This is a genomic window from Rhodococcus sp. KB6, from assembly GCF_001445685.1.
GTDB classification, from domain to species: Bacteria; Actinomycetota; Actinomycetes; order Mycobacteriales; family Mycobacteriaceae; genus Rhodococcus_F; species Rhodococcus_F qingshengii.
In genome coordinates, this window is the sequence record NZ_LNAK01000163.1 from 228,397 (window position 1) to 343,739 (window position 115,343).

The following is a 115,343-nucleotide window of genomic DNA, read 5'->3' on the forward strand; positions in this document are numbered from 1 at the left end:
ACGTCGTGGTTGTCGGAGCGCAACGATGACACCAAGGCCGTTCCGATCAAACCGGACGAGCCGGCGATGACTACTCGCATTCGGAAAGCCTCCTTCGATTCAGCGTGCTTCGATATCCGAACGTATATCTCCGACCGTACTGAAAAAGCCGGGGCGCCACCTCCTGATGGAGATGACGCCCCGGCCGGCCGAGCAGTTGCTTACAGGCCCAGATCAGCTTCGAACGAGGCTTCTTCCAACCGCTGCTTCACAGTGGTGAGGAATCGGCCGGCGTCGGCGCCGTCGACCAGACGGTGATCGTAGGTCAGCGGCAAGTAGATCATCGAGCGAACGCCGATGGACTCGTTGCCGTTCTCGTCGGTGACCACCATCGGGCGCTTGACGATCGCGCCGGTTCCGAGCATGGCCGCCTGCGGCGGTACCAGGATCGGGGTGTCGAACAGCGCGCCCTGGCTGCCGATGTTGGTGATGGTGAAGGTGCCACCCGAGAGCTCGTCCGGCTTCAGGCCACCCGAGCGTGCACGCTTGGCGATGTCGGCGATGGCGCGGGCCAAGCCGGCCAGGCCGAGATCGCCGGCGTTGTGGATGACGGGGGAGAGCAAGCCCTGATCGGTGTCCACTGCGATGCCGAGGTGTTCAGCGTCGTAGTAGGTGATCTGCTTGGCAGCCTCGTCGTAGCTTGCGTTGATGTTCGGGTGCGACTTCAGCGCCTCGACGACTGCCTTGGCGAAGAACGGAAGGAACGTCAGGTTGACGCCTTCGCGCTCGATGAAGCCGGCCTTGGCACGGGCCCGCAGGGCGACGATCTTGGTGACGTCCACCTCGAAGGTCTGCGTGAGCTGAGCGGTGTTCTGCAGCGACTCACGTGTCTTGGTGGCCGTGATCTGCCGAATACGGTTGGCCTTCTGCGTGGTTCCACGCAGGTGTGCCAGTTCGGGTCGGACGCCTGCGGCTGCGGTGGCGGCCGGTGCGGCCGCGGGTGCTGCAGCAGGAGCAGCGGCGGCGGGAGCCTTCTTGGCCTCCGCAGCGGCGAGCACATCCTGCTTGCGGATGCGGCCGCCGACGCCGGTGCCGGTGACGGTCGCGAGGTCGACGCCGTTGTCCGTGGCGAGCTTGCGCACGAGCGGGGTGACGTACGGGCTGCTGTCACCGGACGCTGCGGGGGCAGCCGCCGGTGCGGGAGCCGCAGCAGGCTTCGGAGCGGGTGCGGCCGGTGCGGCGGCAGGCTTGGGTGCTTCAGCCTTGGGTGCTTCGGCCTTCGGAGCTTCGGCCTTGGGGGCAGGGGGTGCTGCCGGTGCTGCGGGAGCGGCCTTGGGTGCCGGTGCCGCGGCGGGTGCGCCGGAGCCGACGACGGCCAGCTGGCCACCGATCTCGACGGTGTCGTCTTCCTGCGCATTGATCTCGAGCAGGATTCCGGCGACGGGGGACGGGATCTCTGTGTCGACCTTGTCGGTCGAGACCTCGAGCAGCGCCTCGTCGACGGCAACCTCGTCGCCGACAGCCTTGAGCCAGCGGGTGACGGTGCCTTCGGTGACGGACTCGCCGAGGGCGGGCATCGTCACGGCGGTACCTTCAGCGGAACCGCTCGAAGCAGCGGGTGCCTCGGCAGCGGGAGCTTCTTCAGCGGGAGCTTCGGCAGCCGGCGCTTCCTCGGCGGGAGCTTCCTCGGCGGCGGGGGCGGGTGCCTCTGCCGCGGGTGCTGCGGCTTCGCCGGCTTCACCGATCTGGGCGAGCTCGCCACCGATTTCCACGGTGTCGTCTTCCTGCGCGACGATCTTGGTCAGGACGCCGGCGACGGGAGACGGAATCTCGGTGTCGACCTTGTCCGTGGAGACTTCGAGCAAGGGTTCGTCGACTTCGACCGTGTCTCCTTCCTGCTTGAGCCACCGTGTGACAGTTCCCTCGGTGACGCTCTCACCTAGGGCTGGCATCTGGACGGAGAAGGCCATGTCTTTTGACTCCTCGACAGTTGTGTTCGGGTTGTTGAATTTTGTCGACTTGTGGTCGTAATGCATTGTGCTCGAGTGGCGCGCGACGTGCGGCTACTTGTAGCTATTTTGCCGATGTCGACGCGCGAGCGCGGCGTCACCGTCGTTCATCTTTCCATTGATACGCCGGGCGTGTCCGATGAGGGGGATGCCGTCCGTTTCGGGTGTGTCGGCTACTGGCGAGTAGGTATGCGTCGGGGGTCCGGCTGTAACGTCGTAAGCGGACCAAACGGTATGTCGTGCGCAGGCACAACGGACATCGCCTGGCAAACTTGACATATCGCCGGGGTGCATCCGCGGCGTCGGTACCGAGGAGGGTACGACCGTGGGACTGTTCGATCGTTTCAAGCGTCCGCCGAGTGCGGCTCAGGCCGCAGCGCAGAGTGATGCGGATCATCTGGCGAATTGGGCGCACTCGCACGAAGGCGTCGAAGCCTATGTGGAACCGCAGACGACGGTGACCGAGGTGACCGTCGTCCTGGTTGCGAAGGACGGGGAGTGGACTCGTCGTCGTGTCGGCGGCGAACGTGGTGCCCGCAAATTGGGACAAGACCTGAAGATCCCGGTCTACGACGTCCGAAAAACGGGATATCCGCAGCGTATGCGCGATCACGACGAACGTATGCGAATCGAACGCAAGCGGGCACGAGAGCAGGAATTACGCGACGGCGCCTGAACTGCTGTGCGCCTTTATTAACCGCGGGGGGTTAATAAAGGCGCACAGCAAGGGGTCAGCCGTTGACCGCGATGTCCTCCAGGACCGAGATCATCGTGCGAACGGGAACGCCGGTACCGCCCTTGCCGGTGTAACCCCACGGCCCTGAGGTGTTGTAGGCCGGCCCCGCGACGTCGATGTGCGCCCACTGGACACCCTCGGGAACGAATTCCTTGAGGTAGTGAGCTGCGACCAGCATGCCGCCCCAGCGGTGTGGGGTGACATTGGCCATGTCGGCGACCTTGGAGTCGAGATCTCCGCGCAATTCCTCCGGCAGCGGCATGGCCCAGCCGTTCTCGCCGACGCTCTGCGAGATGGAGGCGACGCGGTCACGGAACTCGTCGGTGCCCATGACTCCGGGGGTGCGGTTGCCGAGCGCGACCATCTGCGCACCGGTCAGGGTGGCGGTGTCGATCATGTAGTCGGGATTGTCCTCACCCGCGCGAACCATCGCGTCGGCAAGAATCAAACGGCCCTCGGCGTCGGTGTTGACGACCTCGATGGTGATTCCGCCGTACTGGGTCAGCACGTCGCCGGGACGCTGGGCGGTCGCGGACGGCATGTTCTCGGCCATCGGTACGTATGCGACGACGTTGACGGGAAGGCCGAGCTTGGCGGCAAGCACGACGGTGGAGATGACGGCTGCGGCGCCGCCCATGTCCGAGGTCATGTTCTCCATACCGGCGGCGGGCTTGATGGAGATTCCGCCGGTGTCGAAGGTGATGCCCTTACCCACCAGTGCGACCTTGCGGGCACCACGCTTCTTCGACGCGTATTCGAGGCGGACGAGACGCGGCTGGCGTGACGAGCCCTTGCCGACGCCGATGATTCCGCCGTAGCCACCCTTCTCGAGTGCCTTCTCGTCGAGAACCTGGACGGTGAGCCCGGCCTCGACGCCCAGTGCCTTCGCGCGCGCGGCGAACTCGGCGGGGTAGAGGTGGCTCGGGGGAGTGTTGACGAACTCGCGTGCGGTGGCGACGGCCTCGGCGATGGCAGCCGACCGTGCCAGCGTCGCTTTGGTCTCCTTCGTGCGCGGCGACGGCACCAGAAGTTCGACGCGGGCCAGTGGCTGCGAATCGGGACCGGGAGCCGTCATGGACGACTTGAATTCGGTGAAGCTGTACGCGCCCAACGCAAATCCCTCGGCGGCTGCACCGAGGTCGAGGATCGAGAGCGTGGTTGCGACGGTGTCGATGCCGGACAACGAGCGAGCTGCGGCGCCGGCGGACTTACGGATCTGCTCGCTGCCGAGCTTGTCGGCAGAGCCGAGTCCGACGGCGAGAACGCTGGTGACCGACAGTTCGCTCGGTGCCGGGACACGAGTGAGCTGCTCGGGCTTGCCCGTGGCGCCGACGGCGATGAGGCTGTCGAGGATCTCGGCGAGTACGTCTTCGGCGACGATGCCTTCGCTGAGTGCGATTTCGGGGCCGTCCGGACCCGACGTCAGACCGACGACCAGTATCTCTGCGCGCTTGGCGACTGTGCCGGCGAGAACGAGGTCGGGTCCCAACGATCGGGCTGTGCGAGTGCTCAAGGTGTCTCCTGTGAGGTGAGTGTGCGATGCGTCCGGTTCTGGCGGATGCCTGAGTCGATGTTAGGCCCTTTGCAGTTTGCGGACGGGCGATCGTCACGGCCGGGTGAGCTCTCGCTGCGGACATGTTTCGATCGGCGAAGTCCGATAGGTTGTGGGCCATGACCGACGAACAACTGTTGCAGGGCCCGATCCACCCCGTCCACGTCGAACTCGGCGCGACGTTCGCGCCGTTCGGGGGGTGGCAGATGCCGGTTTCGTACGCCGGCGTCGTGGCCGAACACACCTCTGTGCGTGAGAATGTCGGACTCTTCGACGTCAGTCACCTCGGCAAGGCCGTCGTGCGTGGCGCGGGCGCCGCGGAATTCGTGAACTCCGCACTGACCAACGATTTGAACAAGATCGGGCCGGGTAAGGCTCAGTACACGTTGTGCTGCAACGAGTCCGGTGGTGTCATCGACGACCTCATTGCGTACTACGTCAGCGACGACGAAATCTTCCTCGTCCCGAACGCAGCCAATACCGCGGACGTCGTTGCGGCTCTGGTCGCCCTCGCACCGGACGGAATCACCGTCGAGGATCAGCATCGTGCCTACGGTGTGCTGGCTGTGCAGGGTCCGAAATCGGTGGCGGTTCTGACCGCTCTGGGACTTCCCACCGAGATCGAGTACATGGCGTACGAAGATGCGGAATGGAACGGCGTGCCTGTTCGTGTGTGCCGCAGCGGTTACACCGGTGAGGTCGGCTACGAACTCCTGCCGCGGTGGGAGGACAGCGAGCCGTTGTTCCGCGCGCTTCTCGAGGCAGTGCGCGCCGAGGGTGGGCAGGCCGCCGGACTCGGCGCCCGTGACACTCTTCGTACCGAGATGGGGTATCCGCTGCACGGGCATGAGCTTTCGCTCGAGATTTCTCCGCTCGAAGCGCGCTGCGGATGGGCGATCGGTTGGAAGAAGCCGACATTCTGGGGCAAAGAGACCTTGACCGACGAGAAGGCTGCCGGCCCGGCTCGCAAACTCTGGGGGATCAAGGCTCTCGATCGCGGCGTGCTTCGTGCCGGCCTCGGTGTTCTGCGTGACGGCGAGGCAATCGGCGAGACCACCTCGGGGACGTTTTCGCCCTCGCTCAAAGTGGGAATTGCGTTGGCGCTCCTCGATTCCGGTGCCAATGTCTCGGCCGGCGACGAGATCGAAGTCGACGTCCGTGGTCGTGCTCTTCGGTGCGTCGTGGTGTCTCCTCCGTTCGTGGAGACCAACACCAAGTAGAGAGCTTTTTCACGTTCGATAGGATTGCGCCCATGACAGGTGCCGCCGATTTCGTTCGTGTTCAGAGCTCGTCCCCGAAGTCCGACGCCGAGCGCCGTGACATTTTGGCGGCGCCCGGCTTCGGGCGGCACTTCACCGACCACATGGTCTCGATCGACTACACCGCGGGCAAGGGCTGGCACGACGCCCAGGTGTTGCCGTACGGAAACATCGAGCTCGATCCGGCCGCAATGGTTTTGCACTACGGACAGGCCATCTTCGAGGGCCTCAAGGCATACCGTCAGCCGGGTGGCGAGATCAGCTCGTTCCGCGTCGAGGTCAACGCCGAGCGTTTCGCGGCATCTGCGCGCCGTCTGGCCATGCCGGAGCTCCCGTCGCAGATGTTCATCGATTCCATCACCGAACTGATCGACGTCGATCTCGACTGGGTTCCCGCAGCCGGTGGCGAGGACGCGCTCTACCTCCGTCCGTTCATGTTCTCCACCGAAGCCGGACTCGGTGTCCGTCCCGCCGACGAGTACCGCTACCTGCTGATCGCCTCGCCTGCCGGTGCGTACTTCCCGCGCGGCGTCAAGCCGGTCAGTGTGTGGCTGTCCACCGAATACGTTCGCGCGGCCCCCGGTGGTACCGGCGCGGCCAAGTTCGCCGGCAACTACGCCGCTTCACTCCTCGCCCAGGCGCAAGCCGCCGACGAGGGTTGCGACCAGGTGGTCTGGCTCGACGCCATCGAGCGCACGTACGTCGAGGAAATGGGTGGAATGAACCTGTTCTTCGTCTTCGGCTCGGGCCCCGACGCTCGCCTCGTGACGCCGTCGCTGTCCGGTTCGTTGTTGCCAGGCATCACGCGCAACTCGTTGCTCGCCCTTGCCGCCGATTCCGGTTTCGCCGTCGAGGAGCGCAAGATCAGCACCGACGAATGGCGCACCAAGTGCAAGAGTGGTGAAATCACCGAGGTCTTCGCTTGCGGCACAGCAGCAGTCATCACCCCCGTCGGACGCGTCAAGTCCGCCGAGGGCGAGTTCACCATCGCCGACGGCGAGCCGGGTGAGGTGACGATGGCACTGCGCGACACCCTCACGGGTATCCAGCGCGGAACCTTCGCCGACACCCACGGCTGGATGACGAAACTTCACTGATCGCTGGTTCGTTCCGCGAGCAATCGCTCCCGGAAGAACTGCAGAATCTCGTCTCGTGCGACGGTGGTGGGCGATCCCGCCTCGTCGACGAGATGAGCCGTCACCACGCTGTGTGGATTGGCAATGACGTGTTCGAAGAACGGCGACGTTGTCGCGTTGGCCGCTTCGTCGGGTAGTACCTTCCCGACGAAGCGCTCGCCCAAGGCCTTCGAATAGGCGGCGAATCGTTGTGCGCGGCAGAACGAGTCACCTCGAAAGCGGTATGCAAGCACCGTGAGGTCTTCGGCCTCGAGTCTCGAGCGCACGGCTTCGAGTTCTTCGGGCCCGTTGTCGGTTTCGTCCGGTCGATCGAGCGGTAACGACGGTTGGGCGAGAACCGGCGCGATGACCGAGGGTTCGAGCATCATCGACAACGCGAAGTTACCGGTGAAGCACATTCCGATCACGCCGACGCCAGGTCCGCCGCTCTCCTCATGGGCGGAAGCGGCGAGTGAACGCAGCCAACGGACCGCCGGACTCGGTTCGTCGGCAGCGAGGGTGCGGAATTCTGCACTGACGCAGGCTCTCTTGAACACCGTCAGCCCCTCGTTCACTGTGGGGACCGCGCCGTCGCGGCCGAACAGTGACGGAACGAAGACAGTGAAACCGGCGTCGCGCACCCAGCGGGCGAATCGCGCTACATGCGGGCTGATGCCCGGCATCTCCGGCATGACGATTACTGCGGGACCGGTGCCGGCCACGTACACGGACTTCGCCACTGCGTCGATGGTGATCGTTCGACGGTCGAAGTCTTCGAGCGGATCGTCTTCGGTCATGCTCCGGTTCGGCACGGTGAGCCCTCTCAGTAGTCGAAACAATTCCTCTGCACAGTCTTTCGGCGCGGGATCGACTACAGAAGAGGGCGGTTCGCCATGTTTTCGGGCGGGCTCGCCTCGCACCTATCCGGCGCCGCCGTTGCGGAATCGCTTTCGGTAGTCGGCCGGGCTGATGCCGACGCGGTCGGTGAACAGGCGACGGAAGGTTCCAGGATCCTGATAGCCGATGTGCCCCAGGATCTTTCCGAGAGGCCAGTCGGTCGATTCCAACAACCGTTTCGCTTTTCGGATCCGTGCACGCTGCAGATAACTGCGCGGCGATTCCCCGGTCTCGTCCTTGAACTTCCGAAGCATGGTTCGGGTGCTGAGGTGAAAAGCACTCGACAGCAGATCCAAGTCGTAAGGTTCCGCCATCCGTTCGACCAGCCACCTTCCGACGTCGTCGGCAAACTGTGTGTGTTTGGCGGGCAGCATCGAGTCGAGGATGTACGGAGCTTGACTGGTTCGGTTTTCGGGCGCCAGCGTAATTCTTGCGGTCGTACGCGCAATCTTGTCGCCGAGATGCTCGCGCACGAGTGCTGTTGCGAGGTCGAGCGCGGCGGTGAACGCAGCAGTGGTGGTGACGCCGTCGTCCTGGACGATCAACGAGTCGGTTCGAACCGTCGCACCGGGGTAACGACTCGCGAGGTCCGCACCGTACAGCCACGACGTCGTACATCGGCGTCCGTCGAGCAGTCCCGCCTCCCCCAGCAGATACGCGCCGACGCAGACCGACGACACCCGAACGCCGCGCGCCTCGCACGCACGGATGAACTCGATTTCTCTGTCCCACAGCGACAAACGCGTCGCAGGGTCTTCGGACGGCACGAGTTCGAACCCCGGCACAACCAGGTGATCGATGTCGTGATGCCCCTCCTGCACGCCGAGCGAAAATCCACCTGCCGCAACGACGGGCGTGCCGGACGCTGCGATGACCGATACCTCGAAGGGGTCGGCGGGCGCTCCATCAGCGACGCGATTGGCGATCAGGAGAAGGTCGGTGAAAACGAAGATCTCGGCCGCGAGGCAACCTTCGTACGCAAGGACACCTACTCGCACGACGTCGGATCACAGTCCGAGAGTGAGGCCGACGGCCGTAAGCGTCACAGTGAGTTCGAGTGCGAATCCGAGAACGTCTCCGTTGAGTCCGCCGAATCTACGGACGCAGTGACGCACGCACAGCACACTGATCACCAGCGCCGACGCGGTCACGAGAGGGCCGAGCCACCACCGGTCGGTGGCAAAGCCGGAAGCGGCGATCAGCGGAACCGACCACACGATTGCGGCCCACAACGGTTGTGAATCGGCGACGAGCGCACCGAATCCGCTCGGGCCAGACGCGAGAATACCTCGGCGGCAGGCAAAAACGACGGCCACACGACCCGCAGCGACAGATACGAGAACGGCGATCCACTGCGTGGGGGAGTCGGCAACAGCGAGGACGCCGAAGGAGACCGATTGCAGCCCAAGGAAGATGAACAGCGCCGCGACCCCGAACGGTCCGGCACCGCCGCTGTGCATGACCTCGCGGGCGCGCTCCGGTGGACCGTAACAACCCAGTCCGTCGACGGAGTCTGCCAGTCCGTCCACGTGCATCCCGCGTGTCCCGAGAGCGAGCGCACCTACCGTCAGCAAGCCTGCGAGATAGGGATTCAGGCCGACACTGGTTGTGCCCCAGAGCAGAAACGTCGCGGCAATGCCGAGAGCGATCCCGGTGAGCGGAGCTGCCGCGATGGCGCGACGGCCGGCAGTTCGGTCGATGTCGGAGGGACCACGAACCGGAAGGACCGTCAGCCACGAGAAGGCCAGTGGCACTCCGGACAGCGGGCCCGCCACCCTCACTCCGCCGTATCGGTCTTGGTCAGGTCGATCGACTCGGGTTCGTCGGCAGGTGCCCTGCCCTGAGTGCTGACGCCGGCTTCGGAGAATGTCGCCATCTTGCCCAGGATTGCCACTGCGCCCTGAAGAATCGGGAGCGCTGTGACTGCGCCTGAACCTTCACCGAGACGCATGTCGAACTCGACGATCGGGTCGAGACCCATTCGGGTCAATGCGATGGTGTGGGCAGGTTCGGTGGAGCGGTGTCCGGCGACCCACCATTCACGTGCGCCGAAAGCCAGTTCGTCGGCAACCATGGCGGCTGCGGTGACCACAACGCCGTCGAGGATCACCGGCGTACGACGCGAAGCTGCCTGGGCCAGAAAGCCGGCCATCGCGGCGAGGTCGGCACCCGAAGACGTGCGCAGCAGCGCGACTGTGTCGCGAACGTGCGGACGGGCACGCCGGAGAGCGTCGCGAATCGCTGCGGTCTTGCGGATCCATCCGGCGTCGTCGATACCGGTACCTCGACCCACGACCGCGACGGGTTCACTGTCCGTGAGTGCGGCGATGAGTACGGTTGCGGGCGTCGTATTGCCGATGCCCATGTCGCCGGCGATGAGAAGATCTGCGCCCCCGTCGATTTCCTCGTCCGCGATCGCTCGGCCGGCGGCGATGGCCTGAAGGGTTTCCTCGTTCGACATGGCGTCTTCGCGGTCGATGGACCCGGAAGACCTGCGCACCTTGTGGTTCGAGACGGACGGATCGGTATCGCCGTCCACTGCGATGTCGACGACGCGTACCGTGGCGCCGGCAACCTCGGCGAGGACGTTGACTGCCGCGCCGCCCCCGAGGAAGTTGGCGACCATCTGTGCGGTCACTTCCGGCGGATAGGCGGAGACGCCATTGCGGGCGATTCCGTGATCACCCGCGAACACGACGACGCGAGGCCGAGCGAAAGCGTGTGGGGGACAAACTCCTTGGCAGGCTGATGCCCAGCCGGCGAGAGCCTCCAGTCGGCCCAGCGAACCGGCCGGCTTGGTCAGATCACGCTGACGCGCATCGGCCTGCGCTCGCACCTCGCGGTCGGGCGGGGTGACGGGTTCGAAGTCGGCGCTACTGACTGGCGCGACGTCAGGGTTGGCATCTGGATTCGCCCCTGAAATGGCCCCTGGATTGGCCTCGGTACTCACATCGTGCCTTCCGGTTGTGCAGCAGTATCTTTCAAGATGAGCGGTAACCCTGCAACCACTAGTACGACACGATCGCACACCGCGGCGATACGAGCGTTGAGAGTGCCGATCTCGTCGCGGAACAATCGTCCGGACCGCGTCTCGGGGATGACGGCCAAACCCACTTCGGGGCTGACCAGCACCAGGTGTCCGCGATAGTTCTCGACACTGGCGACCAGGCTGTCCGCAGCGGGAGTGACGGTGCCGCGCGGAGCGTCCCAGGCGCCTTGCCGATCGAGTTCCGTGGTCAGCCACGTTCCCAGATCGTCGACCAACGTCGCTGTGTGTGAATCGCTTTCGAGCTGCGCCGCGAGGTCGCCGGCATCTGCGGTTTCGACCGTCGACCAATGGGAAGGCCGCCTGTTGCGGTGCTGGTCGATCCGGCTCTCCCAGTCTGCGTCGGAGACATCGCGCCTTGCCGTCGCCAGGTACCGGATCGGTGCCGAACTTTCGGGTAGGTGGCCTCCACAAACCAAATCCTCGGCGTGCGCGGACTTACCAGACCGCGCGCCGCCGAGGACCAATGTTCTATACGTGTTCGTCACGCTCAGATTGCGTCGCCCGGCCCCACACGAGGCTTCGGTGCGCGCAGCTTACGGATCTGCGACGCGCGAACGAACGCGTACCAGCCGAGCTTGAATCCGCCGTCGGTGCTGTCGGGGAAGCGCTCGGCGACGCGGTTGTTGATCATGCGACCGAGCCAGATGCCTTCACCGACCATGAAGAGCATCATCACGAGCATTGCCAGTGTGACGATCTGCTGGAGCGCGGGCGTGACGAACATGGTCATGATGAGGATCAACGCGAGCGGCATGAACAGCCCGACGAGGTTGCGGCGAGCGTCGATGAAGTCACGGACGTAGGCGCGAACCGGTCCCTTGTCGCGGGGGAGCAGGTACTTGTCCTCGCCGGCGAGCATGCGGGCGCGGCGGTCTGCCGACGATGCGCGACGCTCGGCGGCTTCGGCCTTGCGGTCCTCCTTGGAGCCGCGGGTCGCCTTACGGCGGGCGCGGGCTTCCTTCGCGGTCAGCGGGGCAGGGGCAACGGGGCCACGCCTCTTCGCCTCGGCGTCACGACGCTTGGGTGTGGGGCGGCCCTTGCCCACCTGCTCGATGGGCGCCTCTTCGGAGGCCGAGGATGCCTCAGTGCCCTCGACGTCACGTTTGTCGGAGTTGTCTGAGTCACCGCGGCGTAGCAATTTCACACCTCCAGGCTATTGGATAAGTGCACGGTCTGGGAAACCGACCTCGGTCTTTCTGAAAAACCCAATCGCCCGAGGCACTGAAACGCGCGAGATCGTGAAACATCGGGGTCATTCGGGACTCTTAGACTTCGGTTATGCGGGTAATAGTTGCTCCGGATTCATTCGGCGAAACCCTGACTGCCGTCGCGGCGGCCGAATCCATTTCTGCCGGCTGGCGGCGCGGTCGACCCGGCGACGACGTCGTCATCGCGCCACAATCCGACGGTGGTCCGGGATTCGTCGACGTCTTGGCCACGGCCGGGGGCGACATCCGGACTGCCCGGGTGTCCGGGCCTTTGACCGCCGCCGTCGACGCCACGTGGCTTTTCGAGTCGGACACGGCGTACATCGAGTCCGCCGAGGCCGTCGGGCTCGGCCTGCTCGGAGGTCCGCCGACGCGGGACACCGCACTCGCCGCGCACAGTCTCGGTGTGGGAGAGCTGCTCGCTGTCGCGCTCGAGGCAGGCGTGAAGACGGTTGTCGTCGGACTCGGTGGGAGTTGCTGCACCGACGGGGGACGTGGACTGGTGGAGGCGCTGGGCGGCCTGGAGGTTGCAGCGGCGGCTACGGCAGGCACTCAGTTGGTCGCCGCCACCGACGTAGAACACGTACTTCTCGGCGAGCACGGTGCGGCAGCGGTGTTCGGCCCGCAAAAGGGTGCCGACGCCGAAGCCGTCGCTGTCCTCGAAGCGCGGAACGCGAGATGGGCCGAACAGTTGGAGTCCGCCACCGGAAAACGAGTGTCGGATTTTCCGGGTGCCGGCGCCGCGGGTGGTATCGGTGCCGCGCTCTTTGCGCTCGGTGCACAGCGGCGATCCGGGGCCGACGTCGTCGCGGATCGCACCGGACAGGCCGCGCTACTGGCTTCCGCTGACCTGGTGATCACAGGCGAAGGCAAGTTCGACCACCAATCTCTGCGCGGCAAACTCGTCACAACGCTCGCTTCGGCGGGGGCAGCGCACGGCGTTCCGACGCTCGTCTTTGCCGGCCAGGTGACGCTCGACGAGGCGGACTATGCGTCGACCTCGATAGTCGCGGCGAAGTCGGTGACGGATTTCGCCGGGTCGGTGGAACGTGCGATGGAGGAAGCGTCGGCGTGTCTCGAGGGACTCGCCGAACACACGGCACGCGAGTGGAACTTCTGGCGCGGCGTCCGGAGGTGAGGATCCACAAGCGTCGACGCGCCGTTGCCGTGTCTGGAAGACCGGATAGGATGAAGACGAATCGCACCCGGTAAAGGACTGGCGGGAATAAGTCGGCAGCGGCGTACCGTTGAAGCGTTCACGGGTTGGTACGAACATTAGGGAGAGCCCATGACTGTGCAGAACGAGACCGCCACCCACGGCGTCAAGATGACCGAGGCCGCGTCCGCCAAGGCGAAGGCACTCTTCGATCAGGAGGGTCGCGACGACCTCGCGCTGCGTATCGCAGTGCAGCCCGGCGGCTGTGCCGGACTGAAGTACCAGCTGTTCTTCGACGACCGCACGCTCGACGGTGACCTCACCGTCGACTTCAACGGCGTCAACCTGGTTGTCGACCGGATGAGCGCGCCGTACGTCGAAGGTGCGTCCATCGACTTCCTCGACACCATCGAGCAGCAGGGCTTCTCGATCGACAACCCCAATGCAACAGGCTCCTGCGCCTGCGGTGACTCGTTCAACTGAGTCTGTCGATCACAACTCAATTCACGAACAACTGACGCGGAACCGACATTCGGTTTCGCGTCAGTTGTTTGTGGTGACTCGTACGTAGACCGTTCCGATCCGACAGCTCGGGCGCCGATGACGGCGCTACGGGCGGTAACGTGAACTTTTGCTCCTCTTTCATTCTTGTACTCACTTCGCTGAAAGGCCACGATCCGTGACTATTGCGGTAACCGGTTCCATCGCCACCGACCACTTGATGCGCTTCCCCGGCCGCTTCGCCGATCAGCTCCTCGCCGATCAGCTCGCCCACGTTTCGCTGAGTTTCCTGGTCGACGATCTCGTGATTCGCCGCGGTGGTGTCGGCGGCAACATCGCTTACGCCATGGGCGTGCTCGGTGGGTCCCCGCTACTCGTCGGCGCAGTCGGTGCCGACTTCGCCGAGTACCGCACGTGGCTCGAGGACAACGGCGTCGACTGCAGCGCGGTCCGTATCTCGGACAAGGCACATACGGCGCGTTTCGTGTGCACCACCGACGAGGACATGGCGCAGATCGCGTCGTTCTACCCCGGTGCGATGAGCGAGGCTCGCGAGATCGAACTCGCGACAGTGGCCAAGACTGCGGGCGCAGTCGAGTTGGTGCTGATCGGCGCCAACGACCCCGAGGCCATGGTTCGCCATACCGACGAATGCCGTCTGCTCGGGATTCCGTTCGCAGCGGATCCGTCGCAGCAGCTTGCCCGCCTGTCCGGTGACGAGGCCAAGGCGCTCATTCACGGCGCGAAGTACTTGTTCACCAACGAGTACGAGTGGGGTCTGCTTCAGCAGAAGACTGGTCTGAGCGAGGAAGAGATCCGCGCGCAGGTCGGCATCCGTGTCACCACCCTCGGCTCCAAGGGTGTGGAAATTGTTGACGCCGAAGGTAATTGGGTGCGCGTCGACGTAGTGCCCGAGACCGGCAAGGTGGATCCGACGGGCGTTGGCGACGGCTTCCGCGCCGGGTTCCTGCTCGCACACGGCGCCGGTCTGAGCTTCGAGCGTGCTGCACAGTTGGGATCTTTGGTCGCTGTGTTGATTCTCGAGACCGTGGGAACGCAGGAGTGGGTGTTCAATCGCGACGAGGCACTCAAGCGCCTTACCGACGCATACGGCAGCGCGGCAGCGGACGAGATCGCGACGATCCTGCCGAAGTAGGGCTCCGCCCCGTGAGTGGTTGAGGAGTTCGGAGACTCCCTAACCGCTCACGGGGCCGAAGGCCTAGATATTGACCGGGTACACCGGCTCCTGGATCTGCGGCACGATGCGCTTCTCCACGAAGATTCCGTGCCAGACCATGAAGGTCAGGACGGTCCACAGGCGTCGGCTGTGGTCGGACACGCCCTCGCGGTGATCGTTGAGCATCTTCACGACGGCCTGCTTGTCGAAGATGTGGTCGGTTCCCGACTCCTCGATCTGCAGATGTGCCCAGTCGAAGAGTTCGGTGCCGCGCAGCCAATGGCGCAGGGGAACCGGGAATCCGAGCTTCGCACGGTGCAGAACATGGTGCGGCACAATGCCTTCCAGGGCCTGGCGCAGTGCGTACTTGGTCGTGTCCTTCGTGATCTTCTGATCGAGCGGTACGCGTGACGCGACGTCGAAGACCTCGGGATCGAGGAACGGCACACGCAGTTCCAGCGAGTTGGCCATCGTCATCTTGTCTGCCTTGACGAGGATGTCGCCGCGCAGCCAGGTGAACAGGTCGAGATGCTGCATCCGCGCAACCGGATCCCAGTCCCGTGACTGCGCGTAGATCGGCGCGGTGACGTCCTGGTGCGTCCACTCCGGACGGAAATCGCGCAGGACGGCGCGGAGCTGAGCGTCGTTGAAGCTACGAGCATTTCCGTAGTAGCGCTCCTCGAGGGTCAACGAACCGCGATTGAGCAGGCTCTTGCCGCGAGTGCCGTCCGGGATGCGTTCGGACAACTTGCCCGCGGCCCGACGCAGCCCCTTGGGGAGGTACTCGAAAGGCTTGAGCGACAACGGCTCACGGTAGATCGTGTAGCCGCCGAACAACTCGTCGGCACCCTCGCCGGACAGCACGACCTTGACGTGCTTGCGCGCTTCCTTCGCGATGAACCACAGCGGAATCAATGCCGGATCGGCTACCGGGTCGTCGAGGTACCAGACGATCTCGGGAATGGCAGCGGCGAACTCGGCGGGGGAGACCACCTTGACGACGTGCTTCGCGCCGATCGCTGCGGCAGATTCTGCAGCGACGTCGACCTCGGAATAGCCCTCACGTTCGAAACCGGTCGTGAAGGTGATCAGGTTGGGGTTGTGGCGCATCGCCAGCGCCGCGATCGCCGTGGAGTCGATACCACCGGACAAGAACGAACCGACGGTGACGTCGGCGCGCATGTGCTTGGCGACCGAATCCTCGAGTGCCTCGGCGATTTCCTGGTAGCGCGCCTTCTCGGTGCCAGGTGCAAAAGGCTTGGCCGGGAACTTCGGCGTGAAATACCGCGTGAACGTGGGCTCCTCGCCCGGACGCACCCGAGCGAAGCTGCCCGACTCCAGGCGTCGGATCTGCTTGTGCAGTGTTTCCGGCTCCGGTACGTACTGCAGAACGGTGTAGTGCTCGATGGCACGCGGATCCAGCTCGGTACCGATGCCGATCAGATCGGTGAGTTCGAGCAGGCTCTTCTTCTCGCTGCCGAACGCGGTGCCGCCGGCGCCGGTCGCGATGAACAGCGGCTTGATCCCGAACGGATCGCGCGCGATGAACAGCTCGCGTGTGTCGGTGTCCCAGATCGCGAACGCGAACATTCCGCGCAGGCGCCGGACCGCGTCCTCACCCCAGTAGTGGAATGCAGCGACGATGGCCTCGGAGTCGCCCTCGGTGAAGAACTTGGCGTCGTGGTCCTTGACCAGTTCGGCGCGGATCTCCAAGTAGTTGTAGATCTCGCCGTTGAACGTGAGCGCATAACGCTCCGGGTTCTCCGGTGGGCCCCAACGCAGCGGCTGGTGGGAATGAGCGATGTCGATGATCGCCAGGCGGTTGAACCCGAAGACGAGGTGATCGTCGTTCCACGTCCCGTGTTCGTCCGGCCCGCGGTGACGAAGGCAATGCATCGCCTGGTCGACCCGCGAGACGGCGTCCTCGCTGGTTCCGCCAGATGTCAGTAGCCCGAGCAGTCCACACACAGCGTCCGGTTCCTCGATTCAGAATTTTTGTACAGAAGGCTCCCGGACACGAGTGTCGGGGAGAGGTCAACGAACTCTTGACGAAAGTATGCCGCAGATCGACGTCCCTGCCGATCGCGGCGGAACGAATCGACGTGATGTGCGTCGCCGAAACGACCTGAGCCGTTCCTGAGCAGCACCTGAGAGAGCTGTGTGACGTCCGCCGCGACACGGGCGAGGACCCGAGGATGGATAGCGCCCGGCTTTGGTCTACGCTGCGTAGTAATTGGGCCTTCCCTCCGGGCATGCCCTAGTTGAATTTTGTGGCGATCAGGAAGGCGTGAACGTGGCGCAAGGTCGGATCCTTCGGCGAGCGGGGCTGGCAGTATCTCTGGGCATTGCTGCCTTGCTGCTGTCGGGTTGCTCCATCGACAACGAAGTGCTTCGTTTCGGGTGGCCTTCGGGCATCACCCCGGAGGCGACGCGCATGCGTGAGCTGTGGACGTGGTCGGTTGTAGCCGCCCTCGTCATGGGTGTGCTGGTGTGGGGGTTGGTCTTCTGGGCCGTCATCTTCCACCGTAAGAAGAAGGACTCGCCGGAATTCCCGCGTCAGACGGCATACAACGTGCCGCTCGAACTCGGTTACACGGCAGTTCCCTTCGTCATCATCGCGGTTCTCTTCTACTTCACCGTCATCGTTCAGAACCATGTTCTGGACAAGACGGACAACCCTGACGTCGTTGTAGACGTCACGGCCTTCCAGTGGAACTGGAAGTTCGGCTACCGCTCCATCGAGTTCGGTGACGGTTCCGCCAAGTACAACGGAATCGACGTCGAGGCCGAAGAGGCTGCCAAGACCGAGGGCTCCACTGTCAACGATCACGGCGAAGAAGTCCCCGGCCCGATCCACGGCAACAGCACCGAGGACCTGAGCTACCTGCACTACGACAAGATCGAGACCGTCGGTTCCAGCCAGGAGATCCCGATCCTCGTTCTGCCCACCGGCAAGCGGATCCAGTTCGAACTTGCTTCCTCGGACGTCATCCACGCTTTCTGGGTGCCTGAGTTCCTGTTCAAGCGCGACGTTCTCCCGAACCCCAAGGAGAACCACTCGGACAACATCTTCCAGATCAGTGAGATCGAGAAGGAAGGCGCGTTCGTCGGGCGTTGTGCAGAAATGTGTGGCACGTTCCACGCGATGATGAACTTCGAGGTTCGTGCGGTTTCGCCCGAGGACTTCGCCAAGTACATCGAACTGCGCAAGGGTGACGCGGAGGGCAAGGGTGGTCTGACGACCGCTGAGGCTCTGCAGGCAATCGGTCAGTCGCCGGTGGCTACGTCGACCACGCCGTTCAACACCGACCGCGAGTACCGTCAGGCAACCGTCGCCACTGCAGGCAACTGAGCCGGCCAGCCTCTTCACTGAACAAGGACAAGTGCTGATATGAAGATCGAAGCCAAGCTCTTCGAGATCCTGACGATGTTCTTCATTCTCGTCGCGATCATCTACGGAGTGTTCACCGCTCTGTCACGCACAGGTATCGAGTGGGCCGGACTGACGGCCATCGTCCTGTCTGCAGGTCTGACGCTCATCGTGGGTACCTACTTCCGCTTCGTCGCCCGTCGTCTGGACACCCGTCCCGAGGACTACGACGACGCTGAAATCTCGGATGGTGCAGGAGAACTGGGCTTCTTCAGCCCGGGTAGCTTCTGGCCGATCCTGCTTGCCGCTGCTGCTGCACTCGCGGCAGTGTCGCTGGCGTACTTCCAGCCGTGGCTCATCGCAGTCGCAGTTGTCTGTGTGCTCGCCGCAGCCGCAGGCCTGGTGTTCGAGTACTACACCGGACCCGAGAAGCACTAGTTTCACCCGCACTCGAACAGAGGCGCCGCACCCACCCGGGTACGGCGCCTCTGTTGTCGTTTATGTGAGTTTCGGTGGTAGGAGGGTGCCTGTCAACAACCGCTCTCTGTCAATCGTGGAGCGAGTATTCGAGGTCGTAGCGGTGCAGACCGTCGACGACCTCCAGCTCGAGAGTGCCTGCGATGCCCTTCAACTCGCCGGTTCCGGACCCCGGCACGATCTCGTACAGAAGCTTCTGCGTTCCGTCGATCATCTGACCGAACTGCTGCAGGGCGAACGATCCCACAGCTTCGTCGACCTGCCCCGTGACAAACTCCAAAGCGACATAGCCCGCTGCACCGGCTGTCGGATCGCCCGCGGACAGCATCAGGCCGGACGACGTGCCCTCGACGCCGCCGATGAACGTCTTGTCGAACTCGAAGCGTCCGACGCGTCCGGAGAGCTCAGGATCGGCGGGGCGAAGATCGATCTCGAAGGTGCCGCGTGAATGGGATGTCATGGTCCGAGTATCTCACCAGGCGACAACGCCTCGAGGGGACTCCCGAGAACGTGCAACACTCGGTAGATGATTCTCGAACATGCCGTCCTGCAGGTCGATCCGTCGCAGTCAGCGCGTTTCGAGGCCGCATTCGACGTGGCCCGAACCATCATCTCCGAGGTTCCCGGATTCATCAGGCTGCGGCTCTCGCACTGCCTGGAATCACCGGAGCGATATCTCCTGCTGGTCGAGTGGGAAGACGTGGAGTCACACACCATCGGGTTCCGTAAGTCGCCAGGATACGAGAAGTGGCGAGAACTTCTCCATCACTTCTACGAGCCGTTCCCGACGGTGGAGCACTATTCGACTGTGCTCGAGGTCTAGCAAAGCGTAGTGCCTGCTGTTGTCGGCGCTCAGACGACGAACCGGGGGAGTGGTGCCCACTTGGAGGTTGTCCATACTGAATCGCTCAGAGAACGAGTGAGGCCCCGAACCGGAATCCGGTTCGGGGCCTCACTGGTCAACTGACGTTCTTAGTGGAGTTCTCCACTGGAACCATCGGACTTGCCGTTGGTTCGGTTCTGGTAGTCCAGAAGGATCTGAAGCTGCTCGTGCTCAGCTTCGTGATGAGCGGCTTCGAGAGCCTCGCTCTCCTCGACAGGGTCGGCGGTGATCAGGCTACCGCTACCGGGCTTGCCGGCGAGGCCGAGCTTGTTCATCTTCTTCGGGACAGCAGCACCCTGGTACTCGAGCGGGATCGGGTGTCCGTGCTCGTCGACGGGGCCGAGCGGCTGGTGGATCTCGATGTACTGGCCGTTCGGCATCCGCTTGATGATGCCGGTCTCGATGCCGTGTTCGAGGACTGCACGGTCACTGCGCTGCAGGCCGATGCAGAACCGGTACGTCACGAAGTACGCGATGGGCGGAAGGATGACCATGCCGATACGGCCGATCCACGTCATTGCGTTCAGCGAGATGTGCAGGTGGTACGCGATGATGTCGTTGATGCAGGAGATCGTGAGCACCAGGTAGAACGCGATGGACATCGCACCGATAGCGGTACGGACCGGCACGTCGCGCGGGCGCTGCAGGATGTTGTGGTGAGCGTCGTCTCCGGTGAGACGCTTCTCGATCCACGGGTACGCGATCAACAGTGCGAAGACGAGGCCCATGATCAGGGCGACGGCGAACACTGCAGGGATCGTGTACCGGTTGAACAGGTAGATCTCCCACGCCGGCCACAGTCGAGCAAGGCCGTCCGTCCACATCATGTAGATATCGGGCTGGGAACCTGCCGAGACCTGTGACGGGTTGTACGGACCGATGTTCCACACGGGGTTGATCTGGAACAGACCACCGAGCAGTGCGAGCACGCCGAAGGTCATGGCGAAGAACGCGCCACCCTTCATCGCGAAGACCGGGAGGATGCGGACGCCGACGACGTTCTGTTCCGTACGGCCGGGGCCGGGGAACTGCGTGTGCTTCTGGTACCAGACCAACGCGAGGTGGCCGGCGATCAGAGCCAGGATGATGCCCGGGAACAGCAGCACGTGAGCGACGTAGAGACGCGGGATGATGAGGTCGCCGGGGAAGTCGCCGTCGAAGATCAGCCAGTGCATCCAGGTACCGACGATCGGGATACTCATCGTGATACCACCGAAGGCGGCGCGGAGGCCGGTGCCCGAGAGCAGGTCGTCGGGGATGGTGTAACCGAAGAAGCCTTCGAACATCGCCAGGATGAGCAGCAGGCAGCCGATGACCCAGTTCGCTTCACGCGGGCGACGGAAGGCGCCGGTGAAGAAGATGCGAGCGAGGTGAACGATGATCGACGCCGCGAACATCAGTGCAGCCCAGTGGTGAATCTGGCGAACGAAGAGACCGCCGCGCACCTCGAAGGAGATGTTCAGGGTCGTCTCGTAGGCGCGAGACATCGTGACACCACGAAGCGGCTGGTATGCGCCCTGGTAGACGACGTGTGCCATCGACGGATCGAAGAACAGCGTCAGGAACACACCGGAGATCAGCAGGATCACGAAGCTGTAGAGCGCGATCTCGCCGAGCATGAAGGACCAGTGCGTCGGGAAGACCTTGTTGATCTGCCGGCGCATGCCTGCGGCGAGGTGGTAGCGGGAGTCCATAGCCTCCGCTTGTCCAGCCGCTGCCGCGCTGATCTTGGACGGTTTGGTTGTTGTTGTGGTCACGGTCGACGCTCCCAAAATGCCGGGCCGAGTGCTTCGATGAAGTCACCGTCGGCGACCAGGAAGCCCTCTTCGTTCACTGTAATAGGCAACTGCGGAAGTGCGCGAGCAGCGGGACCGAAGATCGGCTTGCCGTAGGTCAGTGCGTCGAACTGCGACTGGTGGCAGGGGCACAGAATACGGTTGCTCTGCTGTTCGTAGAGCGAGGTGGGGCAACCCAGGTGGGTGCAGATCTTCGAGTAGGCGAAGTAATCGCCGTAGTTGAAGCTTTCCTGGCCCTTACGCTTGGTGACACGCGCGGTGTCTTCCGTGCGGAGGCGGATGAGCATCACCGAGTTACGAATGCCGCGCAGTGCTGCGAGCAGAGCGTGCTCGTCGCCACGGTCGGACTCGCGGAACGGGAAGACCGTTTCCATCGAACCGGCATCGAGATCTTCCGGGCGAACGAGGACGATGTCCTCGGGACGGCCGGTGTCACGACGCAGGTAGATGGTCTCGCCCGGGTAGTTCGGGGTCCAGCCGGACACCCACAGAGGTGAGTCGTCGCCCTTGGCCCACGGGTTCTTGATGAGTCCGCCGAGGGGCATGACCATCATGACGCCGAGTGCGCCGCCGCCGAACATCAAGCTGCGCTTGATGGCCTTGCGGCGGGGGAGGGTGGACGTCTCGAGGGTGTCGCCGAGCTCGGCGACGATCGTGCGACGATCGACCTCGGTGGAACCACCGTCGTGGCGGTCCTGGATCGAGACCTCTTCGGGGATGAACTTCTTCGTGAACTGAACGGCACCGATGCCGACGCCGAGGATCGCCAGACCCATGGTCAAGCCGATCAGCGGGGTGTACAGGCTGTACTTGCCGTAGTTCTCGTCACCGGCGCCTGCGTACTCCCAGGGCCAGAACAGGTAGATCGCGATGAACGCGATCGCCGAAACGCCGGCGAGGCCGAACCAGAAGGCGACGTTGCGCTCGGCGCGCTTTTCCGCCCTGGTGCCCTTTACCGACCAACGATCACGGCGGTAGACGACATCGACGCCATCGAGATTGGTACCCAGCTTGACCAGGTCGTCGCGTGACATCGCGTCGAGCTCTTCATCTGTGTACTTCTTAGGCGTATCGCCGCCATGCTGGCCAGCGTCGCTCATGACCTTGCTCCGATCCACAATGCTGCACCGACGACAGCGATGATTCCGACGGCCCACATGGCGAGACCCTCAGAGGCCGGACCGAGGCCACCGAGCCCGTACCCACCGGGGTCCTTCGACTCGCCCGACGACTTGACGTAGGCGATGATGTCCTTCTTCTCCTCGATCGTCAGCTGACGATCCGAGAACTTCGGCATGTTCTGGGGACCGGTAACCATGGCAGCGTAGATCTGCTGCTCGCTGGCCGGATCCAGGACCGGGGCGTACTTGCCCGAGGACAGTGCGCCACCGCGGCCGGTGAAGTTATGGCACGACGCGCAGTTGAGCCGGAAGAGCTCACTGCCGCGTCCGACGTCGCCACCGCGCAGCGAGGACTGGGCGATTTCGCCGTTCTCGTCGCGGATGAGCGTCGGGCCGCCGCCGTTGGCCTGGATGAAAGCGCCGAGGGCGTCGGTCTGCGCAGCATCGAACTTGGGGTCCTTGCGTGCAGCCTGGGCCTCGTTGCGAGCTGCCGGCATACGACCAGAGGAGACCTGGAAGTACACGGCTGCTTCGCCGACGCCGATGAGGCTGGGACCGCGGTCCTGCACGCCCTGCAAGTTCGCGCCGTGGCACGTGATGCATGACGTGTCGTACAGCTGCTTGCCTTCACGAATCAGGGCTGCTGAATCGTCACTGGCGGTCGCAACCTGCGGAGCTGGTGTCAACGCCGAAGCGAGGAAACCTGCGCTGATCAATCCCATCATCAATACGAGCGCGCCAGTGACGCGCCGGCGGATTTTCCGCTGGCGACGCGACTTCGCGGCATTCGCTGAGTTATCGGATGCGGGAGGGGGGGATGAACTCATCTGTATCCCTTTGGTATGTCGGGACGGAACTGGACGTCAGGGGCTGCCTGGGGCGTACAGCTGATTAACGGATGAAATAAATCGTGGCAAACAGCGCGATCCACACGATGTCGACAAAGTGCCAGTAGTACGAAACAACGATCGCGGCGGTGGCCTGGGCGGGCGTGAACTTGCTGACCCGGGTACGTGCGATCAAGAAGACGAAGGCGATGAGACCGCCGATGACGTGCAGACCGTGGAAGCCGGTGGTCATGTAGAACACCGAGCCGTACACGCTGCTCGAAATCGTGGTGCCCTCGTGCACGAGGTGGTAGTACTCGTAACCCTGGCCGGCGACGAAGAACGCCCCCATGACCAAGGTGATGGTGTACCAGCGACGAAGTCCGAAGACGTCGCCACGCTCAGCCGCGAAGACACCCATCTGGCAGGTGAACGAAGATGCGATAAGCACCAAGGTCACCGGCACGGCCAGATAAAGGTTCAATTCGGTTGGCTCCGGCGGCCAATTTCCGTTCGCCTGAGCTCGTGCCACGAAGTACATGGCAAAGAGCCCTGCGAAGAACATGAGCTCACTTGACAACCACACGATGGTGCCAACGCTGACCATATTCGGCCGGTTCAGCGAGTGCACGCGTTGGGTGATTGCCGATCCTGAAGTCCCTACTGCGCTCGTCACAGACAGAAGTATGACGCTTCGTCGTAAGAGACGACCACTCGGGTCCACCATCGGCGCGTCGCTCGGCTCGAGTTCGCGGGATCGGGCGGCGAACGCGCTGGTGGCGTGGTCGGAATATGCTGGCGCGATGGCAGCTACACACAAGAGTAGACCGTGGTTCCTGAGAATTTTCGGCACGAAGATTCCGACACCGCTCGATGCAGGGCGGTCGGATCTGGTCGTCGTTGCCGAAGGCTTCGACGACGCCGAGGCGAGCTCGACGGCTCTCGAACGTGCCGCCTCCACCGAGCCGGAGTTCAGGGCGGAGTCCGAAGTGGTTCTGCGGCATCATCTCGACCTCCCGGAGGGCTCGGTAGCCGATGCCGAGAACATCGTCGCCCAGGACGGATATGTGCGAGGCTCGAGTCGGCCCGAGGACGTGACTCCGACGGTCGAGAATTCGGTTCGCGTCGTCTTCGAGCGTGTCCAGGTGCTTGACGCACTGCATTGCTCCCAGGAGCGGTCACGAATGGCCGGTCTGGCGCAGCGACTCGGTGGTTCGGTCGCCGGGTGGGACGCGCTCCAGCCCCCGATACTTGCGGAGGCGCCGCCCAAACGCGGTCGCAGAAAGTCCTGAGCGGCCCTATTCGGTTTCCTCGTTACCTCACTGACTAGGCTGCGAGGGTCAGAGGCAGCACGTAATGACAGCACAAAAAGACAGCACGAAACGACAGCACGAAACGACAGCAAAAAATTAGCCCACTTGAACGACAGGGGACCAAGGCACTATGGCCGGCACCGACGCATCCAACGCCGTGAACGTCGATTCGAGTGCAGTGGTGCGGTCCTGGCCGATGATTCTCGGTTTGCTCACGGACGGCAGTGACTTGTCGGAAGCCGACAGTCGCTGGGCTATGGGCGAGATCATGTCGGACAACGCCACCTCCGCTCAGATCGCTGCTTTCGGGGTCGGTCTGAAGATGAAGGGAGAAACCCCCGCGGAGTTGGAAGGGCTCGCCGCCGCGATGCTCGAACACTCCAGGCGCGTGCCGGTCGATTCCGACGTCGTCGACATCGTCGGCACGGGTGGTGACCGCTCCAACACGGTGAACATCTCGACGATGGCCTCGATCGTGGTTGCCGCGTCCGGTGTGCGAGTTGTCAAGCACGGCAACCGCGCTGCTTCGTCCAAGAGCGGTGGCGCCGACGTGCTCGAGGCGCTCGGCGTTCGCATCAACCTCGGGCCGGAGCAGGTTGCGAGGTGCGTCGAAGAGGTCGGCATCGGCTTTTGTTTCGCGCCGGTCTTCCATCCCGCACTGCGCTTTGCGGCGGTGCCTCGCAAGGAAATCGGCATTCCGACGGCATTCAACGTGCTCGGTCCACTGACCAATCCGGCTCGTCCGCGTGCCGGGCTGATCGGGTGCGCATTTCCGAAACTGATCTCGGTCGTCGCGGGAGTCCTTGCGCAGCGCGGCAATTCGGCGTTGGTGGTACGGGGAGACGACGGACTGGACGAACTGACCACATCGACGACGTCGACGGTTCACATCGTCGGCGGTGGAAGTGTGCGAACTGTCACGCTGGATCCGCGTGACCTCGGAATCGACCGCGTTCCTCTCGAAGAGTTGCGTGGAGGCGACGCCGAAATCAACGCCACCGTCGCCAGAACGCTGCTTTCCGGGCAGAAGGGGCCGGTCCGGGACGCGGTCCTGCTGAACGCGGGAGCAGCCATCGCGGCATTCAACGGTGTCGGCGACGATCTCGAGAGTGCGATCTCTGCCGGGATGACTGCAGCCGCTGCCGCGATCGACAGCGGCGCGGGCGCTGAACTGCTTCACAAGTGGGCGGCGCTCACCGCCGAGCTGGCCGACCAAGCCTGATCGAGGGGCTATTCACCCAGCGAGAAACCGGCCTCGACGTCTGCGCTGGAGAATGACTGGAACGCAATGTGTGTGGCGGTTCGGAGAACGCCGGGCACCTTGTTGATTCCTCCGGTGACCACGTCGGCGATCTGGGCGTGGTCACGCACTTTCACGATGGCGATCAAATCGACGTCACCTGCGCACGAGTAGACCTCGGTCACTCCGGACAGGTCGGCGACGGCCTGCGCGGTTTCCGGGATCCGAGCGGACTCGGCGTGAATCATGACGATGGCGTTGATCATTTCTCTCCTCGATTTCCCTGCGGGTTGTGATGACCCGGTGGTTTCGATCGAGCTTAGGGGTGCCGCCCCGCCGTTACGTCATCGATGTTCGGATTCGGTTCCGGCTCGGGCGAGTCGGCACCAGGCTTCCCACTTGCCGGCGCCGCTCACAGGTTCGACGTATCCGGATGTCGCCGACACGATTCGGACACCGTCCGACGAGAGCCACCTTGCGATCAGTCCCAGTTCTTCGGGTGACGCGCCGCGGAACGGGGCGTCGTCCGGTAGGACGGTTTCGGCCGCCGCGGTGATGGCGTCGACGACGGGCATCGGGTGAGTCCCACGTCTGGCGAGCCCGGCGGACGCGAGACGCCCGGACCGGATCACCGACAGCTCCCAGCCGCCGTCTCCGGTGGGGCGGGCGAGAACGAGTTGTTCGATCGCCGCGATTGCAGCGAGTCGCTGAGTGCGCCGCACTGCGGTGGCGACTGCGACCGTTCGGTCACGCAGACGAGCAGCATTCTCGAACAACGCGTGTGCGGACAGCTCGTCGATCCGGGCCTGCATCTGTTGGAGGGGAGCGTCGTTGGTTCCTCGGAAGAATCCACGCACGGCCTCAGGGGCGGCCGCGTAGTCCTCTGCGTTGATTTCCGGGGTCCAGGAGGCTGGACACGCCCCCAGTTCGCGAGCGGGGCAGTCAGGGCCGTGAACGGCGCCGCGTCCGAGACGCTTGGTACACGTGCGCAGACGACTGAACTCTGCGACGGTGTCGGCGACGTCGACTGCGTCGGCGCGAGAGGTGAACGGGCCGATCGAATCGGCCGTGGGCGTGCGAACCACGGACAGTCTCGGAAACGCCTCGTCGGTGAGGGTGATCCACCAACCTCGCTTGGGAAACTTGGAGCGACGGTTGTACGGCGGCGCATGCGCGCTCAGCAGTCGTAGTTCACGCACCCCGGCCTCGAGAGCGTGCGCGCACTCGACATGGTCCACACGGGTGGCCAGCGCGACCATTTCCTTCATCCGGCCGCGGGTCTCCGAACCGGTGAAGTAGTTGCGGACGCGGCGTCGAAGGTCGGTAGCAGTTCCTATGTAGAGGGCTTCGTCGGAAGGACCGCGGAAAAGGTAGACACCGGGGCTTCGCGGCAGGTTTGCGGCGAAGGACCGTTTGGCCCGTTGATGCGAGGAAATGTTGGGCAGGTAGTCGACTAGTTCGCTGTAACTGTGGACACCCTGGTTTCCGACCCTGTCGATCAGTCCGTGGAGGACGTCGACGGTCGCACGCGCGTCGTCGAGAGCCCGGTGCGTCGGCTGGGTGGTCACTTGGAAGAGATGGGCGAGTGCGGAGAGCTTCACCGAAGGTGCTTCGTCGCGTGTGAGTACGCGCCGGGCGAGTTTGACGGTGCACAGGACACGGAACGCAGGCCACGGGCGCGCGCTGCGTGACGCCGCTGCTTTGAGGAAACCGATGTCGAACGGCGCGTTGTGTGCCACCAGCACCGCGCCCTCGGCGAACTCGAGAAAAGCAGGCAGGACACGTTCGATGGGAGGTGCACCGATCAGCATGGCTGTGGTGATTCCGGTCAGTTCGACTATGTACGGCGGAATCGACCGGCCGGGGTCGACGAGTGTTGCCATTTCGCCCAGTACCTCGCCGCCGCGGATCTTGACGGCGCCGATCTCGGTGATGGAGTCCTGGTCGGCGCTGCCCCCTGTGGTCTCGAGGTCGACGACGACAAATGTTGTCTCGCTCAGCGGTGTGTCCAGTTCGTCGAAGCTCAGTTGCCGCCCGACGTCGAACTTCTCCCCGTCGGAGAACGGGGGCGGAGACGGAAATTCTCGGGCCGAGGCGGGACTCACACCGCAGACAGTAGAAGTACCCCCCGACACGAATTCGAGAGTGCAGACACGGAATCCGACCCGCACGGACTTCCGTTGCGAAATCGGTCGATGAACGCCCGACAAAAGTAGGAGAGACGAGGATCACACTTGCGGTGGGAACTCGCGAATGTGGACGCGCGCCTACTTGTGAGTAGGGCGAGTCGAGGGGGTCTTCGGTGCGTCTGTCGACGGCTGAAACCGCGTCCGTGACCGGAACAAGTTCTAGTTTCAAGTAATCATCGTTGAACTGCATGGAAGATCGGATTGTCGGGTTTGGTGAGCCTTGGCAGTGGGTAGCGGGCGCGGGTTTGACGGCCTGGAGTGGGTCGCCGAACCGACCTGTTGTTATCTCCCCGTGACCCGCCGGGCGTATCGCGGGCGCGGCACCACGATTTCCGGCGAATCGGGCACGATTGTCACGAAGCGGTCGACATCGTCGCGATCATTTCGTAACCTTCCTGAGACCTAACGAAGTCTTGCCGGACCAAACAGGACCGGCATCGTCAGGAACCGCCTAATCGGGATCTCCGCGAGGAACCCGAACCGGGAACCCAAGTTTCCACTGGGGTGAATCCCGCCTGGGGTGCAGCACGCAGGATCGCTGCAGACCACGCGGGTAGGGCTGATCTTCCCAGCCCGAACCCGTCAGCTAACTCGGTCGGCGGATGAATGGAAGAAATGGAGCACCCCTTAAGTGGCGTCACAGAGTTTCAAGCGTTCAGCGCAGTTGGCAGTAGCCGGCGCGCTCGCAGTCGGAGCATTCGCTGCAACCGCTGCACCTGCCTCGGCAGACCCCATCACCATCCCCGGCGTCGGCACGTTCGAGGTTCCGGGCGTTTCTATTCCTCAGTTGCCGGTCATTCCGGGCATCACCGACATCGCACCGGCTGCACCGGCCGCTCCCATCTCCAGTGTTGGTGAGCAGGCAGTTCGCGCCGCAGAGAGCAAGCTGGGCTCCCCGTACGTGTACGGCGCAGCCGGCCCGGACGCATTCGACTGCTCCGGTCTCGTTCAGTGGGCATACAAGCAGGCCGGTCTCAACCTGCCTCGCACGAGCTACGACCAGGCTGCAGCCGGCGTTGCCGTCGCACAGTCCGATCTTCAGGTCGGCGACGTGATCTCCTTCTACGGCGGATCGCATTCGGGCATCTACGCCGGTAACGGCAATGTCATCCACGCGTCGACCGCTGGTCAGCCCGTGAAGCTCGCTCCGGTGTCCTCGATGCCGTACGACGGCGCTCGCCGTTACTGATTTCTGAACACGCTCGACGGCTGTCTCCGGTAGGCAGTCGGAACGATCCGCCGCTGTGATGCGGCGGAGCTCGGGGGAGCTCCGGATCTTCGAATGTGGGCCTCGAATCTTCGATTCGGGGCCCACATTTTCGTTTCGCGACAATTCGCCCGGTACTTCACCCCGACACGCCTACCGGCGAGTAGACACAAACGTATGCCGTTCCGTAACCTTATCGAGACATTGCGCGGCCGAGACAGGTACTGTGGATAGTTGACAGCCAGCTAACAGATCGTCGACCGGCCCCGGTCGGCGTCGCTTCACCGAGACGGAGAGTTGCATTCCGTGGTTTCATCGAAAAACAACAGTCGAGTACGGGCCGCATTAACAGTGGGAGTGCTGGCGTTCGGACTCGTTGCAGGGCCTTCGATGCAGGCCGGTGCCGACCCCGTCATCACCAACCCCACCGAGGCGCTCGACAAGCTCGGTGAACTCTCCCGGGTTTCCGAGCAGACCAACGAAGCGCTGCACAACGCGCAGATCGACCTCGACGCGAAGCTGGCAGTCGCGAATGATGCGGACGTGCGATCGGCAGCCGATCAGGGTCTTCTCGACGCGGCTTCGGCGCGCGTCGCCGAGTTCGCTCCGGCGGTAAACCGTATTGCCACAGCGAATTACCAGGGTGCGCGAACCAATCGCCTCTTTGCGTTGATGGTGAGCGACTCGCCGCAGCAGTTGCTCGACCAGATGTCTGCGCTCGACGTGATTTCCAACGACGCGGCAGTACAGGTCTCTCAGTTCAACCAAGCCACTGCCGATGCGCGTGCCGCCTCGGAAGCGTCGAAGCGATCGGCCGAAGAAGCGCGAACCGCCGCCGATCAAGCCCGCGCGCTCAGTGACGATTTGCAGCGCAAGCAGAGTGAACTGCAGACGCAGATCGCCGACGTGACCAAAGCCTTCCAGAATCTCACCGACGACGAACGTAACCAACTGAGCGGTACGCCTTTCCCGCCGGACGTCGATCTCAGCAAAATTCTGGCTAACTTGACCCCTGGCTCGGGTGCTGCTGCTCTGCAGGCAGGCCTCACGCGGATCGGTGACCCGTACGTCTGGGGCGCGACCGGCCCGAACGAGTTCGACTGCTCAGGTCTGGTGGTGTGGGCCTACAAGCAGATCGGAAAGACTCTGCCGCGATCGAGCCAAGCGCAGGCGCAGGGCGGTGTACCGGTGTCGAGGGACCAACTACAGCCCGGCGACGTCGTGACGTTCTACAGCGACAACTCGCATGTCGGCATCTACGCCGGCGACGGAAACATTCTGCATGCGTCGACGTTCGGCGTACCGGTGAAGGTCCAGTCGATGGCAGGCATGGAGTTCTCCACTGCGCGTCGTTACTGACGGCTTGCTGCGCCTGAGTGGCGTGTGGCCAGCCGCCGTGAAGCGTCGAGTCGAGTTCTCCTACACTCGGCACCGTGCCGACTGAACCGATGACGACGCCCGACGTCGGCGCAGATCGACCACGCCGTTGGGAGTATCCGGCCCTCGTGGCGCTCGGTGTAGCCGTGGTGCTCGTTCTGGGCCTGACGATCTTCCTGACGAACAGGTCCGATTCCGACGAAAACGCCGCCGCCGAACAGGACGCGGAACGCAGCGCTCAAGTCCAGAGCTTTCTCGATGCATGGGCCGCGGCTCAGATGTCCGACGATCCGTCGGGGCTGGCGAAGTTCGTCGACAGTTCCGCCGCACCCGGTGTGCTCGAGGCGGAAGTTCGACGAGCCACTGCAGCGGGAGCGCTCGAATTCTCCGACTGGGGATACGAGATTCCCAGCGGCGGCCTGACTCCGGCGCCGCGAACCGGTGCGCCGGGCGGAGACGTCGAAGTATGGAATGCGCAAGTTCTGTTGCGGTACGCCCTCGACGGCGTCGACGCATTGCCCACGCGCAAGGCAGTGTCCATGACACTCGCGAAACGCGGCGATCAGTGGTCGGTTCTTGCGGACGGGTCGATCGTCGGACTGGACGGCGCCCGAACGGCGGGCGAATCCTGGAACGGCCCCTGGGACTTCGGCCCGCTTGCCGTCGCCGAGAATTCTGCGGGTAACGCGCTGGTGATCGGCCACCCGGGTCAGCAGGCGTTCGTCGACGCTTTGGCTGCCGATGTGGACTCAGCCATCGAGAACACGACGCAGTTGTGGGGGCCGTGGTGGTCCGAGCGCGCGGTGCTCATGGTGGCGGGGTCCGCTGAGGAATTCACCGCACTGGTCGGCTCCCATCACGACGGCGCTTCGATTGCCGCAGTGTCGGTCGCGGATGCGACGGCGGACGGGTCTTCCGACGTGAGCGGCCAGCGGGTGGTCTTCTCGCCTGCCGCGGCTTCGAGGTTGACCGACATCACCAGGCGAACGGTGTTGCGCCACGAACTGATGCACATAGCCGCCCGATCGAAAACCCGTGACGGGTCGCCGATGTGGGTATTGGAAGGGTTTGCCGAATACGCGGGAAACCGTGGATCCTCGCGGGCCTGGGGTGAGATCGCGCCGACTCTGGCGGCAGCGGTACGCTCCGGCGATACTCCGACCGAGTTTCCGGACGACACGCAGTTCAGCGGTGTACCGGTCGTGAGTTCACTGGCGTACGAATCGGCGTGGTCGATCAACGCGTATATCGCCGATCGATTCGGAGAAGCAAAGCTGACCGACCTCTTTCGCGCTCTCGCCTCCGGAAAGATGACTGCCGAAGACCTCGATTCGCGGATCCGAGCGGTCGTTGGCGTCGGAACCGAGGAACTGCGAGCCGGATGGGTCGACTGGACCAACAGCCATCTGGGCTGAGCGGTTCGCGGCTGGGTCGATTGCAGCGGCGAGGTGCCTTCGCACGTTTGAAGCACCGAGTGCCCTACGGTGGACGGATGCGCCGGACCCTCTTGGTGACCAACGATTTTCCTCCTCGCCCCGGAGGTATCCAGTCCTATCTCCACACGTTCGCCGGGCATCTGCCGCCGGACAAGTTGGTGGTGTACGCACCGCGGTGGCGGGGCGACTCGCACAAGAAGTTCGATGCGGCACAGCCTTTCGAGGTCGTTCGGCACCCGACGACGCTGATGCTGCCGTCGCCTTTTGTCGCTCGTCGAGCCGCGAAGTTGGTCAAGAAGCACGACTGCGAGTCGGTCTGGTTCGGTGCGGCAGCGCCGTTGGCGTTGTTGGCGCCGGTTGTTCGACGTGCCGGAGCGAGCCGAGTGATCGCGAGTACTCACGGCCACGAGGTCGGATGGTCGATGATTCCCGGTGCGCGGCAGTCGTTGCGTGTGATCGGTGACCACACCGATGCGGTGACGTTCGTCAGCAAATACACCCGTGGGCGGTTCTCGGCGGCCTTCGGCCCGCAAGCGGCGCTCGAGCACCTTCCTTCCGGAGTGGACACGTCAGTGTTCCACCCGGACTCGGTCGCCCGCGCGGAACTGCGTAAGCGATACGGGCTGGGCGAGCGGCCCACGATCCTGTGCCTGTCGCGGCTCGTGCCACGCAAGGGGCAGGACATGCTCATCAAGGCGCTGCCGACCGTACGCAAGAGCATTGACGGGGCGGTACTGGTGATCGTCGGAGGTGGGCCGTACGAGGACCATCTCCGCCAATTGGCGCGTAAGACCGGGATGGACGATCACGTCGTCTTCACGGGCACGGTGCCCGCCGCAGAGTTGGCAGCGCACCACACGATCGCCGACGTGTTCGCCATGCCGTGCCGTACCCGAGGCGCCGGATTGGACGTCGAAGGACTGGGAATCGTCTACCTCGAGGCCTCGGCTACCGGTGTGCCGGTCATCGCCGGGCGCAGTGGTGGCGCTCCGGAAACGGTGCAGCAGAACAAGACCGGGCTCGTGGTCGACGGCACCTCTGTTCGCGACGTCGCCGAATCCGTGATCGAGGTGCTGTCCGATCGTGATCGCGCGGCCGCGATGGGAGCAGCCGGCCGGGCATGGGTTGCCGAAGACTGGAAGTGGGACACGCTCGCTTCGAAACTGCGTAATCTCCTCGGCTGAGCAAACGGGACTCGAACGCGAACGGCCCGCACCGAATTCGGTGCGGGCCGTTCGTGTCGGCACGTTCGTGTCGGCAGAGGACTGATCGGCGAAAGACTACTTGGCGTAGATCTTTTCGATGTCGGCGGCAAAGCTCTCGTGCACGACGTTGCGCTTGAGCTTCATCGTGGGCGTGAGTTCGCCTGTGTCCTCGGAGAAGTCGACCGGAAGAATGCGGAACTTCTTGATCGCCTCGGCGTGTGAGACGAGCTTGTTGGCCTCGTCGATGGCGTCCTGGATTTCGCCGACCAGTTCGCCGTCCGAAACCAGGTCGGCCGCTGTGGTTCCTGCGGCCTTGTTGTTGCGCTCGTTCCAGGCGGGGAGAGCTTCGGCGTCGATGGTGATGAGGGCGCCGATGAAAGGCTTCTGGTCGCCGACCACGATGGCCTGGCTGATCAGCGGGTGCGCGCGAAGGGAATCCTCGAGCTGAGCGGGGGAGACGTTCTTGCCGCCTGCCGTGACGATGATTTCCTTCTTGCGGCCGGTGATGGTGATGTAGCCGTCCTTGTCGACGGTGCCGAGGTCGCCGGTGTGGAACCAGCCGTTCTCGATCGACTCGGCGGTGGCCTTCTCGTTGCGCCAGTAGCCGGTGAAGACCACCGGTCCCGAGAGGAGGATTTCGCCGTCTTCTGCGATACGAACGGAGTTGCCGGCCAACGGCTTTCCGACAGAGCCGACCTTCTGTGCGCCGATGGTGTTGACGGCGAAGGCCGCGGTGGTTTCGGTCAGTCCGTAGCCCTCGTAGATCGTGACGCCGATACCGCGGAAGAAGTGGCCGAGTCGAGCGCCCAGAGGTGCACCACCGGAAATGGCCAGCTGGCACTGCCCGCCGAGCGCTGCGCGCAGCTTCGAGTACACGAGCTTGTCGAAGAGAGCGTGCTTGGCCTTGAGAACGATGCCGGCGCCGCCCTTGTCCTGCGCCTCGCTCCACGCGACGGCGGTGTCTGCGGCCGCGTCGAAGATCTTTCCCTTGCCGTCGCCGTGCGCCTTGGCGCGTGCGCTGTTGTAGACCTTCTCGAACACGCGCGGCACCGAGAGGATGAAGTCGGGCTTGAACTCGCCGAACGTCGGAACGAGGTTCGGGATGTCACTCGTGTGCCCCAGCGCTGCACCGGCGTCGAACGACGCGATGCTGACTGCGCGAGCGAGAACGTGCGCGAGCGGCAAGAACATCAGCGTGCGGACGCCAGGAGTCTTGAGCAGCGTGCCGAGGTTGGAGTCGAGGATGCCCTTCGACTCGGCAATCAGGTTGGAGTGCGTCAGCTGGCAGCCCTTGGGTCGGCCCGTGGTGCCCGACGTGTAGATCAGGGTCGCGGGATCGGATGCCTTCAGTGCCGCGACGCGGGCGTGGACGTCCTCGTCGGAGATGTCGGCGCCCAGTGCGGTCAATTCCTCGACGACACCCTTACCGCCCGCCGCGGCATCGATCTGGTAGACCGTGCGCAGCGCGGGGGCGGCTGCAGCGACGTCCTTCACGGTCGCGGCGTGAGTGTCGTTCTCGACGATGAGGTCGATTGCTTCGGAGTCCTCGAGAATCCAACGAACCTGCTCGGCTGCGGAGGTTTCGTAGATCGGAACCGTCACGCCACCGGCTGCCCAGATGGCGTAGTCGACGAGCGGCCATTCGAAACGCGTCGCCGACATGAGGCCGACGCGGTCGCCCTGCTTGACGCCGATCGCGATGAGGCCCTTGGCGACGGCAGTCACCTGAGCGGCGAAATCGCCTGCAGTGACATCGACCCATGCATTTCCGACTTTGCGCTTGTAGACAACCGCCGCCGGCTTCGTCTTCGCGAAGGCGAAGACCGAGTCGACCGCGGAGGCATCCTCGGGAATGGTGAACGTCTGGGGTGCGCTGAACTCAGGCACGAAATACCTCCGACACTGCGAAATACTGACGAGTAGGGTTTTCGTCTCCTACTGTAGTCGCATGTCCGACGCAGTTGTGGCCAGGCTTACAGTCTGTCCGGTATGTAGTGTTGCGACACCCCTCGACGCTTCGCGGACGCGATATGTGAAGCTACTTCGGTGAGCAGCATTCAGGTCGCAGACCAGACTTTCATCGCCGCCCCGCCCGAGCGGGTCGCCGAACTGTTGTCCTCGCGCGCGCAGTGGCGTCGCTGGTTCAGTGATCTCGAGCTCGAAGTCCGGGAAGATCGCGGTCCCGCAGGATTCCGTTGGGGAGTGTCCGGTCAGCTGGTCGGCACCATGGAGGTGTGGCTCGAACCGGTCATGGACGGGACGATCGCGCACTACTTCCTGCACTGTGAGCCGGTCGGCGTATCGCCGTCCGATCTGGCGACCCTCGACCTCGCCGGGATGAACCGCAAGCGTCGGGTCGACGGCAAGGTCATGTCGTTCCAGCTCAAACGCGAACTCGAAGCGGGACGTGCCGCCGGAGTAGCACCGGACTGATAATCGAAGCACTGCACGTTGTGCAGGTTCTGGACTTTTGACGAAGGAAGGTAGCGCAGTCGTATGGCCGAGAAGACCAAGGGGTTGATCAGCATCGACGCTCCTGCCGACGCCGTGATGGACGTCATCGCCGATTTCGAGCGCTACCCCGAGTGGGTGGCCGCGGCGAAGTCCGTCGAGGTGACGGCGCCGGGACAGGGCGGCCGCGCGGACCGAGTACGTTTCGTCCTCGACGCGGGGATGGTGAAGGACACCTACGAACTGCAGTATTCGTGGGCACCGGACGGTATGGCGGTGAGTTGGGAGCTGATCTCGGGCGAGATTCAGAAGTCCCAATTCGGTTCGTACACACTCGAGCCCGGCCCGAACGGCACCACGTCGGTCACCTACGAGTTGACGGTCGACCTGACGATTCCGATGATCGGTCTGTTCAAGCGCAAGGCCGAGAAGATCATCACCGACACAGCTCTGAAGGAACTGAAGAAGCGAGTCGAGGGCTGAGTGCCGGAGCAACGATCGCGCGTCCAACTGTTCGTCGGTAAAGGCGGAGTAGGCACGACGACGCTTGCCGCAGCGACTGCTGTGTCGGCTGCGACCGATGGGGCGAGAGTGCTGCTCGTGTCGATCGATCAGGCAGGTTCTCTTGCAGACGTCCTGGGCGTGCCGAATCCGCGAACGACCACATCTCTCACCGAGCGTCTCGACGTCCGGCAACTCGACACGTCAGCGCTCCTCGAGGACAAGTTCCGAGGATTGTCGGGGTTGATCGACGCTGCAGGAACTTTCGGAGCGGGAGATCACGAACACGGTTCGTCGTTCGAGGGCTTGGAACCGGAAGAGTTGACGGGATCCCTGGGCATCCAAGACATCCTCGGGCTCGCCGAGATTGTCGACTTCTCGGACAGCGGCGACTACGACGTCGTGATCGTGGACTGTCCGGCCGCAGCCGAAGCGCTGCGGATACTCGGCTCGCCGTCGATGGTGTCGGAGTATCTCGAGCGATTGTGGCCGCGGCACAGGCGGATGGTCGCTGTGACAGGTACGGACATGCGGCTGCTCCTGCTCGTGTCCGTCGTCGAACGCGTGCTCGCGTCGGTGGATCGGATCGCGGTTCACCTCTCGGATCGGGAGAACACCGGCGTGCGTGTGGTGACGTCGGCCGACGGCGTGTCGGTCGCGGCGACTCGTCGGACGTTGTCCGGGCTGGCTCTGGCCGGGTTGCGAGTTGACGGGATTGTGGTCAACAACCTTGTCCCGCAGTTCAACTCGTCCGCCGGAAAGGGTGTCGACGATTCACCGGCGGCGCAGTGGCTCGCGTCGATCCGGGCGGCTCAGGCACTCGTCGTGGACGAACTGCGGGGATCAACCGATGGAATGTCCGTCACAACGGTCGAACGCGCTTGCGCCGAACCGGTAGGGTTGGCCGCTCTGGGCGAGATCGCGGCCACGTTCGAGGGTGGAACGGGCACGGATTCGGGCACCGTCGGTACCGCGGACAACATCGTGGTGTCGTTGGAGTCCGGGACCGGAGTCGATTCGGTGTACGTGATGCGGATGTACCTTCCGCTCGTGGATCCGTCGTCGTTGTCGTTGGGCCGGGTGGAGGACGATGTGCTGGTGGGAGCAGACGGCGTACGACGCAGAGTTCGTTTGGCGTCGGTGCTGCGTCGTTGTGTCGTGAACGGGGCGGAGTTGGACGGCAGTTACCTGATCATCCGGTTCAGCCCGGATCCCGCGGTGTGGCCGGTATGAGCGAAGAGCACGAGCGCCTCGTCGCGGAGTTTCGCGCGCTGGCGGAAACCGTTCTGACGCGCCTGGAACCGGTGCTGCAGAAGGCCGCAGCAGCGACGGCCGACGTTGCGAGTGACTCGGCGTCCACGGACACGCAGCCGGTGTTCACCGGCTGCAGCTGGTGTCCGGTGTGCGCCCTCGCCGCACTGGTTCGCGGTGAGCACCACGAACTGTTGGCATTCCTCGCGGGTCAAGCAGCAGCATTCCTTGCGTTGCTTCGTGAGATTCTCGACGAGTTTCTCGGGGGGCCGTCAGGCCCCGATCGTGGACCCGAAGGCGGTCCGACGACGCCAGGTGCGGAGCGAACTCGCACGGCGGCATTTGTCCCGATCAACGTGACGGTCAAGGACTGACTCAGTACCCCGGGTAGAGCGAACGGCCCGAGATGAGCACAATCGACACAATGGTCACCGACGCACGAGGCACCGATTCAGGGTGCGCACTCCAGCGGACGCCGCTCGCGCGGGAATCGTCGCGATGAGCGCGCGCCGCTTGAAAGCGGTCTCCGACTCCACCATGGACGACATCTTGACGGTCGGCATCGACGTCGGCGGGACGAGTATCAGGGCCTCCGTCGTGGACGTCGACGGACAAGTGCTCGAGATGATTCAAGCCCCGACCCCGCAGTCGGCCAGGGCACTTGAAGACGGTCTCGATCGCGTCGTGCGCGAATTGGTCACCAGGCACGAGGTATCGGCCGTGGGGTTGGCGGTCGCCGGCTTCATCACCTCCGATCGAAGCTCGGTTCGGTTCGCTCCGCACTTGCCGTGGGTGGACGCGCCGGTCGGAAGTGACTTGAGCAAGCGGCTCGGCTTGCCGGTCGTTCTCGAACACGACGCCAATGCAGCGGCTTTCGCGGAGCATCGATTCGGCGCGGCCGCAGGTGGCCGCAATGTCGTGATGGTGGCAATCGGGACCGGCATCGGTGGTGCGCTGCTGATCAACGGTGAGCTGTACCGGGGGAGTCACGGCGTCGCCCCCGAACTGGGCCACATCCAGGTCGTTCCGGGCGGGCGTCAGTGCGCGTGTGGCAAACGTGGGTGTTGGGAGCGCTATTGCAGCGGAACGGCGCTCGTCGACACGGCAATCGAACTGCTTGCCGCCGACCCGGCCGCGTCGACGGTCCTGGCGCGTGAGGTTGCGGTGGATCCTGGTTCGCTCACCGGTCGCCGGATCGCCAACGCCGCGCAGGACGGTGACCCACTCGCGCTGGCAACGATCGCCGAGTTCACCCGTTGGCTGGCCGTGGGTCTGGCCATGGTCGGTGACGTCTACGATCCCGATCTGGTCGTGATCGCCGGCGGCGTCGCGAGTTCTGCCCCACTGTTTCTCGACGACGCCCGCGAGCAGTACGCGACATTGTTGACCGGGGCGAAGCACCGCCCACTGGCCCGCATCCGTTCCGCTCAGCTGGGCGAAGCTGCGGGCATGGTCGGCGCCGCCGCATTGGCCCGATCGGTAGTGCCTCAGGATCTCGGTGGGGTCGACGGCGCTGGAACCACGTCTGCCGGACTGTGATCGGGTCGATCCTGCAGGGGCGTGTGTAGCGGGGGTTACCGGTCGGCAGTAAGGTCGTACTCAGCGAAATTCAGCTGTGAATGGGAGGGACGCCGTGTGGTATTGGCTCTTCAAGTATGTGTTGCTGGGGCCGATTCTCTGGCTGCTCGGGCGTCCGACGGTCAAGGGTCACGAGAACATTCCGACTGACGGGGCGGCCATTCTGGCCAGCAATCACCAGGCGGTTCTGGACTCGTTCTACCTTCCGCTTCGTGTCAACCGCCGCATCACGTTCCTTGCCAAGAGTGAGTACTTCACCGGTTCCGGTCTGAAGGGCGCTTTCCAGAAGTGGTTCTTCACCGCGGTCGGTCAGGTCCCCATCGACCGAACCGGTGCAGACGCGGCGCAGGATGCACTCAACGCCGGTCTCAAGGTCCTCGGTTCGGGCAGCCTGCTGGGTATCTACCCCGAGGGGACGCGCTCGCCTGACGGCCGCCTCTACAAGGGCAAGACCGGAATGGCGCGCCTCGCACTTGAATCGGGCGTCAAGGTGATCCCGGTAGCGATGGTCGGCACCGACAAGATGAATCCGATCGGCTCACGGATGTGGCGTCCCGCCAAGGTCACCGTGATCGTCGGCGAACCCATCGATTTCTCCCGCTTCGAAGGCATGGGCGGAAACCGCTTCGTCGAGCGCGCTGTGACCGACGAGGTGATGTACAAGCTGATGAAACTCTCCGGCCAGGAGTACGTGGACATCTACGCGGCAAGCCTCAAGAACCAGGCGCCCACGAAACCCGAAGCTGCCATCGACGTTCCGGCGGAAGGCGGCGAGTCGGTTGTCGATCTCGTGGCCTCGGCCGAGTCGAAGGAATCCGCGAAGACCGACAAGGATTCGCTCCCGGACGCACAAGCCAGCTAGAGATTTCCCACACCGGCCGCACGCGCATTGGCTCCAGAGCCTGCGCGTGCGGCATAGTTTTCGGACGTGCGCTACTTCTACGACTGTGAATTCATCGAAGACGGTCGAACCATCGATCTCGTGTCCATCGGCGTTGTCTGTGAGGACGGCCGAGAGTACTACGCGGTTTCGACGGAGTTCGATCCCGCCCGTGCCGGTAGTTGGGTGCGCAAGAACGTGCTGCCGAAGTTGCCGCAGCCTTCGTCGCCGCTGTGGAAATCACGCGAGAAGATCCGCGACGATCTTCTGAAATTCTTCGTTCCGCGGCCGATGGTGGTTCCGGAGCTCTGGGCGTGGGTCGCCGCCTACGACCACGTCGCGCTGTGCCAGTTGTGGGGCGACATGACGGAACTACCGCAGTCGATGCCGCGGTACACCCGCGAACTCCGACAGTTCTGGGAAGACAACGGCAGTCCTGCCCTCCCGTCGGCGCCCGCCGACGCACACGACGCACTTGCCGACGCCAGGCACAACCTCGTGAAGTTCGACGCCATTTCGGCTGCACGGTCACTTCGCTGACCCAGGTTTCGGTGCGCGGGAAGTGTTCCGATTGGGCTGCGATCGAGAGCCTGTGTGACGCGCCGACGAGCGAGCGAATATCCTGTAGAGGTGAACTGGACTGTCGACGTGCCGATCGACCGCTTGCCCGAACTCCCGCCGCTGCCTGCCGGACTGCGTAAGCAGCTCGACGAGGCGCTCGCGAAGCCCGCTGCTCAGCAGCCCTCGTGGCCCGCTGACCAGGCGGCAGCCATGCGGACTGTGCTCGAGAGCGTGCCTCCCATCACGGTGGCCAGCGAAGTCGAGGCGCTGCAAGAGCGTCTCGCGCAGGTCGCGCGTGGTGAGGCATTTCTGCTCCAGGGCGGTGACTGCGCCGAGACCTTCGCGGACAACACCGAGCCGCACATCAAGGGAAACATCCGCACGTTGCTGCAGATGGCCGTCGTGCTCACCTACGGTTCCTCGATGCCGGTCGTCAAGGTCGCTCGCATCGCCGGCCAGTACGCCAAACCGCGCTCTGCCGACATCGACTCGTTGGGTCTGAAGTCCTACCGCGGCGACATGATCAACTCGCTCGTCGCCGACGAGGCAGTCCGCGCCCACGATCCTTCGCGACTGGTGCGTGCATACGCCAACGCCAGCGCCGCGATGAACCTGGTTCGCGCACTCACCGGCGCCGGCATGGCCGACCTGCACAAGGTGCACGATTGGAACCGCGAATTCGTCGCAGCGTCTCCCGCGGGCGCACGCTACGAGCAACTGGCAGCCGAGATCGACCGCGGCCTGCAGTTCATGAACGCGTGTGGCGTCACCGATCCGAGCCTGCACCAGGCACAGATCTTTGCCAGCCACGAGGCCCTGGTTCTCGACTACGAGCGCGCGATGCTGCGTCTCGACAACGACAGCGATCACCCCAAGCTCTACGACCTGTCGGCTCACTTCCTCTGGATCGGTGACCGCACTCGTCAGCTCGACGGTGCGCACATCGCCTTCGCCGAGTTGGTGTCCAACCCGATCGGCCTCAAGATCGGGCCGAGCACGACGCCGGAAATGGCGGTGGAATACGTCGAGCGTCTCGACCCCACCAACAAGCCGGGTCGTCTGACTCTGATCTCGCGCATGGGCAACGGCAAGGTCCGCGACCTGCTGCCGGCGATCATCGAGAAGGTCCAAGCCACCGGTCACCAGGTCATCTGGCAGTGCGATCCGATGCATGGCAACACCCACGAAGCCTCCACCGGGTACAAGACGCGCCACTTCGACCGCATCGTCGACGAGGTTCAGGGATTCTTCGAGGTTCACAACGGTCTCGGCACGCATCCGGGTGGCATCCACGTCGAGCTGACCGGTGAGAACGTCACCGAGTGCCTCGGCGGCGCGCAGGACATCTCCGACCTCGATCTCGGCGGTCGCTACGAGACGGCGTGCGACCCCCGATTGAACACCCAACAGTCGTTGGAGCTCGCGTTCCTCGTGGCCGAGATGCTGCGAGGCTGAAACCTTGCTTCGCCGAAGCTGATTCGCGCCGGCATAGATTTTCGGCAAACGCCCTCACCCGCTCGCGCAGGTGGGGGCGTTCGCTATTGCGTGAATCGTGTGACGAATCGGCGCTGCCAGGGCATTTCGACGGCGCGAGGTGAGTAACGTGCGCGAACGTACGCGGTGGCGTCCTTACTGGGCACTCCGTCCATGACGGCAAGAGCGGCCAACGCTGTTCCGGTGCGGCCGTATCCACCACCACAAGCGATCTCGACTCTTTCGGTTTCCGAGCGCACCCACACTTCGTGCAAGGCCCTGCGCAGCGCATCGGGATCGCTCGGCAACCAGAAATCTCGCCAGCGGACCCACTCCGACTCCCATTCGGTGTCGGGAGGTTCTTTGCCGGTCAGATAGACGCCGAAGGTGGGGAGAGGTCCGGAAGGAAGTGGATTGCGGAGTCCTCGACCCCGAATCGATCTCCCCGACGGCAAGTCGAGTATCCCAATGCTCTCGGGTTCCCACGTGGCCATGAATTCAGATTAGGCCGAAGCGGACTGTCAGGGAATTGCGACGACGCTGATGTCGGTGCCCTTGGCAACGAGGTCGTTCTTGACGCTCTGGCTGATGATGACCGAGCTGTCGTTCTGGGTGAGCTGACGCACGGTGATCTCGAGGCCGAGGCGGCCGAGTTCTTCGCGTGCTGAGGAGACGGAGCGGCCGATCAGCGAGGGAACCTTGACGGAGTCGGAGATGAGGAGAACCACGGAGGTGCCGGCGTTGACGGAGGACCCGACTGCGGGATCGGTGCCGATTACGCTACCGCCCTCGACGGCGTCGTCGAACGTTGTTCTGGTGGTGCTGACTGAGATGCCTACCTTGTCGAGGGCGGCGCGCGCAGCGTTCTCGGACATGCCCTTCACATCGGGAATGTCCACGGGCGGTGACCCTTTGGATGTGATGACCTTGACCGAGGAGCCCACGGCAACTTCGGTTCCCGGTGCCGGGTCGAGCGCGGCCACGCCGCCGATCGGGATCTTGGAGCTGAATGTGTCCCCGCCGTCGACCGCGACGAGAGTGCGGTCGGCGAGTTGTGCGCCCAGGGCCGAGACGTCGCCGCCGGCCGGAATGGGCGGGACAGTCGGACGCCCGAGCGAAGTCAGCAGCGCGACGGTCGAGCCTTTGGTAACCCTCGAGCCGGAGGCCGGGTCTGTCCCGATCACCGTGTCGATGGGTTGGGCGTCGGAGTACTGACCCTGTACGTCGGGGGAGAGCCCGGCGTCCTGCAGAGCGGTGACCGCAGTGTCCTTGGTCAGCCCGTCGATCGAGGGAACAGCTGTATAGCGGCCCGAGCCCATCCACCATCCGCCGAAGCCCAACGCGAGCGCGAGGACCGCGATGACGAGCAGCCAGATCAGGGTGGCTCGTCGCGATTTACGACGTGCCTCGACAAAATGAGCATGCGGATCGTCGTGCCCCGGGTGGTCGTCGCCGAAATCGGAACCGTCGTCGAAATCCGAGTCGCCGTCGACCGTCGCCGGACGAGCAGTTTGTGTGGTGACCGCGCGAGTGTGCTGGATACCGCCAGGGGGAGGAGAGCCCGTGCCGAGCGCCGTGGTGGCTGCCACAGCCGGGGCCACGCCGGACGCCAATACCGTCGTGGCAGCGGGGTTCGGGCGCGCAGCAGAGTTCGGGTGTACCTCCGTGGGAGGCGCAGGCGCCGGTTGTGGCCGGGCCGGGGCAACTTGCGCGCTCTGGTGCTGGGCGCTTCGACGCGGAGCGGGAACGCGGTATGACGGAAGTTCCAGTTGCTCGCTCACACTGCGAAGTGCAGCTGCCATCTCACCGGCGTCGGCGAAACGATGTGCGGGCTCGCGGTGAGTGGCTTCGGCGACCAGACGATCGAACTGCGCCGGTACACCGGGGATACGTGAACCTGGGCGCGGGACATCGTCGTGGATGCGTTGGTAGGCGATGGAGAGTGACGTATCGCCGGTGAACGGTGTTGTACCGGTGAGAAGTTCGAACATCAACACGCCGGTCGAGTAGACGTCGCTTCGAGTGTCGGCAATTCCTGACGTCACCTGTTCCGGCGACAGATAGGCCGCGGTGCCGAGGATCACGCTGTTGGAGGTGGTGGTTGCTGCCGCAGCTGCACGCACCAATCCGAAGTCGGCGATCTTCACTTCGCCGGTGTCCGAGATCAAGATGTTCTCGGGTTTGACGTCACGGTGAACCAGTCCCGCTCGATGCGCCACCGCCAACGCGTCCAGGACAGGTGCCACGACTGCAGCGACTGCGTGTGGCGGCATCGGTCCGCGCTCACGAAGGAGTTCACGCAAGGTTCCACCGTCGACGAGTTCCATCACGAGGAACACGTGATTGCGATCGCTGCCTTGGTCGTAGACGGCCACAAGGGCCGGATGCTTGAGTCGGGCCACGGCCCGGGCCTCGAACTCGAAACGAGTCAGGAACGCTGGATCGCCGGCGAATTGCGGGTCCATCACCTTGATCGCGACAGGTCGATCCAACCGTGTATCGAGGCCTCGATACACGGTCGACATACCGCCGCGCGCGATCGGTGCGTCCACTCGATAGCGGCGCTCGAGCATTTCGCCGATCAACCCTCGACCTCCGTAATGACTGTTCCTCCGTGCTTGCGATCTGTCTGCTTGCGGTCTAGGTGGTAGCTGTCGGCATGTGGGTGGTTGTTTACCGCGTACTGGCTCCCGCAGTGAGGGCACCCATTTACATCCACCGCGAAATCCCGGTTACTGATACGCCGCATCCCGTCCATCGTAGCCAGCGATACCGACGCGGAAGTCTCGAGAACGTCACAGAGCGCTGTGACCTGAGCGGAGCGGCAGTTTCGAGCACTGCACCGGGCGGTACACAGCGGGCTCGCCGGACCGGATAAACTTCTCGCGGTGAGCGCGATTCCTTATTGTGATGATGTCCTGGATTCTTCGGTTTCCCTGTTCCAGCTGGTGGATGTGGCGAAGAACGTCGGGTTGCCGGTGAGCAAGGTTCACCAGTTGCTTCGCGATCACAAGATCATCGCAGTCAAGCGGCATGGCGTTCTCGGTGTCCCCGAAGTGTTCTTCGGCGAGGACGGCCAGATCGTCAAGTGGCTGCCCGGTCTGCTGGCGGTGCTGCACGACGGCGGCTACACCGATGTCGAAATCCTCCGCTGGTTGTTCCTGGCCGACGATTCCCTGCCGGGGCGCCCGGTGGACGCACTGCATGGTGATCTCGCGCGTGAGGTCATCCGCCGCGCACAGGCCATGGCTTTCTGAGCTGCCGGCCTTCTGACAACTCACCGCATGCGGTTTTTCGCCGCGTAGGTTGCCGACCGGACCAGACCCGGCGCAGCGACTCGAAGTCGCGTGCGTCCGGGAACGGACACACGTCGATGCAGTATCCGGAAGTCGGCGCGCTCGACCTGGTCGAGAATTGCTCCGTACAACACGAAAGCCGTGCGGATCGACGGCTGGACCCGCCGATCGAGCATCGGGATGCCAGATTCGGCAGACCGATACCGCCCCCGCGTCACGGCAATGAAGTGCGCCAGCGCGCGCTTGACCCGAACGTCCACCGTTCCGGTTCTGCGCCCGTGCTCGAGCATCTCGATGTCGACCCCGAATGCGGCGAACTCGCCTGCCGGTAGATACAGACGTCCCCGGTCGAGGTCTTCACCGACGTCGCGGATGAAGTTGGTCAGCTGAAACGCCTCACCGAGATTCGACGCGGGCACTACCGCTTCCTGCTGCGGAACGCTCACTCCGAGAATCGGGAGCATCTGCAAACCGATGACGACGGCAGAGCCGTACATGTACTCGCTGAGTTCGTCCATCGTGTTGTAAACGGGTCGAAACTTCGCCGTGTCGGGGGCGTCCATCCGCATGGACTCGAAGAAGGCGTCGAAATATGCGCGCGGGATGTCGAACGTCTTCACAGCATCCGCGAAGGCCGGGAGTACGCGTGTCAGGTCGAGGGGAACCGTCGACGGGAAGCCACCTGTCGCAGTGGGGTTGTCGAGTGCGTTGACGGCTGCACGTTCGACGTCGGCGAGCACCGTGCCTCGTTCATGCGGACCCGAGGGTTCGTCCACGACGTCGTCGACGACGCGAGCAAATGCGTAGAGCGCGTGAACTGCGCGGCGTCGAGGTACGGGCAACAACCGGGTGGCCAGAAAGTACGTTCGGCCGTGTTCCCTCGTCACGCCCTCGCAGAATTCATAGGACGCAGGCAGTGCGTTCATGACACGCGGATCACGCAGATCCTGACGTCGAGGGCGCCGAGGCGGCTGACGTCATTTCGATCGGTTTCTCGTGTTTGCGTCCACGAAGTCGCAGTGGATCTTCCGTCTGCAAGGACATCGCCGCGATCACGGCAGCGACGATGGCCAGAGCCACGTGCGGGAAGGTGTACAGGCCGATCGATCCGTCCGGCTGGAACACCAGCATCAGCCAGGTGGACAGCCCGGTCAGTACGGCGAGAGTCGTCGGCGACATTGCGAAACCGGCAGCTACTGCCAGCGGCCAGGAGTAGTACCAGGGGAGTGCTGCGGGGGACAGAACGACGATGGCGACCATCACGATCACGATGCCCATGACGGCGTCGCGCTCGGTCTTGCGGTAGCGCCACCACACGACGGCGATGATCGCGATCAACACAACCGCCGAGATGGTCCGGGAGACTTCGAGGATGTCGTTGAAATGGTCGCCGGCGAACCAGGAGGTTGCCATGGTTCCGATGTGCGCCACGATCGTGGGCAGCGAGAGCCAGTTGATGATCTTTGCCGAACCGGAGAGTGCCGTCGTCCAGCCGAGGCCGACTCCGGCGATCAGTGAGGTGGATCCGAGTACCGCCACGAACACCGCGAAACCTGCGCCGGCCGTTTTGACGAACGATCGGATCGGTGACGCCGGTTCTCGCCCGGCCGCTGCGGCGTCCTCCCGCTCATGGATCATCCAGATCCAGACTATGAAGGGAAGTGCGACGCCTGCGGTTGCCTTGATCGCGACGGCAAGCGCGATCAGCCCGATCCCGAAGAGGTGCTTGCGTTCGAGAGCGAGCGCAATGCCTGCGGCCATGAGGCCGACCATGAGCATCTCGTTGTGAACGCCGCCGATCAGGTGGATCAGGACGAGGGGATTGAGTACTGCGAGCCACAGGGCGATCGAGGTGTTTCCGCCGAGCTTCGTCGCGAGATGGGGAACGGCCCACATCATCAGGGCGAGTCCGGGGAGCATCGTGATCCGCAACAGCATCGTGCCGGCGATGACGTTCTCACCGGTCAGCCGAACGATGGCGTCGGCAAGGAGAAGGTGAACCGGACCGTACGGGGTAGTTGTCGTCGTCCACACGTTGGAGACGTTGTCGAGCAGGATTCCCGGATTGACGACGGGGCCGACGGCATACGGGTCGAAGCCGTTGCGCAACAACGCGCCTTGCGCCAGGTAGGAGTAGGCGTCACGGCTGAACATGGGCACCGCGAACAGCAGCGGAAACGTCCAGACCGGGACGACGTAGCGCAATCCGCGCAACGAGACGTCACCGCGCAGAGTCGAGCGGCCCAGTCGAACCCAGGCGGCGATCATGCACAGGACACCGATCCAGACGATGGCCGCCGACAGAATCGATCCGTGGCCGAAACGGAGCCAGGACAGATGCATCGACTCGAGCAGCGGATCTTGGCGCCGGACGCTACCGGCACCGAATCCGCCGAAAGTGATCATGACTGCGCCGAAGAAACCGAGCAGTGCACTGTGACCTTCGGGAGTCCGAAGGAAATTGGCGGCCCTTAGGTGCCACGGTCTTTCAGTGGCTGCGGCAGAGGACGTCATCGGTGCAGGTTCCTCCCCCGAGGAGATCGGTGTCGATCGGCGCATGCTGCGCCCGAGTCGGTGAATCGTGGATGAATGGTCGGTTACGAGGGGCTAGTTTAGTTGCTCGCACGAGTGCCCACCGCGCTGGCTCGCTCGCGTGTACCGGTAATACGTTCGGCGGCGAGCCGTCCGGACAGCAGAACGGTCGGTACTCCCACCCCCGGAACGGTTCCCGATCCGGCGAGAACGACGTTGTCGAAGCCGCGGGCGAGGTTCTTGCGTCGGAACGGCCCCGTCTGGGTGAAGGTGTGTGCCGCTGCGAACGGGCTACCCGCGGCCATGCCCTTCTCGAGCCAGGTCTGCGGGGTGTCGACGTGATCGATCTCGAACCCTTCGACCAGTCCCGTGTAGCCACGTTCTTGCAGCGTGAGGATGATTTCGCGCACGTAGGGCGGGCCGAGAGTCGACCAGTCGAGACTTGCACTGTCCAGATTCGGACACGGCGCGAGGACTGACAGCGGTTCACGGATTCGGCCGTCTCGCGAGAAGGCCAGGCTCGGATCGGTCTGTGCCGGTCGGGTGACGAGCAGTGACGGATCACTCATCAGTCGCCCGCGGCCGCGGCGTGCCGTGATCTCGGCGAAGGTACGCTTCCACGCCTCGCCGAAGTCGATCATGTGGTGTCGCTGCGCGGGCCATTCGTCGGCGACCGCGGAGGAAACAGTGCCGTGAATCACGACAGCGGACGGCGATGTACGCACCGGGCGCGGACGCAATCGCGTATGTGGGCGCAAGAGCGAGTCCGTGACGGCCATGTCGGGAGTGAGGACGGCGGCGTCACAGTCGAAGCGCTCGCCGTCGCGTGTGTGAACGGTGTGCACGCGCCGTCCGCTCACCTCGAGGCGTTCGACAGTGCGGCCGAGATGCAGAATTCCGCCGGCCTCGGTGAAGGCGTCGGCCATCGACTCGGCGATCGTGCGCATCCCGCCCTCGGGGAAGTAGACGCCGAGTGAGGTGTCCATGTGAGCGATCGCCCCGTACACCGCGAGGGCCCGAGACGGAGCAACGCCCGCATACAGCGCTTGGAAGGTGAAGATCCGCCGGAGGCGAGGGTCGCGGATCTTGCGATCCACCTGCCCGCCCAGTTTCCCGAATCCTCCCAGTGCGACGAGCCGGCTCAGATCTTTGACTGCGTCACGCGAATTGACCAGTCCGAGGGGAGAATCGAAGTCGGCGTCCATGAAGCGGTCGAATTCCGCGTCGAAGATCCGGTTCAGCCATCGCCGCAACGCACGGTATCGCTGCGCTTCTTCCGGCCCGCAGACACGGGAGACTTCGGCAGCCATGTCTTCTGGGTCGGCGTGGACATCGAGAGCGGTGCCGTCTGCGAATCGCGCGTGGTACGTCGGATCGAGCTTGTGCACAACGAATTTGGGGTTTGTCGAGGCTGGGTCGGCGCCGACGGCCGCAAGGGCGTCTTCGACGAGTTCGGGCATCGTGAGCACCGTTGCGCCGTTGTCGATGCTGTAGTCATTGCCCTGGTAGACACCGACTCGCCCACCGACCGAGCTGTTGCTCTCGAGAATCGTGACGTCGCGGCCGGCGCCACGCATATACAACCCCGCAGACAGTCCGGCAAGTCCCGCGCCGACGATCACGACTCGATCGGTCGGCGAGCTGACGGTTCGAGTGCGGTGCACGTGTGCCACGGTCAGTAGCTTCGCTTCGTGGCCGCGATCGCCATGTCGGTCAGGCGAGCCTTGGACTCTGCCGTTGCCGTGCTCGAGTCGAGGGCGTTCGCAGCTGCCTCGACGAGGGTGTCGATCTGCGTTTCGACGTCGGTGACGGCGCCCAGATCGGTGATCACCTGGCGCAGAGTGTCGACCTCGGTGTCGGTCAGCTGCGTGCCGATTCCGTTGCGGAGCAGTTCTGCTGCCGCCGGATCTGCGGCGTCGGCGCGGGCAAGCGCCATCGCGAACAGGACAGTTCGCTTACCGGCGATGAGATCGTCGCCCGACGGTTTGCCCGTGACGGACGGATCTCCGAAGACACCGAGCAGGTCGTCGCGAAGTTGGAAGGCGATACCGATGTCCGTGCCGAAGGTCCGGTAGGCGTCGACCAACTCGGCGTCCGCACCGAACAGCGCGGCGCCGAGGTGCAGTGGGCGTTCGATCGTGTACGCGGCGGTCTTGTAGCGGTTGACCCGCATGGCTGCCTCGACGGTCTCGTCGCCTCGGGCTTCATTGCTGATGTCGAGGAATTGGCCACCGAGCACCTCGGTGCGCATTGCCGACCAGACCGGGCTCACTCGTGCGGCCGCCTCGGGGCTGATCCCGGATTCTCGGATCATGTCGTCCGCCCAGGCCAAGGCCAGGTCGCCGAGAAGAATGGCGACGGCCTCGCCGAAGTGCGCGGAATCGCCGCTCCACTCCTCGTCTCGGTGCTGGTCCTCGAATTCGACATGAACGGTCGGGAAGCCGCGCCTGGTCGTGGATGCGTCGATGATGTCGTCGTGGACGAGCGCGCAGGCCTGCACCAGTTCGAGGGCGGCGCACGCACGAATCACCGCGTCTGCGCCCTTACCGTTCGGGTCGCCTCCGGCGCCGAGCCATCCCGTCCAGGCGAACGACGGTCGGACGCGCTTTCCTCCGCGCAGGACGAAGGCCTCGAGGGTGCTGACGGCCTCCTCGTATCCACCGCCTATGTTCGAGACGAGTTCGCGGCGTGAAGCGAAGAAGTCGCGGAGCGCTGCTTCGAACAGACCTGGCAGTTCGAGTGAGGTCGGATGCGGTGCGGTGTTGGTCGAACTCTGTCCAACGCGCGCGGTTCCTGCGGACAGGGTGGCCTCCAAGATCGGTATGTTCTCGCGCCGGATGGTTACACGGAAGCGAGCTTGGGGCCCAGCTTAGTAGGGGTTGGAATCAACGGCGGGTCGGGCCGTGAACTGCGCGATCCTGACATTCGGGATACGCAGTACTGGGCGATGAGCTTGTTTGCAGCTGGAAAACATATGCTTGACCGGTGACATTCGATCCAGTCAGGGGCCGCTCCAGCGAGGGGTGGGCCACCCGAACACCGTCGATCGTCGATCGGATCGCTTCCTCGACAGGTAGCCGTATTCCGTTCTCGGTCGAGTTTTCGCCGCCGCGTGACGCGGACGCCGAAGCGCGCCTGTGGCGTGCGGTGCGTACCTTCGAGCGGCTCGGACCGGCGTTCGTCTCGATGACCTACGGCGCAGGTGGCTCGACGCGCGATCGTACGGTGCGTGTCACCGGCGAACTTGCCGAAGAGACGACCCTGCTGCCGGTTGCTCACCTGACTGCTGTCTCACACAGCACCGAAGAGCTTCGCGCCATGGTCGGTGCCTACGCCGATCGTGGGATCAGCAACATCCTCGTATTGCGCGGCGATCCGCCCGGCGATCCGCTCGGCGAATGGAAGAAGCATCCCGAAGGCGTCGAGTACGCCGAGGAACTCGTACGGATGGTCCGTGACCTGGGCGACTTCCACGTCGGCGTCGCGTCGTTCCCCGAGGGGCACTATCGCGCTCCGGACTTGGCGTACGACACGAAGTACCTGGTGTCGAAGTTGCGTGCCGGCGCCGAGTACTCGATCACACAGATGTTCTTCGACGTGGAGGACTACCTGCGTCTTCGTGACCGGGTGAGTGCGTACGACGCAGAACAGGGCGCCAAGCCGATCATCCCGGAGATCATGCCGGTGACGTCGCTACGCTCGGTGCGGCGCATGCTCGAGCTCTCGGGCTCGTCATTGCCCCCCGCTCTCGAGCGTCGATTCGACGCCGCGGCCGGAAGCGGTCCGGACGAGAACCGTGCAGCGGTCCGCGAACTCGGCATCGATCTGGCCACCGAGATGGGTGAGCGGTTGATCGCTGAAGGCGCTCCGTGCCTGCACTTCATCACTTTGAACTTTGCGCGCGCCACCAGTGAGGTCCTCGAGCGACTCGGTCTCACCCCCGACACCTCTGTCGGGACAGCACAAGCCGTCTGATCCCGTTGCCCCGCTCGACACCAATCGAGGGGGGCAATCGCCAGGCGCTACTTCGTGGTGTTTTTCGGATTCCTGTTGTCAGCTTGCTTGCTGGCAGGTGATTTCGTGACAGGCGTCTTCATGACCGGTGCTTTCGCGGCCGGCGCGCGCTTGATCGGTGCTCGATTGCGCGCCATCCAGGCCATTGCACCGACGACAATCGCGACACCGAGCGCCAGCCCGGCCATGATTCCTGCCCACCCGGCGAAGCTTCGGGTGCTTGGGTCCGCGTAGTTGACCTCGGCGCGCATCGTGGACACCTCGCCGGCGGGCAAGGTCCACGACACCCGGGAATCGCCGTCTCGTGTTCCGTTGGTCGTGCCGACCCGTGCCGGGAAGGCGATGCTGACCTGGACGTCGGCGCCCTGAGTTGGAACCGTCTTCAGGTCTGCCTTGCCGTCGAGCGTGACGGTGTCCCCGGATCGCTTGAGGGTGATCTGGAACGACCCGGACCCCTCGGCGTACATGGAGCCCAGTTGGGCGACGTCACCGAAGGACAAGTCGCTGAAGAACGCCTGGCTGCCGACGTACCCGTCCTTCTTGTACTCCTGAACCCGTATCTTGTCCTCGAGCGACGAAGGTGGGGTCAGCTGCGGACCCTTGTCCGCCTCGTTCGCCGGAATAGCGGCAGCTACCACCTGTCCGGTCACACGATCGTTCGCGGACACTCCCATCGACACCTGCACGCGGATGCACCCGGCAAGCAAGGGAACAAGCATGAGGGCGAGCGCGGCAACCGTCAGGAAACGTTTCCGACTGGTCGGCTTGGCGGCGGGATCGGTGGACTGTTGCACAGTGGTCATCGTGCCAGCCGTGGCGTAGCCAGTCATCGAGGCGGGGGCGTGTCGGCGGGTGAAGTTCGGCGGGTGACCTTCACGACCTGCTCGAACGACGCATCCAACGACGAGTCGCGCCCTGGCGGCTGTCCGACAGTGCGATTCGAGCCGCACTGCGACCGCTGGCTCCGGACACACCGCCACCGGGATGAGTCGATGCTCCGGTCAGATACAACCCGTCTGCTCCCGGAACGCGATGGCCGGACAGTTCCGGAAGCGGTCGCCACAACATCATCTGATCGAGTGACATCTCGACGTGCATGACATTTCCGCCGATCATCCCCAATTCCGACTCGATGTCCCGGGGAGTCTGAATGAATCGGTCGAGGACGGAATCGGCGAACCCGGGTGCGAAAGCCTCCATCTCGCCGACGATCCGGTCGGCCTCCGCCTCGGCGACCGATGCCCAATCGCGATGTCCGCTGAGGCGATACGGCTGCCACTGCGACCACAGTGTCACCTGATGCCGCCCGGCCGGGGCGATCGTGGGATCGATTCCGCTGAAACTCATTCCGAGAACCGCAGGGCGAGGAGGAAGTTCCCCCGCCAGTGCTGCGCCGTGTGCCGTGCGCAAGTGTGCGCGATCGGAGACGAGTAATTGCAATCCCGAGGTACTTTCCCGTGTCGTGGCGTCGCCGCGGTACGACGGAAGCGCGGATGTCGCCAGTCGAAGTACCGCGCCGATGCCGGGGCCGACCCTGATTTTCCGCCGCCAGTGATCGAGCGTGGTTCGGTCGAAGCCCCCTCGGCCCAGGAGGTCGAGCGTGGTCAGGATGTGGCACCCGGCGATTACCTTGCGAGCGTGAACTTCTCGACCGCTCTCGGTTGTGGCGGTCCAGTGACTCGAGTTTCGACGGATCGACGTCACGCCGTCACCGAGCGCGACCGTGGCGCCGTCGACAGCCATCCGGGAGGCCAACGCAGCACTCAGTGCGCCGCTTCCACCGACTGCTCGCCCTGGCGGCAAGATGTGCATGAGGGCCGCGAAGCCGACCATCGGAGCGGTTCCCGGTTCCGACATCGCAGGCCCGGACTGGGCGCCGAACCACGCAAGCGCTGCTTTGAGTGCCTCACTGTCGAAATACTCGTCGAGCAGTGCGTCGCCAGGCGCGAGGAACTGCCGAGACAGTTCGCTGTTGCCGCGTGCGGTGGCGAGACCTCCGAACGCACCGATCAGGTTCGATCCACTGGGCGGTGCGGAAAACGCTTTCATGACATGTCGACTGCGCTCCGACCAGACCGCGACGAATCGCCGGTAGGAGTCGGCGTCCTTTGTCCCGCATGCTCGTTCGATGGACCAGCAGGTTGCGTCGAGGTCGCGGTGAAACACGATGCCCGGCCCGTCGGTGCCCGGGGCGGGCGGCGCGAACGCCCACGGGTCACAGTCGATGTAGCGCAGTCCGTGCGCGCCGAGTCCGAGTTCCTCGATGATGCCGCTGTGTCGGATCATGAGGTGTGCCGACGACCCCCGGTCCACCTTGTATCCGGGAAATCGCTCGACGGTCGAGACTGCGCCGCCGAGAACCGTGTCCTTCTCCAGAACCTCGACCGACCAACCCTCGCGTGCGAGGTAGGCGGCCGATACGAGCGCGTTGTGTCCGGAGCCGACGACGACGGCGTCGAGAAGCGCGCTCACAGCGGGAGTCCACGGCCGAGGACTGCGAACGGCCGGTTGTCGCCGGCAAAACGAAATCTGCGGAGCACGTCACAAAAGCCGAGGCGACGGTACAGCCGCCAGGCTCGGTTGTCCTCGTCGTACACCTCGGGTGTCGACAACAGAACACTGCGTTCGGGTCGATCGACGAGGAGGTGACGCAAGAGCGATTCGCCCAACCGGTGACCTTGTCCGTTCGGATGCACGTGGAGTTCGGTGAGTTCGAAGTAGTCGCTCAGAATCGCGTCGATCTCGCTCTGGGGACGACCCGAGCGCCGAAGCCCGTGCAGTACCTGTTGATGCCACCACTGGTCCGGGCTCCCGCGATACCCGTAAGCGATCCCCACCAGCGGCAGATTTTCGTGTGACGGTTGCTGAGGAACCGCCAAAGCGCCGACTGCCTTCCAGCCAGGCCGGTTCGCGTGCTCCTGCCACATCGGTGCGCGATGGAACTCGGTTCCTCGCGGATAGTCCATCGCGGTGACGTACACGGCCAGTGCCTCGTGGAGTCGACTCGCGAATTCTGCGCGATCGAGGTCGACCGTATGTGGTGTCCAGGCGATCTGCGGGTCGACCGGTCTCACCTCTTCTCTTGACGGCGTGTCGGTGGGTGCAGTTATATTGAATAGGTCGAACAGATGTTCGATGTGGGTGATCCGGAGATGCCCGAAGGGAAGCGGGCATCTCCGGCCCACCTGGTCTTGGATCCTCACGGTGCAGGAGGTGCCCCGATGTCCGAGCGTGTGAAGCCTGAACGTGTGAAGTGCCAACGAACTCTTCCTGCCGAGTTGTCGAGTCCGTCGGATGCCGCAATTTCTCTCGATTGCCGATGTCGGCGAGGCGGTCCTTCGGCGCGACGGACGCCAGCCACCGCACTGCTCGAGTGGGAAAGTCCGGTGTGGCGTGGGGGCTGCTCCGGAAGGCGGATGCGCTTCTCGAGGAAGCGATTGGGGCGGGCGATCCTGCCGACCGGTTCCGGTGTGCCTACCTGGCGGCCCTACGTGGTGCCGGGGCAGTGTTGGCCGCAGCTCCTGCCGGTGCCGGCTCGAAGCGCAAGCGAAGTGGAAACGCGTGGGTTCTGATGGACGCCGCAGCGCCCGCGTTCGGAGCGTGGTCGAAATTCTTCGCAGGGTGGTCCGCTACGCGTGCGGCCGTGGAAACCGGCGTGTCGATCGTGATCACGGACTCCGATTCCGACGCATTCTTCGCCGAGGTCGGCCGTTTTCTCACGGCGGTCGAAGATTTCATCGGTCAGGACGCGTCCGAGCATTTGCGAGCGTCGTGAACAAATGGTCCGTGTCGGCAGTTGTTTCCGGGGAATTTCCTGGTCCGCACAGGCAAATGGAGCCGAATCGGGGCCCTTCGGCACGAATACGTACGCTTGTGGCGGAACTCGTACCCGGAGTTGGTGGTCCGAGACCTAAACTGCTCGTATTATGAAAACAGGTAATCGTCCAACTTGATTACCCGCCGCCTCACACCGTGGGGTGGTTGCCAAACTTCCAGTGCCGGGGGAGGTACCGTGCCACTCTCCGAGCACGAGCAGCGCATGCTCGATCAGATCGAGAGCGCTCTCTATGCCGAAGACCCCAAGTTCGCCTCCAATGTGAGGGGCGGCCGTATGCGGGCGCCGTCGAGTAGACGGCGGTTCCAAGCAGCGGCTCTATTCGTGCTGGGTCTGGTCCTGCTGATCGCGGGGGTTGCACTCCCGCTCAAGCCGGGCGGTTTTCCGATCATCAGCCTGTTCGGTTTCTTGTTCATGTTCGGCGCAGGGGTGTTGTTCCTCTGGGGTGGTGGACGTAAGTCTGCGCCGGCCGCCGACTCCGCTTCCGAAGGTGGCAATCATCCCTCCGGTCCGCCGGGTAGGGGTAGTGCCGGCGGATCCGGGCGGGGACGCGGCCGGAAGTCCGGCGGCGGATTCTCGTCGCGGATGGAAGATCGATTCAAACGCAGGTTCGAGCAGGACTAGCTCTCCCGCCCTTCTTCGGGCGTACTTCGAGAGTGATGCAGTTCGGACGTGACGCCCTCTTCAGGGCACGGACGATCACACGTGTGGCGGTCGGCAACCAAGGTTGCCGACCGCCACACGCCGTTGCTGTGGGTGTTGTACGTGTGCGCCGGCAATCCATCGAGTGAATCAGTGACGTGCGAGCGAATCACTCGCCACTCCTGCTGCCTCAGGGCATGCCCGCGGGCTTCCTCCACTTCGCTCCACTCGGCCCTCCACTTTCCTCCACCCTGGTCGAACTGCAACGCACGACCAGACCTCGTCCCGCTCACGTCTATTCGAAAACCGCGCTTGTACTGCGATTTTGTGTGGGGGAGCAACAGATCGTGGCGTAAAGGGTCGATCTGACGGCGGTGTGGGCCGGGACACGGTTACAAATTTCCCCCACGTCTCCCCACCTGCGCTGACCTGCTATTTATCAGCAAATGATGCTGAATAGGGACCATGTGCTCCTTGTTTGTGGGGGAAAGTGGGGTACTGTGGGTTCGGGCGGAGAGCTGAAGCACGATCCGCTCGATAGGGAGGGTTTCAGCGCAAGCTCGCAGGAGGTGTCGAGTGTTCCTCGGTACCTTCACGCCGAAGCTCGACGACAAAGGTCGGCTCACGTTGCCGGCAAAGTTCCGAGACGAACTGGCAGGAGGATTGATGATCACCAAGAGTCAGGATCACAGCCTCGCCATCTACCCCCGGGACGAGTTCGTCAAGCTTGCTCGAAAGGCAGCGGCAGCTCCACGCAATGATCCGGCAGCTCGGGCGTATGTCCGTGCCCTGGCCGCCGGCACAGATGAACAGCACGCCGATGCCCAGGGGCGAATCACCCTCTCGGCTGATCATCGGCGTTACGCAAACCTGTCCAAGGAATGCGTAGTGACCGGCTCCGTCGATTACCTCGAGATCTGGGATCTAGCAGCCTGGGAGAGGTATCTCGGAGACAACGAAGAGGACTATTCGCAGGCAACAGGCGAATCTCTCAGCGAAATCGTCTAGGCGAAGAGCCCCCGGCGAATGCCGCGAGGCCTCTGCCCGGAAAGACCCTGACGCACTTCCCCAGCGCCAGGTTCTCCTTCGGGCAGGGACCTCGAAGCATTCGCCTTCTCGAACAGTCATCGCCTTCTCGGAAAGTCAGCACCTTTTCGAAAAGTCATCGGAAATCATGAAAGTAGGAGCCGGAGCAATCATGGTGGATCACGAGGTGAACGAACCCTCGGATGCCGATGGCTTCGCGCACGTCCCTGTACTTCTGCACCGCGCCGACGATCTTCTCGGCCCTGCCATCACCGCCGTCGGTGACGGTGGAGCGGGCGCATACATGATCGATGCGACGTTGGGGCTCGGTGGCCACTCCGAATTCTTCCTGGGCAAGTACCCGGGCCTTCACCTCATCGGTCTCGATCGCGACACCAACGCACTCCGGATCGCTTCCGAGCGTCTGGCGCCATTCGCGGACCGAACGACGTTCGTGCACACCACGTATGACGGGATCGAGGACGCGCTCGAACAGGCAGGTCTACCGTCGACGGAGTCGGTTCACGCGATCCTTTTCGATCTGGGTGTGTCGTCGATGCAGTTGGACGAAGCCGACCGAGGTTTTGCGTACTCGATCGACGCCCCTCTCGACATGCGGATGGATCAGACGGTCGGGCTGACCGCGGCAGAGGTCCTGAACACCTACAGTCACGGCGACCTTGCTCGCATTCTGAGCACGTACGGCGAAGAACGGTTCGCGGGAAAGATTGCGTCCGAGATCCTTCGGCAGCGTGAGCGTGAACCCTTCACCACCAGTGCAGCTCTGGTCGAATTGCTGTACCGAACAATCCCGGCAGCCACGCGGCGTACGGGGGGACACCCGGCCAAGCGCACCTTCCAAGCGCTGCGGATCGAAGTCAATGCCGAGTTGGATTCGCTTCGTGCAGCCGTTCCTGCCGGGCTCGACGCACTGGCAGTCGGTGGGCGAGTGGTGTTCATGTCCTACCAGTCGCTCGAGGATCGAGTTGTGAAGGCGGAGTTGGTTCCCCGCTCGAAGTCCACCAGTCCTGAAGGACTACCGGTCGAGTTGCCGGGTATGGGACCGGAGTTCCGCATTCTCACCCGTGGCGCAGAACGTGCGTCAGAGCAGGAAATCGAAGAGAACCCACGATCAGCTCCGGTGCGTTTGCGTGCCGCAGAACGCATTTCCAGGAGGCGGGCATGAGTCGTCAGGGCAAATCCGGTGCAGCGCAACGTGCATACGACAAGCGCACCGCACGGGCGGCAGGCCGGACCGGAACTGTCGCTGCTGCCGGCCCGTCTATCTCTCCTCGGGCGATGCTCAAGGGGAGAGTGCCGTTCGTGGCCTCCGTCATCGGACTTCTGTCCATCGGTCTCGCGGTGACTCTGCTGCTGACCACTCGCGCTGCCGAGGATTCGTACCAACTCAGTGATGCACGTGCATACAACCAGTCTTTGGTCGAGCAGAAAGCAGCGCTCGAACGTGACTTCCAGTCGCGTAACTCGGCTCCGGAGTTGGCAAATCAGGCAAGCGCTCTCGGCATGGTCCCCGCCAAGGACCCTGCACGACTGGTAGTTCATCCGGACGGTTCGGTCGAGGTCGTCGGAACGCCGACTCCCGCGACTGCCGGAGCTATGCCGCCGCTCGATGCGCCCACATCGGTGCCCGCACCGACTGCGACACCCCCGCGCACCACAACGCCGGTTGCTCCCGGAGCCACGCCGAGCGTTCCGAATAACACGCGAAACCTCGCGCAGAGTGAACAATTGGTTCCTGTGATCCCCACGACGACAGCACCCGCCACCACGACGGCGGTGCCTGCTCCGCCTGAGGAACGTCGGTGAGTCAGAACTCCCGTAACAACCCCGGTCGGCGTCCGCGCCGCTCGGCCACCGCCTCATTTCCGTTTCGTCAGCGAGTCGGTCGTATCACCATGTGTGGTGCGCTCGCCGTTGCGGCATTGCAGCTCTTGTGGATTCAGGGAATCGACGCGCCGAGTCTGGCTGCGGAATCTGCCAATCAACGAACCACGACGCAGGTCGATCCGGCTGTACGTGGCTCGATAACCGATCGCAACGGAAACCCCCTCGCCTTCACCATGGAAGCCAAGGCGCTGACTTTCCAGCCGGTGCGGGTACGCAAGGAACTCGAGGAAGCGCGCGCCAAGAGCATCGAGCAGGGCGCCGAGGGTGACAAGCAGGCGCCGGAAGTGAGCGATCGCCTCGCCGAGATCGCCGCCGGAATCCACGCCAAGCTCGGCGATACCGTTCCGGAAAAAGATCTGCTTCAGAAGATGAACAGCAACGAGACTTTCACGTACCTCGCGCGCAGCGTGGATCCGGCGGTTGCTGCCGAGATCTCGGACAAGTTCCGGGAGGTCGGCCTCGAGCGTCAGGACATCCGCGAGTACCCCGGTGGCTCTCTGGCCGCGAATCTCGTCGGCGCGACCGGCTGGGACGGGCACGGTTTGCTCGGTCTCGAAGATTCGATGGACTCCACGCTCGCCGGAACCGATGGATCCGAAACGTACGACCGCGGTTCCGACGGCGCTGTGATCCCCGGCAGCTGGCGTGACAAGCAACCGGCAGTCAACGGTTCGGGTGTCGAGCTGACCATCGATTCGGACCTCCAGTTCTACGTTCAGCAGCAGGTCCAGATCGCCAAGGACAAGTCGGGCGCAAAGAACGCTTCGGTTGTGGTCATGGACTCCAAGACGGGACAGGTGTTGGCCATGTCCAACGACAGCACCTTCAACCCCGCAATCGGCATCGACAAGAACGCGCCGACAGCCGAAATGGGCAATCCGTCGGTCAGTACGCCGTTCGAGCCCGGATCGGTGAACAAGATCGTCACCGCAGCAGCGGCCATCGAGGACGGTAAGACAACTCCGGACGAAGTTCTGCAGGTCCCGGGCAGCATCACGATGTCCGGTGCCACAGTCAAGGACGCGTGGGATCACGGTGTGGCCCCGTACACCTCTACCGGTGTATTCGGAAAGTCCTCGAACGTCGGCACCTTGATGCTCGCTCAGCGAGTGGGCGAGGATCGCTACGCAGACATGCTGAACAGGTTCGGCCTCGGACAACGCACCGACGTCGGACTTCCCGGCGAGAGCGCGGGCAGCGTTCCAAGTCGCGACCAGTGGTCCGGCGGAACCTTCGCGAACCTGCCGATCGGGCAGGGTCTCTCGATGACAACCCTGCAGATGACCGGGATGTACCAGGCCATTGCCAACGACGGCGTGCGAATTCCTCCGCGGATCGTGAAGTCGACTGTCGACTCTTCCGGCACGCGGACCGAGACGCCGCAGCCCGAGGGCGTCGAGGTGGTCAGCGCCCAGACAGCGGCGACCGTTCGGGACATGTTCCGGTCGGTCACTCAGGAAGACACCGGCAACCAACGAGGAACCGGTGTTGCCGCGGGCGTCGAGGGATACCAGGTCAGTGGAAAGACCGGGACCGCGCAGCAGGTGGATCCCGCGTGCAAGTGCTACTCCAACTCCAACTACTGGATCACCTTCGCGGGAATCGCGCCTGCGGACAATCCTCGATTCGTGATCGGAATCATGCTCGACGCACCGGTTCGCGGCGTGGACGGCGGCGGCGGTCAGTCGGCGGCACCGTTGTTCCACAACATCGCGTCGTGGATGCTCCAGCGTGACAGTGTCCCGATGTCGCCGGACCCCGGTCGCAAGTTGGTGTTGCAGGCGGACTGATTGCGGTGTGTCGGTTTCGACACGGTCTTCGGGTGAATCCCGGACACGGTAATCTCAAACGTCGCAGTAACCTCATTCATCGCAGTGCGCCGAACTTTGCTTGCGTTGCGACCGCCATAGACAACGACCGCCATAGACAACGACCGCGATAGAACAACGACAATTGCCAGGAGTCGAGTGACAGTGCCGAATCGTTTGCAATCGTCGAACTCGGACGGCGCTCCCGGGACGCGTCCGACACAACCGGTTGCTACCGCGATCACGGCGCTCTCCGAACTGTCCGGGGCTCGCCTCGAATGGGTGGGGCAACCGGGATCACAGTCCTCGGAGGTCGTCGTCAAGGGCGTCGACCTGCGTGCGCAGGGAATCGTGACCGATGACCTCTTCGCCGCTCTGCCCGGTGCACGGACCCATGGCGCTCAGTTCGCCGTCGACGCTCTGGGGCGCGGTGCGACCGCGATCTTGACCGACGAGGCCGGCCTCGAACTGATCGAGGCCGCGGACAAGGCGCCTGACCGGTCCGTCCCAGTTCTCGTTCATCCGAACCCGCGGGATGTGCTCGGTGAGATCTCCGCGGAAATCTACGGCCGGCCCTCGGAGAAGATGCAGGTCGTCGGGATTACCGGTACATCGGGCAAGACCACGACGTCGTACTTGCTCGAAGCTGCGATTGCCGGAGCCGGCCGCAAGCCCGGCCTGGTCGGGACCATCGAGACTCGAATCGACGGCCGCCGGGTGCCCAGCGCTCTGACCACGCCGGAAGCTCCGCAACTGCATGCTCTGTTCGCCGTGATGGCAGAGCAGGGGATCGATACCGTCGTCATGGAGGTCTCCAGTCACGCTCTTGCTCTCGGACGCGTCGACGGCATCCGCTTCGACATCGGCGCGTTCACCAATCTTTCGCAGGACCACCTGGATTTCCATCGGGACTTCGAGGAGTACTTCCAGGCCAAGGCTCGGTTGTTCGATCCTGAGTCGACGGTGCGAGCCGAGCATGCCGTCGTCTGCGTCGACGACGTGTGGGGTCGACGGATGGCCGAGTTGGCCGCGACCGACGAGAGCGACGCGGTGACCACGGTCTCGACCTCGACGGCCGAGGCCGAGTGGACGGTCGGCGCAGTCGAGGTTGCCGAGGACGGCTCGCAGACCTTCGAGTTGGTCGGGCCGGATGGACAGTCGTGGCCAGTCTCACTTCGTCTCCCCGGGCGATACAACGTGGCCAACGCTGCGCTGGCGTTGACCGTCAGTTTTGCTGCGGGACTCGACCCGGACGCGGCTGTTCGAGCGCTCGGGACCGTGGACGTCCCGGGGCGAGTTCAGCGGATCGACCGGGGGCAGAGCTTTCTCGCCGTGGTCGACTACGCCCACAAGCCGGCAGCGCTCGAAGCCGTGATCGCCACGCTGCGCAACCAGGTTCCCGGCCGAGTGGCCGTGGTGGTCGGTGCGGGCGGTGACCGCGACGCCGGCAAACGGGCACTCATGGGTGAAGCGGGTGCGCGAGGCGCAGACCTGCTGATCGTCACCGACGACAACCCACGCACCGAGGATCCGGCGAAGATTCGCGCTTCGGTGATGCAAGGCGCCATGGACGTGCTCGAATCCGAACGCGGCGAGGTTCGCGAAGTGGGGGACCGGGCCGCCGCGATCGAGCAAGCAGTCCGGTGGGCACAGCCAGGAGATGTCGTCCTGGTGGCAGGCAAAGGCCACGAAGTAGGTCAAGAAATCGACGGGGTCAAACACCCGTTCGACGACCGCGAGGTGTTGGGCGAAATGATCGGCCGATTCGCGATCAACACAGCACATGGAGGCAAGCAATGATCCCGATGACGCTCTCTCGGATCGCCGAGATCGTCGGAGGAACCCTGCACGACGTCGACGATTCGTCGACGCAGGTGACTGGAACCGTCGAATTCGATTCGCGCAAAGTAGCTCCAGGTGGGCTCTTCCTCGCCCTACCCGGAGCGCGTGTCGACGGTCATGATCACGCGGAAGCGGCGGTGGCAGCGGGCGCTGTGGCGGTGCTCGCGGCGCGGCCGGTCGGAGTTCCGGCAATCGTCGTTCCATCGGTGCCGAACGACGGTCCCAGTGCAGTGATGCTGCTCGAACACGACACCGACGGGTCCGGAGCCGCGGTCCTGCATGCCCTCGGCCTTCTGGCCCGAGCCGTCGTCGACGAACTGGCAACTAACGGCGCACCGACCGATGGTGGACTGACGCTTGTCGGAGTCACCGGTTCTGCCGGCAAGACCTCGACCAAGGATCTGATAGCAGCGCTGCTGCGCGAGTGCGGCGAGGTGGTTGCGCCCCCCGGGTCGTTCAACAACGAATTAGGTCTGCCGTGGACAGTGCTCCGCGCCGACGAGAGGACCCGCTTCCTCGTTCTCGAGATGTCGGCCCGTGGGGTCGGTCATGTCGGCGAACTGACGAAGATCGCGCCGCCGAAGATCGGCGTAGTTCTCAATGTGGGCACTGCCCATCTCGGTGAGTTCGGTTCGCGTGAAGCGATCGCGGTCGCCAAAGGTGAACTGGTGGAAGCACTCCCGTCGGCAGCCGACGGTGGAGTTGCGGTCCTCAACGCCGACGACCGCATGGTCGCCGCAATGGCGAGTCGAACCAAGGCCCGGATCGTATTCGTCGGTCAGTCCGAAGACTGCGACGTTCGGGCGACCGACGTGGTTGTCGACGACCAGGCCAGGGCTTCCTTCACACTGAACTGTTCACAGGGTTCTGCACGTATTCGCCTGGCCGTTCACGGCGAACACCACGTGAGCAACGCCCTGGCCGCGGCGGCCGTCGCACTCGAGAACGGCCTCGCGGTTGCAGACATCGCGCGTGTCCTCGAGGGCACGAAGGCAGCGTCCGCGAGGCGGATGGAAGTCACCGAGCGCGCCGACGGCGTCACCGTCGTCAACGACAGTTACAACGCCAATCCCGATTCCATGCGCGCTGCGCTCAAAGCGTTGGTGTCCATGGCGCGATCGGATCGGCACTTCGGTCGCCGTAGCTGGGCTGTGCTCGGAGAGATGGGTGAGCTCGGACCGGAATCAGTTGTCGAGCACGACGCGATCGGTCGCCTGGCCGTCAGACTCGATGTCAGCAAGTTGATCGTCGTCGGGACGGGCCGCACCTCGCGTGCGATGCATCAAGGAGCAGTGATGGAGGGGTCGTGGGGTGACGAGTCCGTCGTCGTGCCCGACGCAGCTGCGGCAATCGCCATTCTCGAAGCGGAACTCGAACCGGGCGATCTCGTCCTGGTGAAGGCGTCCAAGTCGGTGGAACTGTGGACGGTCGCCGAAGCGATACTGGCTGCAACGCCCAACACCGACAGCGAGAACACCGACAGCGAGAACACCGATGGCGAGAACGGCGGGGATTCGCAGTGATCCAGATTCTTCTCGCCGCAGGCATCGCGCTGGCGGTCTCCATCATGCTCACGCCGATCCTGATCAAGGCGTTCTCGAAACAAGGTTTCGGGCAGGAGATCCGAACCGAAGGTCCAGCCAGTCACCAGGCCAAGCGCGGCACTCCCACGATGGGCGGCGTCGCGATCCTGACCGGAATCTGGGCCGGCTATCTCGGCTCACACCTCATCGGTCTCGGCATGGACAACGCGGAGGGACCGTCGGCGTCCGGCCTACTCGTTCTCGGTCTGACCACCGCGCTCGGTGGAGTCGGTTTCCTCGACGACTTCATCAAGATCCGCAAGCAGCGCAATCTGGGACTGAACAAGACAGCGAAGCTGGTCGGCCAGTTCGTCGCTGCCATTGCCTTCGGAATCCTGGCCCTTCAGTTCCGCGGTGACGACGGGCTGACTCCGGGCAGTGTTCATCTGTCGTACGTCCGCGACATCGCCACCGTCTCACTCGGTTCCGTGGTCTTCATCGCCTTCTGCTACCTACTGGTCAGCGCCTGGTCCAATGCCGTCAACCTGACCGACGGCCTCGACGGATTGGCCGCCGGAGCGATGAGTTTCGTTCTCGGCGCCTACGTCATCATCACGTTCTGGCAGTTCCGCTACTCGTGCGAGACGAATCCCGGTAAGGGTTGCTACGACGTCCGAGACCCGCTCGATCTCGCGGTGCTCTGCGCGGCCGGCGCCGGCGCGTGCATCGGTTTCCTCTGGTGGAATGCCGCACCCGCCAAGATCTTCATGGGCGACACCGGTTCTCTTGCCCTCGGCGGCATGCTCGCCGGATTGTCGATCACCACCAGCACGGAACTGTTGATGGTGGTCATCGGTGCACTGTTCGTCGCGGAGGCCGCGTCGGTGGTGATCCAGGTAGCGGTGTTCCGGTCCAGCCGACGGCGGGTCTTCCGAATGGCGCCGTTCCATCACCACTTCGAACTTGCCGGGTGGGCTGAAACCACGGTGATCATCAGATTCTGGTTGTTGGCAGCTATTGCGTCGGCTATCGGATTGGCACTCTTCTACAGCGAATACCTCGCAGCGCTCGGAGGCTGAAAACCATGACCAGCTCAGCGGCTTCCGAGAATGATCTGTCCTGGCTTCGCGGTACGCGCGTGCTGGTCGCCGGAGGGAGGGTGTCCGGTCAAGCGACTATCGAGCCTCTCGTCGCCCTCGGTGCTGTCGTGACGGTCGCCGATTCGACCTTGGACTTCGCGGAGCGCTGCGCGGAGCTCGGCGCGGACATGGTGACCACCACCTCGATCGAGGATGCTCCGGATTCGATCACCGAGTACGGGCTCGTCGTCACCAGTCCGGGCTTTCGGCCGGATGCACCGATCCTTGCAGCCGCCGCCGGTCACGGGATTCCCATCTGGGGAGACGTCGAGTTCTCCTGGCGCGTCGACCACAGCGGGCACTTCGGCACACCCCGTAAATGGCTCGTCGTGACGGGGACGAACGGAAAGACCACGACGACGTCGATGCTGGCCTCGATTCTCGACGCCGCTGGAGTTGTCGGCCGAGCCTGCGGAAACATCGGGCTGCCGATACTCGACGCACTCGCCGAGACGTCGCCGCGCGTGGAGTACCTCGCTGTCGAACTGTCGTCCTTCCAATTGCACTGGGCGCCTTCGGTGCGTCCGGATGCCGGCGTGGTCCTCAACGTCGCCGAGGATCACCTCGACTGGCACGGCGGAATGAGCGCGTACGCCGAGGCCAAGTCGCGGGCGCTGAGCGGAAAGGTCGCGGTGGTCGGCCTCGATGACGCGATCGCTTCCGAACTGGGAACTCGCGCAACTGCAGACATTGTCACCGGGTTCAGATTGGGTGAACCGGGCGAAGGGGAACTGGGTGTCGAAGCGGGACACCTCGTGGACAACGCATTCGGCGATCACGTCCGCTTGGCCGAAGCAGCGTCGATAGATCCCGCCGGCCCGGCAGGCGTCATGGACGCGCTGGCCGCCGCCGCCTTGGCGCGGGCACTCGGATTCGAGGCAGACGTCGTCGAACGCGGTCTGGCCGCACACAAGGTCGGCCCACACCGAGGGGCGCTGGTCGGCCGTGTCGGGTCCGTTGTGTACATCGACGACTCCAAGGCCACCAATCCGCACGCAGCCAGACCGTCGATACTCGCGCACGATCGCGTCGTCTGGGTTGCAGGCGGTCTGCTCAAGGGAGCCAGCGTCGACCAATTGGTGAGCGAAGTCGGCCCTCGACTCTCCGGCGCTGTCCTTCTCGGGCGTGACGCTGGTGTGATCGAGGACGCGCTCGCGCGACACGCACCCGATGTTCCCGTGGTGCACGTGATGTCGGGGGACGATGCAGTGGTGAGCGAAAACAGCAGCAACTCGACTCTCACCATCCGGCTGCCGTCGGGTGCCGACGCGGATGCCGTCATGGCCGCAGTGGTAATCGAAGCTGCCGAGTTGGCGTCCCCCGGTGATGCAGTTGTACTCGCCCCGGCCGCCGCGTCCTTGGACATGTTCGCCAGCTACGGACATCGTGGTGACAGCTTCGCCGCCGCCGTAGCCGCATTACCCGATCCGTTCACGGATTCGCCTGGCCAAGCCGGGAACTTGCTATGACCAAGGGTCCCAAGACCCGAATCGGTGCCTGGTTGGCGCGGCCGTTGGCGTCGTTCCACCTGGTGGTGACGATTGCCACGATGTTGACTGTCTTGGGGCTCGTGATGGTTCTGTCGGCGTCGAGCGTCGAGCAGTACGTGTCCGGTGGCTCGGCGTATTCGTTGTTCACCCAGCAGTTGATCTTCGCGATTCTCGGAGCTGTGCTCTTCTACGTCGCGCTGCGGATCCCGGCGAGAGTGCTCCGGCAGTATTCGTTTCCGCTGTTCGTCGTCGTGCTGATCATGCTGGTACTCGTCCTGATTCCGGGAATCGGCACAGAAGCGCAGGGCGCGCGTCGCTGGTTCAACGTCGGCGGGTTCTCGGTGCAGCCCTCGGAAATCATGAAGGTCGCGTTGGCGATCTGGGGCGCCCATCTGTTGGCTTCGCGGCGGCCGGACGACCGATCCGTGAAGTCGATCCTGATTCCGCTCGTGCCCGCAGCAATGCTGGTCTTCGCGCTGGTCGTCGCGCAACCGAACCTCAGTACGACCATCGCATTGGGAATCATCGTCGGGGCCCTGCTGTGGTTCGGTGGGCTGCCACTGAAGCTCTTCGGCTCGATCGCGGTGACGGGCGTCGTCGTGGCGGGCGTGCTGGCGATGACGGCCGGTTATCGTTCCGATCGAGTTCAAGCCTTCTTCAACAAGAGCGACGACCTGCAGGGCAACAACTATCAGGCCAAGCAGGCTTTGTATTCGCTCGCCGACGGGGGCCTTTTCGGACGCGGACTCGGTCAGAGCGTCGCCAAGTGGAACTACCTACCCAACGCGCACAACGACTTCATCTTCGCGATCATCGGCGAAGAGTTGGGATTTGTCGGCTGCGCAGTGGTGATCGGTTTGTTCGCTGTATTCGTCTACACGGGATTGCGGATCGCAGCCCGCAGCATCGATCCGTTCTGGCGGCTCCTGTCGGCCACTGCAACTACCTGGATCGTCGGCCAGGCAATGATCAACATCGGTTACGTCATCGGACTGCTGCCGGTGACCGGACTCCAGTTGCCCTTGGTCTCCGCCGGCGGTTCGTCCTTGGCGATCACATTGTTCATGTTCGGTGTCATCGCCAATGCAGCGCGCCACGAGCCCGAAGCAGTTGCCGCTCTGAACTCCGGGCAGGACGGCAAGATCTCGAAGTTGCTCAGACTGCCGAAGCCCGTGCTGTACCACCCGCCGTCAGGGGGCCGGCCGATCCGTCGACCGAAGCCCGCACGGCAGATCGAACCGGCACGCGGACGCGACGGCCGGCGCGCGATCGAGACGGGCGATCGACGCAAGCGGGCAGATCAAGGTGCTCGCCCTTCCTCGGATTCCAACCGAGGTGCGGCCGCTGGGTCACGGAAGCGCACCGCGGGAGGGCAGAATGGTCAGCGTCGGCAGGCGCCGACACGTAGGGCACAAGATCCACGAGAAGTTCGAGAGCGAGGAATTCGTAGGTGAGCGGCAACAAATCGGCTCTGTCGGTAGTGGTGGCAGGGGGAGGCACGGCTGGTCACATCGAACCCGCACTTGCTGTCGCGGACGCGGTCAAGGCCGCTGCGCCCGACACCAGAATCACTGCGCTCGGGACGGCGCGTGGTCTCGAAACCACCTTGGTGCCGGCTCGCGGGTACACGCTCGAGCTCATTCCGCCGGTTCCGCTTCCTCGCAAGCCCACGATGGATCTCGTCAAACTGCCGACACGCATCCTCGCCTCGGTGCGCAAGACCCGCGAGGTACTCGATTCCGTCGACGCCGACGTGATCGTCGGTTTCGGTGGTTACGTCGCGCTTCCGGCGTATCTTGCCGCACGTGGTGGTGTTCTTCGGCGCCGGCGCAAGATTCCGATCGTCATCCACGAGGCGAACGCCAGTGCCGGTATCGCGAACAAGATCGGTGCTCGCCTGGCGACGCGGGTGCTTGCCGCTGTTCCGGGTTCCGGAGTGAAGAACCGCGGCGATCAGGACGCCGAGATCGTTGGCATCCCGGTTCGCGCGTCGATCGCCAATTTCGATCGAGCGGGACTCCGCTCGCAAGCTCGCGAGTACTTCGGACTGCCTCAGGACGGTCCCGTTCTGCTCGTCTTCGGCGGATCGCAAGGCGCGAAGTCGCTCAACGACGCGGTGTCCGGAGCAGCGGAAGAACTGGCGAAGGCCGGGATCTCGGTCCTTCACGCACACGGACCCAAGAACTCCCTCGAGGTCACGCAGTACTCGGAGACGGCACCGTATGTGGCTGTTCCTTATCTTTCGCGGATGGATCTCGCGTATGCCGCAGCCGACGCGACGATCTGTCGTTCGGGCGCGATGACGGTCGCCGAGGTCTCGGCGGTCGGACTACCGGCCGTCTACGTTCCGTTGCCGCACGGCAATGGTGAGCAGGAACTCAACGCGAAACCCGTTGTCGCAGCGGGCGGTGCGATCATCGTCTCCGACAACGAGCTCACGCCGACGTTCGTCGCCGGTACCGTCGTCCCGATGCTGAGCGACAGCGCGCGCCTCGACAAGATGAGCAGTGGTGCTGCCAACGTCGGGCACCGCACCGCGGCAACCGAGATCGCACGGATCGTGCTCGACATCGCGGCAAAGGAAAACGCCGTCCAGGAAAACGCAAGGGGAAACCGATGACCGCGCTGCCCGCCCACCTCGAGCGAGTACACATGGTCGGAATCGGCGGTGCCGGTATGTCCGGCATCGCGCGAATTCTGCTTTCCCGCGGGGGCCTTGTCTCGGGTTCGGACGCAAAGGAGAGCCGAGGAGTCCTGGCGCTTCGTGCACGCGGGGCGCAGGTCCGGATCGGCCACGACGCCGATGCTCTCGACCTGCTGCCGGGTGGTCCGACCGTCGTCGTCACGACGCACGCGGCTATCCCGAAGGACAACCCGGAACTCGTCGAGGCCGCTCGCCGCGGAATCCCGGTGATTCTTCGGCCGGCTGTCCTTGCATCACTGATGCAGGGCAATCGCACGTTCCTGGTTTCGGGTACACACGGCAAGACGTCGACGACCTCGATGCTCGTGGTCGCCCTGCAGCACTGTGGTTTCGACCCTTCGTTTGCCGTTGGCGGCGAACTCAACGAAGCGGGAACGAATGCCCATCACGGCAGCGGTGACGTCTTTGTCGCCGAGGCGGACGAGAGCGACGGGTCGCTGCTCCAGTACGACCCCAACGTGATCGTCGTGACCAACATCGAGGCCGATCACCTCGACTATTTCGGCAGCGTCGAAGCGTATGTGAAGGTGTTCGACGATTTTGTCGACAAGTTGCGTCCGGGTGGGCTCTTGATTGCTTGCCTCGACGACCCGGGATCGGCGGATCTCGCGAAGCGAATCGTGGCCTCGGGCCGTTCGGACATCCGGGTACTCGGTTACGGATCGGCAGACGCGCAGGAGGTGGAGGCGGGCACCGCCTTCGAGCCTGTCGACGGTGTCGAGGTCGGAGTCCGACTACTGGGCTTCCATGCGCACGACGTCGGGGGAGTCCTGCAGTTCCACCTGGCGGGCGAGAGCGCCGCGCGAACCGTGCGGATGGCAGTGCCGGGTCGTCACATGGCGCTCAACGCACTTGCGGCTCTACTGGCTGCCCGTGACGCCGGCGCCGAGACGGAGGAGATCGTCGAGGGGCTCGCCGGATTCGGTGGCGTACACCGCCGGTTCCAGTTCACCGGCCGCGAGCGTGGTGTCCGGGTGTTCGACGACTACGCCCACCATCCGACCGAAGTTCGTGCGGTTCTCGGCGCGGCGGCGGATCTGGTTCGACCGGAGGACGATTCGTCGTCGACCAATTCGGCAGCCGGACGCGTGATCGTGGTCTTCCAACCTCATCTCTATTCACGCACCGCCGCGTTTGCCGAGGAGTTCGCGCAGGCGCTGGACTTGGCCGACGAGGTTGTCGTTCTCGATGTCTACGGCGCTCGCGAAGAGCCGATGCCGGGCGTCAGTGGTGCGCTGGTCGCTCAGTCGGTCACGAAACCTGTTCACTATCAACCGGATCTGTCACAGGCGCCGAAGCAGGTGGCGGCGTTGGCTCACCCCGGCGACATCGTCATCACGATGGGTGCCGGTGACGTGACCATGCTCGGCAAACAGATCCTCGATGCTTTGCGTTCGGCGCCGCATCCCGCGCCGCGATGACACCCGACGCACGAAGTCGGCGCGGGCGTCGAGATCCTCGAGCCAGACAAGCCACCAGTACGCGTCGGCGCAGTACTCGCACCGAATCGCGATACTCGACGCGGTCGACGGAGCCGGCTCCCGAACCCACACCGACTCGTAAGTGGTTCAAGCGACCGCTGATCGTGGCACCGCTGGCAATCGTGCTGGTGGTGGGAATTGCGTTGACGGCTTGGTTGTCTCCGGTGCTCTCGGTCCGGGGCACCGAAGTTCTCGGTGCGACGACCGTCAGTGAGGAACAGATCCTTTCGCTCCTGGCCGTACCGACCGGTCAGCCGTTGATGCGGGTAGACACCGGCGCCGCCGCCGCACGTGTGGCGACGATTCCGAAGGTGGCCTCGGCTCGTGTGCAGCGGATGTATCCGTCGACTATCCGCGTCACCGTCACCGAACGGGTACCGGTCGTCTTCGTCGACTCACCTGAGGGTGCACACCTGCTGGACGAGAAGGGCGTCGACTTCGAGATGGGCGTCCCGCCGCCCGGGGTTCCGCGTCTGGTGACACCGACGCCCGGGTGGAACGACGAGCCGACGCTTGCCGCGCTCGAGGTGTTGTCGGTGTTGCCGCCGGATCTGAGATTTCAGGTGGGAGAGGTTGCCGCTCGGTCGATTTCGAGTGTCACGCTGACTCTGCTCGACGGTCGGGTCGTAAACTGGGGCGGTGTCGAGCACTCGGATCGTAAGGCTGCTGTGACGCTTCCGCTGTTGACCCAACCGGGGCAGACGTACGACGTGTCCAGTCCTGATCTGCCGACGGTCCGATAGCGCACGGTGCAGCCGTGCGTCAGTGCGCAGCAAATACTTCGGTGTGTCTCGGCGCGCCTAATGGCGGAACGCGACGACGGTGCATAGCGTTTCGTTTCAGATCGAATACTTGACATAACTCTAACCCTGTGGTTGAGGTTTAGGGTTGTTCACGAAAAGCATGAAGCTACAAAAACAGCAGTAACAAAGACAGCAGCACTGACAAGCAGCGTGAAACACGACACGGAAGGCGAGAGCCGATGACGCCCCCGCACAACTACCTCGCCGTAATCAAGGTCGTCGGCATCGGCGGCGGCGGCGTGAACGCAGTCAACCGCATGATCGAACAGGGACTCAAGGGAGTCGAGTTCATCGCGGTCAACACGGACGCGCAAGCCCTTCTGATGAGTGACGCCGACGTCAAGCTCGACGTCGGTCGTGAATTGACCCGTGGCCTCGGCGCCGGTGCCGACCCGGAAGTGGGTCGCAAGGCAGCCGAAGATCACAAGGACGAGATCGAAGAGGTCATCAAGGGCGCCGACATGGTGTTCGTGACGGCAGGCGAGGGTGGTGGCACCGGAACCGGTGGTGCCCCTGTCGTGGCAAGCATCGCCCGGAAGCTGGGCGCACTCACCGTCGGTGTCGTGACGCGACCGTTCTCTTTCGAGGGCAAGCGTCGTGGGGGACAGGCGGATACCGGAATCCAGGCGCTCCGCGAGTCCTGCGACACGCTGATCGTCATTCCCAACGATCGCCTGCTCCAGCTGGGTGACGCGGCCGTCAGCCTGATGGACGCGTTCCGCAGCGCGGACGAGGTTCTCCTCAACGGCGTCCAGGGCATCACCGACCTCATCACCACTCCGGGTCTGATCAACGTCGACTTCGCGGACGTCAAGGGTGTCATGTCCGGTGCCGGTAGTGCGTTGATGGGAATCGGTTCCTCGCGGGGTGAGGGACGCGCGATCAAGGCGGCGGAATCCGCGATCAATTCCCCGCTCCTCGAAGCTTCGATGGAAGGCGCCCGCGGCGTGCTCCTGTCGATCGCCGGCGGTAGCGATCTGGGTCTGTTCGAGATCAACGAGGCGGCTTCGCTGGTGCAGGAAGCTGCCCACATCGACGCCAACATCATCTTCGGAACGGTCATCGACGATTCACTCGGTGACGAGGTTCGTGTGACGGTCATCGCTGCGGGATTCGACGGAGGAGCTCCGGCTCGTCGTCCCGTGGAGTCGACCGCGCAGGGACGTGGAGCTATCGGCGCCGGGCGCGCGGGTGAGGTCGGCCGGTCGCCGGTGGCCGCCGAACCTGCTGGCGAGCAGCCGATTTCCGCAGCGCGCGAGACCACCGGTTCGGGCAGCTTGCCTCCGATCGGTGGCCCCCGCCATGCGCCGGTCCAGGAAGACGAGGGCGACGACGACGTCGACGTGCCGGTCTTCATGCGTCGCTGACGTAGGGCTACAAACAGTTTCGAGAACAGGGTGCCCGGAATTTCTGGGTACCCTGTTCTTGACTGGATGTCCGGTCACGTCTGAGCCGGACGACAACTTTCGACGTTTGTGAGCACACTTATCTTGAGTACCGAGAAGTCGACCACCCGCACCCGCATTCGCCGCGTCGTGACCAGCCGAGCCGGTGGTGTTTCCGCGTCACCGTACGAGTCGTTCAATCTGGGCGATCACGTCGGAGACGATCCGGCAGCCGTCGATGCGAATCGCCGACGTCTGGCACGCGAAATAGGCGTCGAGCCTGACCATCTCGTGTGGATGGAACAAATCCATTCGCGCAACGTCACTGTCGTGACGGAACCGACCGACGAAGTGATTCCGGTGACGGATGCTCTGGTCACCACTGTTCCCGGCCTGGCGCTCGCCACCCTCAGTGCAGATTGTGTTCCCGTTCTGCTCTCCGACGAGGAGGCCGGTGTGATCGCGGCCGTTCATGCCGGACGGATCGGTGCCCGCATCGGTATCGTCCCGCGCGTCCTCGCGGAGATGGTGCGTCAGGGCGCGGACGTTTCGCGTATCGGCGCCTTCCTCGGTCCGGCTGCGAGCGGACGCCAGTACGAGGTTCCCGCTGCGATGCGCGCGGACGTGGAAAAGCACTTGCCGGGCAGTGCAACTCGCACCGAGAAGGGCACGCCGGGGCTCGATCTGCGTGCGGGACTGCGTAAGCAGTTGCTCGCCGCGGGTGTGTCCGGTGTCGCCGAGGACCCGCGGTGCACGATCGAGGATCGCGCGTTGTTCAGTCATCGCCGAGAATCTCTGACCGGGCGTCAAGCTGCAGTGATCTGGATGGAAGCGCCCGCAGCGCGGGAAACCGTCTAGGCAGAAATGCGCGAGACGGAAATGCGGCTGACAGAAATATCGACGGCACTCGACTCGGTGAGGGCGCGATTGGCGGCCGCCTGCCTTGCCGCCGGTCGCGAGGTTTCCGACGTAGCACTGCTGCCGGTGACCAAGTTCTTTCCGGCGTCCGACGCTCGAATTCTGTACGAACTGGGTTGCCGTGAATTCGGTGAGTCGCGTGAGCAGGAAGCAGTGGAGAAGGTCGCGGACTTCGACGGCGCTGCACAGACGGGCGCGATCGATGATCCGGTTCGCTGGCACATGATCGGACAGTTGCAGCGCAACAAAGCTCGATCGGTAGCGAAGTGGGCCTATGCAATTCACTCGGTGGACAGTGCGCGACTGGCCGATGCACTCGATCGGGCTGCGCTGAGTGCTTTGTCGGACGGTGAGCGCACGGAGCCGCTCCGGGCGCTCATCCAGGTAAGTCTCGACGGAGACCCCGCGCGTGGCGGAGTTCCGACGGGCGAGCTAACGCCTCTCGCCGAGCGGATCGAATCAGCCGAAGGTCTCGAATTCGCGGGACTGATGGCCGTCCCGCCGCTTGGATCAGATCCGGACGAGCAGTTCGAAATCCTCCGCAGGGCACATCTTTTGATCCTCGAATCGCATCCCCGGGCAACCGAACTCTCGGCCGGTATGACCGGCGATCTGGAGGCTGCAGTGCGCCACGGATCAACCTGCGTGCGTGTCGGAACCGCACTGCTCGGCTCACGACCAGTAATCTCGAGGTGATCGCTCAGGTGATCGCCCAACCCGTCCACACCGCTGCGACCGGTCGCAGTCGGATTGATTCCGCCGCGCCAAGGAAGGTCGATCAATGAGCAACCTGCATAAGTTCAAGGCTTACTTCGGCATGGTTCCCCTCGATGACTACGAGGACGAATACGTGGAGGAGCCCGATCAGGCTCGCCGCGCACCCCGTCGTAGTCACGACGGCTATGCCGAGCGCGACGACCGCGAGTTCGTCGAACCTGCCTTCTCGAAGGCGAGCTACGCGCCCAGTCGTCGTGACGAAGAGGACGCGGAGTTCGATCGCTACGATTCCCGGCCCCGCGTCGACACCGTTCCCAGCCGCAGCAGCCGCCCGGCGATGGCGCCGCGCCCGGCAAGCCGTGGCAACCTCGCGGTCGACGCGCGCGCAGAGCGACCCGAAGCGCGACGTGCGCCGGTTGTCGACGACGGCGGCCCGCTCGCCAAGATCACGACACTGCGTCCGCAGAGCTACGCAGAGGCCCGCACGATCGGTGAGCGGTTCCGGGACGGCACTCCCGTCATCATGGATCTGGTCGACATGAGCAACGCCGACGCGAAGCGTCTGGTCGATTTCGCGGCCGGCCTGGCGTTCGCATTGCGTGGTTCTTTCGACAAGGTAGCCACCAAAGTGTTTCTTCTCTCACCGGCCGACATCGACGTTTCCGCCGAGGAGCGCCGTCGGATCGCCGAGACGGGTTTCTACAGCCAGAAATGATGGTCTCGACCGCAGTCCGGCCCCTGAGCAGGGGTGACGTGAGCACATTCGAACGGCGGCCCGCCTCGGCGGACGCCGCATTCGGACCCATCGCCGGCCGTTACAAGACGGACTCGATGCGGACCGGTTCCGGAATTGCTGCGGTGTGTCTGTTTTGGACACACCGCAGAAGTCAGGCAGAGTGAGGGTGTGGACGCGCTTCTCTCTGTGATCTATCTGGTGCTGGTTGTCTTCTGGCTGTTGCTGATCGGCAGAGTGATCGTCGAGTTCGTTCGTTCGTTTGCCAGAGATTGGCGACCGACCGGATTGGTCGCAGTCATTCTCGAAACCATTTTTACGATCACCGATCCTCCGGTGAAACTGCTCCGCAGGTTGATCCCCCCGATCAACCTCGGTGGAGTTCGCTTGGATCTATCCATCATGGTCTTGCTTTTCATCGTCATCATCCTGATGTCGGTTGTTCGCTGAGCGCAGTCCGAGTTAGTGGTGTGCCAGAATGGATGCCATAACTCATCCAGTGGTTCGCCACTACGTAGACTGTGTTGCAACTGAATGCTTGCTAGACCGCCAAATGACGCGTGAAGGGATCCTTCCATGCCGCAACTGACTCCAGCTGACGTGCACAACGTTGCGTTCAGCAAGCCGCCTATCGGCAAGCGTGGCTACAACGAGGACGAGGTCGACGCATTCCTCGACCTCGTCGAGCAGGCGCTGTCGCAGCTCATCGAAGAGAATGCGGACCTGCGCCAGCGCGTAGGTGAGCTGGATCAGGAGCTCGCGGCTGCCAAGAAGTCGCCGGCACCTGCTCAGCAGGCAGCACCCGTCGCAGCGCAGCCCAAGCCGGAGCCCGCTCGGGTCGTCGAACCGCCCAAGCCTGCACCTGTTGCAGCGCCGGTTCCCGCCGCCGCTGCCGTTGCAGCGCCGCAGAGTGGCGACACCCACATGCAGGCCGCAAAGGTCCTCGGACTGGCTCAGGAGATGGCGGATCGCCTCACCAACGATGCCAAGACCGAGTCCGAGCAGCTGCTCGGCAGTGCCCGCACCAACTCCGAGCAGCTCATGAGCGAGGCTCGCAGCAAGGCTGACGGCATGATCGCGGATGCGCGCAACAAGTCGGAGGCAATGCTCACCGACGCTCAGACTCGCTCCGAGACCCAGCTTCGCCAGGCTCAGGAGAAGGCAGACGCTCTCAAGGCGGACGCCGAGAAGAAGCACACCGAAATCATGGCGACCATCAACCAGCAGCGTTCGGTCCTCGAGGGCCGTATCGAGCAGCTCAAGACGTTCGAACGCGAGTACCGGGTGCGCCTGAAGTCCTACCTGGAATCGCAGCTCGAAGAGCTCGAACAGCGCGGCTCGGCCGTTCCGGTCGACGGTGGACAGGATTCCTACAGCCCGTCCTTCGCCAAGGGAAACAGCTGACCGAGAGCGCCCCGTCGGCTCAGCTATCGGACCGGACAAAGGTTGATACGTGCTGGTCGTGACGTTGGTTCTCGCGGGAGTTGGTTTCGCTCTCCTGATCGTCGCCCTGACCACAGGGTCGTTGATCTGGGCGTGGGCATGTATCGCGATTTGTGTAGCAGGTGCCGTCCTCCTGCTGGTCAGTGCGCTGACCAGCAGGAAGGCGGTTCCTTCGTTGGATGACCCGGCATCGGGCAGCGGAATGTCGTCGCCTTACGGTCGAGTCGAGAGTTCCTCGAATTCGTCGATCGACGATGCAGCCACCGCCAACGATGACAATCAGAGAAATCATGGCGAGTCGCCGGGTGGCCCCGACAAGTCCTAGGGCGAGTTCCGACAAGGTCCAGGACGAGTATTAGACTGTCCAACACGAATACCAGGCTGTGATCCGGCAATCACCGGGGAGCTTTCGGAAGAACGGTTCTTGTCGCTTCAGGCGCCCAGAACTCAGTAGAACCGAACGGGTGAGCCCGTCACAGCTCGATCGAGTGGCACCTCGGGATCCAAGCGCGGATCTACGGGGTGCAAACGGGGTGGTACCGCGGTGTCGGCGCACAAGCGCCACGTCGTCCCCGTGCCGAGTCCGACTGGCACGAGGAGATCGCCATGGCGAGTAACGGGTATCCCAAAGTCGACTACGGTGTCCCCGCCGACACCGGAGTCAAGTTCCCCGAACTGGAACAGAAAGTCCTGAAACAGTGGGACGACGACGACACCTTCCGTGCGTCGGTTTCCAATCGGGACGGCAGCGAAGAGTTCGTTTTCTACGACGGACCGCCCTTCGCAAACGGCTTGCCGCATTACGGTCACCTGCTGACGGGGTACGTCAAGGACCTGGTGCCGCGCTTCCAGACCATGCGTGGACGCAAGGTCGAGCGACGCTTCGGCTGGGACTGCCACGGACTGCCCGCAGAACTCGAAGCGGAGAAGCAACTCGGCATCAAGGACAAGGCCGAGATCGAAGTCATGGGTCTGGCCAAGTTCAACGAGTACTGCAAGGCCTCGGTGCTCAAGTACACCGACGAGTGGCGCGACTACGTCACCCGCCAGGCACGTTGGGTCGACTTCGACAACGACTACAAGACCCTGGACGTCGACTTCATGGAGTCCGTCATGTGGGCCTTCAAGGAGCTGCACGACAAGGGCCTGATCTATCAGGGCTTCCGCGTGCTGCCCTACAGCTGGTACGAGCAGACTCCGCTGTCCAATCAAGAGACTCGTCTCGACGACGCGTACAAGATGCGTCAGGATCCTGCAGTCACGGTCGACATGCCGCTGGTCGCTCCGGGTTCACCATTGGACGGCGCAAACGCGATCATCTGGACCACGACTCCGTGGACACTGCCGTCCAACTTGGCCACTGCGGTTCATCCCGAGGTCGACTACGTCCAGGTGCTCGGCGAGGACGGAAAGCGGTACGTGCTCGCGGAAGCACGGGTTGCTCATTACGCACGTGAGCTGGGGGAGGACCCCGAGGTCGTTTCCCGTCACAAGGGCGCCGAATTGGTCGGACTGTCGTACACACCGCCGTTCGACTTCTTCCTCGGACATCCGAACGCGCACGTCGTGCTTTCGGCCGACTACGTGACAACCGATTCCGGAACCGGAATCGTCCACCTCGCACCGGCTTTCGGTGAGGAGGATATGGATGTCGCCACGGCCAACGGTATCGAGGTCGTGCAGCCGCTCGATCCGGGTGGAAAGTTCACCTCGATGGTTCCGCCGTACGAGGGCTTGATGGTGTTCGACGCCAACCCGGTCATCATCAAGGACCTCAAGGCTGCCGGAAAGCTGCTGCGGCACGAGACGATCGAGCACTCGTACCCGCACAGTTGGCGCAGTGGGCAGCCGCTCATCTACATGGCGGTTCCCTCGTGGTTCGTCGCGGTCACCAAGTTCCGCGATCGCATGGTCGAGCTGAACAAGGCCGTCACGTGGGTGCCCGAGCACATCCGTGACGGCCAGTTCGGCAAGTGGCTCGAAGGTGCACGCGACTGGAACATCAGCCGAAACCGCTACTGGGGCAGCCCGATCCCGGTGTGGGTGTCGGACGATCCGCAGTACCCGCGTACGGACGTCTACGGATCGCTCGATCAGTTGGAGGCAGACTTCGGTGTGCGTCCGACCGATCTGCATCGCCCGATGATCGACGACCTGGTCCGCCCGAACCCCGACGACCCGACCGGGAAGTCGATGATGCGCCGCGTTCCCGAGGTGCTCGACTGCTGGTTCGAATCCGGTTCGATGCCGTACGCGCAGGTGCACTACCCATTCGAGAACCGTGAATGGTTCGAGGGTCATTTCCCGGGCGATTTCATCGTCGAGTACAACGGGCAGACTCGCGGCTGGTTCTACACGCTGCACGTGCTGGCCACCGCACTCTTCGATCGTCCGGCGTTCAAAACCGTTGCTGCGCACGGCATCGTGCTCGGCGACGACGGACTCAAGATGAGCAAGTCCAAGGGCAACTACCCGGACGTGAAGGAGGTGTTCAACCGCGACGGCAGCGATGCCATGCGATGGTTCCTGATGTCTTCGCCGATCTTGCGCGGCGGAAACCTCATCGTGACCGAGCAGGGCATCCGCGAAGGTGTGCGTCAGGCATTGCTCCCGCTGTGGAACGCCTGGAGCTTCCTGCAGTTGTACGCGCCGGAATCCGGTGTGTGGCGTACCGATTCGGAGAACATCCTCGATCAGTACATCCTGGCCAAGCTCGCTACCACCCGCGACGTGATCACCGAGGCCCTCGAGGTCAACGACATCGCCGGCGCGTGCGACGAGCTTCGGTTGTTCTGTGACGCACTCACCAACTGGTATGTGCGACGGTCTCGTTCGCGGTTCTGGGACGAGGATCGCGACGCAATCGACACCCTGCACACCGTGCTCGAGGTCGTGACGCGTCTCGCTGCGCCGCTGTTGCCGTTGGTGTCCGAGGTGATCTGGCGCGGGTTGACCGGGGAGCGCTCGGTTCACCTGGCTGATTGGCCCGAGGCGTCGGAGCTCCCCGCGAACCCCGACCTGGTAGCGGCGATGGACGACGTCCGGACCGTGTGCTCCACGGTGCTGAGCCTGCGCAAGGCACAGAATCTGCGTGTTCGTCTTCCGCTGCCCGAGGTCACGGTTGCGGCGCCGGATGCCGAGCGTCTGCGTCCGTTCCTCGGACTGATTGCCGACGAGGTCAACGTCAAGAAGGTCGATCTGACCGATGACGTCGACGTGCACGGGCGCTTCGAGATCGCGGTCAACGCGCGTGCTGCAGGACCGCGTCTGGGCAAGTCCGTTCAGACTGTCATCAAGGCGGTCAAGGCGGGCGACTGGACCGAGAACGCGGACGGCGTCGTGGTTGCGGCGGGCATCGAACTGCTGCCCGAGGAGTACACGCAGAAACTGGTTGCAGCCGAGCCTGATTCGACGGCTGCATTGCCCGACGGTGCGGGACTCGTCGTACTCGATTCCGTCGTGACGGAGGAACTCGAAGCCGAGGGCTGGGCGAAGGACCGTATCCGTCAGTTGCAGGATGCGCGTCGTGCCGCCGGTTTGGACGTCTCGGACCGGATCAACGTCGTGCTCGAGGTTCCGCAGGACTGCAAGGAGTGGGCAGAGCGTCATCGCGAATTGATCGCCGGTGAGGTTCTGGCCACCTCCTTCTCGGTGGGTGAAGCGGGAGACGACGCCGTCGATCTCGGTGACGGTATCCGCGCCGCGATCACGAAGGTCTAATACCGCCGTAACTACTCCGGCTCCCCGAAGAATGTCTGTATGTCGGGGTGCCGGAGTAGTTTGCTCTCATGAGTACGAGCAAGGAAACCGTGGCGCGCATTCTCGAGCAGTTGGAACCGCTCGACGTGCGGGCAAGGGCGATGTTCGGCGAGTACGGATTGTATTGCGACGAGAAGATCGTGGGCTTGATCTGCGGAGACGTTCTGTTCGTCAAACCCACCGAGGTCAGTGCGGAGTTCGGATCAGAGGCGGATCTGGCTCCGCCGTACCCGGGAGCGAAGGATTACTACCGGGTGACGGAGGAACGGTTGCAGGACCTCGATCACCTGCACGCCTTCATTCAACGGACTGCCGACGTATTGCCGCTGCCGAAGAAGAAGTCGCCCAAGAAGAAGGCGCGGACGTAGATTCTGCACCTACTTTTGAGAGAACCGTAACTCCCGATGAATCAAGGTGATCCCACACGAAGTCGCAGGTGGGTGCTGCATCTCGACATGGATGCGTTTTTCGCCTCCGCCGAGCAGTTGACCCGTCCCACGCTGCGAGGTCGCCCGGTGCTGGTCGGCGGCTTGGGCGGGCGCGGAGTGGTGGCCGGGGCAAGTTACGAAGCGAGAGTTTTCGGTGCGCGTTCGGCGATGCCGATGCATCAAGCACGCCGGATGGTCGGTGGTGGAGCGGTGGTATTGCCACCGCGGATGTCGTTGTATTCGGTTCTGAGTAAACGCACGTTCGACGCGTTGCGCCTTCGTATGCCGATCCTCGAGCAACTGTCGGTGGACGAGGCTTTCGGGGAGCCGGTGGAGTTGGCCGGTGTCGGAGCTGACGAGGTCCGCGCGTTTTGCGAAGATTTGCGGGCGTTGATCAAAGCCGAGACCGGGTTGGTCGCCTCGATCGGTGCCGGCGCAGGTAAGCAGGTCGCCAAGATCGCGTCGGGACTGGCAAAGCCCGACGGCGTCGCAGTCATTCCTCCCGGGATGCAGCACGAGTTGCTCGATCCACTGCCGGTGCGGAAGCTCTGGGGGATCGGCCCTGTTGCCGAGGAAAAGCTCAAGCGTCTCGGCATCGAAACCATCGGAGGGTTTGCCCGCACTCCCATAGCGGAGGTGGCGTCGATACTCGGAACCACTGTCGGACCGGGGTTGCATCGGCTCGCACAGGGGATCGACGATCGGCCGGTCGCCGAGCGTGCCGAATCCAAGCAGATCAGCGCGGAATCCACTTTCGCCGCAGACATCGTCACGATGGCGCAACTGCGCGCCGCCGTCGAAAGTAGTGGTCGTGCAGCATTTTCCAGGCTGGAGAAGGACGGAAGAGCTGCTCGCACCGTCGTACTGAAGCTCAAGAAGTCCGATATGAGTATCTTGACTCGATCCGTGACGCTGCCGTTTGCCACCATCGACCGCCAAATCCTCATCGCGACTGCGCAGAAACAGGTCATCGATCCACAGGAATTGGGGCCGATTCGCCTGGTCGGTGTGGGATTCGCCGGTTTGTCCACCGTTCGGCAAGGATCACTTTTTCCCGAGTTGGATCAGGATGTTCCCGGCTATCCGGTCGAGACTCTCACGGGCGCCCTCGATGAGGCTGAACTCGACGTTCCGGTGGCCGCACGCGTGCCTCAGCGCTACTGGCACCCCGGTTTGGACGTGAAGCATCCAGAATACGGACACGGTTGGGTGCAGGGCGCCGGGCACGGTGTGGTCACCGTTCGCTTCGAAACCCGTTCCAGCGGAACGGGAATAGCCAAAACCTTCGCCGAATCGGATGAGGTGCTCGCGGTAGCAGATGCGGTCGACAGCCTTCTCTGAGGATGTCCTTAGACTTTTTCCGCTTACCGTTGGGTAATGTTGTCGACGATCCTCGAGCAAGCACGATGTTCGACTGACGCTCGAATGTGAACACCCGAATGGATAGGACTGAGAAGTTGAAGCTTCAGAAGATGACCGTTGCAGCCGTGGCGATCGCAGCAGCCCTGACGATGACCGCGTGTGGTTCAGACGGAGGAGACTCCGACAAGACGACTTCGGCGAAGCCCACGACCACCACCTCTGCGGCACCCACGTCCGAGGTTGTTCTGCCGACCGCCCCTGAGCTCAACGCCAAGGTCGCTCAGGCACTCGACGAGAGCGTTCCGGCCGCAGACAAGGTCAACCTCGTCCAGGGCGCCGAGGCTGATCCCGAGCTGATCAACCAGGTCGCCGCTGCCGCCAAGGCTGCCGGCGCGCAGGTCGAGATCCTCGACCCGGTCACCGACACGGGCAGCGAGACGGCAGCAGCTTCGCTGAACATCGTCGTCAACGGCCAGCCGCTGCAGCAGGGCCTGCAGGCTTCGTTCGTCTACGAAGACGGCGTCTGGAAGCTCTCGAAGACCACGGCTTGCCAGATCGTCGGCGTTGCAGGTCTGACCTCGCCGGCTTGCGCTGCTTGATCTCTCGGTAACACCTGAAACACCAGAGCGGCCGCCGACTCCCGAAGGGGAGTGGGCGGCCGCTCTTCACGTGGTAAGCGACGTCAGTGATGGAATCCCTCGGTGACGCGCGGCCGCGGCATCGGGCTGTCCAGTTCGTCGAGGAACGCGGTTTCCTCTTCGATGATGCGCAGCAGATTGGCCGCCAGGTCCATGCTCAGTCCGTTACGAACCACGATGCGCTGCACTGTCAGATCCGCGAGATCGTCCGGCATGGGGTAGGCCGGCACCAACCAGCCCTTGCCTCGCAACCGGTCCGAGAGGTCGTACAGCGTCCAGTTGGACGTGTGCCCCTCGGCGAGGCGCCACGCGAAGACCGGGATGTCGGAACCGTCGTTCCACAGTTCGAACGCGTCGAGTTTCCCGATCCCTTCGGCGAGAAATTTCGCCACGTCCTGGGAGGACTGCTGGATCGCGCGATAGCCGTCGTGGCCGAGACGCAGGAACAAGTAGAACTGCAGGATCACCTGAGCGCCGGGACGCGAGAAGTTCAGTGCGAAGGTCGGCATACTGCCGCCGAGGTAGCTCACCTTGAAGACGAGGTCGTCGGGAAGTAGATCCTGCGATCGCCAGACCACCCATCCGAGGCCGGGATAGACGAGCCCGTACTTGTGCGCCGAGGTGTTGATGGAGTGGACGCGCGGTAGTCGGAAATCCCATTCGAGTTCGGGCTGAAGGAACGGTGCGATCATCGCACCGGAAGCGCCGTCGACGTGGATGGGGACGTCGAGTCCCGTCTTCGCCTGGATCTCATCGAGTGCCTTCGAGATTTCCAGGACCGGCTCGTACATCCCGGTGTAGGTGACGCCCATGATCGCGACGACGCCGATGGTGTTCTCGTCGACGTACTTGTCCAGATCGTGACCGTCGAGGGTGCGGTGTTCCTCGCTGATCGGCACGTAACGCGCTTCGACGTCCCAGTAGTTGCAGAACTTCTCCCAGCACACCTGGACCGCGGAACTCATGATGAGATTTGGCTTTTCGGTCGACTTGCCCGCGGCTTTTCGTGCGTGCTGCCAGCGTCGTTTCATCGCCAGGCCGCCGAGCATGCAGGCTTCGGACGAACCGATCGTCGAGGTGCCGATTGCGTCCTTGGGGGAGGGTGAGTGCCAGAGATCGGCAAGGATGCGCCAGCAATAGGTTTCGATCGCGGCGGTCTGCGGATACTCGTCCTTGTCGATCATGTTCTTGTCGAACGACTCGGCATACAGTTTGGTGGCGTGATCGTCCATCCACGTGCTGACGAACGTCGCGAGATTGAGCCGCGCATTGCCGTCGAGCATCGTTTCGTCGTGGACGATCTGATACGCGGTCTCGGGAAGCATGCCATCGGGTTCGAGTGTGTACTTCGATGCAACCGAATCCTCGCCAGGCCTCGAGAAGATCGGATTGACGGCTACGTAATCGGTGTGATCTGACCTTCTGGGTTCCGGCATGAACTCTGGCTCCTCACATCAGTGTGTCGCGTTGGTCTGTTTCGTACCTACTCTCACCGTTCAGTGTGGACGGGCAGTTGTCAAAGGGTCTGTGGTCCCGAATCATTCGCGAAAGGCCGAGACGGGACCAATCCGCTCGTTGTCAGGGCGTTTGTGCGCGCAGGCGATCTGCGGCGGCCGATGCCATCGAGAGGAGAACATCGGGGGCGATCGGACTCGGCGCCGTCGCGGACAGCTGAGTCAACGTCGTCCCGACTACGGCCACGATCGCGTCGGCAACCAAGGTGAAACCGCCACTCTCCGTGATGATTCGGAAAGCGAAAGACGCGTCGCCGATGTTCGGGTCCGACGCTCCGCCGACGCGATAGGTGATTGTCGTTCCGTCGGCATCGGTTCCCGAATACTCCGCACACCCAGCCAGCGTGGTCTGAAGTTTCTCGAAAGCTGCTGCTGCCGCGGTGCCGTCGGCGTACGAAGCAGAGTCCTGATCGATGCTCGTGAAATCGGGGCCGGTGAACATGTCGGAGAGGTCGGCGACCGATCCGGGAGCCTGGGTGGCTATCGGCGCCAGAACCTGGGCGCAGACGGCGGGGTCGGTGCTCGACTTGTCCGCCTCCGAGTTTTCCGGCGCCGGTGCGAGGCCGAGGTCGTCGACCGGGTCGGGAACTACGTCGAAGTCGGCAGGTAGCTCGGACAGGGTGAGCGCGGCTCGTTGCAGGCCGTCACGGTCGAGAGGCGCCCCGCTCAGCGGTGCGGCCGGAGCAGCCGTGAACGGCGCCAAGCCGACCTGTGGGGCGGAAACCTGCGTAGTCGTGTCGGCACCAGGCGAGTCGTCCGAGCCGCAACCGGTCACGACGAACAGTGCCGCCGTTGCGGTCAGACCAAGTGCGAGAAGCGACCGGCGTGTCACGATTCCCACCGAATGCTGTTGGAGATGGTCTGCCGGATCACCGAGGAGCTGTCCGGGTCGCCGTATGCCTGGTCGCCGCCGACGGTCATCTGTCCGTCGATCGGCAAGGGGAGTGAGAGGTCGACGGTGAGGTTTCCGGAGCCGGCCATGACGTACTGATCTATGTTCAGCGTTCCGGCGTCACCAGCCAGGTTCCAGACCGGGCTCTGCGGGGTCTGCGATACGTCCACCGCGAGCGAAAGCCGATTGCCCTCGCGCGCGGTGAGCGTGACGGTGGTTGTCTGATCGAGCAGGATTTCGCTGCTGACTTGCTGCCGAACCACCCAACGTGCGCCGACACCGACCGGAGCGTCGGGGAGTGCGACGGTCCGGTAGACCGCTTGGCCCAGCGCTTGTTCGATTGCAGCGCGGGCAGCATTGGCCGAGTTGGCGGAGGGCTTCAACCGTAGGGCGGTGATGGCGCCCGAATCCGTGACCGACAATCCGGCCGCAGACCCGTCGGCCCCGCTCAGCGCAGCCTGCAGCGTTGCATCGGGCGAGGTCATCGACGACAGCGTGAGGTCAACGACTGCGGTGGGATCGTCAGCGGTCACGTTTGCCGAGAGCGGGATCGTGATCTCCGGCGAAGAGAAATCCTGCGCCGGTTGTTGATCGATCTGCTGACTCACGACGGCCTGGGTGACGAGCGTCGCCGTCTGCGTGGTGCCGACAGGCAAGTTCGTACGCAAAACCTCGCGCGGCTCGCTTCCCGCCTCGAGAACTTCGACCGTCGCGGCGGTCACCGGAACAGTCACCTCACTCGGCGAGGAGGTCGGGGTGTTCGGAGGTTGATCCGAGTCGCCGCAAGCGGTGAGAACGGTGGTGAGAGCGAGGGCAGCGAGGGCGAACGGAACGCGTCGGCCGGTCGTGGACAGCAGTGGCACGCGCTCCAGGCTAGCCGCAGTTGCAGAGTGCGTGACCCGGTGCGGTGAACATGAGGGATGATGGTTGCGTGAGTACAGACCACCCAGACCGAGATGTCAACGCGGAGGATCAGCCGATTACCGAAATCTCGAAGGCCGACGAGCCCGAAACCGTGAAACCGGAAGCCGTGAAATCGGAAGACGGTGACCTGGCGGTTGCGCCGGTCGAAAAGCCCCGCCGGCTGACCATGCTCATTGCCATCGCCGCTGTCATCCTGCTCTCGGACATTCTCACGAAGGTGTGGGCAGTCGCCGCGGTCAAACCGGGGCAGCCGATCGAAATCATCGGTGACGTGGTCACATTCACGATGGTGCGCAATCCGGGGGCAGCGTTCTCGATGGCGACGTCGATGACGTGGATCCTCACTCTCGTCGCAATCGGTGTGGTCATCGGTGTGATCAAGATCGGTCGCACGCTCCGATCACCGTGGTGGGCGCTCGGTCTCGGCCTCGTTCTCGGCGGCGCGCTGGGTAACCTCGTCGACCGATTCTTCCGCTCTCCCGGAATCATGCGCGGACATGTGGTGGATTTCGTCTCCGTCGGCTGGTGGCCGGTGTTCAACATCGCGGATTCCGCGATCGTCTGTGGCGCGATTCTGCTCGTCGTCCTGACACTGTTCGGCTTCGAACCCAACGGTGAACGCCTGCGTGATCACAAGGCGGACGACAAGAAGTTCACCGAATCGAAGGCTGCAGCCGAGGGAGAAACCAAGTGAGGGAATCCCGTTCGATGCCAGTGCCCGACGGTCTCGATGCCATGCGCGTCGATGCCGGCCTCGCGCGCCTTCTCGGACTCTCGCGCACCGTGGTCGCGACACTCGCGGAAGAAGGCTCGGTACTCGTCGACGGTGTGGCCGTCGGCAAGTCCGATCGTCTGACCGCAGGGTCGTGGCTCGAGGTAGTCCTGCCCGAACCGCCGCGGCCCCTGACCATCGAAGCGACACCGGTCGAGGGAATGGAGATCCTCTACGCCGACGACGACGTCGTGGCAGTCGACAAGCCCGTCGGAGTTGCCGCGCACGCCAGCGTCGGGTGGACGGGACCGACCGTCATCGGCGGACTTGCCGCGGCCGGTTTCCGCATCTCGACGTCCGGTGCCCACGAGCGTCAGGGCATCGTCCACCGTCTGGACGTCGGAACGTCGGGAGTCATGGTGGTTGCCACATCCGAGCGCGCGTACACGTTGCTCAAGCGCGCTTTCAAGCAGCGGACCATCGACAAGCGCTACCACGCTCTCGTGCAGGGACATCCCGACCCGAGCAGCGGAACGATCGACGCGCCCATCGGACGCCATCACGGGAACGACTGGCGATTCACGGTCACGGCCGACGGCAAGCCCAGCGTCACGCACTACGACACCATCGAGGCGTTCCAGGCAGCGAGTCTGCTGGACGTGCACCTCGAAACCGGTCGCACACACCAGATCCGTGTCCACTTTTCGGCGTTGCGCCATCCGTGCTGCGGTGACCTGACTTACGGCGCGGACCCTCGACTTGCCGAAAGGCTCGGCCTCGAGCGCCAGTGGTTGCACGCCGTGTCTCTTGGATTCGCACATCCGGCGGACGGTCGCTGGGTCGAGATCAAGAGCAAGTACCCGAAGGATCTCGAACACGCACTCGAAGTTCTCCGGTCCTCATGACACCGCGCGGGCTTACCCCCGCGCCGGCCGTCGTCGCGGTGGTGGTCGGTGTGGCGGCGGTGGTGGGCGTGGGGTTCGCGAATCCCGTGCCGACCCCGCCGATCCGGACGGACACCCTGGGTCCGGACAGTGGGGAAGCTGTCCCGGACTACCTCGACCGAGCGCGAGATTCCGTCGCGTCGGTCGATGGGCCGGTATGGGCGTTGGTCTCGTTCACGAAGGCACTCACCGTCGACGAGGTCATCACGTCGACCAGCAGTGTTCAGGTGCCGGGCGCTGAGGTCTCGGGCGTTCGCGTGTCCAGGGTCATGTTCCGAGTTCCGATCGAGCGCGTCCAGACGCCGCTCATGTCGGTGCCCGTTCCCGACAACGACGAAGCAGTACGCAGATCGCCCGGTGTTGCAGCCACGCGACTGGTCTCGCTCGGCGGCGACACCGATCGTCAGCAACAGGTGGCGCTCGCGTCGGCGAAGCAATTGTCCGCCGGGTGCGCCTGCGCGGTGGGCGTGCTGGTGCGAGCGACTCCCGAAGGACTCGAAGCGATCGAACATGACTCGAACGTCCGTGCAGTGGAAGCGTTGCCGTCCGACGCCTCGCCGTGGTTGGCAGCCGTCCGTCCCTTGCTGCCGGAGTACGTGGACGTCGTTGCTCCCGGCCCCGACGATGGTCCGGTCCCGTGAACTCCGGTTCTGTGAACAAGGACGAACGCGCTGAGTCCCGTTCGTCCTCGGGGATCTTCTACGGTGTGGCGGCTTTCCTGTTGTGGGGAACGTTCCCGGCATTCTTCGGGCTACTCGACTTCGCCGATCCGGTCGAGATCCTGGCGCACCGGGTGGTGTGGACCCTTCTGTTGATGCTGATCGTGTTGGCCTTTGCCGGCCGCCTCGGATCGCTTCGCGGAATCAGCGCACGCACCTGGCTGCTGGTGACCGCGGCGTCAGCGGCGATCGCCGTGAACTGGGGGACGTACATCTATGCCGTGGTGTCAGGCCGCGTCGTGGAGGCGGCTCTCGGGTACTTCATCAACCCGCTGGTCACCGTTCTGCTCGGCGTCGTGATCTTCCGCGAACGATTGCGTCCCGCCCAGATCGCCGCGCTCGTTCTCGCTGCCACGGCAGTTGTGGTGATCACGGTCGACTTCGGGAAACCTCCGATCGTCGCTTTGCTGCTCGCCGGCTCGTTTGCCACCTATGGGTTGGTCAAGAAGGTGGTTCCGCTCGATCCTCGAACCAGTTTGACTGCCGAGGGAGTCGTTGCCGCACCGTTCGCGGTCGGCTACCTCGTGTTTCTCGGCCTGACCGGGGCCGGTGCATTCATCAGCAGCGGTACCGGGCACAGCCTGTTGCTGCTTGCCGCCGGCCCGGTCACCGCGCTGCCGCTGCTCCTGTTCGGCGTCGCCGCTCAGAGAGTTCCGTTGGCGACGATGGGCATGCTGCAGTACCTCACCCCGGCGCTCCAGATGGCGTGGGGTGTGGCCGTCATGCACGAGGACATGCCGGCGTCACGGTGGATCGGCTTCGTTCTGATCTGGGCTGCACTGGTGATCTTCACGACAGACACCTTCGTCGCCGGTCGACGTTCGCGGCGTTCGGTGAGGTCGAGCGCCGAACCCGAGGTTCCGGTCACGTGACCGGAGGCGGCGCACGGCGACTCCGCTACCTCGGTCGCCGGTCGTGTCGGCAGCGCGGCATACACTCGATCTCGCTCCCAGACCTTCAGAGAGGCGCACGTGGCTGACTCGTTCGTACATCTTCACAATCACACCGAGTACTCGATGCTCGACGGTGCGGCCAAGGTCGGCGCCATGTTCGAGGAGGCCGCTCGTCTCGAAATGACCGCAGTCGGCATGACCGACCACGGAAACATGTACGGCGCCAGCCAGTTCTACAACGAGGCAAAGAGCGCCGGCATCAAGCCGATCATCGGCATCGAGGCCTACATCGCACCCGAGTCTCGCTTCAACACCAAGCGAGTTCTGTGGGGCGATCGCAGCCAGAAGTCCGACGACGTCTCCGGTAGCGGTGCGTACACCCACATGACGATGGTGGCCGAGAACGCGACCGGACTCCGCAACCTCTTCAAGCTGTCGTCGCTCGCGTCCATCGAGGGCCAGCTCGGTAAATGGCCACGGATGGACGAGGAGCTCATCGCCGCGCACGCCGAGGGCATCATCGCGACCACGGGTTGCCCGTCCGGTGAGATCCAGACCCGCCTTCGTCTCGGTCACGATCGCGAGGCTCTCGAAGCTGCCGCGAAGTGGCAGGAGATCTGGGGCCCGGACAACTTCTTCCTCGAACTGATGGATCACGGTCTCTCGATCGAGCGCCGTGTGCGAGAGGGTCTGCTCGACATCGGCAAGCAACTCGGTATTCCGCCACTTGCCACCAACGACTGCCATTACGTCACCAAGGACGCCGCCGAGAATCACGAGGCGCTGCTCTGCATTCAGACCGGCAAGACGCTCTCCGACCCCACTCGCTTCAAGTTCGACGGCGACGGCTACTACCTCAAGTCCGCTGCCGAGATGCGCGCCATCTGGGACAACGAGGTTCCGGGGGCATGCGACAACACCGTTGCCATCGGCGAGCGTGTGCAGTCGTACGAGGACGTGTGGGCGTTCCACGACCGCATGCCGATCTTCCCGGTCCCGGAGGGACACACGCAGCAGACCTTCCTGCGCGCCGAGGTGATGCGCGGACTCGATCGCCGCTTCCCGAGCGGACCGCCGCAGGAGTACCTCGCCCGCGCCGACTACGAGATCGGCGTCATCAACGAAATGGGCTTCCCGGCCTACTTCCTCGTGGTCGGCGACCTGATCAACCACGCCAAGGACGTCGGGATCCGTGTCGGGCCCGGCCGTGGATCGGCTGCCGGTTCGTTGGTGGCCTACGCGATGGGTATCACCAACATCGACCCCATCCCGTACGGGTTGCTGTTCGAGCGATTCCTCAACCCCGAGCGTGTGTCCATGCCCGATATCGATATCGACTTCGATGATCGCCGTCGCGGCGAGATGGTTCGCTACGCGACGGACAAGTGGGGCAACGACAAGGTCGCCCAGGTCATCACCTTCGGCACCATCAAGACCAAGGCTGCCATCAAGGACTCGGCTCGCGTCCAGTTCGGCAAGCCGGGCTTTGCCATCGCCGATCAGATCACCAAGGCGCTCCCGCCGCCCATCATGGCCAAGGACATCTCGGTTTCCGGTATCACCGACCCGAAGCACGAGCGGTACAAGGAGGCAGTCGAGGTTCGAGCGCTCATCGACTCCAGCCCGGACGTCGCGAAGATCTACAAGACCGCGGTGGGTCTGGAAGGGCTGATCCGCAACGCCGGTGTGCACGCCTGCGCGGTCATCATGTCGTCCGAACCGCTCACCGACGCAATCCCGGTCTGGAAGCGCGCCCAGGACGGCGCCATCATCACCGGGTGGGACTACCCCTCGTGTGAAGCCATCGGTCTGCTCAAGATGGACTTCCTCGGTCTGCGAAACCTCACGGTTATCGGCGACACGCTCGAGAACATCAAAGCCAACCGCGGCATCGACCTCGACCTCGACACGTTGCCGATGGACGATGCGGCAACATACGAACTGCTCGCCCGCGGCGACACTCTCGGTGTGTTCCAGCTCGACGGCGGCGGTATGCGCGAGTTGCTGAAACTGATGCAGCCCACCGGATTCGGCGACATCGTCGCCGCATTGGCGCTGTATCGACCGGGACCGATGGGTGTGGACGCCCACATCTCGTACGCCAAGCGCAAGAACGCCTTGGAAGACGTCAAGCCGATTCACCCCGAGCTGGAGGAGCCGCTAGCGGAGATCCTCTCGGAGACATACGGCCTGATCATCTACCAGGAGCAGATCATGCAACTGGCGCAGAAGGTGGCCGGTTACACCCTGGGTCAGGCCGACTTGCTGCGTCGCGCCATGGGTAAGAAGAAGCTGTCCGAGCTGGAAAAGGCCTACGCCGGCTTCCGGCAGGGCATGTTGGACAACAACTTCAGCGAAGCCGCCATCAAGGCGCTGTGGGACACGGTCCTTCCCTTCGCCGGGTACGCGTTCAACAAGTCGCACTCCGCCGGCTACGGACTCGTGTCGTACTGGACTGCGTACCTCAAGGCGAACTACCCGGCCGAGTACATGGCGGGTCTGCTGACCTCCGTCGGTGACGACAAGGACAAGTCCGCGATCTACCTCGCCGACTGCCGCAAGTTGGGCATCACCGTTCTCCCACCGGACGTCAACGAGTCACGCGTCGACTTCGCGACCGTCGGCGACGACATCCGTTTCGGTATGGGGTCGGTGCGCAACGTCGGCGCCAACGTCGTCGCCTCGATCATCAAGGCGCGCACCGAGAAATCGAAGTTCACCGATTTCTCCGACTATCTCGGCAAGATCGACGCGATGGCTTGCAACAAGAAGGTCACCGAATCTCTCATCAAGGCCGGTGCTTTCGACTCGTTGGGTCACCCGCGCAAGGGCCTGATGTTGGTTCATGCCGACGCCATCGATTCCGTGATGAGCACCAAGAAGGCAGAGGCGATCGGACAGTTCGACCTCTTCGGCGGTGCCGAGGCGGACGAGTCGATCACCTCGGTGTTCGACGTCAAGATTCCCGAGGAGGAGTGGGACTCCAAGCATCGCCTGGCACTCGAACGAGAGATGCTGGGGCTGTACGTTTCCGGTCACCCGCTCAACGGTGTCGAGCACATTCTTCGCCAGCAGTCCGACACGTCCATCGCTGCGATACTCGAAGGCGGCGTTCAGGACGGTGCCCAGGTAACTCTCGGCGGCATCATTGCCTCGGTGGACCGCCGGGTCAACAAGAACGGTCTGACCTGGTGCATCGTGCAGCTCGAAGATCTCGTGGGTGGAATCGAGGTGCTGTTCTTCCCGCAGGCGTACGCCGTTTACGGGATGGACATCGCCGAGGATGCCATCGTGTTGGTCAAGGCTCGCGTTTCGATCCGAGACGATCGGATGTCGCTGATCGGCAACGACCTTGCGGTGCCTGATATTTCGGCGATCGGGGTCGCGCGTCCCCTGTCGGTCTCGCTGCCGCTTCGCCAATGCACCAAGGACAAGCTCAGTGCTCTCAAGCAGGTGCTGACCAGGCACCCCGGAACATCCGACGTTCACGTTCGGCTGATCGGTGGAACCGAAATCAGCTTGTGGAAGGTCGACGACGTCCTTCGGGTCGAACCGTCCTCGGCACTGATGGGCGACCTGAAGGCATTGCTCGGACCGAGTTGCCTGACGGTCTGACCGCCGAGCGGACCTGAACCGAACGAAGGGACCTTGCTGCTGATGCAGCAAGGTCCCTTCGTGGTTCGCGGGAGTTCGGGGGAGTGCGGTGATCAGGTGGTGCGTGAGTAGTGCACGCGCCGTACCCACCACGTGACTACAGCGGCCGTTGCGGCAGTCAGTACGGCCACCTGCATCGACTGCGTGACGGCACCGGCGACGACGAACAGCACGAACCCGACCACGAGAGCTTCGATCTTGTACAGCGGCCACCGAGTTCCGGCCAGATCGACGCAATAGTCGGGGGAGGGGCGTGATTCGCGAGTGGAGATATCTGCGGTGGTCATCTCGTCCCTTTCCGATACGGCTGTTCGAAGCTGTGGTTTCAGAGTAGCCAGAGATGAGAGTTCGGGCAAGCGAACTTTATTGATCGGCAGCTCACTTAATCGATCAACCAGGGGAGTGCGCGGGCGACAGGCCTGGTCGGCGTGGTTCGGTGGCCAAGGTGCTCGAGTGGGTGTTCACTGGTACACATGCCAATCACAGGTGAGTACGAACCCAGTCCAGCGTCGTGGGCCGCCGATCAGGTCGCACGCATCGAGAACTCCGGTGGCACCGAGGGAAACGACATGAACGGCATGCCCGTCGTCGTTCTCACGACCATCGGGGCAAAGTCCGGCAAGGTCAGGAAGACGCCGCTGATGCGGGTCGAGCACGACGGTTCGTATGCCGTTGTGGCTTCGCTCGGTGGCGCCCCGAAGAATCCGGTCTGGTACTACAACGTCAAAGCCGACCCGCACGTCACGCTGCGTGACGCGACGCAGGTCTTCGACCTGGTTGCTCGGGAAGTCACCGGCGACGAGAAGGCGGTCTGGTGGGAGCGCGCTGTCGCTGCGTACCCCGACTACGCCGATTATCAGACGAAGACCGATCGTGAGATTCCGGTGTTCGTGCTCGAACCCAAGTAACCCCGCATTCCACAAGAAGCGCTGCATCAATCACAAGTAAATCGTCACTCCCGGGGGTCGGCGATCCCGACTCCCGTGAGTGTGTCATGGAGGTCTGATGAGTCCGAAAACCGTTGCAGATCAATTGGTTCAGCAGCTCGTTGACGCGGGTGTCAGTCGGATCTACGGCATTGTCGGTGACAGTCTCAATCCCATCGTCGATGCGGTTCGTCGCACCGGTGGTTCCGAGAAGGGCGGAATCGATTGGATACACGTCCGGCATGAGGAAGCAGCCGCCTTTGCGGCCGCAGCGGATGCCCAGATCACCGGAAAACTTGCAGTGTGTGCCGGATCCTGCGGTCCCGGAAACCTTCACCTGATCAACGGCCTGTACGACGCTCATCGTTCGGGCGCGCCGGTCCTCGCGATCGCCTCGCACATCCCCAGCGCCCAGATCGGAATGGGTTACTTTCAGGAAACGCATCCCGAGCGGATCTTCATCGAATGTTCGAGTTACACCGAACTCGTCAGCACGGCAGTCCAATCACCACGCGTGGTGCAGTCGGCGATTCAGCATTCGGTGGCTCGAAACGGCGTCTCGGTGATCGTGCTTCCCGGGGACATCGCCGATTGTCCGGCAGAAGGCACCCCGCCGACACTCGTCGAAACTCGAAGGCCGACAGTCGTTCCGGATGCCGGTGACGTCAAGGCGTTGGCAGACGTGATCAACGGCGCACGCAAAGTTGCGATCTTCGCCGGCGCGGGCGTGCGAGATGCGCGCGCGGAGGTTCTGGCGTTGGCCGAAACCGTCGGCGCTCCCATCGGGCATTCACTGCGTGGCAAGGAATGGATCCAGTACGACAATCCATACGACGTCGGGATGACCGGATTGCTCGGTTACGGTGCGGCGCACGACGGTATCCACGGCGCCGATCTCCTGCTCCTGATCGGTACGGACTTTCCCTACGATCAGTTCTTGCCCGACGACGTTCGTACCGCTCAGATCGACATCGCGGCCGAGCGGTTGGGGCGTCGAACCAGCCTGGACCTGGCTGTGCACGGCGACGTCGCGAGCACCTTGAGCGCACTGATTCCGCAGCTCGATCGAAAGACCGACCGCGGGTTCCTGGAGGACACGCTCGCCAAGCACAACACTCTGATGACCAAAGTGGTTGGTGCATACACGGATCCGGTCAAGCAGCGCACGCCGATTCACCCCGAGTATGCGGCCTCGATCTTGGACGATCTGGCAGCCGACGACGCAATCTTCACCGCCGACACCGGGATGTGCAACGTGTGGACGGCGCGCTATCTCAATCCGAACGGATCGAGACGCTTCATCTCCTCGGCGCTGCACGGATCGATGTCCAATGCGCTCCCACATGCGATGGGTGCTGCATGGTCGAGTCCGGGGCGTCAGGTCATCTCGGTGTCGGGCGACGGTGGATTGTCGATGCTGCTCGGTGAGTTGGTCACCGTCGCGATGTACAAGTTGCCGGTCAAGATCGTGGTGTTCAACAACTCGACGCTCGGAATGGTCAAGCTCGAGATGCTGGTCGACGGCCTTCCGGATTTCGGGGTCGACGTGCCCGCGGTCGACTACGCGGCGGTTGCTGCTGCGCTCGGTATCTTCTCGCGCCGAATCGAGAATCCTGCGGACATCGAAGCGGGCCTACGCGCCGCGCTCGATCATGACGGTCCGGCCTTGGTGGATCTGGTGACCGATCCGTTGGCATTGTCGTTGCCGCCCACCATCACCGGTGGTCAGATGAAGGGCTTCGCTTTGGCGATGTCGAAGATGGTGATGAACGGCGGCGTCGGCGAGGCAGTACAGATGGCCAAGTCGAATCTGCGGAACGTGCCACGTCCCTCACAGTTGGATCCGCGCGGCTGACCTACCGCCACCCTGCCTCGCAGACCATGCGGGGCGGGGTGGTGGGAAGGTTGATCTCCGACGTGCGAAAATGGCGGGGTGTCTAACTCGCCCGATGTCGTAGTAACGAAGTCCACCGTCCCCGCGCTCGACGCGCAGGAGATCGACGCGGCCATCGAGCGAATTCAGCACGTCATTGCGGCGACGCCCCTGCAGTACAGCGATCGTCTTTCGGCGTTGACCGGGGCACACGTGTATCTCAAGCGTGAGGACCTCCAGGGCGTTCGTTCGTACAAGATTCGTGGCGCGTACAACCTGATCGCTCAGCTCAACGAGGCCGAACGCGGTGCCGGCGTAGTGACTGCCAGTGCCGGTAACCATGCGCAGGGTGTTGCTTTCGCGTGCCGAACGATGCAGATCAAGGGTCGGATCTACGTTCCGGCCAATACCCCCAAGCAGAAGCGTGATCGCATCCGCGCGCACGGTGGAGCGTTTGTCGAACTGTTCATGATCGGTGAGACCTATGACGCCGCCGCTGCTGCGGCCGCGGAGGACGTAGCCGAAACCGGCGCAACCATGGTTCCGCCGTTCGACGACGTGCGCACCGCTGCGGGGCAAGGAACCATTGCAGCGGAGATTCTCACGCAATTGGACGCCCCTCTCGACACGATCGTCGTGCCGGTCGGCGGCGGCGGTTGCATTGCGGGCATCGCCACCTACCTGCACGAACGGTCGCCGAAGACGTCGATCGTCGGGATCGAGCCGTCCGGTGCGGCGTCAATGACGGCCGCTCTTGTTGCCGGGGGCCCGGTGACTCTTCCCGACGTCGATCCATTTGTCGACGGAGCAGCGGTCAAGAGGATCGGCGATGTTCCCTACGAGGTCGTCTCACGTCTGGGTGCCGCCGTGGTGTCGCACGCGTCGTTGCCGCTCGTGGCTCGTCAACTTCAGACACGGTCCGGTTCGGGATCGTTTGTCGTCAATCAGATCGACGAGGGCGCTATCTGCACGGCGATGCTCGAGCTGTATCAGAGCGAGGGCATCATCGCCGAACCCGCGGGAGCGCTTTCCGTTGCGGCACTTCAGAATTTGACGTTCGAGCCGGGTTCGACCGTCGTGTGCCTGATCTCCGGTGGCAACAACGACGTCTCTCGTTACGGCGAAATCCTCGAGCGTTCGCTCGTTCACCTCGGGCTCAAGCACTACTTCCTGGTCGACTTTCCGCAGGAACCGGGAGCGCTCCGTCGCTTCCTCTCGGACGTGCTCGGGCCGGACGACGACATCGCGCTGTTCGAGTACGTCAAGCGAAACAATCGCGAGACGGGTGCCGCGTTGGTGGGTATCGAACTCGGTTCCGCCGACGGGTTGGCGGCGTTACTCGAGCGGATGGAGCGCGCGCCGATGCAGTCCGAGAGGCTCGAGCCGGGAAGCCCGGCGTACCGCTATCTGACGTAAGGGACGCCCCCGGTCAGGGCCGCAGTCGCTCGACCACCTGTCGATGCAATTCGGGATCCGGCTGGGGGAGCCCGAGCATGGCCGCCAGATACAGGCCGTCGCCGACGAGTCGGATGATCTCGGCCTGCACAGGGTCGGCGATCTCGGTCTGAAGGCCCTTGTCCCAGCTCCGCATCACGTGGGTGACGGCTTTCTGGATCTCGTCGTGTTGTCCGTCGACTGTTCGCAGTGCCGCGATGATCGACCGGAAGAGTGAGAGTTCTTCGCTTTCGTTCGCATCGGGGATCTGCAGATAGAACTCGGTGACCGTCGTACCGCCGGCTACGGCGTCTTCGAGTTGCTGATCCGAGCGTTCTCCGAGTCTGCGGACCATCGCCGCGAGCAGTGCTTCCTTGCTGGGGAAGTGATAGAGAAGTCCGCCCTTGGAAACCCCGGCTTCGGCGGCAACGCCTTCGAGCGTGACTTGGGCGACGCCGCTGACCAGCAGCAGCTTCTCCAGTGCGTCGAGAATTCGATCGCGAGTGTCGGCAGCCATGTGATGTGACCCTACCCGGAAATAACTTTACCGCTCGGACGGTTCACTGTTACCGTAGACCTACTGTACCGGCTGGACGGTGCAGTGAAGTCTTTTCGAAAGAACTCAGAGAAAGTCGCAGGGGAGCAATGTCAGTGTCGGCAGATCAGACGTCTGCAATCAATCCCGACGAGGTTCGGGCGACAAAGCGTGACTGGGCGGGCTTGATAGTCCTTGCCTTTGCTGTGTTGCTCATCGCAGTCGACGGCACGGTGCTCGATCTTGCGCTTCCGTTCATCAGCGCCGACCTCGAACCGAGCAGCACGCAGTTGCTGTGGATCATCGACGTCTATTCGTTCGTGCTCGCCGGTCTGCTCATCACCATGGGTACGCTCGGCGACCGGATCGGTAGGCGAAAACTGCTCCTGATCGGCGCAGTCGGCTTCGGTCTCGCCTCGATCATCGCCGCTCTCGCTGTCAGTCCCGAGATGCTCATTGCCGCCCGCGTGCTGCAGGGTATTTCCGGTGCAACGCTGATGCCGGCCACCCTCGGTCTGATCCGCACGATCTTCGTCAACCCGCGTCAGCGCACCGAGGCGATCGGTGTCTGGGGCGCGATGGCCGGTGGCGGTACCGCGGCAGGCCCTTTGGTCGGTGGTTGGTTGCTCGAGCACTTCTGGTGGGGTTCGGTCTTCTTGATCAACATTCCGGTCATGATCGCGCTGGTTGTACTCGGCCCGATCCTGATCCCGGAGTCGAAGGACCCCAATCCGGGTCGATTCGACCTCATCAGCGCTGGTCTGTCGATGGCGACCATGTTGCCGCTGGTGTACGCGGTCAAGGAATCCGTGGTGCACGGCGTCAGCATCACGTTGCTGGTGATCGGCCTCGTTGGTCTCGCGGCGGGTTACGTGTTCGTGCGTCGTCAGCGGATGCTGAAGGATCCGATGTTGGATCTGAAGCTGTTTGCCAACGCGTCGTTCTCCACCGCCGTCATCACCAACCTGCTCTCGATCTTCGCGCTGGCAGGTGTCCTGTTCTTCGGCTCGCAGTACCTGCAGTTGGTGCTCGGTAACTCGGCGCTCGACGCCGGGCTGCTGATGCTCCCGGGTATGTTGCTCAGCGCATTCACCGCGGTTGCGGCGGCCTGGTTGATTCGCCGGTGGTCGGTGTCTCACGTGCTCAGCGCGGGCCTCGCGGTTGCCGGTATCGGTGCTGCGATGCTGCTCGCGCTCGGCGTCGACAGCGGCCCGTTGATGTTCGTGCTCGGCTTCGGTCTGGCCGGTGCTGGTGTCGGTGTCGCGTTGACGTTGACATCGGATCTCGTGGTCAGCTCGGTGGAACCCGAACGCGCCGGCGCTGCGTCCGCTGTGTCGGAGACCGCGTACGAACTCGGCATCGCGCTCGGCGTGGCGATTCTGGGCAGCGTGGTGATGGCGATCTTCCGCAAGGGAATCGACACCTCGATGCTCGAAGCAGATCAGGCGCATGCTGCACAGGGCACACTCGGCGGTGCCCTGCAGGAAGCAACGTACCTACCTGGTGAACTCGGTTCGGTGCTTGCCGATTCCGCGAAGTCGGCGTTTGTCGACGGTATGCACGTTGCTGCCGGTGCAACAGCTTTGGTTCTGTTCGTCAGTGCCGCATTGGTGTTGAGGATGCTGCGGAGTACACCAGAGAACGCGAAGCGTTAATACCGGAATTTCGAGAGTTAGTCAGCTTTCGAGTACGACGAACGAGTGCCCCGGCACCACTGTTGCGGACGCGGTCTCGTCCTGTGTCGGCGGATCCCACCAGAGGATGGGGGTTCCGCCGGCCGGGACCGAGGCCGCGTCCGTTCCCAGATTGCACACGATCTGTAATGCGCCGCGGCGCAGGGTGATCCACTGGTCGTCCTCGTCGTAGTCGACGTGCAGGTGCCCCAGCCAAGGGTCGGTGATCTCGATTCGCTTCCTGCGCAGGGCAAGTAGATCGCGATAGCAGGCCAGGACGCGAGCGCGTGTCTCGTCGTCTCGCTCGTCCCAGTCCAGTTTCGATCGCAGAAATGTCTGTGGGTCTTGCGGATCCGGAATGTCGTCACTGTTCCAGCCGTGCGCCGCGAACTCCGCTTTGCGGCCTTTGGCAGTGGCCTCGCCGAGTTCCGGTTCCGGATGCGAGGTGAAGAACTGGAACGGAGTGGTCGCTCCCCATTCCTCGCCCATGAACAGCATCGGCGTGTACGGCGAGAGCAGGACCAGCGCCGCCTTGATCGCCAATTGTCCTGGCGTCAGATAGGCGCTCGGGCGGTCCCCGATCGCGCGGTTGCCGATCTGATCGTGGGTGCACGTGTATGCGAGCAGGGCGCTGGCGGGCTGATGCGTGATGTCGATCGGCCGGCCGTGAACCCGTCCACGGAACGAGGAATACGTTCCGGCGTGGAAGAAACCGCGCCGCAATGTATTTGCAAGGGATTCCAAGGATCCGAAGTCGGCGTAATAACCCTGGCGTTCGCCGGACACGGCCGTGTGAATGGTGTGGTGGATGTCGTCGTCCCACTGCGCGTCCAAGCCGAACCCGCCGGCCGCTCGTGGCGTGATCAGAGTGGCGTCGTTGAGATCGCTTTCGGCGATCAACGTGAGCGGTCGACCCAGATGGGCCGACAGTGTTTCCGTTCGGACGGCGAGTTCCTCGAGGATGTGCGTTCCGGTGTGATCGACCAACGCGTGGACGGCGTCGAGGCGTAGACCGTCGATGTGGAAATCGCGCATCCATCGCAGGGCATTGCCGATGATGTACTCGCGAACCTCGCCCGACTGCGGGCCTCCGATGTTGATCGTTCGGCCCCAGGTGTTCGCTCCATCGGCAATGTAGGGGCCGAACTTTTCGAGGTAGTTGCCCGACGGGCCCAGGTGGTTGTAGACCACGTCAAGAATCAGGCCGAGTCCGCGTTCGTGGGCCGCATTCACCAAGCGTTGCAATCCGTCCGGGCCACCGTAGATCTCGTGGACCGTGTACCAGAGCACACCGTCGTAGCCCCAGTTGTGAGTTCCGTTGAAGCCGTTGACCGGCATGATTTCCACGAAGCCGACGCCGAGGTCTACCAGGTGATCGAGACGTTCGATCGCGGCGTCGAATGTTCCTTCGGGGGTGAACGTTCCGATGTGCAGTTCGTAGACCGATGATCCTGGGAGTTGTCGTCCGGTCCACTGAGAGTCGGTCCAGGACGCCTCGTCGAGTTGGTGCAGTTGGGAGCGGAGATGCACGCCTTCGGGCTGGCGTGGTGAACGCGGATCCGGGAGTGTTTCACCGTCGACGACAAAGCCGTAGCGAGCGCGGTTGTCGCAGTCGACCTCGGCGCGCCACCACCCGTCGTCGGTCCGGTCCATCTCGTGCGTGATGCCGTCGACTTCGACCCGGACCGATTCCGGTGTTGGCGCCCAGACCTCGAATGTATGCACACGATCAGCATGCCTTGTTCGGCCGGATGTGGCAGCCCGGCGGGCTGGTTCCGTCGTCAAGGACTGTTTCTATCCGCAGGTGTTGCCGGACGGTGCAGACAGCGTGATCAGTTTCGGAGCGGGGGCGCTGCAGCATCCGCCCTCGGCTTTCCCTGTGTCGGTTTCTGCTGTGTCAGGTTCGTCGAAAATGCCTGCGCCGCCGCAGACTCCGGTCTCCGGAAGGATCAACTCGACACGGGCCGCTGCCTCGTGATCGCCGGCGAGCTCGGCTGCGATGCTGCGAACCTGCTCGTAGCCGGTCATCGCCAGGAAGGTGGGTGCTCGGCCGTAGCTTTTCATTCCTGCCAAGTACACCCCCGGCTCCGGATGGCGAAGCTCCTTCGCGCCATGCGGGTAAACGGTGCCGCACGAGTGGACGTTCGGGTCGATCAGCGGAGCAAGCTCGACCGGTGCTTGTAAGACCGGGTCGAGGCCGAGTCGAATTTCCGAGAGCCAGGACAGATCGGGGCGGAAGCCGGTCAGCGTTATGACGTTGTCCACGTTCTCGATGCGATCACCCGCATCGGAGGCAAGTATGAGTTGTCCCGAAGGGGTAGTTGTCACCTCTGTGGTGCGGAAGCCGCTGACGACGCTCAACAGGCCATCCTCGACGGCCTTCTTTGCGCGCAATCCCAGGGCGCCGCGCGCGGGCAGTTCGTCAGCGTCGCCGCCTCCGAATGCAGAGCCGATGTTTCCTCGGCGGACCGCCCAGGTGATGCGGGTGCTCGGAGCCTGCTCTGCCAACCCTGACAGCGCAACGATCGCCGTCAGCGCGGAGTGGCCACTACCTGCGATGACGGTGTGCGTTCCGGCGAACTGTGCCCGCACTGCCGGATCGTCGAGATCAGGAACCCGGTACCGGATCGCAGTACCCACAGCGCCTTCGCCGAGTGCAGGAAGACCTTCACCACCGAGCGGGTTCGGGGTGCCCCAGGTGCCGGACGCATCCACAATGGCCTGGGCGAACATCCGATCCTCGGTTCCGTCCCGGCGCCGCAGGTGAATCGAGAGGGGTTCGCTGTCGCGTCCGGCGTCGACGACCAGGTCACGTCCGCGTCGAGCGACGCCGATCACCTCGGTGTCGAACTGGACCAGGTCGGCGAGGGCCGAGGCGAGTGGTTCGAGGTAGAGCTCGCGCCATTGCCGGCCGGTCGGATAGGTCTGCCCGTCGGGTGAGCTCCATCCATTCTGGTCGAGGAGTCGCCGCGCGGCGGGGGAGACGAGTTCGGACCACCGGGAGAACAGTCGAACGTGATTCCACTCGGAGATCGCAGCACCGGCTGTGGTTCCGCGCTCGAATACAAGGGGTGTGAGTCCGCGCTCGCGCAGTTCTGCTGCGGCTGCCAGGCCGATCGGGCCGGCCCCGATCACGACAACGGGTAGGGGGTTCATTTTCGTGCCTTTCATCGACGATTATCGATCTACGGAGAACTGTATCGACGATCATCAATGTAGGCAACCATCGACAGCTGTCGATATAGTGGAGAGATGACTTCGCTGCAGACTCCGACGGTGCGAGTCGGCGATTCGGACCCGGATCAGATCCGTTCTTCCGTCCTCGCGCAGGGCGATGCCGATACCTACGCGCAGTGGTTCGCCTGCCTTGCCGAGCCGATGCGCGTCCGATTGCTTCACCGGGTAGCGAGCGCGGTCGGTGGTATTACCGTCGGAGCGCTCGCCGAGGCGTTGGGGATCGGGCAACCGACGGTGTCGCACCACCTGCGCAAGCTCGCCGATGTGGGTTTTGTGACCATGCGTAAGGAAGGGACGAGCACGGTCGTCGCGATGAGTCCGACGTGTTGCGTTGCCTTGCCGCAGGCGGCGGATGTGGTGATGGGAGTCCTTGCTCCGCGTCCGTGCTGCCCGAGTGATCTGCCCGACGATGTCTCTGTCCGGGCCATGATCGACGACGACTGGGATGCGGTTCGCCGTATTTACGGCGAGGGTATCGACACCCGAAATGCCACCTTTGCCGCTGAGGTCCCCTCGCGTGAGCATCTCCACGAACGGTGGCTGCCGCAGCATCGATGGGTGGCGACTATCGGGGGTGTTGTTGTCGGATGGGCTGCGTTGAGTCCGGTTTCCGAGCGTGACTGCTACCGCGGGGTTGCCGAGAACTCCGTGTACGTTGCGGACGGCATGCGTGGTCGTGGCGTCGGAAAGGCGTTGTTGCGCAAGCAAGTCATGGCCGCCGACGCCGACGGACTCTGGACTCTGCAGACGTCGATGTTCCCGGAGAACCGTGCCTCCATCTCGCTCCATCATTCGGCCGGGTTTCGAACGGTCGGCCTTCGCGAGAAGATCGCCGAACTCGACGGCGTGTGGCGCGACACTGTTCTGCTCGAGCGTCGAACGGCGATCGCCGAGGGATGAGTCCGGGATCCGGCTGACCGGATGCCCGATTGCGCGTTGATTCGATATCTGTCAATATCGAAGAATGTCGAATCAAGAGCTGCCGGACTCCGAGGCTTGCTGCACCCCGCTCGTTCGTGAACCGTTGACTGAGGATTGGGCCGGAGACTTGTCTCGGATGTTCAAGGCCCTCGGCGATCCGGTTCGTCTCCGCTTGCTCAGCTTGGTGGCAAGTCACGAGGGTGGTGAAGCCTGCGTCTGCGACATCTCCGACTCGTTCGACTTGTCTCAGCCGACTATCTCGCATCACCTGAAGGTGTTGCGCCAGGCCGGGCTGCTCGATTGTGAACGACGCGGGACCTGGGTGTACTACTGGGTTATTCCGGCTGCGCTGCAACAGCTTTCCGCCGTTCTGCTGGTAGAAGGTGCGAGCGTGAGTGCCGCAGACGCTTGCGCTGAGGTCACCGCATGAGCAACACCGCTGCCACCACCGAACACCCCGAAGTCGTCGGAAAACTCTCCACCCTCGACCGCTATCTGGCGGTCTGGATCGGCGTGGCCATGGTCGTCGGCCTGCTGGTTGGACGCTGGATCCCCGGTGTGAACACTGCCCTGGACAAGGTGCAGATCGACGGCATCTCGCTACCGATCGCCCTCGGTCTGCTGATCATGATGTACCCGGTCCTGGCGAAGGTCCGCTACGACCGCCTCGACACAGTCACCGGGGACAAGAAACTCCTCGCCGGCTCCCTGTTCCTGAACTGGGTTCTCGGCCCGGCGCTGATGTTCGCCCTCGCCTGGCTGTTTCTGCCTGACCTGCCGGAATACCGAACCGGTTTGATCATCGTCGGTCTCGCTCGCTGCATCGCGATGGTGATCATCTGGAACGACCTGGCCTGCGGAGACCGCGAAGCCGCCGCGGTGCTGGTCGCCATCAATTCGGTGTTCCAGGTGATCATGTTCGCCGTGCTCGGTTGGTTCTACCTCTCGGTCCTGCCCGGGTGGCTCGGCCTCGAACAGACCACCATCGACACCTCGCCCTGGCAGATCGCCAAATCCGTTCTGATCTTCCTCGGTATCCCGCTGCTGGCAGGTTTTCTGTCCCGCTTCTTCGGCGAACGCGCCAAAGGCCGCGACTGGTACGACAACAAGTTCATCCCCAAGATCAGCCCCTGGGCGCTCTACGGTCTGCTGTTCACCATCGTCGTGCTCTTCTCGATGCAGGGCGAACAGATCACCTCCCAGCCTTGGGATGTCGTCCGGATCGCGCTGCCCCTGCTCGCGTACTTCGCGCTCATGTGGGGCGGAGGCTACATCCTCGGCGCCGCAATCGGATTGGGCTATGAACGCACCACGACCCTGGCGTTCACCGCCGCGGGCAACAACTTCGAACTCGCGATCGCGGTAGCCATCGCCACCTACGGCGCCACCTCGGGGCAAGCTCTTGCCGGTGTCGTCGGCCCGCTGATCGAGGTACCGGTGCTCGTCGGGCTGGTCTATGTCTCCCTTGCACTACGCAAACGCTTTGCAGTCGAAGAGGTTTCATCCAGTCGAGAAAGAGCGAGGTCATGAGCAAACCATCGGTGTTGTTCGTCTGCGTCCACAATGCCGGTCGATCTCAGATGGCCGCGGGGTTACTGAGCCATCTCGCGGGCGACGCCATCGAGGTCCGTTCCGCCGGATCCGCACCCGCCGAGACCGTCAATTCGGCAGCGGTCGAGGCGATGGCAGAGCGCGGTATCGACATCTCAGCGCAGTCTCCGAAGATCCTCACTGTCGACGCCGTCCAGGATTCGGATGTCGTCATCACCATGGGCTGCGGCGACACGTGCCCGATCTTCCCCGGCAAGAGTTACCGAGACTGGGTTCTCGACGACCCGGCCGGACAGGGCCTTGAAGCAGTTCGCCCGATCCGTGACGAAATCGAGCGGCGCGTTCAAGCCTTGATCGCTGAACTCACCACTGCCGCGAAGTCTTCCTGACCGATCGGGGACTCGACAGGATCATTCGCCCGCGGGCTCGATGTGTTCGGCACCGAGGACGGAGAGTCGGTATTCCTGTGCGTCCTGCTCGGTTTCGAAATCTTTCTCTTCGAGGAGATTCCGGTCGGCGTCGAGGTATCGGTAAGTAGTCATTCCTCCACCGTGTCACTGATGAACGATTCGTGCTCGGATACCGGTTCGATTTCGTCGACGGCTATTTGAATCAGCCTTCCGTAGCGCCGGATCAGATCCTCCGACGACAGTGAATCCTCACCGAGGAGTTCGAGCGTCCGCATGCCGGTGGCCAGTCCGAGCAGCAGTGAGACGACGATCTGGCTGCGTACCAAACCGGGCTCCGTGTCGCCGATGCGGCGCGCGATCCCGTGAACGTATCGTTGCTTGATCTCGGCCCGAGCGGCGGCCGGATCTGGCGCCTCGTGAACGTGTACTGCGAGCATTGCCCACGGATCGGTTTCATCGGATTCTCTACGAGCGACAAGTTTCTCGACCAGTTGACAGCCGATGTCTCCGGTGGCGTCGGCATTCGGATCCTCGTCCATCGGAGGTGCGGACGGGATCGCAGCCGAGTACAGCCGAGCTTTGCTGCCGTAGATCTTCATGACCAGGGCAGGGGAGTAGCCGGCTGCGACCGCGATGTCCTTGATGGTCGTCGATGCGTAACCTCGTTCCGCGAACAAGGCTTTCGCTGCTGTGAGGATGCTGGCTTCGCCGCTGCTCATGTCGCTCGCCTCGATACCCGATCGCCATGCGTTCGGTTGCTCGTACTGGCGTTCATACTGTCGTCAACGGCTCGGCATCGACGGGTACGTCGAAGTCGACGACGGTGGACTGCGCGATGACCGCTATCTGACGAGCCAATGTGCCGTGTCCGCTCTCGGTCAGCGCGGTCAGGATGTACCGGCCGGATGTGGGAAGTGCGATTCCGTAGTGCCCGGTTCCGTCGGTGACCGTGGATGCGACGAATTCGCCGGTCGGTTTCGTGAGTGTGACGACAGTTCCCGAGGTTGTTCGGCCGCCGACTCCGACCTTGCCGGAGATGGTGAGGCGGTCGCCGAGTTCGACGGTGTGCGTCGATTGCGCGCTGTCGAAGTCGATTACCTGTGACCGAGGGGACCAACCGTCGGCGCTCGTGACCACCAGGTACCGGCCGGGCCGGGGTAGGGCGAGGGAGAAGTTGCCTTCGTTGTCGGCGCGACTCCAGTCAATCGGTCGACCCTCCATGTCCATCACGGTGACAACGGCCTGCCGGATCGGTCGGCTGTCGGCCCGGATCACACGACCGGCAACCACAATTTCCGTTTCGGACACGGCGGCGTCGGGAAGCTCGAACCCTTCCGGGGTCACCGGGCGAAGTGCCGCTTCCGGTTTTGCGCCGCGGCGAGGAATGAACGCAGCGGCAGCGGCAGCAGCCACGGCGGCGAGGGCGGCCAGCCAGAAGATGTTCTTGAAGGCGTCGATCGACGGAAGGCCCTCGCCCGGCCCGGACGGGATGACCATCGAAGTGAGCATGGCGGCAACCACCGCGCTGGACGTGGAAGTACCGACTGAGCGGAGCAGCGAATTGAGGCCGTTTGCCGACGCGGTTTCGGTAATCGGAACCGATCGCATGATCAGCATCGGCATCGCGGAGTAGGCGATTGCGGTTCCGATGCTGACCACCGCCGCGCTGATGATGATCAGTGCTATCGAACCGGTCAGGAACACTCGCGCGATGTAGGCGAGCGCGAGCACCGTGCCGCCGACGATCAGGGTGATCTTGGCTCCGAATCGCTTCGTGATGTTCGCGGAGACGGGCGCGAAGAAGACCATCGCGAGGCCTGCCGGAATCATGCACAGTCCGGCCGCCATCACGCCCAGTTCGAAGCCGTAGCCGGAGATCTTCGGCATCTGAAGTTGTTGGGTGGTGGAGAGGTTGTTCGCGTACATCGAGAAGCCGACGAGGATCGAGGCGACGTTGGTCAGCAGAACAGGCCGCTTGGCCGACGTTCGTAGATCGACCATCGGCTGGGTGACGCGGAGTTCGTAAGGGAACCACAATGCGAGAGTCACGATTCCGATGACGAACATCAGCAATGTCAGTTCGCTCGTCCATCCCCAACGGGCGCCCTTGGAGATGGCGAGGAGGATCGCCGTGAGTGCTGTCGAGAGCATGACCGCGCCCAGGAAGTCGAATTTGCCGCGGGTACGAACACTCGATTCCGGGACGACGACGGCTACCGCGATGATCAGCAGGACGCCCACGATCGCCGAGAGCCAGAAGATGGCGGGCCAGCCCAGATGCTCGAAGATCAACCCGGACAGCGGGAGCCCGAGTGCGCTGCCGATTCCGAGAGTGGCACTCATCAACGCTGTTGCCGACGCCACCTTCTCCTTGGGCAGTTCGTCGCGCATGATGCTGATTCCGACGGGGATCATCGAGATCGCGAAGCCCTGGAGACCACGTCCGATCAGCAGGGCGACAAAGTTGCCGCCGATCGCCGCGACCAGTGATCCGACCACGATCATCGTCATCGAGATCAGCATCATGCGTCGTTTTCCGAACATGTCTGCCAGGCGGGAGACGATCGGAGTGGCGACGGCACTCGTGAGGAGCGTGACGGTGACGAGCCAGGAGGCGTCGTCAGCACTGACGCCGAGGATCTTCGGGAAATCGGGCAACAACGGAATGACCATCGTTTGTTGCAGCGCGACCACGGTGCCGGAAAGACAGAGAATTGCGGTAATGAGCCGACTCGAACGGCGAGTGGTCGGAGACGAGTGCAATGCCAAGAGACGGTCCTTCACGCGGCGATGGTGAACGGGAATTCACCCATGAGTGAACCACTGTTCACCCGTCGCTGTCACCTTCGGTGAATATGCGATTTCTCACGACGGCAACTCGCCCCAGGGTTTCCGAGTCGGCATGGCGGGAACAACGTCAGTGGTTGGTCTGCGCCTGCGCGAGCGGGCAGCGAGGAGGAGTGATGCATGCCGAAGTGGGTGACCGTCTCCACGTCCAGGGGCGCGTGGTGGGGCAGGCGGAGGTAACTGCCGAGGTTCTCGAGGTGCACGGCGAGGACGGCGGTCCTCCGTATCTGGTCAGGTACGACAACGGCCACGAGGCGTTGGTGTTTCCCGGTAGCGACGGCTGGATAGATCACCCCGGAAAAGGCTCCTGAGCTGCACGATTCTTTCCATGCATGGTCGTTGCATCGAATGCGGCTAAAGTGTGCGCAATGGAGGGCAGACGCCAGTACCACTCCCGCGTGCGTGAAGCTTCCGCGCAGCGAACGCGTGAGCTCATTCGTGATGCGGCGACGGCCTTGTTTATTCGAGACGGGTATGTCAAAGCCACCGTCAAGCAGATTGCCGCCTCGGCCGGCGTCGCCGATCGGACGGTGTTCACAGCCTTCCCCGGCGGGAAACTCGAGATCTTCGAAGCGGCCCTCGCTGCGGCGCTCGATGCCGAAGAGGCTCCACTCGGCGCGCCGAACCTGGCCTCGGACCCCGATGACGTTCGCCGGATCGTCTCCCAGATCGTGGCTCAGGGCATCGGACTGCTCGAACGTGCCGGCGCTCTGATGATGGTCGCGGTCGAATCCTCGGGTGCGGATGCCGACATGCGTCGACTATCCGAGGAGTCGTCGGATCAGTCGGCCGTCAATGCGATGTCGATAGCCGAGGGTCTCTCCGAGCATGGCTTGTTGAGGCCTGAGATTTCGCTCGAGAAAGCCGCGGGCATACTTGCCGCTTTCGTCTCGCCTCAGCTTCATCAGCAATTGCGTCGGGTCAGTGGATGGGACGTCGATGCGTACCGAGGATGGCTCGAGTTCAACATTCGCCAGAATCTAATGTACTAATTGGTCTGTTTTCGTTAGCATGGCGAGGGTTTTTTATTCTCGGGAGGAATCGCCAGCGTGCCCTATGCCTTGTTCGGCCTCATCACGATGTTGCTGTGGATTTTCTGCATCGTCGACGCCATCACGAGAGATGACGCCTACATCCAGTACCTACCCAAGGTCGTCTGGATTCTGATCATCATCTTCCTTCCTACTTTGGGATCGGTTCTGTGGCTGGTGGTCGGGCGCGGACAGAACGCGCCCCGCGGTTACGTCGGCCCAACCGGTTACGGCGAATACGAGCGCCCGGGACGTGCCGTTGCGCAGGATCCGGCGGCGGACGAAGCCTTCTTGCGTCAGTGCCGCGAACGGGCGGAAGAGCAGCGTCGAATTGCCAAGCAGCAGCGCCGCGACGGCGACGCTGATCGGATGTGAGTTATCGGTAGGCCGTGAGTCGGTCCAACACGAGCCGAAGTGGCGGCCACGACGATCGGCCGCGACGCGTCACCGCATAGGCAGTGAGGATGACGGGCGGATCGACGAGTGGTTCGACGCGCACGCCTTCGCGAGTCTTGCGTTCGAGCGGCATCAGCCCCACGCCGTAACCACTGAGGATCAAGAGTTCGACCAAGTCGAGACTGTCGATCTGGTGAGTGATCCGAGGGGTGAACCCGGCCAGCGACGCGAGGGTTCGCACAGCGCGCTCGTCTGCCGTGTTGCGTGAGTTCACTATCCATGACGTGTCGGCGAAGGCGCGGAGATCGATTCCGGATTCTGTGGACTTGTCGGGAGCTTTGGCGTCGTCGGGAACACACAGTCCCCATGGCGTCGACCAGAGCGGAATTGCTTCGAGTAGTGGGCTCGGCGACGCGGGGGCGAGGTTGTAGTCGTACGTCAGTGCGAGGTCTAGATCGTCGCGTTCGAGGAGTGCAAAAGCCTCGACGGGTTCGTATTCGTAGATCATCACGTCCACCTGCGGGTGACTGCGTCGCAGGCTTCGAGCGACGGGGAGCATCGCGGTTCTGATCGCAGTTGCGAATCCGCCGACTCGCAGGGTCCCCACCGGTTCCGCGTCCGGATCGAGGTCCAGGCGAGCTGCATCGACGGCTGCCAGGATGGTGACGGCATGATCGGCCAGTCGTTGACCGGCCGGCGTCAGCCGCACCCGGCGACCGTCGGGCTCGATCAGTGCGGTACCGGTCTCCGCGGTCAAGGCCGCGAGTTGTTGGGACACTGTCGACGTCGTGAGGTTGTGCGCTTCGGCGACCGCACGCATCGAACCCAAGCGGGAGAGTTCGAGGAGGAGATGGAGTCGACGGGTTTCCATCCTTCGATCATTCACTAATCGTGAACATAATGTAGGTCAAAATCGCGTGGACACGAACGGTTGGCCTCCCGTTCAATTCAGCTATGGATACGAAAGCGCGGGCCGGAGTGGGCCTGGCTGTTCTGGCGATGTTGTGCGTGCAGCTCGGGCTCGCCGTGTCGGTGGGTCTGATCGATCAGCTCGGCGCAGACGGAGCGGCGTGGATACGACTCGCCTGGGCGGGCATCATTCTTCTGATCATCGTCAGGCCCCGCCCCTCGGTGTTCACTCGCAAGGCGTTTCTGGCTTGCGTGGTTCTGGGTGTGGTCACCGCAGGTATGACGCTCCTGTTCATGGCAGCGGTGGAGCGACTTCCGCTGGGAACAGCAAGCGCATTGGAATTCTTGGGTCCGCTGACGGTTGCATTGCTCCGGGGGCGTGGCCGCGTTCTGTGGCCGGTTCTGGCAGGCGTGGGCGTCGTGCTTCTCACCGAACCATGGGCCGGGACAGTCGATCTGGTCGGTGTGGCGTACGCACTCGGTGCGGCGCTCTGCTGGGCGATGTACATAGTGCTCACCCAGCGCGTCGGCGACGAGGTTGCCGGTATCAACGGGCTGGCGGTGTCGATGGCGGTAGCCGGGTTGGCCGCGACAATTGCCGTAGGCCACTCGGCTATCGGGCGGCTGACTCCGCATCTGATTCTCGTGGGCCTCGGACTCGCGATCTTGCTGCCCGTCGTGCCGTTCGTTCTGGAGATGGTCTCGTTGCGAAGGCTGTCCACGGCGGCGTTCGGCACGCTGATGAGTCTCGAGCCTGCTTTCGCGCAGCTTATCGGTCTGGTTGTGCTGCAACAGGTTCCGAGTGTTCTGGCCGTGGCAGGTATCGCGTGCGTCGTCGTCGCAGGGATCGGCGCGGCCCGCGGTGGTGCTCGAGGTGGCGCCCGGAAGCCGACTGAGCCACCCTCCGATTCCGAGCGAACGTACCTTTCGGCGCCTTCATGAGACCGAGAGTGCCGTTCGCTCAGGTCGCGTTCGCTCAGTGCGAGTGCGCCGCGGCGATTGCTCCGTCGAACACGTCGGCGACCTCGCCGAGGGAGTCGAGAATCGGCTGACCGGATCGTTCGACGCGAGCCCGCACCAGCGAGCCCTCGAGCGCGGACACTGCAAGGACGGCAAGCCGTTCCGCTCGCGCACGTCCGACCCCGGACGCGATCAGTGTGTCGCGCAGTAGCGAAGTCCACTGTCGATACACCGCCTGTCCGGCGGCTGTCACGCTCTCCGAATCGGGGGCAAGTTCCAACAACACCGTCGTGATCGGCGAGCCTTCGTGGAAATCCGAATCGCTCACCCATCCGGCGAGCAACCGCGCGTACTCGCGCAGCAGTGACCCGGCGTCCGATTGGCTGTCGGCGAGTTCGGTCAGGGTGTCGGTGACCAACTGCCCGCCGACGCGGACGACCTCTTCGCCGATCTGCTCTTTGCCGCCGGGAAAGTAGTGGTAGAGCGAACCTTTCGGCGCCCCGCTCGACTTGAGGATCTCGTTGAGGCCCGTTGCCGCATACCCCTGGCGGCGAAACAGATCGGCCGCAGCTCGTACGAGTGCTTCGCGGTGTTTCGGGGGAGTCGCCACGAGTTGGAGCTTAAACACCCCAGCGATCCACCACAATCTATGTAGACTGGTCTACATGGGAAATTCTGAAATGCTCGAACAGTTGCGCGCGGTCAACGCCTCGGCGGCCTTCAACCGGTGGGCCGGATTCGAAGTCACGGAGGCCGAACCGGGTCGCGTCTGTCTGCGGCTCGAATGGCGTGAGGATCTGGGCCAGTACTCGGGACACCTGCACGCTGCGCTCGTGGCGGGACTCGTCGACACCGCGTGCGGATTTGCTGCTTTCACCCAGGTAGGTGTCGTGGCGGCGTCCAACTGCGCGGTCAATTTCGTGAGTCCGGGCGTCGGAACCGCATTTGTCGCTACGGCGCGCTCGGTCAAGGCCGGGCGCAAGCAGGTGTTCGTCACTGCCGAGGTACATGCCGAACGCGAAGGCGAATCCGTGCTCGTCGCGTTCGGCACCACCCTGTTGGTTCCACTCGCCCCTCAGACACAGGGAACCGCAAGCAACGTCAGGGAATGAGGATGAACTTCCCGGCGGGATGGGAGCTCTGCAACTCGGTGTGAGCGAGCGCGACGTCCGTTAGTGGGAAAGTCTTGGCGATCTTGACGGTGAGATGTCCGGAACCGGCTTGTTCGACCAGTTCGGATCGAGCCTTCAAACGCGCTTCCGCACTTGTCGGATTGCCTCCGCCGACGGACGCGAAGCCGTCGGTCTGGGCGCGTCCGAACGCGACGATGGTGACGATACGGCTCTTGTCGGAGACCAAAGCCAGCGAAGTATCGACGGCTTCATCTGTTCCGGCGGTGTCGAAGGCGGCGTCGACGCCGTTCGGCGCGAGTTCACGGACACGCGCTTCGAGGCCGTGGCCGTAGAGCACAGGCGTCGCGCCGAGCGAGCGCACGTAATCCTGATTCGAGGCTCCCGCGGTGCCGATCACCGTAGCTCCGCGACCAACTGCCAGCTGAACAGCGATCGCGCCGACGCCGCCAGACGCGCCGTGGATGAGAACGGTGTCGCCGGAGCGGACCCGAACGGTGTCGAGGGCGTCGACTGCAGTTCCGCCGACCAGAAGGAGGCCGGCTGCCTGTTCCCAGCTGATGCCTGCGGGCTTCGCGGTCACCGAGGAGACCTGCACGACTACTTGTTCGGAGTAGAGGCCGTTGCCGGGGCTGACGATCACTTCGTCGCCGACGTTCACATTTGTGACGCCGTCGCCGACAGCCGAGACGACGCCCGCTGCCTCGCCGCCGAGGCGGATGGGAAGTTTCTCGGGGTCGGTGCCGAAAGCGCCGCTGTAGAGCTTGAAGTCGAAGGGATTGACGCCGATCGCCTTCACGTCGACCAGGACTTCACCTGATTTCGGTGCCGGTAAATCGACGTCCACCAGCTTCAGGACCTCGGGCGTGCCGTACGTCTGCGCTACAACAGTTTTGGTCATGTCTCGCGCAACCGTCCTCGGGGAAGCGATATTCCCCGAGGACGGGAAAAACTCGAGAAGATTCGATCAGCGGATCAGGGTGCCCAGATCGAGCGGCATCGCGATGCCGGTGATGTGATGGGCCTCGTCGGAACCGAGGAACGCGACGGCGGCGGCGATGTCCTCCGGCTGGCTGACCGGGTCGGGCAAGGTCTGCATGAAGATCGGACCGAGTGTGTGGGCGTTGGCGTCGATGAGCGGCCGCATGTCCGTCATCTGCATTCCGGTTTCCACGCCGTGTGGGTGGATGGTGTTGACCCGAATGTTGTACTGCCCCAACTCCGAGGCCATCGTCTTGGCCAGACCGGTGATGCCGTGTTTGCTCGCGACGTAATGGCCGAGGAAGGGGAGGCCGCGCAGGCCGGCGACGGAGCTGGTGAAGATGATCGAGCCACCGGTGCCTTGCTTGATCAGGTGCGGGATCGCTGCCTTGGCGGTGTGGAAGACGCCGGTCAGGTTGACGTCGAGCGTTTCCTGCCACTGCTCGGGCGTGATTTCCCAGGACATGTTGGCAGAACAGATTCCGGCGTTCGCGACGACGACGTCAAGTCGCCCCAATTCGTCGATGCCGGCCGCGAGCGCCGCGGACAGCGCAGAGAAGTCGCGAACGTCGGTCTTGGTAGCGACAATTCGACGGTCCAGGGCCTTGACCAGTTCGACTGTCTCGGCCAGGTCGTCGTCGGTGGCGCCGGCATACGAGGTGGATTCGAATTGAACACACGCGTCGACGGCGATGATGTCTGCGCCCTCTTCTGCCAGCCGGACAGCTTCGGCGCGCCCCTGACCACGGGCGGCTCCGGTGATGAAGGCAACTTTTCCGGTGAATCGACTGGCGGCCATGCTCAAACCTCCGACTAGTGGTGATGATCTGCTCTTCGGAAGTTAGCGCGACGAAGTTCTTTTCGGGGGTGAATGCCCAGTCAGCGGAAACCGCTCAGCGCACCCTGGTCAACAGGGCACATGGCCCGGCAGCGAAGATGTCCCGCGCATCCGAAGACAAGACGGGTTGTCCGCTCAGTGCGTCGACCCATTCGCCATCTGGCAGGTCCACTCGCGTATCTCTCCAACCGTGCGACGAGAGTCTGAGCGAATGTCGCGTCGCCAGAGCAACGACCATG

Annotated in this window: 111 protein-coding genes and 1 riboswitch (2 of these 112 only partly in view); of the genes, 68 read left to right on the top strand and 43 right to left on the bottom strand. The window is 63.6% G+C overall.

All coding sequences use genetic code 11. The annotated features are described in order from the left end of the window. Both ASU23_RS32040 and sucB read right to left on the bottom strand, forming a co-directional pair. Positions 1-80 carry the start of a TIGR01777 family oxidoreductase gene (locus ASU23_RS32040; RefSeq protein ID WP_003941584.1) on the bottom strand. 808 nt of this gene lie to the left of the window's left edge, so 80 of the gene's 888 nt are visible here — the first part of the coding sequence; it begins with the start codon at positions 78-80; its stop codon lies off the left edge, out of view. A 120-nt stretch (positions 81-200) separates the two neighbouring features. After that, the gene (sucB, locus tag ASU23_RS32045) at positions 201-1,949 is read right to left on the bottom strand and encodes a 2-oxoglutarate dehydrogenase, E2 component, dihydrolipoamide succinyltransferase (protein ID WP_058039509.1); all 1,749 of its coding nucleotides are present in this window, start codon (positions 1,947-1,949) and stop codon (positions 201-203) included. 364 nt (positions 1,950-2,313) lie between these two features. Between sucB and ASU23_RS32050 the strand changes: the two genes are divergently transcribed. After that, positions 2,314-2,664, top strand: coding sequence for a hypothetical protein (locus ASU23_RS32050; protein WP_058039448.1), 351 nt, complete (start codon positions 2,314-2,316; stop codon positions 2,662-2,664). Positions 2,665-2,719: 55 nt separating this feature from the next. On the opposite strand, the gene ASU23_RS32055 is transcribed toward ASU23_RS32050, so the two are convergent. Continuing rightward, positions 2,720-4,237 (bottom strand): leucyl aminopeptidase, encoded by a 1,518-nt coding sequence (locus ASU23_RS32055; protein ID WP_007730044.1) that lies wholly within the window; start codon positions 4,235-4,237, stop codon positions 2,720-2,722. A gap of 158 nt (positions 4,238-4,395) precedes the next feature. Between ASU23_RS32055 and gcvT the strand changes: the two genes are divergently transcribed. Both gcvT and ASU23_RS32065 read left to right on the top strand, forming a co-directional pair. Next, positions 4,396-5,496 carry a glycine cleavage system aminomethyltransferase GcvT gene (gene gcvT, locus ASU23_RS32060; protein ID WP_003941726.1) on the top strand — a complete coding sequence of 367 codons (1,101 nt, stop codon included), beginning with the start codon at positions 4,396-4,398 and terminating at the stop codon, positions 5,494-5,496. 32 nt (positions 5,497-5,528) lie between these two features. Further along, positions 5,529-6,632, top strand: coding sequence for a branched-chain amino acid aminotransferase (locus ASU23_RS32065; RefSeq protein ID WP_058039449.1), 1,104 nt, complete (start codon positions 5,529-5,531; stop codon positions 6,630-6,632). On the opposite strand, the gene ASU23_RS32070 is transcribed toward ASU23_RS32065, so the two are convergent. The 6 genes from ASU23_RS32070 to ASU23_RS32095 form a co-directional block, all read right to left on the bottom strand. After that, the gene (locus tag ASU23_RS32070) at positions 6,626-7,447 is read right to left on the bottom strand and encodes a dienelactone hydrolase family protein (protein ID WP_082661511.1); all 822 of its coding nucleotides are present in this window, start codon (positions 7,445-7,447) and stop codon (positions 6,626-6,628) included. The genes ASU23_RS32065 and ASU23_RS32070 overlap by 7 nt on opposite strands. 123 nt (positions 7,448-7,570) lie before the next feature. Continuing rightward, on the bottom strand, positions 7,571-8,545 hold the full coding sequence (locus tag ASU23_RS32075; protein WP_019748916.1) for a GlxA family transcriptional regulator: 975 nt from the start codon (positions 8,543-8,545) through the stop codon (positions 7,571-7,573). Positions 8,546-8,554: 9 nt separating this feature from the next. Then, the gene (locus tag ASU23_RS32080) at positions 8,555-9,322 is read right to left on the bottom strand and encodes an adenosylcobinamide-GDP ribazoletransferase (protein WP_080572302.1); all 768 of its coding nucleotides are present in this window, start codon (positions 9,320-9,322) and stop codon (positions 8,555-8,557) included. A 2-nt stretch (positions 9,323-9,324) separates the two neighbouring features. Then, entirely contained in the window at positions 9,325-10,470 is a 1,146-nt protein-coding gene (gene cobT, locus ASU23_RS32085; RefSeq protein WP_058039510.1) for a nicotinate-nucleotide--dimethylbenzimidazole phosphoribosyltransferase, read from the bottom strand. A gap of 23 nt (positions 10,471-10,493) precedes the next feature. After that, on the bottom strand, positions 10,494-11,081 hold the full coding sequence (cobU, locus tag ASU23_RS32090) for a bifunctional adenosylcobinamide kinase/adenosylcobinamide-phosphate guanylyltransferase (protein WP_054828420.1): 588 nt from the start codon (positions 11,079-11,081) through the stop codon (positions 10,494-10,496). 2 nt (positions 11,082-11,083) lie between these two features. After that, on the bottom strand, positions 11,084-11,740 hold the full coding sequence (locus ASU23_RS32095) for a DUF3043 domain-containing protein (RefSeq protein ID WP_007730051.1): 657 nt from the start codon (positions 11,738-11,740) through the stop codon (positions 11,084-11,086). Between the two features lie 134 nt (positions 11,741-11,874). Here ASU23_RS32095 and ASU23_RS32100 point away from each other — a divergent pair, with 134 nt between their 5' ends. The 3 genes from ASU23_RS32100 to ASU23_RS32110 all read left to right on the top strand — a co-directional run bounded on the left by ASU23_RS32100 (position 11,875) and on the right by ASU23_RS32110 (position 14,617). Beyond that, the gene (locus ASU23_RS32100; protein ID WP_058039451.1) at positions 11,875-12,942 is read left to right on the top strand and encodes a glycerate kinase; all 1,068 of its coding nucleotides are present in this window, start codon (positions 11,875-11,877) and stop codon (positions 12,940-12,942) included. A gap of 150 nt (positions 12,943-13,092) precedes the next feature. Beyond that, positions 13,093-13,443 (top strand): iron-sulfur cluster assembly accessory protein, encoded by a 351-nt coding sequence (locus tag ASU23_RS32105; protein ID WP_007730053.1) that lies wholly within the window; start codon positions 13,093-13,095, stop codon positions 13,441-13,443. A gap of 196 nt (positions 13,444-13,639) precedes the next feature. After that, complete coding sequence (locus ASU23_RS32110; RefSeq protein WP_058039452.1) at positions 13,640-14,617, top strand: carbohydrate kinase family protein; 978 nt, start codon at positions 13,640-13,642, stop codon at positions 14,615-14,617. Between the two features lie 63 nt (positions 14,618-14,680). Here ASU23_RS32110 and asnB read toward each other — a convergent pair whose 3' ends face one another. Next, positions 14,681-16,606, bottom strand: a complete 1,926-nt coding sequence (gene asnB / locus ASU23_RS32115; RefSeq protein ID WP_003941790.1) for an asparagine synthase (glutamine-hydrolyzing) — start codon at positions 16,604-16,606, stop codon at positions 14,681-14,683. A 319-nt stretch (positions 16,607-16,925) separates the two neighbouring features. Between asnB and ASU23_RS32120 the strand changes: the two genes are divergently transcribed. Beyond that, positions 16,926-17,990, top strand: coding sequence for a cytochrome c oxidase subunit II (locus ASU23_RS32120; protein WP_007730054.1), 1,065 nt, complete (start codon positions 16,926-16,928; stop codon positions 17,988-17,990). A gap of 39 nt (positions 17,991-18,029) precedes the next feature. Further along, positions 18,030-18,446 carry a cytochrome c oxidase subunit 4 gene (locus ASU23_RS32125; RefSeq protein WP_003941723.1) on the top strand — a complete coding sequence of 139 codons (417 nt, stop codon included), beginning with the start codon at positions 18,030-18,032 and terminating at the stop codon, positions 18,444-18,446. A 109-nt stretch (positions 18,447-18,555) separates the two neighbouring features. Here the strand turns inward: ASU23_RS32125 and ASU23_RS32130 are convergent, their stop codons facing one another. Next, on the bottom strand, positions 18,556-18,945 hold the full coding sequence (locus ASU23_RS32130; RefSeq protein ID WP_058039453.1) for a DUF3224 domain-containing protein: 390 nt from the start codon (positions 18,943-18,945) through the stop codon (positions 18,556-18,558). Positions 18,946-19,011: 66 nt separating this feature from the next. Between ASU23_RS32130 and ASU23_RS32135 the strand changes: the two genes are divergently transcribed. Beyond that, a complete protein-coding gene (locus tag ASU23_RS32135; RefSeq protein WP_019748908.1) occupies positions 19,012-19,308 on the top strand; it encodes an antibiotic biosynthesis monooxygenase in 297 nt (98 codons plus the stop codon). 149 nt (positions 19,309-19,457) lie between these two features. Here the strand turns inward: ASU23_RS32135 and ASU23_RS32140 are convergent, their stop codons facing one another. The 4 genes from ASU23_RS32140 to ASU23_RS32155 form a co-directional block, all read right to left on the bottom strand. Continuing rightward, positions 19,458-21,062 carry a cytochrome bc complex cytochrome b subunit gene (locus ASU23_RS32140; RefSeq protein WP_007730057.1) on the bottom strand — a complete coding sequence of 535 codons (1,605 nt, stop codon included), beginning with the start codon at positions 21,060-21,062 and terminating at the stop codon, positions 19,458-19,460. A gap of 59 nt (positions 21,063-21,121) precedes the next feature. Beyond that, positions 21,122-22,264 carry a ubiquinol-cytochrome c reductase iron-sulfur subunit gene (locus tag ASU23_RS32145; protein WP_007730058.1) on the bottom strand — a complete coding sequence of 381 codons (1,143 nt, stop codon included), beginning with the start codon at positions 22,262-22,264 and terminating at the stop codon, positions 21,122-21,124. Continuing rightward, a complete protein-coding gene (locus ASU23_RS32150; protein WP_003941682.1) occupies positions 22,261-23,112 on the bottom strand; it encodes a cytochrome c in 852 nt (283 codons plus the stop codon). The genes ASU23_RS32145 and ASU23_RS32150 overlap by 4 nt, the downstream gene beginning before the upstream one ends. Before the next feature lie 64 nt (positions 23,113-23,176). Then, the gene (locus ASU23_RS32155; RefSeq protein WP_007730060.1) at positions 23,177-23,788 is read right to left on the bottom strand and encodes a heme-copper oxidase subunit III; all 612 of its coding nucleotides are present in this window, start codon (positions 23,786-23,788) and stop codon (positions 23,177-23,179) included. Between the two features lie 127 nt (positions 23,789-23,915). On the opposite strand from ASU23_RS32155, the gene ASU23_RS32160 reads away from it, so the two are divergent. Beyond that, entirely contained in the window at positions 23,916-24,404 is a 489-nt protein-coding gene (locus ASU23_RS32160; RefSeq protein ID WP_058039511.1) for a hypothetical protein, read from the top strand. A 151-nt stretch (positions 24,405-24,555) separates the two neighbouring features. Then, positions 24,556-25,647, top strand: a complete 1,092-nt coding sequence (gene trpD, locus ASU23_RS32165; RefSeq protein ID WP_003941751.1) for an anthranilate phosphoribosyltransferase — start codon at positions 24,556-24,558, stop codon at positions 25,645-25,647. A gap of 8 nt (positions 25,648-25,655) precedes the next feature. On the opposite strand, the gene ASU23_RS32170 is transcribed toward trpD, so the two are convergent. Together ASU23_RS32170 and ASU23_RS32175 are read right to left on the bottom strand one after the other, a co-directional pair. Then, positions 25,656-25,931 carry an Lrp/AsnC family transcriptional regulator gene (locus ASU23_RS32170; RefSeq protein WP_003941677.1) on the bottom strand — a complete coding sequence of 92 codons (276 nt, stop codon included), beginning with the start codon at positions 25,929-25,931 and terminating at the stop codon, positions 25,656-25,658. A 78-nt stretch (positions 25,932-26,009) separates the two neighbouring features. Next, complete coding sequence (locus tag ASU23_RS32175) at positions 26,010-27,770, bottom strand: DEDD exonuclease domain-containing protein (protein ID WP_172827114.1); 1,761 nt, start codon at positions 27,768-27,770, stop codon at positions 26,010-26,012. Between the two features lie 522 nt (positions 27,771-28,292). Continuing rightward, positions 28,293-28,471: riboswitch (cyclic di-AMP (ydaO/yuaA leader) on the top strand. Between the two features lie 14 nt (positions 28,472-28,485). Here ASU23_RS32175 and ASU23_RS32180 point away from each other — a divergent pair. The 4 genes from ASU23_RS32180 (at position 28,486) to ASU23_RS32195 (ending at position 33,058) form a co-directional block, all read left to right on the top strand. Beyond that, positions 28,486-29,043 carry a C40 family peptidase gene (locus ASU23_RS32180; RefSeq protein WP_003941754.1) on the top strand — a complete coding sequence of 186 codons (558 nt, stop codon included), beginning with the start codon at positions 28,486-28,488 and terminating at the stop codon, positions 29,041-29,043. Positions 29,044-29,367: 324 nt separating this feature from the next. Continuing rightward, positions 29,368-30,420 carry a C40 family peptidase gene (locus ASU23_RS32185; RefSeq protein WP_003941704.1) on the top strand — a complete coding sequence of 351 codons (1,053 nt, stop codon included), beginning with the start codon at positions 29,368-29,370 and terminating at the stop codon, positions 30,418-30,420. A gap of 74 nt (positions 30,421-30,494) precedes the next feature. Beyond that, positions 30,495-31,853, top strand: coding sequence for a hypothetical protein (locus tag ASU23_RS32190; protein ID WP_230691661.1), 1,359 nt, complete (start codon positions 30,495-30,497; stop codon positions 31,851-31,853). A gap of 77 nt (positions 31,854-31,930) precedes the next feature. Continuing rightward, positions 31,931-33,058, top strand: coding sequence for a glycosyltransferase family 4 protein (locus tag ASU23_RS32195; RefSeq protein ID WP_003941734.1), 1,128 nt, complete (start codon positions 31,931-31,933; stop codon positions 33,056-33,058). A 96-nt stretch (positions 33,059-33,154) separates the two neighbouring features. Here the strand turns inward: ASU23_RS32195 and ASU23_RS32200 are convergent, their stop codons facing one another. Beyond that, entirely contained in the window at positions 33,155-34,966 is a 1,812-nt protein-coding gene (locus ASU23_RS32200) for a long-chain fatty acid--CoA ligase (protein ID WP_047887999.1), read from the bottom strand. Positions 34,967-35,125: 159 nt separating this feature from the next. Between ASU23_RS32200 and ASU23_RS32205 the strand changes: the two genes are divergently transcribed. The 8 genes from ASU23_RS32205 to ASU23_RS32240 all read left to right on the top strand — a co-directional run bounded on the left by ASU23_RS32205 (position 35,126) and on the right by ASU23_RS32240 (position 41,756). After that, positions 35,126-35,512 carry a hypothetical protein gene (locus ASU23_RS32205; protein WP_003941776.1) on the top strand — a complete coding sequence of 129 codons (387 nt, stop codon included), beginning with the start codon at positions 35,126-35,128 and terminating at the stop codon, positions 35,510-35,512. Between the two features lie 63 nt (positions 35,513-35,575). Beyond that, a complete protein-coding gene (locus tag ASU23_RS32210) occupies positions 35,576-36,013 on the top strand; it encodes an SRPBCC family protein (RefSeq protein WP_003941701.1) in 438 nt (145 codons plus the stop codon). After that, on the top strand, positions 36,014-37,264 hold the full coding sequence (locus ASU23_RS32215) for an ArsA family ATPase (protein ID WP_058039454.1): 1,251 nt from the start codon (positions 36,014-36,016) through the stop codon (positions 37,262-37,264). It abuts the gene before it with no gap. Next, positions 37,261-37,656 carry a hypothetical protein gene (locus ASU23_RS32220; RefSeq protein WP_007730069.1) on the top strand — a complete coding sequence of 132 codons (396 nt, stop codon included), beginning with the start codon at positions 37,261-37,263 and terminating at the stop codon, positions 37,654-37,656. Before ASU23_RS32215 ends, ASU23_RS32220 begins: the two co-directional genes overlap by 4 nt. A 124-nt stretch (positions 37,657-37,780) precedes the next feature. Beyond that, a complete protein-coding gene (locus ASU23_RS32225; protein WP_020969875.1) occupies positions 37,781-38,821 on the top strand; it encodes an ROK family protein in 1,041 nt (346 codons plus the stop codon). A gap of 94 nt (positions 38,822-38,915) precedes the next feature. Beyond that, positions 38,916-39,722, top strand: a complete 807-nt coding sequence (locus tag ASU23_RS32230; protein WP_058039455.1) for a 1-acyl-sn-glycerol-3-phosphate acyltransferase — start codon at positions 38,916-38,918, stop codon at positions 39,720-39,722. A 66-nt stretch (positions 39,723-39,788) separates the two neighbouring features. Next, a complete protein-coding gene (locus tag ASU23_RS32235; protein ID WP_003941683.1) occupies positions 39,789-40,280 on the top strand; it encodes a polyadenylate-specific 3'-exoribonuclease AS in 492 nt (163 codons plus the stop codon). Positions 40,281-40,370: 90 nt separating this feature from the next. Beyond that, positions 40,371-41,756: a class II 3-deoxy-7-phosphoheptulonate synthase gene (locus ASU23_RS32240; protein WP_007730070.1), complete on the top strand. Its 1,386-nt coding sequence runs from the start codon at positions 40,371-40,373 to the stop codon at positions 41,754-41,756. Between the two features lie 83 nt (positions 41,757-41,839). On the opposite strand, the gene ASU23_RS32245 is transcribed toward ASU23_RS32240, so the two are convergent. Together ASU23_RS32245 and pknB are read right to left on the bottom strand one after the other, a co-directional pair. Continuing rightward, the gene (locus ASU23_RS32245) at positions 41,840-42,268 is read right to left on the bottom strand and encodes a protein-tyrosine phosphatase family protein (RefSeq protein WP_003941706.1); all 429 of its coding nucleotides are present in this window, start codon (positions 42,266-42,268) and stop codon (positions 41,840-41,842) included. Positions 42,269-42,295: 27 nt separating this feature from the next. Beyond that, positions 42,296-44,359, bottom strand: coding sequence for a Stk1 family PASTA domain-containing Ser/Thr kinase (gene pknB / locus ASU23_RS32250; protein WP_082654851.1), 2,064 nt, complete (start codon positions 44,357-44,359; stop codon positions 42,296-42,298). Between the two features lie 303 nt (positions 44,360-44,662). Here pknB and ASU23_RS32255 point away from each other — a divergent pair, with 303 nt between their 5' ends. Continuing rightward, complete coding sequence (locus tag ASU23_RS32255; protein ID WP_003941747.1) at positions 44,663-45,031, top strand: Rv2175c family DNA-binding protein; 369 nt, start codon at positions 44,663-44,665, stop codon at positions 45,029-45,031. 20 nt (positions 45,032-45,051) lie between these two features. Here the strand turns inward: ASU23_RS32255 and ASU23_RS32260 are convergent, their stop codons facing one another. The 4 genes from ASU23_RS32260 to ASU23_RS32275 form a co-directional block, all read right to left on the bottom strand. Then, the gene (locus tag ASU23_RS32260; RefSeq protein WP_058039456.1) at positions 45,052-45,996 is read right to left on the bottom strand and encodes a phytoene/squalene synthase family protein; all 945 of its coding nucleotides are present in this window, start codon (positions 45,994-45,996) and stop codon (positions 45,052-45,054) included. Between the two features lie 10 nt (positions 45,997-46,006). Then, entirely contained in the window at positions 46,007-47,584 is a 1,578-nt protein-coding gene (locus ASU23_RS32265) for an alpha-(1->6)-mannopyranosyltransferase A (RefSeq protein WP_003941737.1), read from the bottom strand. A gap of 98 nt (positions 47,585-47,682) precedes the next feature. Next, the gene (gene crtI, locus ASU23_RS32270; RefSeq protein WP_058039457.1) at positions 47,683-49,275 is read right to left on the bottom strand and encodes a phytoene desaturase family protein; all 1,593 of its coding nucleotides are present in this window, start codon (positions 49,273-49,275) and stop codon (positions 47,683-47,685) included. A 2-nt stretch (positions 49,276-49,277) separates the two neighbouring features. Continuing rightward, on the bottom strand, positions 49,278-50,417 hold the full coding sequence (locus ASU23_RS32275; protein ID WP_080726734.1) for a polyprenyl synthetase family protein: 1,140 nt from the start codon (positions 50,415-50,417) through the stop codon (positions 49,278-49,280). 170 nt (positions 50,418-50,587) lie between these two features. Here ASU23_RS32275 and ASU23_RS32280 point away from each other — a divergent pair, with 170 nt between their 5' ends. Then, positions 50,588-51,577, top strand: a complete 990-nt coding sequence (locus tag ASU23_RS32280; RefSeq protein WP_003941803.1) for a methylenetetrahydrofolate reductase — start codon at positions 50,588-50,590, stop codon at positions 51,575-51,577. Between the two features lie 47 nt (positions 51,578-51,624). On the opposite strand, the gene ASU23_RS32285 is transcribed toward ASU23_RS32280, so the two are convergent. The 3 genes from ASU23_RS32285 to ASU23_RS32295 all read right to left on the bottom strand — a co-directional run bounded on the left by ASU23_RS32285 (position 51,625) and on the right by ASU23_RS32295 (position 54,690). Then, positions 51,625-52,419 (bottom strand): hypothetical protein, encoded by a 795-nt coding sequence (locus ASU23_RS32285; RefSeq protein ID WP_063892119.1) that lies wholly within the window; start codon positions 52,417-52,419, stop codon positions 51,625-51,627. A 70-nt stretch (positions 52,420-52,489) separates the two neighbouring features. Further along, positions 52,490-54,088 (bottom strand): NAD(P)/FAD-dependent oxidoreductase, encoded by a 1,599-nt coding sequence (locus ASU23_RS32290; protein ID WP_058039458.1) that lies wholly within the window; start codon positions 54,086-54,088, stop codon positions 52,490-52,492. After that, the gene (locus tag ASU23_RS32295; RefSeq protein ID WP_042452829.1) at positions 54,085-54,690 is read right to left on the bottom strand and encodes an N-acetyltransferase; all 606 of its coding nucleotides are present in this window, start codon (positions 54,688-54,690) and stop codon (positions 54,085-54,087) included. Before ASU23_RS32295 ends, ASU23_RS32290 begins: the two co-directional genes overlap by 4 nt. A gap of 245 nt (positions 54,691-54,935) precedes the next feature. Here ASU23_RS32295 and ASU23_RS33660 point away from each other — a divergent pair, with 245 nt between their 5' ends. Further along, the gene (locus tag ASU23_RS33660) at positions 54,936-55,391 is read left to right on the top strand and encodes an SAV_6107 family HEPN domain-containing protein (RefSeq protein WP_253741567.1); all 456 of its coding nucleotides are present in this window, start codon (positions 54,936-54,938) and stop codon (positions 55,389-55,391) included. Positions 55,392-55,628: 237 nt separating this feature from the next. Next, positions 55,629-56,075 carry a DUF3040 domain-containing protein gene (locus ASU23_RS32305; RefSeq protein WP_003941660.1) on the top strand — a complete coding sequence of 149 codons (447 nt, stop codon included), beginning with the start codon at positions 55,629-55,631 and terminating at the stop codon, positions 56,073-56,075. Here ASU23_RS32305 and ASU23_RS34555 read toward each other — a convergent pair. Beyond that, positions 56,072-56,266 (bottom strand): hypothetical protein, encoded by a 195-nt coding sequence (locus ASU23_RS34555; RefSeq protein WP_058039513.1) that lies wholly within the window; start codon positions 56,264-56,266, stop codon positions 56,072-56,074. The two genes, ASU23_RS32305 and ASU23_RS34555, sit on opposite strands and share 4 nt — an antisense overlap. A gap of 403 nt (positions 56,267-56,669) precedes the next feature. Here ASU23_RS34555 and mraZ point away from each other — a divergent pair, with 403 nt between their 5' ends. The 23 genes from mraZ to ASU23_RS32430 all read left to right on the top strand — a co-directional run bounded on the left by mraZ (position 56,670) and on the right by ASU23_RS32430 (position 83,161). Beyond that, positions 56,670-57,101: a division/cell wall cluster transcriptional repressor MraZ gene (gene mraZ / locus ASU23_RS32315; RefSeq protein WP_003941779.1), complete on the top strand. Its 432-nt coding sequence runs from the start codon at positions 56,670-56,672 to the stop codon at positions 57,099-57,101. Between the two features lie 190 nt (positions 57,102-57,291). Further along, entirely contained in the window at positions 57,292-58,305 is a 1,014-nt protein-coding gene (gene rsmH / locus ASU23_RS32320) for a 16S rRNA (cytosine(1402)-N(4))-methyltransferase RsmH (RefSeq protein WP_007730079.1), read from the top strand. Next, positions 58,302-58,946, top strand: a complete 645-nt coding sequence (locus ASU23_RS32325; RefSeq protein WP_003941715.1) for a hypothetical protein — start codon at positions 58,302-58,304, stop codon at positions 58,944-58,946. The genes rsmH and ASU23_RS32325 overlap by 4 nt, the downstream gene beginning before the upstream one ends. Beyond that, the gene (locus ASU23_RS32330; protein ID WP_003941764.1) at positions 58,943-60,817 is read left to right on the top strand and encodes a penicillin-binding protein 2; all 1,875 of its coding nucleotides are present in this window, start codon (positions 58,943-58,945) and stop codon (positions 60,815-60,817) included. Before ASU23_RS32325 ends, ASU23_RS32330 begins: the two co-directional genes overlap by 4 nt. 183 nt (positions 60,818-61,000) lie before the next feature. Then, positions 61,001-62,635 (top strand): UDP-N-acetylmuramoyl-L-alanyl-D-glutamate--2,6-diaminopimelate ligase, encoded by a 1,635-nt coding sequence (locus tag ASU23_RS32335; protein ID WP_058039514.1) that lies wholly within the window; start codon positions 61,001-61,003, stop codon positions 62,633-62,635. Next, positions 62,632-64,200 carry a UDP-N-acetylmuramoyl-tripeptide--D-alanyl-D-alanine ligase gene (murF, locus tag ASU23_RS32340; protein WP_050655309.1) on the top strand — a complete coding sequence of 523 codons (1,569 nt, stop codon included), beginning with the start codon at positions 62,632-62,634 and terminating at the stop codon, positions 64,198-64,200. Before ASU23_RS32335 ends, murF begins: the two co-directional genes overlap by 4 nt. Further along, complete coding sequence (gene mraY / locus ASU23_RS32345; protein ID WP_003941699.1) at positions 64,197-65,279, top strand: phospho-N-acetylmuramoyl-pentapeptide-transferase; 1,083 nt, start codon at positions 64,197-64,199, stop codon at positions 65,277-65,279. Before murF ends, mraY begins: the two co-directional genes overlap by 4 nt. 5 nt (positions 65,280-65,284) lie before the next feature. Beyond that, positions 65,285-66,808 carry a UDP-N-acetylmuramoyl-L-alanine--D-glutamate ligase gene (murD, locus tag ASU23_RS32350; protein ID WP_054827536.1) on the top strand — a complete coding sequence of 508 codons (1,524 nt, stop codon included), beginning with the start codon at positions 65,285-65,287 and terminating at the stop codon, positions 66,806-66,808. Then, positions 66,805-68,283: a putative lipid II flippase FtsW gene (gene ftsW, locus ASU23_RS32355; RefSeq protein WP_007730088.1), complete on the top strand. Its 1,479-nt coding sequence runs from the start codon at positions 66,805-66,807 to the stop codon at positions 68,281-68,283. The genes murD and ftsW overlap by 4 nt, the downstream gene beginning before the upstream one ends. Further along, positions 68,280-69,449 (top strand): undecaprenyldiphospho-muramoylpentapeptide beta-N-acetylglucosaminyltransferase, encoded by a 1,170-nt coding sequence (gene murG, locus ASU23_RS32360; protein ID WP_003941767.1) that lies wholly within the window; start codon positions 68,280-68,282, stop codon positions 69,447-69,449. Before ftsW ends, murG begins: the two co-directional genes overlap by 4 nt. Continuing rightward, entirely contained in the window at positions 69,446-70,954 is a 1,509-nt protein-coding gene (gene murC / locus ASU23_RS32365; RefSeq protein WP_030537033.1) for a UDP-N-acetylmuramate--L-alanine ligase, read from the top strand. Before murG ends, murC begins: the two co-directional genes overlap by 4 nt. Beyond that, positions 70,951-71,757, top strand: a complete 807-nt coding sequence (locus ASU23_RS32370; protein WP_003941781.1) for a cell division protein FtsQ/DivIB — start codon at positions 70,951-70,953, stop codon at positions 71,755-71,757. Before murC ends, ASU23_RS32370 begins: the two co-directional genes overlap by 4 nt. Before the next feature lie 239 nt (positions 71,758-71,996). Then, on the top strand, positions 71,997-73,184 hold the full coding sequence (gene ftsZ / locus ASU23_RS32375) for a cell division protein FtsZ (RefSeq protein ID WP_003941788.1): 1,188 nt from the start codon (positions 71,997-71,999) through the stop codon (positions 73,182-73,184). A gap of 108 nt (positions 73,185-73,292) precedes the next feature. After that, a complete protein-coding gene (gene pgeF, locus ASU23_RS32380) occupies positions 73,293-74,060 on the top strand; it encodes a peptidoglycan editing factor PgeF (protein WP_058039459.1) in 768 nt (255 codons plus the stop codon). Positions 74,061-74,066: 6 nt separating this feature from the next. Next, positions 74,067-74,816 carry a YggS family pyridoxal phosphate-dependent enzyme gene (locus ASU23_RS32385; protein WP_030537030.1) on the top strand — a complete coding sequence of 250 codons (750 nt, stop codon included), beginning with the start codon at positions 74,067-74,069 and terminating at the stop codon, positions 74,814-74,816. Positions 74,817-74,901: 85 nt separating this feature from the next. Further along, entirely contained in the window at positions 74,902-75,552 is a 651-nt protein-coding gene (locus ASU23_RS32390; protein ID WP_003941752.1) for a cell division protein SepF, read from the top strand. Positions 75,553-75,741: 189 nt separating this feature from the next. Continuing rightward, a complete protein-coding gene (locus ASU23_RS32400; RefSeq protein ID WP_003941780.1) occupies positions 75,742-76,020 on the top strand; it encodes a YggT family protein in 279 nt (92 codons plus the stop codon). A gap of 126 nt (positions 76,021-76,146) precedes the next feature. Continuing rightward, positions 76,147-76,974: a DivIVA domain-containing protein gene (locus tag ASU23_RS32405; RefSeq protein ID WP_003941722.1), complete on the top strand. Its 828-nt coding sequence runs from the start codon at positions 76,147-76,149 to the stop codon at positions 76,972-76,974. Between the two features lie 49 nt (positions 76,975-77,023). Beyond that, entirely contained in the window at positions 77,024-77,338 is a 315-nt protein-coding gene (locus tag ASU23_RS32410) for a hypothetical protein (RefSeq protein WP_007733197.1), read from the top strand. Between the two features lie 281 nt (positions 77,339-77,619). After that, positions 77,620-80,733 carry an isoleucine--tRNA ligase gene (gene ileS, locus ASU23_RS32415; RefSeq protein WP_058039515.1) on the top strand — a complete coding sequence of 1,038 codons (3,114 nt, stop codon included), beginning with the start codon at positions 77,620-77,622 and terminating at the stop codon, positions 80,731-80,733. A gap of 68 nt (positions 80,734-80,801) precedes the next feature. Next, the gene (locus ASU23_RS32420; RefSeq protein ID WP_021344556.1) at positions 80,802-81,140 is read left to right on the top strand and encodes a TfoX/Sxy family protein; all 339 of its coding nucleotides are present in this window, start codon (positions 80,802-80,804) and stop codon (positions 81,138-81,140) included. Positions 81,141-81,176: 36 nt separating this feature from the next. After that, positions 81,177-82,541 carry a DNA polymerase IV gene (locus ASU23_RS32425; RefSeq protein ID WP_058039460.1) on the top strand — a complete coding sequence of 455 codons (1,365 nt, stop codon included), beginning with the start codon at positions 81,177-81,179 and terminating at the stop codon, positions 82,539-82,541. Between the two features lie 116 nt (positions 82,542-82,657). Beyond that, entirely contained in the window at positions 82,658-83,161 is a 504-nt protein-coding gene (locus ASU23_RS32430; protein ID WP_047270137.1) for a hypothetical protein, read from the top strand. Between the two features lie 83 nt (positions 83,162-83,244). On the opposite strand, the gene ASU23_RS32435 is transcribed toward ASU23_RS32430, so the two are convergent. From ASU23_RS32435 to ASU23_RS32445, 3 genes are all read right to left on the bottom strand, one after another. Continuing rightward, positions 83,245-84,636: a glutamate decarboxylase gene (locus tag ASU23_RS32435; protein WP_003941675.1), complete on the bottom strand. Its 1,392-nt coding sequence runs from the start codon at positions 84,634-84,636 to the stop codon at positions 83,245-83,247. Positions 84,637-84,778: 142 nt separating this feature from the next. Continuing rightward, positions 84,779-85,546 (bottom strand): sensor domain-containing protein, encoded by a 768-nt coding sequence (locus ASU23_RS32440; protein ID WP_225320057.1) that lies wholly within the window; start codon positions 85,544-85,546, stop codon positions 84,779-84,781. Next, positions 85,543-86,469 carry a hypothetical protein gene (locus ASU23_RS32445; RefSeq protein WP_003941753.1) on the bottom strand — a complete coding sequence of 309 codons (927 nt, stop codon included), beginning with the start codon at positions 86,467-86,469 and terminating at the stop codon, positions 85,543-85,545. Before ASU23_RS32445 ends, ASU23_RS32440 begins: the two co-directional genes overlap by 4 nt. 68 nt (positions 86,470-86,537) lie before the next feature. Here ASU23_RS32445 and lspA point away from each other — a divergent pair, with 68 nt between their 5' ends. The 5 genes from lspA to dnaE all read left to right on the top strand — a co-directional run bounded on the left by lspA (position 86,538) and on the right by dnaE (position 93,413). Continuing rightward, positions 86,538-87,224, top strand: a complete 687-nt coding sequence (gene lspA / locus ASU23_RS32450; protein WP_058039462.1) for a signal peptidase II — start codon at positions 86,538-86,540, stop codon at positions 87,222-87,224. Further along, entirely contained in the window at positions 87,221-88,147 is a 927-nt protein-coding gene (locus tag ASU23_RS32455) for an RluA family pseudouridine synthase (RefSeq protein WP_007733161.1), read from the top strand. Before lspA ends, ASU23_RS32455 begins: the two co-directional genes overlap by 4 nt. Then, a complete protein-coding gene (locus tag ASU23_RS32460; protein WP_007733159.1) occupies positions 88,144-88,827 on the top strand; it encodes a hypothetical protein in 684 nt (227 codons plus the stop codon). The genes ASU23_RS32455 and ASU23_RS32460 overlap by 4 nt, the downstream gene beginning before the upstream one ends. 11 nt (positions 88,828-88,838) lie before the next feature. Beyond that, on the top strand, positions 88,839-89,777 hold the full coding sequence (gene rarD, locus ASU23_RS32465; RefSeq protein WP_047270138.1) for an EamA family transporter RarD: 939 nt from the start codon (positions 88,839-88,841) through the stop codon (positions 89,775-89,777). 99 nt (positions 89,778-89,876) lie between these two features. Next, on the top strand, positions 89,877-93,413 hold the full coding sequence (dnaE, locus tag ASU23_RS32470; protein WP_007733155.1) for a DNA polymerase III subunit alpha: 3,537 nt from the start codon (positions 89,877-89,879) through the stop codon (positions 93,411-93,413). A 92-nt stretch (positions 93,414-93,505) separates the two neighbouring features. Here the strand turns inward: dnaE and ASU23_RS32475 are convergent, their stop codons facing one another. Then, positions 93,506-93,739: a hypothetical protein gene (locus ASU23_RS32475; protein WP_003941759.1), complete on the bottom strand. Its 234-nt coding sequence runs from the start codon at positions 93,737-93,739 to the stop codon at positions 93,506-93,508. Between the two features lie 186 nt (positions 93,740-93,925). On the opposite strand from ASU23_RS32475, the gene ASU23_RS32480 reads away from it, so the two are divergent. The 3 genes from ASU23_RS32480 (at position 93,926) to ilvA (ending at position 97,667) form a co-directional block, all read left to right on the top strand. After that, a complete protein-coding gene (locus ASU23_RS32480; RefSeq protein WP_003941666.1) occupies positions 93,926-94,360 on the top strand; it encodes a nitroreductase family deazaflavin-dependent oxidoreductase in 435 nt (144 codons plus the stop codon). A 97-nt stretch (positions 94,361-94,457) separates the two neighbouring features. Further along, the gene (locus tag ASU23_RS32485; RefSeq protein WP_042452851.1) at positions 94,458-96,233 is read left to right on the top strand and encodes a pyruvate dehydrogenase; all 1,776 of its coding nucleotides are present in this window, start codon (positions 94,458-94,460) and stop codon (positions 96,231-96,233) included. Positions 96,234-96,311: 78 nt separating this feature from the next. Then, positions 96,312-97,667 (top strand): threonine ammonia-lyase IlvA, encoded by a 1,356-nt coding sequence (ilvA, locus tag ASU23_RS32490; RefSeq protein ID WP_007733150.1) that lies wholly within the window; start codon positions 96,312-96,314, stop codon positions 97,665-97,667. A gap of 13 nt (positions 97,668-97,680) precedes the next feature. On the opposite strand, the gene ASU23_RS32495 is transcribed toward ilvA, so the two are convergent. Further along, positions 97,681-98,202, bottom strand: a complete 522-nt coding sequence (locus ASU23_RS32495; RefSeq protein WP_007733148.1) for a TetR/AcrR family transcriptional regulator — start codon at positions 98,200-98,202, stop codon at positions 97,681-97,683. Between the two features lie 128 nt (positions 98,203-98,330). On the opposite strand from ASU23_RS32495, the gene ASU23_RS32500 reads away from it, so the two are divergent. Beyond that, on the top strand, positions 98,331-99,875 hold the full coding sequence (locus ASU23_RS32500) for an MFS transporter (RefSeq protein WP_037129764.1): 1,545 nt from the start codon (positions 98,331-98,333) through the stop codon (positions 99,873-99,875). Positions 99,876-99,896: 21 nt separating this feature from the next. Here ASU23_RS32500 and treZ read toward each other — a convergent pair whose 3' ends face one another. Both treZ and ASU23_RS32510 read right to left on the bottom strand, forming a co-directional pair. After that, positions 99,897-101,618, bottom strand: coding sequence for a malto-oligosyltrehalose trehalohydrolase (gene treZ, locus ASU23_RS32505; protein ID WP_058039463.1), 1,722 nt, complete (start codon positions 101,616-101,618; stop codon positions 99,897-99,899). A gap of 69 nt (positions 101,619-101,687) precedes the next feature. Beyond that, on the bottom strand, positions 101,688-103,049 hold the full coding sequence (locus ASU23_RS32510; RefSeq protein WP_058039464.1) for an NAD(P)-binding domain-containing protein: 1,362 nt from the start codon (positions 103,047-103,049) through the stop codon (positions 101,688-101,690). Between the two features lie 96 nt (positions 103,050-103,145). On the opposite strand from ASU23_RS32510, the gene ASU23_RS32515 reads away from it, so the two are divergent. The 4 genes from ASU23_RS32515 to ASU23_RS32530 all read left to right on the top strand — a co-directional run bounded on the left by ASU23_RS32515 (position 103,146) and on the right by ASU23_RS32530 (position 105,991). After that, complete coding sequence (locus ASU23_RS32515; protein ID WP_058039465.1) at positions 103,146-104,030, top strand: metalloregulator ArsR/SmtB family transcription factor; 885 nt, start codon at positions 103,146-103,148, stop codon at positions 104,028-104,030. 64 nt (positions 104,031-104,094) lie between these two features. Beyond that, positions 104,095-104,481 (top strand): helix-turn-helix transcriptional regulator, encoded by a 387-nt coding sequence (locus ASU23_RS32520; RefSeq protein WP_003941739.1) that lies wholly within the window; start codon positions 104,095-104,097, stop codon positions 104,479-104,481. Continuing rightward, complete coding sequence (gene arsB, locus ASU23_RS32525) at positions 104,478-105,581, top strand: ACR3 family arsenite efflux transporter (protein WP_003941673.1); 1,104 nt, start codon at positions 104,478-104,480, stop codon at positions 105,579-105,581. Before ASU23_RS32520 ends, arsB begins: the two co-directional genes overlap by 4 nt. Beyond that, positions 105,578-105,991, top strand: a complete 414-nt coding sequence (locus ASU23_RS32530) for an arsenate reductase ArsC (protein WP_058039466.1) — start codon at positions 105,578-105,580, stop codon at positions 105,989-105,991. Before arsB ends, ASU23_RS32530 begins: the two co-directional genes overlap by 4 nt. A 21-nt stretch (positions 105,992-106,012) precedes the next feature. Here ASU23_RS32530 and ASU23_RS35170 read toward each other — a convergent pair whose 3' ends face one another. From ASU23_RS35170 to ASU23_RS32540, 3 genes are read right to left on the bottom strand one after another with little or no spacing between them, the layout of a single operon-like run. Then, the gene (locus ASU23_RS35170) at positions 106,013-106,144 is read right to left on the bottom strand and encodes a hypothetical protein (RefSeq protein ID WP_007733137.1); all 132 of its coding nucleotides are present in this window, start codon (positions 106,142-106,144) and stop codon (positions 106,013-106,015) included. Further along, positions 106,141-106,731 carry a TetR/AcrR family transcriptional regulator gene (locus ASU23_RS32535; RefSeq protein ID WP_003941800.1) on the bottom strand — a complete coding sequence of 197 codons (591 nt, stop codon included), beginning with the start codon at positions 106,729-106,731 and terminating at the stop codon, positions 106,141-106,143. The genes ASU23_RS35170 and ASU23_RS32535 overlap by 4 nt, the downstream gene beginning before the upstream one ends. 52 nt (positions 106,732-106,783) lie before the next feature. Next, positions 106,784-108,796 (bottom strand): MFS transporter, encoded by a 2,013-nt coding sequence (locus ASU23_RS32540; protein WP_058039467.1) that lies wholly within the window; start codon positions 108,794-108,796, stop codon positions 106,784-106,786. Positions 108,797-108,975: 179 nt separating this feature from the next. Between ASU23_RS32540 and ASU23_RS32545 the strand changes: the two genes are divergently transcribed. Genes ASU23_RS32545 through ASU23_RS32555 form a run of 3 tightly spaced genes read left to right on the top strand, consistent with a single transcriptional unit; the run spans position 108,976 to position 110,265 of the window. Then, a complete protein-coding gene (locus tag ASU23_RS32545; RefSeq protein WP_003941743.1) occupies positions 108,976-109,170 on the top strand; it encodes a DUF1918 domain-containing protein in 195 nt (64 codons plus the stop codon). A 57-nt stretch (positions 109,171-109,227) separates the two neighbouring features. Continuing rightward, on the top strand, positions 109,228-109,851 hold the full coding sequence (locus ASU23_RS32550; protein ID WP_058039468.1) for a TetR/AcrR family transcriptional regulator: 624 nt from the start codon (positions 109,228-109,230) through the stop codon (positions 109,849-109,851). 57 nt (positions 109,852-109,908) lie between these two features. After that, a complete protein-coding gene (locus ASU23_RS32555; RefSeq protein ID WP_003941757.1) occupies positions 109,909-110,265 on the top strand; it encodes a PLD nuclease N-terminal domain-containing protein in 357 nt (118 codons plus the stop codon). A 1-nt stretch (position 110,266) separates the two neighbouring features. On the opposite strand, the gene ASU23_RS32560 is transcribed toward ASU23_RS32555, so the two are convergent. Next, on the bottom strand, positions 110,267-111,157 hold the full coding sequence (locus tag ASU23_RS32560) for a LysR family transcriptional regulator (RefSeq protein ID WP_058039469.1): 891 nt from the start codon (positions 111,155-111,157) through the stop codon (positions 110,267-110,269). Between the two features lie 83 nt (positions 111,158-111,240). On the opposite strand from ASU23_RS32560, the gene ASU23_RS32565 reads away from it, so the two are divergent. Continuing rightward, positions 111,241-112,137 carry a DMT family transporter gene (locus tag ASU23_RS32565; RefSeq protein ID WP_058039470.1) on the top strand — a complete coding sequence of 299 codons (897 nt, stop codon included), beginning with the start codon at positions 111,241-111,243 and terminating at the stop codon, positions 112,135-112,137. Between the two features lie 34 nt (positions 112,138-112,171). Here the strand turns inward: ASU23_RS32565 and ASU23_RS32570 are convergent, their stop codons facing one another. Beyond that, the gene (locus ASU23_RS32570; RefSeq protein ID WP_003941729.1) at positions 112,172-112,765 is read right to left on the bottom strand and encodes a TetR/AcrR family transcriptional regulator; all 594 of its coding nucleotides are present in this window, start codon (positions 112,763-112,765) and stop codon (positions 112,172-112,174) included. Positions 112,766-112,820: 55 nt separating this feature from the next. Here ASU23_RS32570 and ASU23_RS32575 point away from each other — a divergent pair, with 55 nt between their 5' ends. Beyond that, entirely contained in the window at positions 112,821-113,267 is a 447-nt protein-coding gene (locus ASU23_RS32575; RefSeq protein WP_223304504.1) for a PaaI family thioesterase, read from the top strand. Here ASU23_RS32575 and ASU23_RS32580 read toward each other — a convergent pair. The 3 genes from ASU23_RS32580 to treY form a co-directional block, all read right to left on the bottom strand. Continuing rightward, on the bottom strand, positions 113,257-114,186 hold the full coding sequence (locus ASU23_RS32580) for an NADP-dependent oxidoreductase (RefSeq protein ID WP_058039472.1): 930 nt from the start codon (positions 114,184-114,186) through the stop codon (positions 113,257-113,259). The two genes, ASU23_RS32575 and ASU23_RS32580, sit on opposite strands and share 11 nt — an antisense overlap. Before the next feature lie 66 nt (positions 114,187-114,252). Continuing rightward, positions 114,253-115,065, bottom strand: a complete 813-nt coding sequence (locus ASU23_RS32585; RefSeq protein WP_007733124.1) for a mycofactocin-coupled SDR family oxidoreductase — start codon at positions 115,063-115,065, stop codon at positions 114,253-114,255. Between the two features lie 94 nt (positions 115,066-115,159). Further along, positions 115,160-115,343, bottom strand: partial view of a malto-oligosyltrehalose synthase gene (gene treY, locus ASU23_RS32590; RefSeq protein WP_064075428.1) — the 3' end only. 2,183 nt of this gene lie beyond the right edge of the window; only the last 184 of its 2,367 coding nucleotides appear in the window; its start codon lies beyond the right edge, outside the window; the stop codon is at positions 115,160-115,162.

Bases quoted from the DNA above. Each gene is read 5' to 3' on its own strand.
- ASU23_RS32435 (WP_003941675.1), bottom strand. From the start codon at position 84,636: ATGCCGGAACCCAGAAGGTCAGATCACACCGATTACGTAGCCGTCAAT.
- ASU23_RS32550 (WP_058039468.1), top strand. From the start codon at position 109,228: ATGGAGGGCAGACGCCAGTACCACTCCCGCGTGCGTGAAGCTTCCGCG.
- ASU23_RS32325 (WP_003941715.1), top strand. From the start codon at position 58,302: ATGAGTCGTCAGGGCAAATCCGGTGCAGCGCAACGTGCATACGACAAG.
- ASU23_RS32475 (WP_003941759.1), bottom strand. From the start codon at position 93,739: ATGACCACCGCAGATATCTCCACTCGCGAATCACGCCCCTCCCCCGAC.
- ASU23_RS32135 (WP_019748908.1), top strand. From the start codon at position 19,012: ATGATTCTCGAACATGCCGTCCTGCAGGTCGATCCGTCGCAGTCAGCG.
- ASU23_RS32170 (WP_003941677.1), bottom strand. From the start codon at position 25,931: ATGATCAACGCCATCGTCATGATTCACGCCGAGTCCGCTCGGATCCCG.
- ASU23_RS32510 (WP_058039464.1), bottom strand. From the start codon at position 103,049: ATGAACCCCCTACCCGTTGTCGTGATCGGGGCCGGCCCGATCGGCCTG.
- ASU23_RS32500 (WP_037129764.1), top strand. From the start codon at position 98,331: ATGTCAGTGTCGGCAGATCAGACGTCTGCAATCAATCCCGACGAGGTT.
- ASU23_RS32560 (WP_058039469.1), bottom strand. From the start codon at position 111,157: ATGGAAACCCGTCGACTCCATCTCCTCCTCGAACTCTCCCGCTTGGGT.
- ASU23_RS32565 (WP_058039470.1), top strand. From the start codon at position 111,241: ATGGATACGAAAGCGCGGGCCGGAGTGGGCCTGGCTGTTCTGGCGATG.
- ASU23_RS32530 (WP_058039466.1), top strand. From the start codon at position 105,578: ATGAGCAAACCATCGGTGTTGTTCGTCTGCGTCCACAATGCCGGTCGA.
- ASU23_RS32520 (WP_003941739.1), top strand. From the start codon at position 104,095: ATGTCGAATCAAGAGCTGCCGGACTCCGAGGCTTGCTGCACCCCGCTC.
- gcvT (WP_003941726.1), top strand. From the start codon at position 4,396: ATGACCGACGAACAACTGTTGCAGGGCCCGATCCACCCCGTCCACGTC.
- ASU23_RS32105 (WP_007730053.1), top strand. From the start codon at position 13,093: ATGACTGTGCAGAACGAGACCGCCACCCACGGCGTCAAGATGACCGAG.
- ileS (WP_058039515.1), top strand. From the start codon at position 77,620: ATGGCGAGTAACGGGTATCCCAAAGTCGACTACGGTGTCCCCGCCGAC.
- ASU23_RS32145 (WP_007730058.1), bottom strand. From the start codon at position 22,264: ATGAGCGACGCTGGCCAGCATGGCGGCGATACGCCTAAGAAGTACACA.
- ASU23_RS32150 (WP_003941682.1), bottom strand. From the start codon at position 23,112: ATGAGTTCATCCCCCCCTCCCGCATCCGATAACTCAGCGAATGCCGCG.
- ftsZ (WP_003941788.1), top strand. From the start codon at position 71,997: ATGACGCCCCCGCACAACTACCTCGCCGTAATCAAGGTCGTCGGCATC.
- ASU23_RS32285 (WP_063892119.1), bottom strand. From the start codon at position 52,419: ATGACCACTGTGCAACAGTCCACCGATCCCGCCGCCAAGCCGACCAGT.
- ASU23_RS32195 (WP_003941734.1), top strand. From the start codon at position 31,931: ATGCGCCGGACCCTCTTGGTGACCAACGATTTTCCTCCTCGCCCCGGA.
- murD (WP_054827536.1), top strand. From the start codon at position 65,285: ATGACCAGCTCAGCGGCTTCCGAGAATGATCTGTCCTGGCTTCGCGGT.
- ASU23_RS32065 (WP_058039449.1), top strand. From the start codon at position 5,529: ATGACAGGTGCCGCCGATTTCGTTCGTGTTCAGAGCTCGTCCCCGAAG.
- ASU23_RS32495 (WP_007733148.1), bottom strand. From the start codon at position 98,202: ATGGCTGCCGACACTCGCGATCGAATTCTCGACGCACTGGAGAAGCTG.
- ftsW (WP_007730088.1), top strand. From the start codon at position 66,805: ATGACCAAGGGTCCCAAGACCCGAATCGGTGCCTGGTTGGCGCGGCCG.
- ASU23_RS32390 (WP_003941752.1), top strand. From the start codon at position 74,902: ATGAGCAACCTGCATAAGTTCAAGGCTTACTTCGGCATGGTTCCCCTC.
- ASU23_RS32130 (WP_058039453.1), bottom strand. From the start codon at position 18,945: ATGACATCCCATTCACGCGGCACCTTCGAGATCGATCTTCGCCCCGCC.
- ASU23_RS32585 (WP_007733124.1), bottom strand. From the start codon at position 115,065: ATGGCCGCCAGTCGATTCACCGGAAAAGTTGCCTTCATCACCGGAGCC.
- ASU23_RS32575 (WP_223304504.1), top strand. From the start codon at position 112,821: ATGGGAAATTCTGAAATGCTCGAACAGTTGCGCGCGGTCAACGCCTCG.
- ASU23_RS32210 (WP_003941701.1), top strand. From the start codon at position 35,576: ATGGCCGAGAAGACCAAGGGGTTGATCAGCATCGACGCTCCTGCCGAC.
- ASU23_RS32425 (WP_058039460.1), top strand. From the start codon at position 81,177: ATGAATCAAGGTGATCCCACACGAAGTCGCAGGTGGGTGCTGCATCTC.
- ASU23_RS32485 (WP_042452851.1), top strand. From the start codon at position 94,458: ATGAGTCCGAAAACCGTTGCAGATCAATTGGTTCAGCAGCTCGTTGAC.
- ASU23_RS32140 (WP_007730057.1), bottom strand. From the start codon at position 21,062: ATGGACTCCCGCTACCACCTCGCCGCAGGCATGCGCCGGCAGATCAAC.
- ASU23_RS32385 (WP_030537030.1), top strand. From the start codon at position 74,067: ATGCGCGAGACGGAAATGCGGCTGACAGAAATATCGACGGCACTCGAC.
- ASU23_RS32260 (WP_058039456.1), bottom strand. From the start codon at position 45,996: ATGAACGCACTGCCTGCGTCCTATGAATTCTGCGAGGGCGTGACGAGG.
- murF (WP_050655309.1), top strand. From the start codon at position 62,632: ATGATCCCGATGACGCTCTCTCGGATCGCCGAGATCGTCGGAGGAACC.
- ASU23_RS32100 (WP_058039451.1), top strand. From the start codon at position 11,875: ATGCGGGTAATAGTTGCTCCGGATTCATTCGGCGAAACCCTGACTGCC.
- ASU23_RS32545 (WP_003941743.1), top strand. From the start codon at position 108,976: ATGCATGCCGAAGTGGGTGACCGTCTCCACGTCCAGGGGCGCGTGGTG.
- ASU23_RS32580 (WP_058039472.1), bottom strand. From the start codon at position 114,186: ATGACCAAAACTGTTGTAGCGCAGACGTACGGCACGCCCGAGGTCCTG.
- arsB (WP_003941673.1), top strand. From the start codon at position 104,478: ATGAGCAACACCGCTGCCACCACCGAACACCCCGAAGTCGTCGGAAAA.
- ASU23_RS32535 (WP_003941800.1), bottom strand. From the start codon at position 106,731: ATGAGCAGCGGCGAAGCCAGCATCCTCACAGCAGCGAAAGCCTTGTTC.
- ASU23_RS32220 (WP_007730069.1), top strand. From the start codon at position 37,261: ATGAGCGAAGAGCACGAGCGCCTCGTCGCGGAGTTTCGCGCGCTGGCG.
- ASU23_RS32125 (WP_003941723.1), top strand. From the start codon at position 18,030: ATGAAGATCGAAGCCAAGCTCTTCGAGATCCTGACGATGTTCTTCATT.
- ASU23_RS32420 (WP_021344556.1), top strand. From the start codon at position 80,802: ATGAGTACGAGCAAGGAAACCGTGGCGCGCATTCTCGAGCAGTTGGAA.
- ASU23_RS32160 (WP_058039511.1), top strand. From the start codon at position 23,916: ATGGCAGCTACACACAAGAGTAGACCGTGGTTCCTGAGAATTTTCGGC.
- ASU23_RS32515 (WP_058039465.1), top strand. From the start codon at position 103,146: ATGACTTCGCTGCAGACTCCGACGGTGCGAGTCGGCGATTCGGACCCG.
- ASU23_RS32480 (WP_003941666.1), top strand. From the start codon at position 93,926: ATGCCAATCACAGGTGAGTACGAACCCAGTCCAGCGTCGTGGGCCGCC.
- ASU23_RS32405 (WP_003941722.1), top strand. From the start codon at position 76,147: ATGCCGCAACTGACTCCAGCTGACGTGCACAACGTTGCGTTCAGCAAG.
- sucB (WP_058039509.1), bottom strand. From the start codon at position 1,949: ATGGCCTTCTCCGTCCAGATGCCAGCCCTAGGTGAGAGCGTCACCGAG.
- ASU23_RS32460 (WP_007733159.1), top strand. From the start codon at position 88,144: ATGACACCGCGCGGGCTTACCCCCGCGCCGGCCGTCGTCGCGGTGGTG.
- ASU23_RS32265 (WP_003941737.1), bottom strand. From the start codon at position 47,584: ATGACGTCCTCTGCCGCAGCCACTGAAAGACCGTGGCACCTAAGGGCC.
- ASU23_RS35170 (WP_007733137.1), bottom strand. From the start codon at position 106,144: ATGACTACTTACCGATACCTCGACGCCGACCGGAATCTCCTCGAAGAG.
- rsmH (WP_007730079.1), top strand. From the start codon at position 57,292: ATGGTGGATCACGAGGTGAACGAACCCTCGGATGCCGATGGCTTCGCG.
- murC (WP_030537033.1), top strand. From the start codon at position 69,446: ATGACCGCGCTGCCCGCCCACCTCGAGCGAGTACACATGGTCGGAATC.
- ASU23_RS32070 (WP_082661511.1), bottom strand. From the start codon at position 7,447: ATGACCGAAGACGATCCGCTCGAAGACTTCGACCGTCGAACGATCACC.
- ASU23_RS32225 (WP_020969875.1), top strand. From the start codon at position 37,781: ATGAGCGCGCGCCGCTTGAAAGCGGTCTCCGACTCCACCATGGACGAC.
- ASU23_RS33660 (WP_253741567.1), top strand. From the start codon at position 54,936: ATGTCGGCGAGGCGGTCCTTCGGCGCGACGGACGCCAGCCACCGCACT.
- trpD (WP_003941751.1), top strand. From the start codon at position 24,556: ATGGCCGGCACCGACGCATCCAACGCCGTGAACGTCGATTCGAGTGCA.
- ASU23_RS32245 (WP_003941706.1), bottom strand. From the start codon at position 42,268: ATGGCCACGTGGGAACCCGAGAGCATTGGGATACTCGACTTGCCGTCG.
- ASU23_RS32370 (WP_003941781.1), top strand. From the start codon at position 70,951: ATGACACCCGACGCACGAAGTCGGCGCGGGCGTCGAGATCCTCGAGCC.